Annotated in this window: 104 protein-coding genes (1 of these 104 running past the window's edge); 52 read left to right on the top strand and 52 right to left on the bottom strand. The window is 41.1% G+C overall.

Translation table 11 applies throughout. The features are described from left to right. On the top strand, positions 1–1,091 hold the 3' portion of the coding sequence (locus tag DDV96_RS05185) for an MFS transporter (protein ID WP_116693696.1). 247 nt of this gene lie to the left of the window's left edge; the window shows 1,091 of its 1,338 coding nt (coding positions 248–1,338); the start codon falls outside the window, past its left edge; it ends in the stop codon at positions 1,089–1,091. Between the two features lie 56 nt (positions 1,092–1,147). Here DDV96_RS05185 and DDV96_RS05180 read toward each other — a convergent pair whose 3' ends face one another. The 4 genes from DDV96_RS05180 to DDV96_RS05165 are packed head-to-tail and all read right to left on the bottom strand — an operon-like array spanning position 1,148 to position 4,076. Beyond that, a complete protein-coding gene (locus DDV96_RS05180; RefSeq protein WP_116693695.1) occupies positions 1,148–1,879 on the bottom strand; it encodes a head GIN domain-containing protein in 732 nt (243 codons plus the stop codon). A 13-nt stretch (positions 1,880–1,892) separates the two neighbouring features. Then, complete coding sequence (locus DDV96_RS05175) at positions 1,893–2,978, bottom strand: hypothetical protein (RefSeq protein ID WP_116693694.1); 1,086 nt, start codon at positions 2,976–2,978, stop codon at positions 1,893–1,895. Continuing rightward, the gene (locus tag DDV96_RS05170; RefSeq protein WP_116693693.1) at positions 2,962–3,528 is read right to left on the bottom strand and encodes a hypothetical protein; all 567 of its coding nucleotides are present in this window, start codon (positions 3,526–3,528) and stop codon (positions 2,962–2,964) included. The genes DDV96_RS05175 and DDV96_RS05170 overlap by 17 nt, the downstream gene beginning before the upstream one ends. Next, positions 3,525–4,076 carry an RNA polymerase sigma factor gene (locus DDV96_RS05165; protein ID WP_116693925.1) on the bottom strand — a complete coding sequence of 184 codons (552 nt, stop codon included), beginning with the start codon at positions 4,074–4,076 and terminating at the stop codon, positions 3,525–3,527. The genes DDV96_RS05170 and DDV96_RS05165 overlap by 4 nt, the downstream gene beginning before the upstream one ends. Positions 4,077–4,535: 459 nt before the next feature. Between DDV96_RS05165 and lon the strand changes: the two genes are divergently transcribed. The 4 genes from lon (at position 4,536) to rpsA (ending at position 11,042) form a co-directional block, all read left to right on the top strand. Further along, the gene (lon, locus tag DDV96_RS05160; RefSeq protein WP_116693692.1) at positions 4,536–6,986 is read left to right on the top strand and encodes an endopeptidase La; all 2,451 of its coding nucleotides are present in this window, start codon (positions 4,536–4,538) and stop codon (positions 6,984–6,986) included. Positions 6,987–7,162: 176 nt separating this feature from the next. Next, positions 7,163–8,155 (top strand): type IX secretion system protein PorQ, encoded by a 993-nt coding sequence (porQ, locus tag DDV96_RS05155; RefSeq protein WP_394340100.1) that lies wholly within the window; start codon positions 7,163–7,165, stop codon positions 8,153–8,155. After that, positions 8,155–8,850 (top strand): (d)CMP kinase, encoded by a 696-nt coding sequence (cmk, locus tag DDV96_RS05150; protein ID WP_116693690.1) that lies wholly within the window; start codon positions 8,155–8,157, stop codon positions 8,848–8,850. Before porQ ends, cmk begins: the two co-directional genes overlap by 1 nt. Positions 8,851–9,164: 314 nt before the next feature. Next, on the top strand, positions 9,165–11,042 hold the full coding sequence (rpsA, locus tag DDV96_RS05145) for a 30S ribosomal protein S1 (RefSeq protein WP_116693689.1): 1,878 nt from the start codon (positions 9,165–9,167) through the stop codon (positions 11,040–11,042). 65 nt (positions 11,043–11,107) lie between these two features. Here the strand turns inward: rpsA and DDV96_RS05140 are convergent, their stop codons facing one another. After that, the gene (locus DDV96_RS05140) at positions 11,108–11,512 is read right to left on the bottom strand and encodes a glyoxalase (protein ID WP_116693688.1); all 405 of its coding nucleotides are present in this window, start codon (positions 11,510–11,512) and stop codon (positions 11,108–11,110) included. A gap of 154 nt (positions 11,513–11,666) precedes the next feature. On the opposite strand from DDV96_RS05140, the gene DDV96_RS05135 reads away from it, so the two are divergent. Further along, entirely contained in the window at positions 11,667–13,028 is a 1,362-nt protein-coding gene (locus DDV96_RS05135) for an NAD-dependent succinate-semialdehyde dehydrogenase (protein WP_116693687.1), read from the top strand. Positions 13,029–13,115: 87 nt separating this feature from the next. Here DDV96_RS05135 and DDV96_RS05130 read toward each other — a convergent pair whose 3' ends face one another. Beyond that, a complete protein-coding gene (locus DDV96_RS05130; protein WP_116693686.1) occupies positions 13,116–16,208 on the bottom strand; it encodes a WD40/YVTN/BNR-like repeat-containing protein in 3,093 nt (1,030 codons plus the stop codon). Positions 16,209–16,289: 81 nt separating this feature from the next. After that, entirely contained in the window at positions 16,290–17,024 is a 735-nt protein-coding gene (locus tag DDV96_RS05125) for an outer membrane lipoprotein-sorting protein (protein ID WP_116693685.1), read from the bottom strand. Between the two features lie 130 nt (positions 17,025–17,154). Here DDV96_RS05125 and DDV96_RS05120 point away from each other — a divergent pair, with 130 nt between their 5' ends. Both DDV96_RS05120 and DDV96_RS05115 read left to right on the top strand, forming a co-directional pair. Next, entirely contained in the window at positions 17,155–18,042 is an 888-nt protein-coding gene (locus tag DDV96_RS05120) for a DUF72 domain-containing protein (RefSeq protein WP_116693684.1), read from the top strand. Further along, positions 18,042–18,437, top strand: a complete 396-nt coding sequence (locus tag DDV96_RS05115) for an acyl-CoA thioesterase (protein ID WP_116693683.1) — start codon at positions 18,042–18,044, stop codon at positions 18,435–18,437. The genes DDV96_RS05120 and DDV96_RS05115 overlap by 1 nt, the downstream gene beginning before the upstream one ends. Here the strand turns inward: DDV96_RS05115 and DDV96_RS05110 are convergent. Both DDV96_RS05110 and DDV96_RS05105 read right to left on the bottom strand, forming a co-directional pair. After that, complete coding sequence (locus DDV96_RS05110) at positions 18,430–19,716, bottom strand: mechanosensitive ion channel family protein (protein ID WP_116693682.1); 1,287 nt, start codon at positions 19,714–19,716, stop codon at positions 18,430–18,432. The two genes, DDV96_RS05115 and DDV96_RS05110, sit on opposite strands and share 8 nt — an antisense overlap. A 102-nt stretch (positions 19,717–19,818) precedes the next feature. Further along, positions 19,819–20,097 carry a DUF3817 domain-containing protein gene (locus tag DDV96_RS05105; protein ID WP_116693681.1) on the bottom strand — a complete coding sequence of 93 codons (279 nt, stop codon included), beginning with the start codon at positions 20,095–20,097 and terminating at the stop codon, positions 19,819–19,821. A 117-nt stretch (positions 20,098–20,214) separates the two neighbouring features. Between DDV96_RS05105 and DDV96_RS05100 the strand changes: the two genes are divergently transcribed. Together DDV96_RS05100 and DDV96_RS05095 are read left to right on the top strand one after the other, a co-directional pair. Continuing rightward, positions 20,215–23,040 carry a M16 family metallopeptidase gene (locus DDV96_RS05100; RefSeq protein ID WP_116693680.1) on the top strand — a complete coding sequence of 942 codons (2,826 nt, stop codon included), beginning with the start codon at positions 20,215–20,217 and terminating at the stop codon, positions 23,038–23,040. Between the two features lie 5 nt (positions 23,041–23,045). Continuing rightward, positions 23,046–23,981, top strand: coding sequence for a mechanosensitive ion channel family protein (locus DDV96_RS05095; protein WP_116693679.1), 936 nt, complete (start codon positions 23,046–23,048; stop codon positions 23,979–23,981). Here the strand turns inward: DDV96_RS05095 and DDV96_RS05090 are convergent. Then, a complete protein-coding gene (locus tag DDV96_RS05090) occupies positions 23,974–24,585 on the bottom strand; it encodes a M15 family metallopeptidase (RefSeq protein ID WP_116693678.1) in 612 nt (203 codons plus the stop codon). The two genes, DDV96_RS05095 and DDV96_RS05090, sit on opposite strands and share 8 nt — an antisense overlap. Positions 24,586–24,682: 97 nt before the next feature. Here DDV96_RS05090 and DDV96_RS05085 point away from each other — a divergent pair, with 97 nt between their 5' ends. Continuing rightward, complete coding sequence (locus DDV96_RS05085) at positions 24,683–25,417, top strand: SDR family oxidoreductase (RefSeq protein WP_116693677.1); 735 nt, start codon at positions 24,683–24,685, stop codon at positions 25,415–25,417. Between the two features lie 74 nt (positions 25,418–25,491). Here DDV96_RS05085 and DDV96_RS05080 read toward each other — a convergent pair whose 3' ends face one another. From DDV96_RS05080 to DDV96_RS05060, 5 genes are all read right to left on the bottom strand, one after another. After that, positions 25,492–25,854: a hypothetical protein gene (locus tag DDV96_RS05080; protein WP_116693676.1), complete on the bottom strand. Its 363-nt coding sequence runs from the start codon at positions 25,852–25,854 to the stop codon at positions 25,492–25,494. 168 nt (positions 25,855–26,022) lie between these two features. Next, positions 26,023–26,865 carry an OmpA family protein gene (locus DDV96_RS05075; protein WP_116693675.1) on the bottom strand — a complete coding sequence of 281 codons (843 nt, stop codon included), beginning with the start codon at positions 26,863–26,865 and terminating at the stop codon, positions 26,023–26,025. Between the two features lie 160 nt (positions 26,866–27,025). Continuing rightward, positions 27,026–27,919, bottom strand: a complete 894-nt coding sequence (locus DDV96_RS05070) for a mechanosensitive ion channel family protein (protein ID WP_116693674.1) — start codon at positions 27,917–27,919, stop codon at positions 27,026–27,028. Positions 27,920–27,944: 25 nt separating this feature from the next. Then, on the bottom strand, positions 27,945–29,768 hold the full coding sequence (locus DDV96_RS05065) for an SLC13 family permease (protein WP_116693673.1): 1,824 nt from the start codon (positions 29,766–29,768) through the stop codon (positions 27,945–27,947). A 69-nt stretch (positions 29,769–29,837) separates the two neighbouring features. Continuing rightward, positions 29,838–30,704 carry a sigma-70 family RNA polymerase sigma factor gene (locus tag DDV96_RS05060; RefSeq protein WP_116693672.1) on the bottom strand — a complete coding sequence of 289 codons (867 nt, stop codon included), beginning with the start codon at positions 30,702–30,704 and terminating at the stop codon, positions 29,838–29,840. A gap of 134 nt (positions 30,705–30,838) precedes the next feature. Here DDV96_RS05060 and DDV96_RS05055 point away from each other — a divergent pair, with 134 nt between their 5' ends. The 7 genes from DDV96_RS05055 to DDV96_RS05025 all read left to right on the top strand — a co-directional run bounded on the left by DDV96_RS05055 (position 30,839) and on the right by DDV96_RS05025 (position 37,943). Next, positions 30,839–31,054, top strand: a complete 216-nt coding sequence (locus tag DDV96_RS05055; RefSeq protein ID WP_133240815.1) for a hypothetical protein — start codon at positions 30,839–30,841, stop codon at positions 31,052–31,054. A gap of 61 nt (positions 31,055–31,115) precedes the next feature. Next, complete coding sequence (locus DDV96_RS05050; RefSeq protein ID WP_116693670.1) at positions 31,116–32,063, top strand: aldo/keto reductase; 948 nt, start codon at positions 31,116–31,118, stop codon at positions 32,061–32,063. 88 nt (positions 32,064–32,151) lie between these two features. Continuing rightward, positions 32,152–32,802 carry a hypothetical protein gene (locus tag DDV96_RS05045; RefSeq protein WP_116693669.1) on the top strand — a complete coding sequence of 217 codons (651 nt, stop codon included), beginning with the start codon at positions 32,152–32,154 and terminating at the stop codon, positions 32,800–32,802. A 72-nt stretch (positions 32,803–32,874) separates the two neighbouring features. Next, a complete protein-coding gene (locus DDV96_RS05040; protein WP_116693668.1) occupies positions 32,875–33,360 on the top strand; it encodes an ABC transporter ATPase in 486 nt (161 codons plus the stop codon). Between the two features lie 18 nt (positions 33,361–33,378). Next, a complete protein-coding gene (locus DDV96_RS05035) occupies positions 33,379–36,297 on the top strand; it encodes a glycoside hydrolase family 3 N-terminal domain-containing protein (RefSeq protein WP_116693924.1) in 2,919 nt (972 codons plus the stop codon). 15 nt (positions 36,298–36,312) lie between these two features. Beyond that, entirely contained in the window at positions 36,313–37,440 is a 1,128-nt protein-coding gene (bshA, locus tag DDV96_RS05030; protein WP_116693667.1) for an N-acetyl-alpha-D-glucosaminyl L-malate synthase BshA, read from the top strand. Between the two features lie 41 nt (positions 37,441–37,481). Next, complete coding sequence (locus DDV96_RS05025; protein ID WP_116693666.1) at positions 37,482–37,943, top strand: protease complex subunit PrcB family protein; 462 nt, start codon at positions 37,482–37,484, stop codon at positions 37,941–37,943. A gap of 102 nt (positions 37,944–38,045) precedes the next feature. Here the strand turns inward: DDV96_RS05025 and DDV96_RS05020 are convergent, their stop codons facing one another. From DDV96_RS05020 to DDV96_RS04965, 12 genes are all read right to left on the bottom strand, one after another. Beyond that, positions 38,046–38,342: an amidohydrolase family protein gene (locus DDV96_RS05020; RefSeq protein ID WP_116693665.1), complete on the bottom strand. Its 297-nt coding sequence runs from the start codon at positions 38,340–38,342 to the stop codon at positions 38,046–38,048. Continuing rightward, positions 38,320–39,504, bottom strand: coding sequence for an amidohydrolase family protein (locus tag DDV96_RS05015; RefSeq protein ID WP_116693664.1), 1,185 nt, complete (start codon positions 39,502–39,504; stop codon positions 38,320–38,322). The genes DDV96_RS05020 and DDV96_RS05015 overlap by 23 nt, the downstream gene beginning before the upstream one ends. Positions 39,505–39,705: 201 nt before the next feature. Further along, positions 39,706–40,542 carry a mechanosensitive ion channel family protein gene (locus DDV96_RS05010; RefSeq protein ID WP_116693663.1) on the bottom strand — a complete coding sequence of 279 codons (837 nt, stop codon included), beginning with the start codon at positions 40,540–40,542 and terminating at the stop codon, positions 39,706–39,708. Positions 40,543–40,643: 101 nt separating this feature from the next. Beyond that, positions 40,644–41,303, bottom strand: coding sequence for an alpha/beta hydrolase (locus tag DDV96_RS05005; RefSeq protein ID WP_116693662.1), 660 nt, complete (start codon positions 41,301–41,303; stop codon positions 40,644–40,646). Between the two features lie 78 nt (positions 41,304–41,381). Next, positions 41,382–41,726 (bottom strand): hypothetical protein, encoded by a 345-nt coding sequence (locus DDV96_RS05000; RefSeq protein ID WP_116693661.1) that lies wholly within the window; start codon positions 41,724–41,726, stop codon positions 41,382–41,384. Between the two features lie 48 nt (positions 41,727–41,774). Continuing rightward, positions 41,775–42,092 carry a hypothetical protein gene (locus DDV96_RS04995; RefSeq protein ID WP_116693660.1) on the bottom strand — a complete coding sequence of 106 codons (318 nt, stop codon included), beginning with the start codon at positions 42,090–42,092 and terminating at the stop codon, positions 41,775–41,777. After that, entirely contained in the window at positions 42,092–43,348 is a 1,257-nt protein-coding gene (locus DDV96_RS04990) for a dihydroorotase (protein WP_116693659.1), read from the bottom strand. The genes DDV96_RS04995 and DDV96_RS04990 overlap by 1 nt, the downstream gene beginning before the upstream one ends. A gap of 37 nt (positions 43,349–43,385) precedes the next feature. Then, positions 43,386–45,308: a BatA domain-containing protein gene (locus DDV96_RS04985; protein WP_116693658.1), complete on the bottom strand. Its 1,923-nt coding sequence runs from the start codon at positions 45,306–45,308 to the stop codon at positions 43,386–43,388. 46 nt (positions 45,309–45,354) lie between these two features. Next, complete coding sequence (locus tag DDV96_RS04980) at positions 45,355–46,551, bottom strand: GAF domain-containing sensor histidine kinase (RefSeq protein WP_116693657.1); 1,197 nt, start codon at positions 46,549–46,551, stop codon at positions 45,355–45,357. A gap of 36 nt (positions 46,552–46,587) precedes the next feature. Next, on the bottom strand, positions 46,588–47,790 hold the full coding sequence (locus DDV96_RS04975; protein WP_116693656.1) for a sensor histidine kinase: 1,203 nt from the start codon (positions 47,788–47,790) through the stop codon (positions 46,588–46,590). A 104-nt stretch (positions 47,791–47,894) separates the two neighbouring features. Continuing rightward, the gene (locus DDV96_RS04970) at positions 47,895–48,683 is read right to left on the bottom strand and encodes a TIGR02757 family protein (protein WP_116693655.1); all 789 of its coding nucleotides are present in this window, start codon (positions 48,681–48,683) and stop codon (positions 47,895–47,897) included. 3 nt (positions 48,684–48,686) lie between these two features. Beyond that, positions 48,687–49,346: an ABC transporter ATP-binding protein gene (locus DDV96_RS04965; RefSeq protein WP_116693654.1), complete on the bottom strand. Its 660-nt coding sequence runs from the start codon at positions 49,344–49,346 to the stop codon at positions 48,687–48,689. A gap of 186 nt (positions 49,347–49,532) precedes the next feature. Here DDV96_RS04965 and msrA point away from each other — a divergent pair, with 186 nt between their 5' ends. From msrA to DDV96_RS04950, 3 genes are read left to right on the top strand one after another with little or no spacing between them, the layout of a single operon-like run. Next, the gene (gene msrA / locus DDV96_RS04960; protein WP_116693653.1) at positions 49,533–50,072 is read left to right on the top strand and encodes a peptide-methionine (S)-S-oxide reductase MsrA; all 540 of its coding nucleotides are present in this window, start codon (positions 49,533–49,535) and stop codon (positions 50,070–50,072) included. Further along, positions 50,072–50,671 carry a GTP cyclohydrolase I FolE gene (folE, locus tag DDV96_RS04955; protein ID WP_116693652.1) on the top strand — a complete coding sequence of 200 codons (600 nt, stop codon included), beginning with the start codon at positions 50,072–50,074 and terminating at the stop codon, positions 50,669–50,671. The genes msrA and folE overlap by 1 nt, the downstream gene beginning before the upstream one ends. Positions 50,672–50,722: 51 nt before the next feature. After that, positions 50,723–51,031 (top strand): hypothetical protein, encoded by a 309-nt coding sequence (locus DDV96_RS04950; protein WP_116693651.1) that lies wholly within the window; start codon positions 50,723–50,725, stop codon positions 51,029–51,031. Positions 51,032–51,225: 194 nt separating this feature from the next. Here DDV96_RS04950 and DDV96_RS04945 read toward each other — a convergent pair whose 3' ends face one another. Further along, on the bottom strand, positions 51,226–51,723 hold the full coding sequence (locus tag DDV96_RS04945) for an outer membrane protein (RefSeq protein WP_116693650.1): 498 nt from the start codon (positions 51,721–51,723) through the stop codon (positions 51,226–51,228). A 143-nt stretch (positions 51,724–51,866) separates the two neighbouring features. Between DDV96_RS04945 and DDV96_RS04940 the strand changes: the two genes are divergently transcribed. The 7 genes from DDV96_RS04940 to DDV96_RS04910 all read left to right on the top strand — a co-directional run bounded on the left by DDV96_RS04940 (position 51,867) and on the right by DDV96_RS04910 (position 61,662). Then, the gene (locus DDV96_RS04940; RefSeq protein WP_116693649.1) at positions 51,867–54,791 is read left to right on the top strand and encodes an FAD-binding and (Fe-S)-binding domain-containing protein; all 2,925 of its coding nucleotides are present in this window, start codon (positions 51,867–51,869) and stop codon (positions 54,789–54,791) included. Between the two features lie 67 nt (positions 54,792–54,858). Continuing rightward, complete coding sequence (aroC, locus tag DDV96_RS04935) at positions 54,859–55,923, top strand: chorismate synthase (protein ID WP_116693648.1); 1,065 nt, start codon at positions 54,859–54,861, stop codon at positions 55,921–55,923. A gap of 54 nt (positions 55,924–55,977) precedes the next feature. After that, the gene (locus DDV96_RS04930; RefSeq protein WP_116693647.1) at positions 55,978–57,279 is read left to right on the top strand and encodes a dicarboxylate/amino acid:cation symporter; all 1,302 of its coding nucleotides are present in this window, start codon (positions 55,978–55,980) and stop codon (positions 57,277–57,279) included. Positions 57,280–57,398: 119 nt separating this feature from the next. Further along, complete coding sequence (locus DDV96_RS04925) at positions 57,399–58,196, top strand: hypothetical protein (protein ID WP_116693646.1); 798 nt, start codon at positions 57,399–57,401, stop codon at positions 58,194–58,196. An 88-nt stretch (positions 58,197–58,284) separates the two neighbouring features. Next, a complete protein-coding gene (gene gshB, locus DDV96_RS04920; protein ID WP_116693645.1) occupies positions 58,285–59,313 on the top strand; it encodes a glutathione synthase in 1,029 nt (342 codons plus the stop codon). Between the two features lie 353 nt (positions 59,314–59,666). Continuing rightward, positions 59,667–60,497, top strand: a complete 831-nt coding sequence (locus DDV96_RS04915; RefSeq protein ID WP_116693644.1) for an N-formylglutamate amidohydrolase — start codon at positions 59,667–59,669, stop codon at positions 60,495–60,497. Position 60,498: 1 nt separating this feature from the next. Beyond that, positions 60,499–61,662: a flavohemoglobin expression-modulating QEGLA motif protein gene (locus tag DDV96_RS04910; RefSeq protein ID WP_116693643.1), complete on the top strand. Its 1,164-nt coding sequence runs from the start codon at positions 60,499–60,501 to the stop codon at positions 61,660–61,662. A gap of 14 nt (positions 61,663–61,676) precedes the next feature. Here the strand turns inward: DDV96_RS04910 and DDV96_RS04905 are convergent, their stop codons facing one another. The 7 genes from DDV96_RS04905 to DDV96_RS04875 all read right to left on the bottom strand — a co-directional run bounded on the left by DDV96_RS04905 (position 61,677) and on the right by DDV96_RS04875 (position 73,340). Beyond that, the gene (locus DDV96_RS04905; protein ID WP_116693642.1) at positions 61,677–63,548 is read right to left on the bottom strand and encodes a DUF4139 domain-containing protein; all 1,872 of its coding nucleotides are present in this window, start codon (positions 63,546–63,548) and stop codon (positions 61,677–61,679) included. A 118-nt stretch (positions 63,549–63,666) separates the two neighbouring features. Then, a complete protein-coding gene (locus tag DDV96_RS04900) occupies positions 63,667–66,540 on the bottom strand; it encodes a T9SS type A sorting domain-containing protein (RefSeq protein ID WP_116693641.1) in 2,874 nt (957 codons plus the stop codon). A gap of 39 nt (positions 66,541–66,579) precedes the next feature. Beyond that, positions 66,580–67,275, bottom strand: a complete 696-nt coding sequence (locus DDV96_RS04895) for a response regulator transcription factor (RefSeq protein ID WP_116693640.1) — start codon at positions 67,273–67,275, stop codon at positions 66,580–66,582. Then, the gene (locus tag DDV96_RS04890; RefSeq protein WP_116693639.1) at positions 67,272–68,657 is read right to left on the bottom strand and encodes a sensor histidine kinase; all 1,386 of its coding nucleotides are present in this window, start codon (positions 68,655–68,657) and stop codon (positions 67,272–67,274) included. The genes DDV96_RS04895 and DDV96_RS04890 overlap by 4 nt, the downstream gene beginning before the upstream one ends. Before the next feature lie 203 nt (positions 68,658–68,860). Next, positions 68,861–70,084, bottom strand: a complete 1,224-nt coding sequence (locus DDV96_RS04885; RefSeq protein WP_116693638.1) for a T9SS type A sorting domain-containing protein — start codon at positions 70,082–70,084, stop codon at positions 68,861–68,863. Between the two features lie 226 nt (positions 70,085–70,310). After that, the gene (locus tag DDV96_RS04880) at positions 70,311–70,718 is read right to left on the bottom strand and encodes a thiol-disulfide oxidoreductase DCC family protein (protein ID WP_116693637.1); all 408 of its coding nucleotides are present in this window, start codon (positions 70,716–70,718) and stop codon (positions 70,311–70,313) included. 432 nt (positions 70,719–71,150) lie between these two features. Next, positions 71,151–73,340 (bottom strand): endonuclease MutS2, encoded by a 2,190-nt coding sequence (locus DDV96_RS04875; RefSeq protein WP_116693636.1) that lies wholly within the window; start codon positions 73,338–73,340, stop codon positions 71,151–71,153. Positions 73,341–73,390: 50 nt separating this feature from the next. On the opposite strand from DDV96_RS04875, the gene ung reads away from it, so the two are divergent. Then, positions 73,391–74,056: a uracil-DNA glycosylase gene (gene ung, locus DDV96_RS04870; RefSeq protein ID WP_116693635.1), complete on the top strand. Its 666-nt coding sequence runs from the start codon at positions 73,391–73,393 to the stop codon at positions 74,054–74,056. A 243-nt stretch (positions 74,057–74,299) separates the two neighbouring features. On the opposite strand, the gene DDV96_RS04865 is transcribed toward ung, so the two are convergent. The 4 genes from DDV96_RS04865 to DDV96_RS04850 all read right to left on the bottom strand — a co-directional run bounded on the left by DDV96_RS04865 (position 74,300) and on the right by DDV96_RS04850 (position 77,358). Beyond that, positions 74,300–75,157 (bottom strand): substrate-binding domain-containing protein, encoded by an 858-nt coding sequence (locus tag DDV96_RS04865; protein WP_116693634.1) that lies wholly within the window; start codon positions 75,155–75,157, stop codon positions 74,300–74,302. After that, positions 75,154–76,023 carry a nucleoside phosphorylase gene (locus tag DDV96_RS04860; RefSeq protein ID WP_116693633.1) on the bottom strand — a complete coding sequence of 290 codons (870 nt, stop codon included), beginning with the start codon at positions 76,021–76,023 and terminating at the stop codon, positions 75,154–75,156. Before DDV96_RS04860 ends, DDV96_RS04865 begins: the two co-directional genes overlap by 4 nt. After that, entirely contained in the window at positions 76,020–76,343 is a 324-nt protein-coding gene (locus tag DDV96_RS04855; RefSeq protein ID WP_116693632.1) for a translation initiation factor, read from the bottom strand. The genes DDV96_RS04860 and DDV96_RS04855 overlap by 4 nt, the downstream gene beginning before the upstream one ends. A gap of 64 nt (positions 76,344–76,407) precedes the next feature. Continuing rightward, positions 76,408–77,358, bottom strand: coding sequence for an isopenicillin N synthase family dioxygenase (locus DDV96_RS04850; RefSeq protein ID WP_116693631.1), 951 nt, complete (start codon positions 77,356–77,358; stop codon positions 76,408–76,410). Between the two features lie 336 nt (positions 77,359–77,694). On the opposite strand from DDV96_RS04850, the gene DDV96_RS04845 reads away from it, so the two are divergent. The 11 genes from DDV96_RS04845 (at position 77,695) to DDV96_RS04795 (ending at position 86,939) form a co-directional block, all read left to right on the top strand. Then, the gene (locus DDV96_RS04845) at positions 77,695–79,701 is read left to right on the top strand and encodes an alpha-ketoacid dehydrogenase subunit alpha/beta (RefSeq protein WP_116693630.1); all 2,007 of its coding nucleotides are present in this window, start codon (positions 77,695–77,697) and stop codon (positions 79,699–79,701) included. Between the two features lie 99 nt (positions 79,702–79,800). Continuing rightward, complete coding sequence (locus DDV96_RS04840; RefSeq protein ID WP_116693629.1) at positions 79,801–79,962, top strand: DUF1328 family protein; 162 nt, start codon at positions 79,801–79,803, stop codon at positions 79,960–79,962. A 45-nt stretch (positions 79,963–80,007) separates the two neighbouring features. Next, a complete protein-coding gene (locus tag DDV96_RS04835; protein ID WP_116693628.1) occupies positions 80,008–80,487 on the top strand; it encodes a lipocalin family protein in 480 nt (159 codons plus the stop codon). Further along, positions 80,487–81,200, top strand: a complete 714-nt coding sequence (locus tag DDV96_RS04830; RefSeq protein ID WP_116693627.1) for an OmpA family protein — start codon at positions 80,487–80,489, stop codon at positions 81,198–81,200. The genes DDV96_RS04835 and DDV96_RS04830 overlap by 1 nt, the downstream gene beginning before the upstream one ends. A gap of 84 nt (positions 81,201–81,284) precedes the next feature. Further along, positions 81,285–82,409, top strand: a complete 1,125-nt coding sequence (locus tag DDV96_RS04825; protein WP_116693626.1) for an NAD(P)/FAD-dependent oxidoreductase — start codon at positions 81,285–81,287, stop codon at positions 82,407–82,409. Beyond that, positions 82,409–83,125, top strand: coding sequence for a methyltransferase domain-containing protein (locus DDV96_RS04820; RefSeq protein ID WP_116693625.1), 717 nt, complete (start codon positions 82,409–82,411; stop codon positions 83,123–83,125). The genes DDV96_RS04825 and DDV96_RS04820 overlap by 1 nt, the downstream gene beginning before the upstream one ends. After that, positions 83,122–84,174: a type III polyketide synthase gene (locus DDV96_RS04815; protein WP_116693624.1), complete on the top strand. Its 1,053-nt coding sequence runs from the start codon at positions 83,122–83,124 to the stop codon at positions 84,172–84,174. The genes DDV96_RS04820 and DDV96_RS04815 overlap by 4 nt, the downstream gene beginning before the upstream one ends. A gap of 1 nt (position 84,175) precedes the next feature. After that, positions 84,176–84,952 carry an SDR family oxidoreductase gene (locus DDV96_RS04810; RefSeq protein WP_116693623.1) on the top strand — a complete coding sequence of 259 codons (777 nt, stop codon included), beginning with the start codon at positions 84,176–84,178 and terminating at the stop codon, positions 84,950–84,952. Continuing rightward, complete coding sequence (locus DDV96_RS04805) at positions 84,953–85,417, top strand: 3-hydroxyacyl-ACP dehydratase FabZ family protein (protein ID WP_116693622.1); 465 nt, start codon at positions 84,953–84,955, stop codon at positions 85,415–85,417. Further along, the gene (locus tag DDV96_RS04800; RefSeq protein WP_116693621.1) at positions 85,407–86,681 is read left to right on the top strand and encodes a beta-ketoacyl-[acyl-carrier-protein] synthase family protein; all 1,275 of its coding nucleotides are present in this window, start codon (positions 85,407–85,409) and stop codon (positions 86,679–86,681) included. Before DDV96_RS04805 ends, DDV96_RS04800 begins: the two co-directional genes overlap by 11 nt. Positions 86,682–86,684: 3 nt before the next feature. Beyond that, the gene (locus DDV96_RS04795; protein ID WP_116693620.1) at positions 86,685–86,939 is read left to right on the top strand and encodes an acyl carrier protein; all 255 of its coding nucleotides are present in this window, start codon (positions 86,685–86,687) and stop codon (positions 86,937–86,939) included. A 66-nt stretch (positions 86,940–87,005) separates the two neighbouring features. On the opposite strand, the gene DDV96_RS16080 is transcribed toward DDV96_RS04795, so the two are convergent. Next, entirely contained in the window at positions 87,006–87,140 is a 135-nt protein-coding gene (locus DDV96_RS16080) for a hypothetical protein (protein WP_262497870.1), read from the bottom strand. Between the two features lie 565 nt (positions 87,141–87,705). Here DDV96_RS16080 and DDV96_RS04790 point away from each other — a divergent pair. Beyond that, positions 87,706–89,265: a DEAD/DEAH box helicase gene (locus tag DDV96_RS04790; RefSeq protein WP_116693619.1), complete on the top strand. Its 1,560-nt coding sequence runs from the start codon at positions 87,706–87,708 to the stop codon at positions 89,263–89,265. Between the two features lie 150 nt (positions 89,266–89,415). Here the strand turns inward: DDV96_RS04790 and rlmF are convergent, their stop codons facing one another. Further along, positions 89,416–90,273: a 23S rRNA (adenine(1618)-N(6))-methyltransferase RlmF gene (rlmF, locus tag DDV96_RS04785; RefSeq protein ID WP_116693618.1), complete on the bottom strand. Its 858-nt coding sequence runs from the start codon at positions 90,271–90,273 to the stop codon at positions 89,416–89,418. Positions 90,274–90,488: 215 nt separating this feature from the next. Here rlmF and DDV96_RS04780 point away from each other — a divergent pair, with 215 nt between their 5' ends. Together DDV96_RS04780 and DDV96_RS04775 are read left to right on the top strand one after the other, a co-directional pair. After that, a complete protein-coding gene (locus tag DDV96_RS04780; RefSeq protein ID WP_116693617.1) occupies positions 90,489–91,106 on the top strand; it encodes a YqaA family protein in 618 nt (205 codons plus the stop codon). Positions 91,107–91,160: 54 nt separating this feature from the next. Beyond that, entirely contained in the window at positions 91,161–92,423 is a 1,263-nt protein-coding gene (locus tag DDV96_RS04775) for an MFS transporter (protein ID WP_116693616.1), read from the top strand. Positions 92,424–92,651: 228 nt separating this feature from the next. Here DDV96_RS04775 and DDV96_RS04770 read toward each other — a convergent pair whose 3' ends face one another. The 6 genes from DDV96_RS04770 to DDV96_RS04745 all read right to left on the bottom strand — a co-directional run bounded on the left by DDV96_RS04770 (position 92,652) and on the right by DDV96_RS04745 (position 98,623). Next, positions 92,652–93,023, bottom strand: coding sequence for a helix-turn-helix domain-containing protein (locus DDV96_RS04770; RefSeq protein WP_116693923.1), 372 nt, complete (start codon positions 93,021–93,023; stop codon positions 92,652–92,654). 11 nt (positions 93,024–93,034) lie between these two features. Further along, complete coding sequence (locus DDV96_RS04765) at positions 93,035–93,331, bottom strand: type II toxin-antitoxin system HigB family toxin (protein WP_116693615.1); 297 nt, start codon at positions 93,329–93,331, stop codon at positions 93,035–93,037. Positions 93,332–93,424: 93 nt separating this feature from the next. Beyond that, positions 93,425–95,476: a PepSY-associated TM helix domain-containing protein gene (locus DDV96_RS04760; RefSeq protein WP_116693614.1), complete on the bottom strand. Its 2,052-nt coding sequence runs from the start codon at positions 95,474–95,476 to the stop codon at positions 93,425–93,427. 5 nt (positions 95,477–95,481) lie between these two features. Further along, positions 95,482–95,784, bottom strand: a complete 303-nt coding sequence (locus DDV96_RS04755) for a hypothetical protein (RefSeq protein ID WP_116693613.1) — start codon at positions 95,782–95,784, stop codon at positions 95,482–95,484. After that, positions 95,774–96,115, bottom strand: a complete 342-nt coding sequence (locus tag DDV96_RS04750; RefSeq protein ID WP_116693612.1) for a hypothetical protein — start codon at positions 96,113–96,115, stop codon at positions 95,774–95,776. Before DDV96_RS04750 ends, DDV96_RS04755 begins: the two co-directional genes overlap by 11 nt. An 84-nt stretch (positions 96,116–96,199) precedes the next feature. Next, positions 96,200–98,623, bottom strand: coding sequence for a TonB-dependent receptor (locus DDV96_RS04745; RefSeq protein ID WP_116693611.1), 2,424 nt, complete (start codon positions 98,621–98,623; stop codon positions 96,200–96,202). A 238-nt stretch (positions 98,624–98,861) separates the two neighbouring features. Between DDV96_RS04745 and DDV96_RS04740 the strand changes: the two genes are divergently transcribed. Genes DDV96_RS04740 through DDV96_RS04730 form a run of 3 tightly spaced genes read left to right on the top strand, consistent with a single transcriptional unit; the run spans position 98,862 to position 100,848 of the window. After that, positions 98,862–99,980: a DEAD/DEAH box helicase gene (locus DDV96_RS04740; RefSeq protein WP_116693610.1), complete on the top strand. Its 1,119-nt coding sequence runs from the start codon at positions 98,862–98,864 to the stop codon at positions 99,978–99,980. Between the two features lie 5 nt (positions 99,981–99,985). After that, complete coding sequence (locus tag DDV96_RS04735) at positions 99,986–100,240, top strand: DUF1456 family protein (protein WP_116693609.1); 255 nt, start codon at positions 99,986–99,988, stop codon at positions 100,238–100,240. 11 nt (positions 100,241–100,251) lie between these two features. Further along, positions 100,252–100,848, top strand: a complete 597-nt coding sequence (locus tag DDV96_RS04730) for a Crp/Fnr family transcriptional regulator (RefSeq protein ID WP_116693608.1) — start codon at positions 100,252–100,254, stop codon at positions 100,846–100,848. On the opposite strand, the gene DDV96_RS04725 is transcribed toward DDV96_RS04730, so the two are convergent. The 4 genes from DDV96_RS04725 to DDV96_RS04710 all read right to left on the bottom strand — a co-directional run bounded on the left by DDV96_RS04725 (position 100,845) and on the right by DDV96_RS04710 (position 103,785). After that, a complete protein-coding gene (locus DDV96_RS04725) occupies positions 100,845–101,420 on the bottom strand; it encodes a TMEM175 family protein (protein ID WP_116693607.1) in 576 nt (191 codons plus the stop codon). The genes DDV96_RS04730 and DDV96_RS04725 overlap by 4 nt on opposite strands. A 3-nt stretch (positions 101,421–101,423) precedes the next feature. Next, a complete protein-coding gene (locus DDV96_RS04720; RefSeq protein ID WP_116693606.1) occupies positions 101,424–102,353 on the bottom strand; it encodes a DUF5996 family protein in 930 nt (309 codons plus the stop codon). A gap of 257 nt (positions 102,354–102,610) precedes the next feature. After that, a complete protein-coding gene (locus DDV96_RS04715) occupies positions 102,611–103,489 on the bottom strand; it encodes a pirin family protein (protein ID WP_116693605.1) in 879 nt (292 codons plus the stop codon). Positions 103,490–103,491: 2 nt separating this feature from the next. Beyond that, entirely contained in the window at positions 103,492–103,785 is a 294-nt protein-coding gene (locus DDV96_RS04710) for a GNAT family N-acetyltransferase (RefSeq protein ID WP_116693604.1), read from the bottom strand. A gap of 135 nt (positions 103,786–103,920) precedes the next feature. Here DDV96_RS04710 and DDV96_RS04705 point away from each other — a divergent pair, with 135 nt between their 5' ends. The 6 genes from DDV96_RS04705 to DDV96_RS04680 all read left to right on the top strand — a co-directional run bounded on the left by DDV96_RS04705 (position 103,921) and on the right by DDV96_RS04680 (position 114,593). Beyond that, the gene (locus DDV96_RS04705) at positions 103,921–104,256 is read left to right on the top strand and encodes an ArsR/SmtB family transcription factor (protein ID WP_116693603.1); all 336 of its coding nucleotides are present in this window, start codon (positions 103,921–103,923) and stop codon (positions 104,254–104,256) included. Between the two features lie 180 nt (positions 104,257–104,436). Next, on the top strand, positions 104,437–104,913 hold the full coding sequence (locus DDV96_RS04700; protein ID WP_116693602.1) for a DUF6428 family protein: 477 nt from the start codon (positions 104,437–104,439) through the stop codon (positions 104,911–104,913). An 87-nt stretch (positions 104,914–105,000) separates the two neighbouring features. Then, entirely contained in the window at positions 105,001–106,047 is a 1,047-nt protein-coding gene (arsB, locus tag DDV96_RS04695) for an ACR3 family arsenite efflux transporter (RefSeq protein ID WP_116693601.1), read from the top strand. Positions 106,048–106,252: 205 nt separating this feature from the next. Then, complete coding sequence (locus tag DDV96_RS04690) at positions 106,253–111,256, top strand: translocation/assembly module TamB domain-containing protein (protein WP_116693922.1); 5,004 nt, start codon at positions 106,253–106,255, stop codon at positions 111,254–111,256. Positions 111,257–111,259: 3 nt separating this feature from the next. Further along, positions 111,260–113,548: a translocation and assembly module lipoprotein TamL gene (tamL, locus tag DDV96_RS04685; RefSeq protein WP_240607677.1), complete on the top strand. Its 2,289-nt coding sequence runs from the start codon at positions 111,260–111,262 to the stop codon at positions 113,546–113,548. An 82-nt stretch (positions 113,549–113,630) separates the two neighbouring features. After that, positions 113,631–114,593 carry a hypothetical protein gene (locus tag DDV96_RS04680; RefSeq protein ID WP_116693920.1) on the top strand — a complete coding sequence of 321 codons (963 nt, stop codon included), beginning with the start codon at positions 113,631–113,633 and terminating at the stop codon, positions 114,591–114,593. Here DDV96_RS04680 and DDV96_RS04675 read toward each other — a convergent pair. Beyond that, complete coding sequence (locus tag DDV96_RS04675) at positions 114,590–115,075, bottom strand: hypothetical protein (protein WP_133240814.1); 486 nt, start codon at positions 115,073–115,075, stop codon at positions 114,590–114,592. The genes DDV96_RS04680 and DDV96_RS04675 overlap by 4 nt on opposite strands. Positions 115,076–115,343: the final 268 nt, after the last annotated feature.

The raw sequence follows: 115,343 nt of genomic DNA, 5'->3' as shown, positions 1-115,343 counted from the left end.
TGAGTCCGCTATTGAGCGGTATTGCCGATTATGTGGGCAACAAAAAAGCATTTCTGAAGTTTTTCTGTTATCTGGGTGCTGTTTCATGCATTGGCTTGTTTTGGTTTTCCTTAGACTATTTATGGTTTGGACTGTTGTGCTATTTTTTGGCACTGATAGGCTTTTGGGCCAGTTTGGTATTCTACAACTCCTATTTACCGGATATTGCCTTTCCTGAACAACAAGATAGAATAAGTGCCAAGGGGTATTCGCTAGGGTATGTGGGTAGTGTGATTTTGCTGTGTATTTGTTTAGCGATGATCTTGATGCACGAAACTTTCGGATTTAAAAACGAAGATTTCCCCACGCGGTTGTCCTTTGTGTTGACTGGGGTTTGGTGGATCGGGTTTAGCCAATACACCTATTATTACCTTCCGAAGGGAAACAAAAAACAAAAATTTACGAAGCACCTGCTTTTCAACGGATTTAAAGAGTTAAAGAAAATTTGGCACAAGTTGGGCGAAAACAGAAGCCTAAAGCGGTATCTCGCAGCTTTCTTTGTGTATAGCATGGCCGTACAGACCATTATGTTGGTGGCCACCTATTTTGGTATTGAAGAACTGGATTGGGGCAAAACAAATGCCACCACGGGATTGATAGTCAGTATTTTATTGATACAGCTGGTAGCGGTTTTAGGGGCTTTTTTAACCTCTAGGGCATCTGCTCGATTTGGAAACATCAATACCTTGATTGTATTGAACATGATTTGGATTTGCATTTGTGTGTACGCCTATACCATAACAAGCCCAACGCAATTTTATGTCACCGCAGGATTTGTGGGCTTGGTCATGGGCGGGATACAGTCACTTTCGCGTTCTACCTATTCAAAATTACTGCCGGAAAACGCCATAGACACGGCTTCTTATTTCAGTTTTTATGATGTTGCCGAAAAAATAGGGATTGTTATCGGGATGTTCAGTTACGGGTTCGTGGCGCAAGTAACGGGCAGTATAAGGTATGCTGTATTGTTCTTTATCTTATTTTTTGTGATAGGGCTTCTTTTACTCTTTAGAGTACCACAGAAAAAAAGAATGTCAAAAAAAGAAGCCTAAAAAGCGTTTGGAAGAAATAGTACTTTTTAGGCCCATTTTTGATTGATGAGTGTTTCTTACATAGATTGTATCGTGCCGCTGCCTAAAACTTTGGTATCACTTTGAGAAGGGTTTCCTTTATAAGAAATATTCCCCGAGCCGTTCACGCGAGCTTTGATGCTTTTTTTTGCTGAAACCATACCGTCGCCAGAGCCGGATACATATACTTCTGTGTTGTTTGCGTCAAAGTTTCTTCCGTCAAAATCACCGCTTCCGCTAATTTTTAACTCAAAGTCATCGGTATTGCCGGTTAACGTCATATCCCCAGAGCCGGTAACTTTTGCATTCAAGGAATTTGTTTCAACTTTCAAAATAATATCACCGAAGCCGGTAACACCAGCGTCAAAATTATCAGCTTTAATTGTTTGAGTAGCGGTAATATCGCCCGAACCGACCAAGGTGACTTCAGAAATTTCATCAAAAGGAACAGTAACGTTAATTCCTTTTTTGGTTCTAATGGAAATACCTTTTTTAACTGAAATAGTCAACACAGTACCGTTACTGCTGATGTCTAAATGCTCATGAAGGTTTTCATCTGTTTTGACAGTGATAGATCCTTCAGCACCGTTAACCAAGGTTACATCCATAGAACCGGTCACGTGAATGTGATCATAGTCGCTTGTTGAAACGGTTTCAGTAGTTGCATGGCCATTTCCTTTGATTTTTGAAGCGTTCCAGTTTTGTGCTACAGCTTGCTGCACCGTTAACGCTATAAAAGCTGTGAGAATACATCTTGTTAGTGTTTTCATTGGTATATAGGTTTTAGTTTTTATAAAAGGTTACGCCGCCGTAATCTGAATTAATGTTAACCGTATTCCCAGAGTTTTGTTTACCGTGAAATCCGCTATACTTGCTGCTGGTGTAATCTTTAGAAGACTTTAAAATGGTCACTTCTTGTTCGCCTTTAAAACTGGCGTAGGATAAATCTATTACAAAATCGAAATTATAACTACTGTCAAAGCCCATTTTTACACCGGTATAATCTGCCTTGATGGTAACATTTTTGGCCTGGAAACTTACGTTATCAATATTAATTGAGCCATAATCGGTATTTAAATTGAGGGAACCAGTAATGGTGCCTATTTTGTTGTTTACATAATCACCGCGACCGATAACGTCTTCGGCTTTACCAATGATTACCTTTCCATAATCACAATTGTAGTTAATGCTTTTTCCATCTATAATTTCAGATTGGGTGTAATCTGCATTTAATTCTAATCGCTCAGTTTTTTCTAAGGTAAACCCTGAATAATCGGCGTTGATTCGGCCACTTTTCATATATCCGATGGTGGATTTATCGGTATAATCAAAGGTAAGGTAGTTGTTTTCTGCTAGCAATTCACCAATAATCAACTGTCCATAATCACAATTTATCGTAGCGTGTCCCTTCAATTTATTCATGCGAATGGTGCCATAATCGTTGTTTAAGTCTACGGTATTGGTAATAGGTAGTTTAATGGAATAATTAACTTCTACGGAAACGTTATTTTTACTGCTTCCCCACCAGCTCCAACCGGATTTTTTATTTTCAAATGTTGTTTCGGCAGAAACTAGGGATGAACTAGCGTTAAATTCAACATCAATTTCGCTAAGACGTGCTATAACTTTTTCTTCGTTATCGCCATTGGTTTTTATCGTGACTTCTATGACGGTTCGGTTTTCATCCCAAGTTACGATATCTAAGTTTCCATAACTATTTTTTACCTGCAAACCGGTACCGGAATTGACGTTAAATTCTTTTTTAATTGTTTTCTCTTTGGTGTATTTTCCTTTCATCTTTTCCGGTGTGGCCATCGCTACGGCCGGAATAAGGAAAAGCACGAGTAGTGTTTTAGATAGTGGTTTCATTTTTATTTGCTTTAAGTGTTTTAATTTCTTCGATGGTGTTGATAACGTTTTGTAACAGATCAATTCGATTTTGAAAGTTGGTGATCATTGCATAAATTACCCGTTTGTCATTTCCGCTTTCTACAAGATCTTTTTTAAGTCCTTCATATTCTCGTTCAAGGATGTCAATTTGTGCTAAGGCATCTTCTACAAGTGTTTTTGCTTCAGGACTTTCTAAACTTTTTAAGGTTTTTAACTCTTTATTGATGGTTGCTGTAAAGAAAGATTGGGTGCGTTGCATTTCTGGCGATACACTGGCAAGATCCTGGGCTTTAGCTTCTGTGCTCTGAAATAAAAATCCGATGGCCAGTAAAACAGCAACGGTTGCGGCAATGCTCAAGGGTTTCCACCATTTCGTTGATCTGCGCTTCTCTTTTAATGCTTCTTTATGTCCTTCAGCCTGCGCTTGTAATTTGGTCAAAAACCGTTTTTGATGACCTTGTGGTGTGTCGTGCACGTCAAAACGTGTACGGTTTTGCTCAAATAAAGTGTCTAGTTCATCTTTCTTCATGACGCTATTTTTAATTTTTTTCGTAAACTTTCTTTCGCTCGTGACATTAATGTTCTACAATTGGCATAACTGATGTCTAAAATTTCACATATCTCTTCATAATCATAGCCTTCAATTAAATGAAGTGTTAAAATTTGATGATACGTGCGGTGCAAAGTTTCCATACAACTCAGTATAGAAGCCGCTTTATCGGTAGTGTAATCTTCTTCAGGTATTCCGGAGGCCTCTTCAATAGTCTCGGCAATGGTTTCATCCGGTATGTCAATGAAACGCTGTTGCTTTTTGTATTGTGAAATACTATTATTGACCACAATACGCTTTAACCAAGATCCAAAAGTGGCCGTACCTTTAAACGTGTCCAGCTTATTGAAGGCACTTATAAAAGATTCTTGCATGATATCTTCGGCTTCTGCGGTATCTTTTACAATCCGTACGGCAACATTATACATAGCCCGTTGATAGCGATTATACACTTCTAACTGCGCCAATTGGTTTCCTTTTTTACAGTGCTCCAATAATGAGTCAATATGTTGGTCGGTCAATGTCAAAAACAAGCTTGTTTATACTAAAGATAATGTTTGTTTCAAAATGTTACAGTTGTGATGAAAAAATATATATTACAATTCTGAAAATATCTTTTTCAAACGAGTAAGGGGTATCATTAAATAGGAGTTGAAAAAACATGGTGGTAGATTTAAAGTAACCATAGTAAAGCTATAGATGCTTCATAGATACTCCATAGATAGTTCATTGTTTTGTAAGAAAAATTATATTTTGTAGGAAAATTTCACCAAATAGATTTGTATTCATTCAATCAAAAATTTTCTTGGTAATTGAAATACATCAGAAAAACATAAACTTTCCTTGGCATAACTATTGAATAGAAATGAGTGAAAGTCAATAAGCATTAAGCTATGCAATTGGTTTTCAGTTTAAAGTAGATAACGAATCATTAAAAAACAGCAATTGTGCGCCTTTTTTGGTGACACAATGTCTTAAAATACTATATGGCCCATTCAAAAGTAAAAACATTAGACAGTTTGTCATTGCAGGAATTAGAGCAAGACGCCGAGTTGATCCCTTTAATGACCGCCGAGGATGAAGATGCGATGAACCGGGAAGAACTGCCGGAAATACTACCTATCCTCCCGCTACGCAACACCGTTTTGTTTCCAGGCGTGGTGGTTCCCATTACCGCAGGTCGCGATAAATCCATTAAACTCATCAACGAAACCAACAAAGGCAGCAAGACCATTGGTGTGGTTTCACAAAAAGACGAAGAAGTGGAAGATCCCGGGTTAAACGAAATCAACACCATTGGTACGGTGGCCAAAATACTTCGGGTATTGAAAATGCCCGATGGCAACACCACCGTAATCATACAGGGTAAAAAACGCTTTGAAACCACCGAAGTAATCACGACCGAACCGTACCTCACCGCCACCATAAGGGAAGTGAGTGAAGCAAAACCTGCCGATGAAAACGAAGAGTTTTCTGCCATTATCGATTCCATCAAGGAAATAGCCCTTGAAATCATTAAAGGCAGTCCAAACATCCCTTCGGAAGCGGCCTTTGCCATCAAAAACATTGAAAGCAACTCGTTTTTGATCAACTTTGTTTCTTCAAACCTGAACATTTCAGTAAAAGAAAAACAAAGCCTGTTAGAGATAAACGACCTGAAAGAGCGTGCCCTGCAGACTTTGAAGCACATGAACGTTGAATTGCAAAAATTGTCGTTGCGCAATGATATCCAGTCTAAGGTGCAAAGCGATATCAATCAGCAGCAGCGCGAATATTTCCTGCAACAGCAAATGAAGACTATTCAGGAAGAGTTGGGCGGAAATTCCAATGAAGCCGAAATACAGGAAATGCGCAAAAAAGCGGAAGAAAAAAAGTGGGGCGACGAGGTGCAGGAGCATTTTGAAAAGGAAATCAACAAGTTGCAGCGCATGAACCCGCAAGTGGCCGAATATAGCATTCAGACCAATTATTTGGATTTGTTGCTCGAGCTGCCGTGGAACGAATTCAGCACCGATAAATTCGACTTGAAAAGGGCAAGGAAAATATTGGATCGCGACCATTACGGCTTAGACGATGTTAAAAAACGAATTATTGAATATTTAGCTGTACTGAAACTGCGCAACGATATGAAATCGCCCATTCTTTGCCTGTACGGCCCTCCAGGTGTGGGTAAGACTTCCTTGGGCAAATCCATTGCCGAAGCCCTGGGCCGCGAATACGTACGGATGTCGCTGGGCGGTTTACGTGATGAAGCCGAAATACGTGGACATCGTAAAACCTATATTGGTGCGATGCCGGGACGTATTGTAAAAAACATAAAAAAAGCAGGAACCAGCAACCCGGTTTTTGTATTGGATGAAATAGATAAACTTTCGGTTGGGAGCCAGGGCGACCCGTCTTCGGCTATGCTGGAAGTGCTGGACCCTGAACAGAACAACGCGTTTTACGATAACTTTTTGGAGCTGGGGTACGATCTTTCAAAAGTCATGTTCATTGCCACTTCAAACTCCTTGAGCACCATTCAGCCTGCGCTTCGTGACCGCATGGAAATTATTAACGTTACCGGTTATACCGTTGAAGAGAAAGTGGAAATTGCAAAACGCCACCTACTGCCAAAACAATTGGAGGAACATGGCCTGACCAAAAACGACCTTAAAATTGACAAAAAGCAATTAGAGAAAATCGTGGAAGGCTACACCCGTGAAAGTGGCGTAAGAGGCCTCGAAAAGCAAATTGCAAAAATGGTGCGTTATGCTGCGATGAAAATCGCCATGGAAGAAGAATATGAGAAAAAAGTAACCCATGATACCGTGATCGAAGCTTTGGGCAGCCCAAAACTGGAACGCAATAAATATGAAAACAACGATGTGGCCGGGGTGGTTACCGGATTGGCTTGGACCAAAGTGGGAGGCGATATTTTGTTTATAGAATCGACGCTTTCCAAAGGTAAAGGCCAGTTGAACATGACCGGAAACTTAGGGAAGGTCATGAAAGAATCGGCCACCATTGCCTTGGAATACATAAAATCCAACGCCGAAGAACTGGGCATTTCGCCAGATATTTTTGAAAAATATAACGTCCACGTGCACGTACCGGAAGGGGCAACCCCCAAAGACGGTCCAAGTGCGGGGATTACAATGTTAACCTCTCTGGTTTCGTTGTTCACCCAACGCAAGGTAAAGAAGAGCATTGCGATGACTGGGGAAATTACCTTGCGCGGTAAAGTGCTTCCCGTTGGCGGAATAAAGGAAAAAATATTGGCTGCCAAACGGGCGCACATTAAGGAAATCTTGTTATGCGAAGATAACAAGCGCGATATCGATGAAATTAAACCAGAATACCTAAAAGGCCTGAAATTTCATTATGTAAAAGATATGAGCGATGTATTGAATTTAGCGCTTACCAAGCAAAAAGTAAAGAACGCTAAGAAGTTGTAGCCATATTTAAATAATGCCCCTTGTGAATCTCAATTGAATAATTGATTTTTCAAGGGGTATTTTATATCTATATTTGAAAACCTTTTATTCCGCTTAAAAATAAATTAATATTGCAGTCGTTAAAAGGTATAGAAAACTAACTACGGTACATGCTCCAAAAGGGTTACTTCTTATTTATGCTGTTAATAGCTGCTTCTGCAATGGCGCAAGTAGGTGGCCGAACGACCTATCAATTTTTGAACCTTGTAAATTCACCCCGGCAAGCAGCTTTGGGCGGTAAAACCATCACCAATTACGATTACGATCCCACACAAGCCTTTTTTAATCCCGCGGCCATCAATCCTGCAATGGACAATCAATTTTCGATAAACTATGCCAATTACATAGGCGACGTAAACTATGGCAGCGCGGCATATGCGTATGCTTGGGACAGGCGCACACAGGTAATTCAGGCAGGGGTTACCTACATTAACTACGGAAAGTTTGATGGCTACGACGAACAGGGAAATGCCACCAACAGTTTTAGTGGAGGTGAAGTGGCCGTTTCTTTTGGTCATGCGCGCAATATTGCCTTTACCAATTTTCACGTGGGCGCCAATGTAAAGTTTATTTCTTCAAAACTCGAACAGTACAGCTCCTTTGGCGTGGCTACCGATATAGGCGTAATGTACGTTTACGAAGACTGGGACCTGCACATTACCGGGGTCGCCCGAAACCTGGGCACGCAAATCACCCCATACCACGAAACGTATGAAAAATTGCCGTTCGAACTGGTCTTCGGGGTATCGCAGACCTTAAAAAACATACCCATCCGTTGGCATTTTACCTTAGAGAACATGCAACGCTGGAACGTGGCTTTTGCCAACCCAAACAGAAATGAAACCGATCTGGAGGGCAACACCACCAGTGAAAAAATCAATTTCATAGACAACGCCTTCCGCCACATGATCTTGGGCATCGAATTGTTTCCCGAAGGCGGATTCAACCTTCGGCTGGGCTATAGCTTCCGCCGGGCAGAAGAGTTGCGCATTGTAGAGCAGCGCGCTTTTGCAGGGCTGAGCGCCGGTTTTTCCTTGAAATTGAATAAATTACGCTTAAGTTATTCGTACGCGCAATACAGCTTGGCGGCCTCAACCAGCACCTTTGGGCTTCATATAGACCTTCAATAATGCATAAAATCACCATCGCCATAGACGGCTATTCATCCACCGGAAAAAGCACGGTCGCCAAGCAATTGGCAGATTGGCTGGGGTATGTGTATATCGACACCGGTGCCATGTACCGTGCGGTCACCCTGTACGCTATGGAAAACGGTTTTATTTCTAAAGAGAAGTTCAACAAGGTACAATTGATCGAAAAACTGCCGGACATTCATTTGGAATTCAGGAAAAGCAGCCCTGCAGCAAAAGCTGAAATGTTCCTCAATGGGCAAAACGTAGAAGATAACATACGAACGTTGGAAGTTTCAGAATTTGTTAGCCCTATTGCCACGGTTTCCGAAGTACGGAAAAAACTGGTAGAGCAACAACGACGTATGGGCGCCGAAAAAGGCGTTGTGATGGACGGCCGTGATATTGGCACTGTAGTAATGCCCGAAGCCGAATTGAAAATATTCATGAACGCCTCGGCCGAACAACGGGCCAAACGCCGTTACCTTGAACTTGTCGAACGCGGCGATACCGTAACCTATAACGAGGTGTTAGCGAATGTGCAAGCCCGCGACCGTATCGATACCACACGGGAAGACTCCCCGTTGAAAAAAGCAACCGATGCCATTGAAATCGACAACAGCGAAATGAACTTGGAAGACCAATTCCATATTATATTGCAACTCGCCAAAGACCGCATCGCTGGCCGGGTTTAATTAGCTGTCATTTCGGTTTCAGGGAAATCTCATTTCCGAAGCTTGAGCCTGCCCGACTGATCATTCAGGCAGGTGTCCTGACGGGAGGGGAGATGTATTGAAGGCCCAACACTTTCCATTCAAAACACTTTGATTATCAAAAGAAAAACAGTACTTTTGCACTCCTTTTAGCGACGAGGCAAGAATAAAAAGGACTCAAAAAAAATCAATTTAAACCCTTCTGTGGGATAGTCGCAGCGATTTCTTGTAATAACACAGAATACAAATTGTTGAAATTCAATATCTTAAAAAAGAATTTCACAACTATTTATTAAATGGCTGAAAAAGCAAACAAAGATGCAGCAAAAGAAAAAGCTGCAGAAAAACAAGAAGAAGTAGCGGTGGCAGAGCAAAAAGCTACTGAGGAAACACAACAACCTCAAGAAGAACTTTCCCTTAAACAAAAAGATCCAAAGAAATTCTTGGAAGAATTCAACTGGCACAACTACGAAGAAGGCATCGACCCAATTGATGACGGTAAGTTGGAAGAGTTTGAAAAACTGGTTGCCGAAAATTTCGTGGACACTTTAGATGATGAAGTGGTAGAGGGCGAAGTGGTTCACATTACAGACCGTGATGCCATTATTGACATCAACGCAAAAAGTGAAGGGGTAATTTCCTTAAACGAATTCCGTTACAACCCAGACCTTAAGGAAGGCGACAAAGTAGAGGTATTGATCGATGTGCGCGAAGACAGCACAGGACAGTTAATCCTTTCTCACCGTAAGGCCAGAACCATCAAGGCGTGGGAGCGTGTTAATGAGGCCCACGACGAAGGTACCATAGTAAACGGTTATGTAAAATGCCGCACCAAAGGTGGTATGATCGTAGATGTGTTCGGTATCGAAGCTTTCTTGCCAGGTTCACAAATAGATGTGAAGCCTATTCGTGATTACGATGCGTATGTAGGAAAAACAATGGAATTCAAAGTGGTGAAAATAAACCACGAATTCAAAAACGTTGTTGTTTCGCACAAAGCGCTTATCGAAGCGGATATCGAAGAACAGAAAAAAGAAATCATCGGGCAGCTTGAAAAAGGACAAGTACTGGAAGGTGTTGTTAAAAACATTACTTCATACGGTGTATTTGTTGACCTTGGAGGCGTTGACGGATTGGTGCACATTACCGACCTTTCTTGGTCGCGCATCAACCACCCGAACGAAATTGTTGACCTTGACCAGAAATTGAACGTGGTGATCCTTGACTTTGATGAGGATAAAACACGTATCCAATTAGGACTTAAACAATTGAAACCGCACCCATGGGAAGCTCTAGGAGACGACCTTAAAGTTGGTGATAAGGTAAAAGGCAAAGTAGTTGTTATTGCAGACTACGGTGCGTTTATTGAAGTAGCCGAAGGCGTTGAAGGCTTGATCCACGTAAGCGAAATGTCTTGGTCCACGCACTTGCGCAGTGCCCAGGATTTCGTAAACGTTGGTGATGAAGTGGAAGCTCAAATTTTGACCATGGACAAAGAAGACCGTAAAATGTCGCTTGGTATCAAGCAATTGACACCAGACCCATGGACCGATATCACAAGCAAATACCCTGTAGGTTCTAGACATACCGGTATTGTACGTAACTTTACCAACTTTGGTGTGTTTGTGGAATTGGAAGAAGGGATCGATGGTCTTATTTACATAAGCGATCTTTCTTGGACCAAGAAAATCAAGCATCCAAGTGAGTTTACCGAAATTGGTGCCGAATTGGACGTTGTGGTTCTTGAATTGGACGTTGAAGGACGTAAATTGAGCTTAGGACACAAGCAAACCGAAGAAAACCCTTGGGATAAGTACCAAGATGAGTTTGCCGTAGGCACCAAGCACACCGCCAAGATTGACGAAATAGTGGACAAAGGCGCAACGATTGAGTTTAACGACGACATCACTGCATTTGTTCCTAAGCGTCACTTGGAAAAAGAAGACGGAACCGATCTTCAAAAAGGTGAAGAAGCAGAATTCCAAATCATTGAGTTCAATAAAGAATTCAAGAAAGTGGTCGCTTCACATATGGTAATCCATAAAGAAGAAGAAGCCAAGATTGTAAAAGCCGCTGCCAAAAAGCAAGCTGCGCAAGCCGAAGAGTCTAAAACCACTCTTGGTGATGCCAATCAAAAGCTTCAAGAGCTAAAAGACAAAATGGACGGTAAATAAACCTTCGTTTTTCTTATAAAAGCAAAGCCCTTCAGCATTAAGTTGAAGGGCTTTTTTTTGTTGCTTTAAGCGAATTCCGGTTCCAAAATCTGGACATTGCTCTTTAAACGTTCTATCACGATGTTCATCATCCGTTTGTTGAGGGCCGAGGAATCGTCAATATATACTTCATATTCATACAGTGTAAACTGGCCAATCACCATCCCTTTCAATGAATTCCTGAACTTCATATCCTTCTGTATAGCATTATCTATGTAGTCCATCCGTTTTTCAATAGAAAGATCATAAAACACATTCTTGTGCTTTCTAATGTAATTCCTGAAGGCCGCCAACAATAAATTGGCTTGAAGCTTCACGATGGGCCGTAAGGTATTGTTCTGAAAATATTCGGCATCGCTCATTTGATCGTTGAACGTTGCCGATGGGATTTCGGGCCGTAGTTGAACTAAAACGTCGTCTCTCGTTTCCATAATAATTGGGTTTTACTAAAATTATACAATTTAAGAGCCGCTTTCCCTTTGAACCGATATAGTTATAAACGGCTTTTCAACAACGATGTGCCGTTAAAATCATCTTAATCCGTCCCTTTGTTTATGGTCTTTTCGGTACATTTAAAAGAAAAAGATGGCAACAAAAACTTCTATAAACCCATATAATGGTGCTGAAATAAAATCCTACAAAACCCACACCAAAACCGAAATACAAGATATTTTGAAGCAAGCGGACAAACGGTTTTATTCGTGGCGGGAAACTGCTTTCCCTGAACGCAAAAAACTGATGTTGAACGCTGCTGCTGAGTTGAAGAAAAATACTAAAGAATATGCCGAAACAATGACTTTGGAAATGGGAAAGCCCATTAAGCAGGCCATCGCCGAAATTGAAAAATGTGCTTGGGTGTGCAAGTATTACGCCGAACACGCAGAAAATCATTTAAAAGATGAACTAATAAAAACCGATGCCCACAAAAGCTATGTCAGTTTCGAACCTTTGGGCGTGGTTTTGGCCGTTATGCCTTGGAACTATCCCTACTGGCAAGTGTTCCGGTTTGCTGCTCCGGCATTGATGGCTGGGAATATTGGGGTGTTAAAACACGCGTCCAATGTGTTTGGAAGTGCCTTGAACATAGAAAAGATATTTAAACGTGCAGGTTTTCCCGATCATTGCTTTACTACCTTGAAAGTGGGAAGCGATGCTGTTGAAGAAATAATAAAAAACCCGATTGTGAAGGCCGTAACCTTGACAGGTAGCGGTCCGGCTGGTGCTGCTGTTGCCTCCACGGCCGGAAAAAACATTAAAAAGTCGGTGTTGGAATTGGGCGGTAACAATGCCTTAGTGGTTTTAAAAGACTGCAATATGGATAAAACAATCGACATTTGCGTGCAAGCCCGTTTTCAGAATACCGGACAAAGTTGTATAGCCGGAAAGCGCTTGTTGGTCGATGCCTCCATTGCTGAAAAATTCATAAAAAAACTCATTGTAAAGGTTCGGGAGCTGAAAAGCGGCGACCCGATGGACGAAGAAACCTACATTGGTACATTGGCCCGGGAAGATCTGGCTCAAGATTTGGAAAAACAGGTTACTGATTCATTGGATGCCGGTGCCAAGCTCGAAATAGGAGGGAAGCGCCAAAACGCCTACTTTGAACCCACAGTGGTAAGCGGTGTTACCCCAAAAATGCCCATGTTCAACGAAGAAACCTTTGGTCCGGCTTTGTCCGTTACTACCTTTAAAACGGTGGACGAAGCTATCGAGCTTTCCAACGATTCAAAATTTGGATTGGGCGTTTCCATTTTTTCCGAAGACATTGAAACTGCAGAAAAAATGGCCTTTAAATTTAATGAAGGTGCCGTTTTTATCAACGAATTGGTGAAAAGCGATCCGCGCTTGCCTTTTGGAGGCGTTAAAAAAAGTGGCTATGGCCGCGAATTGAGCGAACACGGAATTAGGGAGTTTGTTAATAGAAAGACCGTTTATATTAATAAATAATTTGTCAGGTTGAGCGCAGTCGAAACCTTATTGACAGTCAGAAATTATAGTTCTCGACTGCGCTCGAACAGACAGATAATATTTCAATCAATCTTCAGAAAGAAATGCTTCTTTTGTTTTAATGGAAGTTTTTTCAATATCGTTCTTTTCCAAAAACTTCATAAACTTTCTGCCTTCTTTGTCTTTGATTTTTTTGTAGCGTGCTTTGGCTTCAGTAAATTCTTCGGAAATCAACGTCATATTCTGTTTTTGCGCTGCAGTTACTTTAGAAAATGAGCCCGCAATATCGGCATACAGATCGCCCATGCGTTCCCGCAGTTCGGGTTCGGCCGAGGCTACATAGTTGTCGCCCGTGGTCACCACCAAGTCTTTCCGAAGGGTTTCCAAGGCATCATATAGGTTTTGAGCTTGTTTTTTGCCTTTTGGATGGTTCTCGATCACTGCTTGGGCTTTGGCTTGCCATTGGCCCAATTCGTACACCATATAGGCTAAGTCTTCTACCATATTGAACATTTCTTTGGTAAGCTGTTCTTGCTCTTTCCGTTCGGCCAAGGTTGTCAATGATTTTTCATCGTATTTAAGCGTTATGGTATTTTCGTAGGTGTTTTTACCTTTGGTCAAAACTATTTTATAGCTTCCTGCAGGAACTCGGGGAGCGGTAAAGCCTGAGAAGGAAAGGGTTTTTCCCGCGGCCATTTTTGGGGTAGCACTTGTGAAGTTCCAGTTTACAATGTTAATGCCCTTTGATTTGCCCGGTGTTAGGGACGCGATTTTGTTTCCTTCCATATCCTGTACTTCCATTTCCATTTTCCCGAAGGTATGGCGTTTTTTCAGATAATAAACAATCCTTGCCGAAGTGGGTTTGTTTTGCCCTACAAATTGGGTCTCGGTGCCAAAACTACCACTGAATCCACTGTCTTCTGTCATGGTAAACGGTTCCGTTTCAAAAAAATGAACATCTTTTTCTAAAACTGCGGGAGTCAGTTGCCGCAATGGACTGATATCGTCTATAATAATAACACCACGACCGTGGGTTCCCATAACGACGTCGTTGGTCTGTTTTTGCATATCGATAAAATGAACTGCTGCCGGCGGCATGTTATTGGTAAACTGCGACCAGTTTTTTCCTCCGTCGATGGTTACATACAACCCAAGTTCGGTGCCGAGAAACAACAGGTCTTCATTCTCATAATCTTCTTGAATGTTCCGTACAAAAGCATTGTCTTGAATATCTTCGGAAACAATCGACTTCCACGTTTTTCCGTAATCGGTAGTTTTTAATGCGTAAGGTTTCATATCGCCTGTGGTATGGCCTTCAAACACAGCATAAGCTGTTCCTTTTCCGTGTACGCTGGCTTCAATGTGATAGACCCAAGTGTTTTTTGGGATTCCGGTTAAGTTTTCAGTGACATTGTGCCATGTTTTTCCGCCATTGGTGGTTACTTGCACATTTCCGTCGTCGGTTCCTGCCCAAATAATGTTTTCGTCCAAAGGTGATTCGGCAATGGTAAAAATAGTGGTATGGTTTTCGGCACCGCTGTTGTCAACCGAAAGTCCACCCGATTTAGCTTGGTTTTGCTTTTTGGGATCGTTTGTGGTTAAATCGGGCGAGATGATTTCCCACGTTTCGCCCATATCTTCGCTTTTGTGGACAAACTGGCTTCCCATATAAAAGCGGTCTGGCGCGTGAACACTTACTGCCATTGGGGCGTTCCAGTTAAAACGGAGTTCCGCATCGCCTTTTTTGGGCAACGGCTGTACGGTACGGGTTCGGTTCCGGTCCACATCGTACCGCCAAACGTTTTGGGCTCCTTGCATTTCAGAATAGATGATATTTTTGGTAGGATGCTTCAATACCCTAAATCCATCACCATAACCTACGCTGTTCCAATCGCGGGCATTCACGCCTCCTGGGGAAGAGGATGGACCGTACCAACTGCCATTGTCCTGCAAACCGCCATATACATTATAAGGGTCGGCATCGTCGGTACTGATGTGATAAAACTGCGAAAGCGGTAAATCTTCAACAATTTCAAATACCGAACCGCCGTTCCAAGACCGGTACAGCCCACCATCGGTTGCCGAATAAATGATATCGCTGTCGTTGATGTGAAAAGTAACATCATGAATATCGGCGTGCATAGGCCCTAAATTTTTAAAGGTCTTTCCACCATCTCGGCTTATAGAACCGGTAAGCCCGCCTTTTACAACAATATCAGGGTTTTTGGGATCAACAGTAATACGTGAAAAATAGAAAGGACGGACGGTCAAACCGAAATCATTATTGAGGTGTTCCCAGCTTTTTCCGGCATCGGTAGATTTCCAAAGACCGTTTTTGTCTTTTTCTTCAGTTTCCAATACTGCATACAGTATGTTGTGGTCGCTTGGGGCAACGGCGATGGCGATTCTTCCCAAATCGCCTTCAGGAAAACCGTTGTGGATTTTGTTCCACGTTTTTCCGTTGTCGGTAGATTTGTAGAGCGCACTGTTTTCGCCCCCAGAGGTAAAACTCCAGCCCGTTCGCCTAAACTGCCACATAGACGCGTACAGCACGTTCGGGTTTATGGGGTCCATAATCACATCGGCCGCACCGGTAGCAGGGCCTACGTAGAGAATTTTGTTCCAAGTTTTTCCGCCATCGGTTGTTTTGTAAACACCACGGTCTTCACTATCGCTCCACAATGCGCCCAAAACACCTACGTACACTTCATCGGTGTTGTTTGGGTTTATGACTACGGAAGCGATGCGCTCGCTGTTCTCAAAACCTGGGATTTCCTTCCAGTTGTTGCCACCATCGGTAGATTTAAACAACCCATCACCAATCGATACCGAATTACGTGTCCACGTTTCGCCGGTGCCAACCCAAATGGTCTGGTCTGGATCTTTGGGGTCTAAGGTAACCACTCCGATGGACTGGGCGTGCTCGTCGAAAATAGGGCTAAAGGTGGCACCTCCATCGTTCGATTTCCAAACCCCGCCGCCAGCAGCACCAATATACATAATGCGGGTGTTGGTTGGGTGCATCTCGATATCGTTTATGCGACCGCTCATCAAAGCCGGACCAATGTGCCGGGCTTTCATATCGCCAAACAGTTCTTTGCCTTTCAAGGCGATTTCTTGTGCCGAAACAGTACAAGGCAAGCACACTGCCATTACTATGATTAGAAGTAGTTTTCTCATGAGGTTGGTTTTTTAAATAATTGATTGGTTTAGCATGAAAAAATCCCTGCTCGAACAGGGATTTTAAAATAACAGTATGTTTTACTGCGGAAAAGCGAACATCCCTTCATTTGTTTCTGGGTTCAGGGTGATTTCCTTCACTTTTAAGCTTTGGCCCGAAATGCCCATATCGAAAGGAAAATACAGTCCATCCACTTCCTGATAGTCGCTCATGGAGTTTTGCATGGTTTGTCCTTTCATAGGCCCTTGCTGTACTTCGTTTTCAGTGGCGATGGGAACGAAATTTTCGGTTTCAAAATAATAGTAAGAAACATTTGGCACTTCTTTACCATCGACCATAATGGGGTCTTGGGTTAATTTCAGTTTGTAGGTTTCGGTGCCTTCAATGGTTTCTTTTCCCATAAGCTCTACCGTATACCCTTTATCTTTATAGTTAAGAAAAGGTGAAGGGAAGCCTTTTTTGGCCTGCTTTTTCATGTTCTCGTTCGACTCGGCATCGCTCTTCTCGGCTTGCATGGTCATCATATTGGTGGTCCAGAGCGTTTCGCCGTCAAAAGCCATTTGTTTTATTTCTTGCCCTTGAAAGTTGATGGTCACCAATTGTTCGCCATCTTTGGTCTGTATTACTTCAACGGGTATTTCCATTCCCTGTGCGCTTATCGAACCAGAAATTTTAATGCCTTCCAGTTCTTGCCAAGCATCTTTTCCGCCGGTGTTTTCAAAATAATTGTCGATAATTTCGTCTGCTGTTTGTGCTGTTAGCGGTGTTACAGCTATAAGCAATAACGCAATGAGAATTGTTTTTACGGTTTTCATATTGTTTGTGTTAAGGTTTATTGTAAAAATAAGTTACTTTTTTATGTAAATCGTTACAATATATCGAAAATTTTTTCAGAATAAAAAATGCAACAAAACCCGTATCTTTACTTCAAAAAGGAAATCCATTATGAAATTTGGAAAAGTTGACGACCCTTCAAAAATAGATTTTACCCTTCCCGAAGACCATCCGGGAACCAAGAAAAAACTTTCAACATACAAACCCGTTTCCACGCCTAATTTATATGTAGGCTGTGCCAAATGGAACCGTGCCGATTTAAAAGGTTTTTACCCGCGTGGAACTAAAGATGAACTGAAATATTATGCTACTCAATTTAACAGTATTGAGCTGAATGCCACGTTTTACCGAATTTTTCCGGCCGATGTTTTTGCCGGATGGTATGATAAAACATCACCCGATTTCCGCTTTTTTCCGAAATTTTTTCAAGGGGTGAGCCATTGGAAACGATTGAATGATTTTGAAGCCTATTTAAACGATTACCTGCTGAACGCTTCCAACTTGAAAGAAAAGCTGGAAATGCCTTTTGTGCAAATGCACAACAATTTTAAACCCAGCAATATGGATCGGTTAGCGCCTTTTTTTAAAGCAATCCCTGATGATATGCGGATTGCCGTGGAGTTTCGGCATACCGATTGGTTTAATGATGAAGCGGTTTCAGAAGAACTGTACGCTATTCTTGAAGAAAATGATGTGACCAATATTATCGTCGATTCTGCCGGAAGACGCGACTTACTGCATATGCGCATGACTACTAACAGTGCTTTTATTCGCTTTAACGGTGCCAATCACGAAACCGATTATACCCGCTTGGACGATTGGATCGATAGGTTGGAACAATGGATCGATCAAGGTTTGCAAAATATTTATTTCTTTGTGCACCAAAATGTTGAAAGAGCTTCGCCTTTGCTTTCGGCTTACTTTATTGAAAAAGCCAACGAGCGGTTTGGTACCGATTTGCACATTCCGAAGATGGATAACCCTAAAACCAGATATTAATGAACTTTCACACCCGAAAATGGATAAAACCTGAAGATTTAAACCCCAATGGCACCTTGTTTGGAGGCCGGTTACTGGAATGGATCGATGAAGAAGCGGCGCTATATGCCATTATTCAATTGGAAAATCCCAAGACCGTAACCAAATATATGAGTGAGATCAACTTTCTAAGCTCGGCCAAAAAGGGCGATATCATAGAAATAGGGCTGGAAGCCGTAAAATTTGGAAGATCATCATTAACGCTTGCCTGCGAAGTTCGTAATAAAATGACGCGGGAAGTGATCATTACCATCGATACCATCATTATGGTAAGCTTGGATGAAAACGGAACCCCAACACCCCACGGGAAAAGCAAAATAGAATTTGTAAAAGACCGATTGAATCCTTCTAATTAACGATAGAAGGCTTATGCTTCAATAGGCCAGTAATGTCATTTCCTGAAGGGATTTCATGTAGCTCCAGTCCAAAATACGGAACGGCGGCTATGATATGGTCAAAAATATCGGCCTGTATGTGCTCGTAATTTTCCCAGCGTTTGTCTGAGCTAAAACAATATACTTCAATCGGGATACCCCGATCGGTTGGGGCCAAATGGCGCACCATTAAAAAAAGTTCTTTGTTAATGGCAGGATTTTCATGCAAATAAGCATCTACATATTTTCTGAAAATACCCAGGTTGGTTTGGTTACGGCCGTTCAACAGGACGGTTTTATCGGCTTCGGTGCGTTGGTTGTATTTTTCCACATCGCGTTGGCGGTGCTCAATGTAAGGCTTTATGAGCTGGATTTTTTTAAGTTGTTCCAGTTCCTCATCGGTTACCAATTTTACCGAGGCTTGCTCGATGAACAACGCCCGTTTAATACGTCTACCGCCAGATTCCTGCATGCCACGCCAATTTTGAAACGAATCTGAAATCAAGCTATACGTGGGGATGGTAGTGAACGTATTGTCAAAGTTCTGCACGGTCACTGTGGCCAAGCTTATTTCGGTCACGGTTCCATCGGCACCGTATTTACTAAAGGTGATCCAATCACCAATACGCACAATATCGTTCACTGAAACCTGAATGCTCGCCACAAAACCCAAAATGGTGTCCTTGAAAATAAGCAACAATATGGCAGATGCCGCTCCCAATGTGGTTAAACTGAAAATGGAATAACCGGTCAAGATGTTGATAATAAGGAAGATGCCCACGCCCCAGCCAAAAATCATCATCACCTGTTGGTAGCTTTGCAACGGCTTGTCGTGAAAACGCGGTTTGTGTTCCAGATAACCTCTTGTGGTTTTCAGCACGCTCCTAAAGACCAAAACACACAGCACAATAATATACACATCGACCAACCGAAGCAAAAATGAACCAAATAAAGGGTATTCCACAAAAATAATGGGCAGGGTAGCCGCAATGATAATCACAGGGAAAAAGTGAGCCACAAAACGCGGGAAATTACTTTTTACCAAGAAATCGTCATATGTGGTTTTGGTTTTGTCGCTAAAGGCCTTAAAAAGCTGGACAATGAACTTCCTTACAAAAACATCGACCAAAAAAACAACCAGGCCAAGTGCCACACAGTTGATAATAGTGTTGAGAAATATGGCCCAATCTGGGTTCATTCCTTGGTCCACAAAGTATTCCTGAAGCCAGCACAAGTAATATTTCAATGTTTCTTGGTTCATTGATGCTTTTTAATTGGTTGAGATTATTTTTTTAAAGTTTTGAATAGCGGCATGTGGCTATTAACTAACTTAAAGATCAGTGATTAATAAATGTTAAATAAGTTACAAATACTTCCGCTCTGCGTAAAAAGGGCCAAAAGGAAGCACCGAACACAGCATCACGATGCCCAAGGTGCCCCAAGACCAGTTTAGCTTTTCTTTCATAAAATAAGCCCCGATCACGTACAAAATAAATAGCACGCCGTGTGCCATTCCCACTACTTGTACCATTTGCGGCATGTCCCAAATATATTTCAACGGCATGGCGATGCCCAAAAGAACGAGGAATGAAATAGCTTCCAAAATACTGATTACCTTAAAGGATTTGGTTGAAATGTCCATAGTCAAAAATTTTGTGCAAAGATACCAGTTTCACCGTATGTTTTCGTATTTTTAGTACTCATTTTTAAGAAGTGTCTAACCAAACAAGTTGTCGTTAAAATAACCAACCTTACCATTATGAAATTTCCATCATCAACTTTCTTTATTTGCATTCTTTTCTTTTTTAATACGGTCTTGGCACAAGATAAACCGGCAACTGAGTTTTCCATCGATTACGAAAAATTTACGTTAGACAATGGCCTAGAAGTTATCTTGCACGTGGACAAAAGCGAGCCCATTGTTGCCGTGGCTACAGTTATGCATGTGGGTTCCAGCCGTGAAAAACCTGGAAAAACCGGTTTTGCCCACTTTTTTGAACATATGTCTTTCAATGATTCTGAAAACGTACCTGTTGGTGCCAACCGAAAAATGATACCCGAATGGGGCGGCAGCCGAAACGGAGGCACCTGGAGCGATGGCACTATATATTACGAAGTGGTACCCAAAGATGCCTTTGAAAAAATATTGTGGATCGACAGCGACCGATTTGGGTACATGATCAACACTGTGACAAAAGCAGCTTTGGAGCGTGAAAAACAGGTAGTAAAAAACGAAAAACGCCAACGGGTAGATAATGCACCCTATGGTTATACCGATGAAATAATCCGCAAGAACCTGTATCCAGAAGGCCATCCGTACAGTTGGACGGTCATCGGGTCTTTGCCCGATTTGCAAGCTGCAACCCTTGAAGATGTAAAAGAATTTTATAATAAGTATTACGGTGCTGCCAATGCGTCGCTGGTGATTGCCGGGGATATTGACATTCCGGAAACCAAAAAACTGGTAAAAAAGTGGTTTGGTGAAATCCCCAGCGGCCCAAAAGTAGAACCATTGCCGCCTATGCCGGTTTCGCTCAATAAAACAAAATCGCTGTATTTTAAGGATAACTTCGCCAAATTACCAGAATTGCGGATGGTCTATCCAACTGTTGAGGGATATAACAAAGATGAATATGCTTTAGAGGTTTTAGGTCAGCTATTGAGCGGAAGCCGTAAATCGCCTTTGTACAAATCGGTTGTAGAAGAAAAGAAATTGGCGCCTAATGTAAGTTCGTATAACAACAGTTCAGAATTGGCGGGCGAATTTGTCATTCGGGTCCGGGCCAATGAAGGCGTGGATTTAGATGAAGTGAAAAAAGCTGTTGACAAAGGGTTGCAGGATTTTGAAACCCATGGTTTTTCCGATAAAGAATTACAACGCATCAAAGCCGAATTGGAGACCCAACTGTACTATGGCGTGGCAACGGTGCTCAACAAAGCGTTTCAGTTGGTTCAGGACAATGAGTTTGGCGGTGATCCGGGCTATATTACAAAACGCACTAAATTATTTCAACAAATTGGGCGTGACGATGTCATGCGTGTGTATAACAAATACATTAAGGACAAAAACTTTGTCATGACGAGCGTGGTCCCTAAAAACTCACCAGAATTGGCGGTAACCGGCGCAAAAGAAGCCAGTGTTTGGGAAGAAAAGGTAACGGCCATGGATGCCAGTGAAGAAGTAGGGCAAGGTGAAGAGGCCGAATATGAAAAAACCCCATCAAAATACGACCGATCCGAACCTCCCTTTGGTGAAACTCCTCTGTTTGTGATGCCAGAGGTTTGGCAGGCCAAGATGGAAAATGGGTTGAAGGTCCTGGGCATTGAAAACAATGAATTGCCTTTGGTGAATTTCACGTTAACATTTCCTGGAGGCCATAGGTTGGATCCTGAAAACAAAGCTGGTTTGGCTGTGCTGACTGCCGATTTAATGAACGAAGGCACCAAAACCAAAACAGCTGCCGAGCTTGAAGAGGCCATTGGTTTGTTGGGTTCCCGTATTTCAATCCGTGGCGGGTTGGAAGAGATCAATGTTTCTGGTAACTGCCTGTCGCGTAATTTTGAAGCAACCATTCAACTGGTGGCGGAAATGTTATTGCAACCGCGTTGGGACGAACAAGAGTTTAACCGCTTAAAACAGGAATTGATAACTTCCTTAAAAGGAAATGAAGCCAATCCGCGTGCCATTGCATCGCTCAATTTCAATAAATTGATTTATGGTGAAGAAAACAGCTATGGCGTTTCACCTGAAGGCACATTAGCAACCGTTGCAAATATTTCGTTGCCCGATGTAAAAGACTTCTACAAAAACCTTTCACCAAATGGCGCTACATTTAAAGTTGTTGGAAACATAGAAAAAGCACGCGTGATAGATGCGCTTTCCTCCCTTTCGGAAAAATGGACAGGCGAGAAAGTCTCCATTCCTTCCGAAGAAATCATAAACAAGGCTTCTGCTGGAAATCTGTATTTTATCGATGTGCCAAACTCCAAGCAATCGGTCATTTATATTGGTTTACCAGCACTTTCGGCAAAAAATGAGGATTACACCAAGTTGAATTTTGCCAATGAAATTTTAGGAGGTGGCTCCAGTGGGCGGTTATTTCAAACGCTAAGAATAGAAAAAGGATATACGTATGGTGCCTATTCGTATATTCCATCGCGGGAGGCAACGGCACCTTTTACCATCAGTACCAGTGTGCGGGCCAATGCAACTTTGCCGTCCTTGAAAATCATCGAAAATATGGTAAAAGACTATGGTCCCGGTTTTACAAAAGAGGATGTTGCACTTACCCAGAATAAGGTAATAAAAGAAAATACCCGGGCATATGAATCGTTGAACGCTAAGTTAGGGCTTTTGAGCCAAATAGACACCTATGGAAAACCTGATGATTTCATCAATAAAGAACAAAATTTATTAATGAACATGGATTTGGAAGATTTTAAAACCATCATCAACAAATATATAAAAGAAGGAGAGATGACCTATGTGGTGGTGGGCGATAAAGCCACACAGTTTGAGGAAGTTAAAAAATTGGGTAAACCGGTAATCGAGTTGGACATCCACGGAAACCCAGTTAAAAAATAAACCATATGCTATTGATACAAGAGCTAACCGCCGCTGAAAAAATTTCGGTCGCCGTGGAAAATTACTACGATGAATTTCTTAAAATATTGCCACGCATTGCGTTGGGGATTTTTATTGTGGTAGCCGGGATATTGATTGCGCAGCTTATCACTAATTTTTTCAGGAAGCGAATTTTAAAAAAAGCCCAAGACCCATTAATGGCACGTTTTCTGGCACAGGCTTTAAAAATCGTGTTAAGCCTTATTGCCATCATGATCGCGCTGGATGTGGCCGGTTTGAGCGGTATTGCTACCGGTATTTTAACTGCCGCAGGCGGGGCTGCCATAATTTTGGGTTTTGCGTTTCAGGATATAGGAAAAAATTTTTTGGCAGGCATTATCCTGGCGTTTAATAGGCCGTTTCATATCGACGATACTATTATGGTCGATACCCACTTTGGAAAAGTAAAAGCCCTCAATTTCCGGTACACCCATGTTAAGACCACCGACGGTCGTGACATTTACATTCCCAATAGCGATGTGCTCACCAAACCAGTTGAAAACTATACAGCCGATGGTTTTTTCAGGGTCGATTTTATTGTTGGGATAGGTTACGAAGACGATATTGAAGAAGCGAAAAACCTCATTCAAAAAATACTGGACAGCAATGAAGAAATCGTGCACAACGATACACATGATAACTTTGTGATCGAGTCCGAACTCGCTGCCAGTACCGTAAACCTAAAAGTACTTTTTTGGGTGCATACCATAGATTACCGAAAAGCCTCACGGGTACTGCGCGGACAGGTAATCAAAGAGGTTAAACAAACCTTGGAGGCGCACGGCTTTAACTTACCTGCAGATATTACCGAACTTAAGTTGTATGGTAACGAGGAAGATATTCCGTTACGGGTAAGAAAAGACCCAAGGGATTTACTTTCCAGTCCAGATGAACCTATTTAGCACAGGGTAACGGCTCGTTTAAAACAGGATACTGCCAGTTTTTTTTATAGCTAAAGTGCCACCATTCGGTCCTAATGGTATTAAAACCGTGTTTGCGCATGCCATCGATAAGGAGTTTGCGGTTGGCAAGGATTTCTTCAGAAAAATTATAATTGTCAATATGCGCTTCGCGGCCAAAATAATCATAATCGCTGCCCATTTCCACGTAACATCCTTCTAAGGTAACCAAAGTGATGTCAACGGCTGCACCGCGATTGTGCACTGATGCGCCATCGTACGGATTGGCAACATAGGTGGCCCTGGGCACTTTTTCCCACATTTTTTTTTGAACGTCCAACGGCCGGTAGCAGTCGTGGATTTTGATTTTGTACCCTTTTTCACAAAAATATCGGTTGGCCTTAACTAAAGCTTCGGCAACCTCTTTAACCAACAGGCATTTGGCGCAATCATAAAGCACTTCTCCAATAAAATTATTTTCGGTGGCATAGCGGATTTCATAGTCAAATTCCGTAGAGAGTTCTGAAATATCAACTAATTTATCTTGAGCGCTCATTTCCGAAGAACCTATAAAAAGAAAAAATACAAAAAGTAAACGGCCGTACATTTTATGGGGGTTTTGCTAACGAGGGTTGCTCAAATTTAAGGATAAATTAATAACAATTGGTTGTTCGGCTTTGTAACTTTGGGGAAAATTGAATGATATGAAAGAATTACAAGGAAAAACAGCATTGATAACCGGCGGAACCAAAGGCATAGGCTATGGCATTGCGGTAAGCTTATTGCAACAGGGAATCAACGTTGCCATTACCGGAAGAAAAGAAACGACCGCAAAACAAGCGGCAGAAACCTTAAATAATGCCGAAAACAATCACGCAAAAGCCATAGGTATTGAAGCCGATGTACGAAGCTTTGAAAGCCAGCAACAAGCCGTAAACCAAGTGGTGGAGCAGTTTGGTGGGTTGGATATCGTGATTGCCAATGCCGGGCTGGGCCATTTTGGCTCGGTGGAAGAATTAACCCCAACACAGTGGCAAGAAACCATAGACACCAACTTGACGGGCCCTTTTTATACGTTGAAAGCGAGCGTGGAACACTTGAAGCAGCAACAAGGATATTTTATCACCATCTCCAGTTTGGCGGGCACCAATTTCTTTGCTGGGGGAGCGGCTTACAACGCCAGTAAATTCGGAATTACAGGTTTTACGCAGGCTGCCATGCTGGATCTAAGAAAGCACCATGTAAAAGTAAGCACCATCATGCCCGGCAGTGTCTCTACTTACTTTAACGGAAACGAACCTACCGAAGGCGATGAGGGATGGAAAATACAAATAGAAGACATAGGAAAACTGGTGATCGATCTATTGACCATGCACCCACGTACCCTGCCCAGTAAAATAGAAGTACGGCCTACTGTGCCGCCAAGTGCTAAAAAGTAAGCAATAGTTTATTGGAATGATAAAAAGGCTGCGATTCTATAATGAATGGCGGCCTTTTATTTTTATAGGAATTGTTACCTAAAAAAGGCCTCTGCCCAATTTTGGGCATCGCCAAGCTTTTCGAAGAAGGCGAAACTTTTGCTGAAGTGGGGCTGTTCTAAAACGGCCCGTTCCCGTTCTTCGGGATTTGCTGATACTATGGCCAGACCTTCAATATTTTGTAAGGTGTTGCTTTTGTAGAGCTTGAAATCCACTTCGTGTTTAATGTTTCTGTCGGAAATCAAGACAAAAGGTTTATTTTCGAAAAAATCCTGAAATTTGCGCTGCACGATGGTTGCTTTTTCCACATCGTAAAACACATTTTCAAAAACCTTTAAAATGGCATATTTTGTATAAAGGTGCAGTTCGCAAAAGTCTGTGTTGATTTTCTGTACCATAGCGCACCAATTAGGGATGTAATCTTGTAAAGATAAATAATATTATCATTTGTTTAACATTTTATTGTGTTAATTTTAACATTGCTACAGAAAAATCATTAATTAACTTATTACATAAAAAAAGCGGCCCACAAGAGCCGCTTTTAATTATGAGGTTTTAACCCGTGGTTAATTGGCAGAAAGCAGAGCCAAAAATTTGTCGAGATTAGGAAGGATCACGATGCGCGTCCTTCTGTTTTTTGCGTACGCTTCTTTGGTTTCTTCTTCGGTAAGTGGGTGGTAGCTGCTTCTACCGGCCGCTATTAATTTTTCTGGAGCTACGCCAAAGTCGTCTTGCAATTTTCTAATAACAGCGGTAGAACGTTTTACGCTCAACTCCCAGTTGTCTTTTACGTACGATCCAGGTTTTACAGTTTGTGAATCGGTGTGGCCTTCTACCATTACTTCCATAGCTGGTTCGCTATTGATTACTGAAGCCAGTCGTTCCAATAAATTATTGGCTTTAGGGTTAACGCGGGCACTTCCTGATTTAAACAATAATTTATCTGAAACGGTAATCATCACGACGGTTTCGTCAATATCAATCTGGATATCGTCTTCCTCGCCTTCACCAATTAAAGAACTGTCAAGGTTTTGCTTTAAGTTGTATGAAACAATAAGGTTCATACTGTCTTCTAAGGTTTTGGCCTGTGCCAATTCTTCTTGATCCACCTTAGCCAATGCCGCCCTCATTTTTTCTTTGTCTTTGTTAGATACCACTACATTGCCTTCTAATTGTAACCGGCTGTCGTTGGTATCTTTCAACGATTGTATTTTAGAGTTATAATCGGCTACCCTTTCTTCTATCTTAGCGTATTTAGCTTCAATTTCTTCTTTTTCAACTTGTGTTTTGGTCAGTTGCGAACGGGTTTCATTATAATCGTTCTGTAGTTCGACATACTTCTTTTTCGATACGCAAGAGGTAAAAACAAATGCGCCCGAAAGTAAGGTTAGTGTGATTAGCTTTTTCATCATGAATGTTTTTAGGTTTATTGTTGGCACAAATATACGTGTAAACACGTATAGGGGGATAGTTAAGGTTTCCTATTGTTTTGTTAAAAAAACTTAAAGTCAAGGCATTAAAAAACGGACACCGAAGTATCCGTTTTCTTTACAAGATTAAATATCAAGATTATTCATCGTTGTTTGGAGCCATTTGGAGCTTGTTTTTTCCGAAGTCCAATGTACGTATGGGGAACGGAATGTTAAACCCGGCTTCATCAAAATGTTTCTTAATGAGTTTAATGGCTTTATGTTGAGCCGCTAATTTTGGTTTTGGTTTTTTACTGTCAATCCAAAACCGGGTCACAAAGTTAATGGAGCTGTTGCCAAATTCGGTAAAGAAAAAGTCAATAGATTCCCCTTCTTGATGTGGAAAATTCTCCTTTATTATTTTCAGGGTCAATTCTTCCACTTTTTCCAAGTCGTCTTCATAACCCACGCCACAGCTTACATCCACTCGGGAACGTTCGGTCCAAGAGTAATTGGTGAACGGATTGTCCACTATAATTGAATTTGGCACAATTACATACTCATTGTCTGTTTGCCTAATGGTCACATTACGGAGGCTTATTTCGGTAACATATCCTTTGTGGTCGCCTGCTTCTATAAAATCGCCTATCCTTATTTTTGGCAAAAAGGAAAGCAACAATCCAGAAAACGTATTACTTAGGGTTCCTTGCAGTGCCAAACCAATGGCCAAACCTACAACCCCAGCACCAGCAAGGACCGATGTTAATACTTTATTGAGTTCCATTACCCCAAGGGCGATGAAAAAACCAACAATTAAAACTACGGCAAATATGATTTTAACAACCATTTGTTTAATGGCCTCGTCGCTTATTTTTTTCAAAAGAACCTTTTTGGAAAACTTAGCCATCATTTTTGCCAAAAAGTAAAAAATGACCAATACCAATATCGCCACGGCGAAGTTGGGGAGTTTTAAGATAATGGCGTCCAGCCACCCGTCTAATTTGTCCCACAAATTTGAAATTGCGTCGTTTACTGAAAATGTATTCTCTTTCATAATTTATTTGTTTTTTATTTTTATATTAAAGTAATGTTGAAAGCATAAACGTACCCAAAATCCAGAGGATGATGGAGAGAATGCCTCCTATGATTAAAAAATGCCTGAACTTATAAACACCCATACCATATATTAAGGTATTTGTTTGATAGCCCATAGGCGTGAAAAAACTGAAATTGGCCCCAAACAGCACGGCCAAAATAAAGGGCTTAAAAGGCAGTTCCATTCCTACAGCTACCGAAATGGCAATGGGCGTCATAATAATAGCCGTTGCGTTGTTGCTTATTACGCCGCTCATGACCATGGTGATTAAAAAAACCAACCCGATGATGATAACGTTGGGCTTTCCTTCCAGCACCTTCAATAATTGATCAGAAAGCCACTGGTCGGCCCCTGAGTTGTGCATGGCGACCCCTAAAGGGATCATTCCCGCCAAAAGAAAAATAACCTGCCAGTTCACCCTGTGATACACATCGGTAAGGGTTATGCAATTGGTGAACAACAACAGGGTTACCCCCAGTAACGAACTTATTAAAATGCTCAGTATGCCACTTGCCGCTAAGCCGATTATCAACAACAATATACCAAAACCAATGCTTTTTTTAAAATTATCTTTATGAGATGGGAGGTCATGCTCTTGCAATATAGCTACGTTTTCCAGCCCTTCCAGACGTGGAATGTCTTGTTTGGGTATTTCAACCAAAAGCCTATCGCCCGGTTTCAGGGCTATTTGACCTATATCTTTTCTAATGAGCCGCTCTTTGGTGTTACGTATGTTTTTGCGTTTTCTTATGGCAATGGGAGTGGCGTTCTGTATGGATTGCCTTCTTATTTCTTTTAACGATCTGCCTATCAAAGCAGAACCGGGTAAAATCAAAAGTTCTACAAAACCTAAATTTTCTGGGTTGTCTTTCTCTTCATCATCAATGTCCTCTAAGTTGTACACTGTTTCACCCACGTCCAATTGTTCGCGAATCTCCAGCCCTTCAAATTCGTTTAAGCGCATCAGGTTTTCCATATTGCAGAGCAACAGCAACTTATCGCCTTTTTTTAGGGTTACGTAACGTCCCGGGGCATTATTGGTTTGATTGTTTCTTGAAATTTTCAACAAGGAAACATCCTCGTTATTAAAAAAAACGGTTTCTTCAATTTTTTTACCGATTAAGGGAGAGTTTTCAGTAACCGAAACGGAGGTCACGAACTTTTCAATCTTGTATTCGTCCTCAATTGTTTCTTTACGCGCCTTGGGCAACCATCTGGAAGCAATGGTGATCACCACAATGGACACCGCCAAAAAGACGACCCCGTACAATGAAAACTCAAAAAAACTGAAGCGTTCGGCACCTAAATTCAAAGCTACCGAATTAACAATCAAGTTAGTAGAGGTGCCCATCAATGTGCAACTGCCGCCCAGTATACCTGCAAAAGAGATAGGCAATAACAATTTGGACTCTGGAAGTTTAAACCGTTTTGATATTTCAGAAATTATCTTGATAAACACAATCACAACGGCCGTTGTGCTTATAAAGGCCGAAATTCCCGCCGTGATGAACATAAAAACCGGTAACAAAATAACAAAGGGCAGTATATGAAGTTTCCTTAAGAAAAGTGCTAAGGTAGCGATCACTCCCGTGTCTTCCATGCCAATGGCAACGATCATCAATGCCAGCACGGTTATCGTCGCTGTGTTGGAAAAACCCGATATGGCCTCTTCTGGAGTTACCAAACCAAAAAGTGCCAAAGCCACAATGAGAAAGAGTGCTATTTTGTCAACGGGAAAAACCTCGAATGCAAAAAGCACGATGGTAATAAGCAGAATAGAAAAAACGAGTATAATTTCTATTGTCATATATCTTTAGTTGGTTTTCATAAAGATACACGTAGAAATTATACCCGCTTTTAAAAAAATCTTAAAATATTATCCTAAATACTTTTTTAAGATGTGACTTTTAGACTGCTGGCGCAACCTACGAATGGCTTTCTCACGTATTTGGCGCACCCGTTCCCGACTTAAATCGAACGTATCGCCAATTTCCTGCAAGGTCATTACCGGTTGTCCGCCGAGGCCAAAATTCAATCGTACTACATCGGCTTCCCGTGGCGACAAGGTGTCCAGCGCACGGTCTATCTCGATACGTAGCGATTCGTGAATCAACGACTTATCGGGGTTGGGGCTTTCGCCAGAGCTAATGACATCGTACAGGTTGTTGTCGTTTTCCCCTTCCTGAAAAGGAGCATCCATCGACAGACTTTTGTTCGAGTTTTTTAACGAGCTCTTTACTTTACGTACCGAAATATCCAATTCCTTTGCAATCTCTTCCGCGGTGGGCTTGCGTTGGTGTACTTGCTCCAAATGGATGGCAGCCTTGTTTATTTTGCTGATGTCACCAATTTTGTTGAGCGGTAATCGCACCACACGGGCCTGTTCGGCAATAGCTTGCAAGATGGACTGCCTAATCCACCATACAGCGTACGAGATGAACTTAAACCCCCGGGTTTCATCAAATCGTTTGGCGGCTTTTACCAAGCCAACGTTGCCTTCATTAATAAGGTCTGAAAGGCTTAACCCTTGATTTTGGTATTGTTTTGCTACCGAAATCACGAAACGAAGGTTAGACCGTGTCAACTTCTCCAGGGCGGCCTGATCACCTTCCCGTATGCGCTGTGCCAATTCCACTTCTTCCTCGGCCGTGATCATGTCTATTTTACTTACATCCTGTAAATAACTGTTTAAAGACTTTGTTTCCCTGTTTGTAACCTGCTTCGTAATCTTAAGTTGTCTCATATGTATAGCCTGTGTTTAATTTAATAACAGAGCATGATAAGGTTTAGAATCCACAAATCCAAATTCTTAACATCTTTTGTTAAATAGTATGCTTAAACGGAGTAAAATAAGTACATTCAACCAAAAACAAAGCTATGGAAAAACGAATTCTCAGCCTTTTTGTCGCGTGTATGGCCTTATTTTTTGAAGCTGAAGCGCAAATCCCGAAAGAAGTGCCGCATCCAGACAACAATAAACCGCTGGATTTATCAGATCCTGCCGATATAATAATCTACATTGTCATCCCTGTTGTGTTCGTAATTTTGATCTTTGTTTGGCGCCATAAGCGGAAAAAAAGATCAGACGATTAGTCGTGATTTCTTGACAGACATAACACCCATTTTTTAACTTTAGTATAAATATTGCTTTTTTATGAAAAAAATAGCACTCGGGAACACCCAACTGAAAATTTCGCCCATTATTTTCGGCGGAAATGTCTTCGGTTGGACCCTCAACGAAAAAGAATCTTTTAAAATGTTAGATGCCATTTTTGAATTGGGCATCAACTGTATCGATACTGCCGATGTGTATTCAAGATGGTACAACGGCAACACCGGCGGCGAATCTGAAAAAATCATTGGCAAATGGATGAAAGAACGCGGCAATCGTGATATGATGGTTATTTGTACCAAGGCAGGAATGGATATGGGGCAAGGTGGAATCGACATTTCAGAAAAACACCTTAAAAAATCTATTGACGATTCCCTAAACCGGCTGCAAACCGATTATGTGGATTTGTACTATGCCCATAAAGACGATGAATCCACCCCGCCTGAAGAAACCTTGGGAACTTTCAAAAAACTCATAAATGAAAAGAGGGTGCGTTATATTGGAGCCTCTAATTTTTCGTCCGAACGGTTGCGACAGTCGCTGTTGGTGGCAGAAGAAAATGGTTTGCCGGCCTATACAGTATATCAACCGGAATACAACTTAGTGGAGCGCTCTAAACTCGAAGGTGCTATTGAAGAGGTATGCAACGATTTCAATTTAGGGGTCGCCACTTACTTTTCATTGGCCAGCGGGCTGCTTACCGGTAAATACAACTCGCAAGAAGCTGTTGAAAACTCGTCCAGAACCGATTATGTAAAAAAACATTGGAACCAAAAAACAAGGTCCATCATACATGCCGTTACCGAAATTGCAAAAAACCACAGTGTTTCCCCTGCTGCCGTTTCGTTGGCATGGTTGCTTCAAAACCCAAGAGTCACGGCACCCATTGTCAGTGCGACCAAAAAAGAGCACCTCGATGCCTTTGCGCAAGCCGTCAATTTAGAACTCTCCAATTCTGAAATGGAAACTTTAAACAATATCAGTGCGTAATTTCAGTTATTTTTAAGAAAATGATGGGTCGTGTTGGTTATCTTTGGCGTGCTTATTGCAAATAATTTTCAAGAAATTTTTGGCGACTATGAAATATATTTTGCTCCTGCTATGTTTTGGCTTGACCACTGTTAAGGGTGTGTCGCAAATTGACAACCAAAATACAAGTGTACGCTTTGAGTCTATTGAAAATACCGAAGGCGAGACCGAAACCCTAATCGATTTTCCCGATATTGAGGCACCAAGCCTTACCAAACCTAAAAAACAGGGAACCGACGCGCCAGAATTGGGCGAAGAAGAACCAGATATAAAATTCGCTGAAGGAGATGGCTTGATGGACTACAAAACCGATGAACAGCCTAAATATTTTCAGAAAAAAGACAAACCAGTACTTGCGGCTTATCTAAGCGACCAAAACTTGGGCAATGTATCCACCAATGGCGAATTTGTAAATGTAATGTGCCGCGATCACGAATATGTGGATGGCGACAGGATACGCATTTACGTGAATGGGGACGTGGTACGGTCCGATCTGTCCCTCGTTTCCTCTTTCATTGGTTTAAAACTACCTCTGGAGCAAGGTATAAATACGGTAGAATTTGAAGCGTTAAACCAAGGCACCTCAGGCCCCAACACTGCCGAGTTGCATGTGTATGACGATAAAGGCCAGCTCATTTCGGCCAAAGAATGGAATCTGGGCACTGGCTATAAGGCTTCGTTCGTGATCATAAAAGAATAAACTAATTGATATAACAACAAAAAGCGGGATAACGTATTGCAGAACGTTGTTTTGCTTCAGAAAAAATAAAATATGCTTACAGCTTTTGAAAACCTCCCAAACGACTCTCGGATTTGGATTTACCAGTCCAACCGAAAATTCACCGATGAAGAAGTTGCCGAAATAGAAATAAAAACCGAAGCCTTCCTGAAGGAATGGACCGCCCACGGGACCGATTTACAGGCCGGCTTCGAGCTTAAACACAACCGTTTTATCGTCATTGGGCTTAACCAATCCATTGCAGCCGCGTCGGGCTGCAGTATTGATGCCTCGGTGCGTTTTATACAATCGTTGGAAAAAGAGTACAACGTCGATTTGATGGACAAAATGAACGTTACGTTCTATACGGGCGAATACATAGCACACAAACCATTGGCCGATTTTAGAAAAATGGCAAAAAACAGGTCGGTTTCCAAAAACACCGTGGTTTTCAATAATTTGGTGAATACGAAACAAGAATATTTGGAAAACTGGGAAGTACCGGCAAAAGAGTCCTGGCACAATCGTTTTTTATCATAGTTTTTGTACTTTCGGTTTATGAAAAAATTGCTGTTAACCTCACTGCTCACCTTACTTTTTGTTTCCGCTTATAGCCAACAGGTCAACCCGTTGATCGTTAAGGAAGATTTTGAAAACCAGAAAAAATGGGTGGACAGTATTTACGGGAACATGTCGTTACAGGAAAAAATTGGCCAGCTTTTTATGGTCGATGTGTTTTCCAGTGCCCCAAAAGCCAAAATAAATAAGGTAAACCAACTTATAGACAATCAGTATATTGGTGGGGTTATCTTCTCGAAAGGTGGGCCACAGCGGCAGGCAAAGCTGAACAATGAATTTCAAGAACGGTCAAAAACCCCTTTGCTCATAGGAATGGATGCCGAATGGGGCTTGGCCATGCGGTTGGATTCAACTTATGCCTTTCCGTGGAACATGACACTTGGTGCCATTGAAGATAACGATATTGTACGCCAAGTGGGCAAGCGCATTGGTGAACAAAGCAAACGGTTGGGCGTGCACATTAATTTTGCGCCAGTGGTCGATATCAACACCAATCCCAATAACCCAATTATTGGCAACCGCTCTTTTGGCGAGGACAAAGAAAACGTGACCGAAAAAGCCCTGGCTTTTATGAAAGGTTTTCACGACGCCGGTATTTTGGGCAGTGCCAAACACTTTCCCGGCCACGGTGATACCGAAGACGACTCCCACAAAGTATTGCCTACCATAGACCACACCCGCGCCCGTTTGGACAGTATAGAGCTGTACCCTTACAAAAAACTCATTAACGAAGGCTTAAGCAGCGTGATGGTAGCCCATTTAAACGTGCCCGCACTGGAAGATAAGCTCAATTATCCCTCATCGCTTTCAAAAAACGTGGTTACCAATATCCTTAAAGGCAAATTGGGTTTCAATGGCCTTATTTTTACCGATGCGCTCAACATGCGCGGGGTGGCCAATTTTGATCAACCTGGCGAGATAGACCTGGCCGCTTTTTTGGCGGGGAACGATGTTTTGCTCATTTCCGAAGATATCCCAAAAGCCCACGCTATGTTGGTAACGGCTTATCGCGAAGGCACCATAACCGAAGAGCGGTTAGAGCATTCGGTTAAAAAGATTTTATACGCTAAATACAAAGTGGGACTCAACAAGTATCAACCAGTAGACACCACCTATTTGGTTGAAGAATTGAACACGGTAAACGACGATGCCTTATATGAAAAAGCCATGGAAAATGCCTTGACGGTCCTTAAAAACGACAAAGCCATCTTGCCCATTAAAGACCTGCAGAAAAAGAAGATTGCTTACGTTAACTTTGGCGATGCCTCGGGAAAACCATTTTTGGAAGAACTTCGGAAATACGCCAAGATCGATTGGGTAAAGGCCAACAGCTTGGACGGCTATGTTCAGAAACTGAAAAACTACAATTACGTGGTCATCGGGTTTCACAAAAGCAATGACAATCCTTGGAAAGCTTATAATTTCACCGAAAAAGAACTCATTTGGATATACGAGATCGCCCGAACCAACACGGTGATCTTAGATGTTTTTGCGCGTCCCTATGCCCTTTCAGAACTAAAAACAGCGGCCAATTTTGAAGGGGTAATCCTTTCCTATCAAAACAGTGCTATTTCCCAGCAACTTTCGGCACAATTGATTTTTGGGGCTAGGGGTGCTAACGGAAAGCTTCCGGTTACGTTGGGCGAGACCTTTCTGCTGAACACCCATTTTCAAACACAACCTTTAAAACGCTTGCAGTATGGAACGCCAGAAAGCGTTGGGATGAACAGTTATAAATTGAAAAAAATAGATTCGTTGGCAAGGGCAGGGCTGTGGGGCGATATGATGCCCGGTGCCCAAATTTTGGTCGCCCGTAAAGGCAAAGTGATCTACGATAAGACTTTTGGCTATCAAACCCAGCAAAAAAAGAATGCTATTAATGCTAATGATATGTACGACGTGGCTTCCCTGACCAAAATTCTAGCCACCTTGCCCATGGTCATGCAACTGTACGATCAAGGCGTGCTTACCATGGACACGACCTTGGCCGAAATGCTTCCCGAATACAAATACTCCAATAAAGCGAATGTAACCTTAAAAGAGATGCTTTCGCACTATGCACGGTTTAAGGCGTGGATTCCCTTTTACGTTCATACCTTAGATACGGTGACAAAAAATCCTGCCGCAAAGTACTACAGCAGACAGCCCAGTAAAAAATTTAATGTGCCCGTGGCAGAAAAATTATATATGCGGCGCGATTACCAAGATAGTATTTTCAAAATCATCCGGGAGAGTGAATTACGGCCGACCAAAGGGTACAAATACAGCGATCTACCTTATTATATATTAAAAAAATATTTAGAGGATTTTTACGGTACTTCTTTGGAAAAACTGGTTCAGCGTACTTATTATGAATCGATGGGTGCCTACCATACCACTTATTTGCCATTGAATAAATTTCCGAAAAATATGCTCGTCCCTACGGAAGATGACACGTATTTCCGTATGCAAAAAGTGCAAGGTTACGTTCACGACCAAGGCGCGGCGATGTTGGGCGGGGTTAGTGGTCATGCGGGGCTTTTCAGTACGTCAAACGATATTGCCAAAATTATGCAAATGTATTTATGGAAAGGATTTTACGGAGGCAAGCGCTATTTTAAGCCCGAAACGTTGGATGCTTTTAATACATGTTATTATTGTGAAGACGATGTAAGGCGCGGCGTTGGTTTCGACAAACCCCAACTGGGCGATATAGGTCCTACCTGTGGCTGTGTTTCCATGACCAGTTTTGGACACAGTGGCTTTACGGGCACTTTTGCTTGGGCAGACCCCGAAATGGAAATAGTATATGTATTCTTGTCTAACCGCACCTATCCCGATTCGCGAAACAGAAAATTGATAAGCAGCGATTTACGAACCAAAATACAGCAAGCTATTTATGATGCCATCGATTATTAAAAAACAACGAAAACCATGAAAATAGCCATTGTATGTTATCCTACCTTTGGCGGTAGTGGCGTGGTCGCTACCGAACTGGGCATTGCCCTTTCGCAACACGGGCACGAAGTCCATTTTGTAACCTATAAACAGCCGGTGCGCTTGGAGCTGCTTTCAAAGCAGATTCATTTTCATGAAGTTTCGGTGCCAGATTACCCTTTGTTTCATTACCAGCCATACGAGCTGGCGCTGTCCAGTAAATTAGTCGATACCGTAAAGTTGCACAACATCGACCTGTTGCACGTACATTATGCCATTCCGCATGCGTATGCAGGATATATGGCCAAAAAAATGCTGGAAGAAGAAGGCATTCATTTGCCCATGGTTACCACTTTGCACGGTACCGACATTACCTTGGTGGGCAATCACGAGTTTTACAAGCCTGCGGTAACCTTCAGCATCAATAAAAGTGATGTGGTGACCTCGGTTTCAGAAAGTTTGAAAGACGACACCAACCGTTTGTTTAAAGTAGAAAAAGATATTAAAGTTGTGCCTAATTTTATCGATATGGCCAAGCACAACCCATCGTACACCGACTGCCAAAGGGAATTGATGGCCGAACCCGACGAGCGCATCATTACCCACGTGAGCAATTTACGGAAAGTAAAACGGGTAACCGACGTCATTGAGGTTTTTGACCGCATTCAGAAAAAAATACCTGCAAAACTGTTGATGGTAGGCGAAGGACCAGAAAAAGAAACCTGCGAGAAGTTATGTGTTGAAAAAGGCATCGAAAACAATGTGGTTTTTCTGGGCAACAGCAGCGAAGTGGATAAAATATTGTGTTTTAGCGACCTGTTTTTGTTGCCTTCGGAAAAAGAAAGTTTTGGCCTGGCGGCTTTAGAAGCTATGGCAAGTGGTGTGCCCGTTATTTCAAGCAATACTGGCGGGCTTCCCGAAGTGAATAAAAATGGGGTGAGCGGGTATTTGAGCGATGTAGGAAACGTAGCCGAAATGGCCGATAATGCATTATCTATCCTTTCTTCAGAAGAAACCCTTGCTGCCTTTAAAAAACAAGCCCGGGAAACCGCTCGTTCTTTTGATACTAAAAAAATTGTACCTTTATACGAAACGGTATATGAAGAAGCTGTAAGCATGAAGTAACAAAATGGTTTGTAGCTTCTTTTTAACAAAAACCAAGACAGATGAAACAGCTATTATTTCTTTCAGTATTACTTTTTATGGCTTGTAAAGGCGGACAATCTAATAGTAACGATACGATACAAAACGTTCCTTTTGAAGAAGTTGTAAGTGGTTCGCAGAGCAAGATTGAAACCCCTCAACGGAAAATCATTGCTAACCAAAACGAGTTGGAGTCTCTGTTTAAAAAGATCAACAGTACTCGAAGTCCAGAAATTTCAATTCCTAAGGTCGATTTTGAAAAACACCAACTTGCATTTATCAATATGGGGCAGACTTCAACTGGGGGTTATACCGTTTCCGTTGAGCGTATTGAAAAAACCGATTCAAATGTGGTAGTTCATATTGGTGGTACCTCACCAAACCCCGGAGATAACGTGACGATGGCGCTTACTACTCCGTTTACGCTGGTACAGTTCGCAAAACAAGAGTTGCCTATTGTTTTTGAGCCAAAAGTGGAGCGGTGATAGCCTACTATTTCTATCATCGGTCATTTTAATAGTCAGTCATTTCACTCACGAAGGTTCAGAAAAAAACCACCTTTTTGTCATACCTTTTAAATAACAGTCTTATCCATAGTTTTGTTCTATAAACGCCATGGCATTGCCGTGCAACACTCGTTCTACAATGGCTTCGCTCGTAATTCTATTGAAATTCTTTAGGTTATTTCGGTTTTTTGCCAGATAGGCGTCGGCATGTTTCACCAGCTCATCGGCCAAGTCGCGGATGTTCTCTGCGGTCCAATTGCCTTTTAAGGGGTTGATAATGCCGTCAAAATCGCTTCCTATACATTGAATGCCCCAACAGAACAGGTCTTCTTTGTCCAGTACTTCGGCCACGTGCTCAATTTGGCGCCAGACCAGCAACGATTTTTTTCCGAAGCTGTTTGCGTTTGTTCGGGAAATAGATTTTTGACTCTTTTATGGCTTTTGAACTTCCTATTCGTCTTTCGTCCAACTGAATGCCGAAAATGCCATTGCTTTTTGCTATTCGGATAAATTCAGTATCGTAAAAGTTGATATCGATCTGGTTGAAATATGCGGCCCGTTCTGGATAGTCAGTTTTGTCTTTTTCCACCAAAGAACGATAGCCGTTCGCGGCCCCATGGCTGGCAATCACCGGAATGTTTTCATTGTTAAACACAGTATCCAGTAGACCGTAATAGGTTTTTCGGGAATCTTCGCTCATGTGCTTCACGTCGATGGGGATGCGGTTGCCGTTGGTGTTGTCGAGCAACAATTCAATCACTTCAAAGCCCAAAGGCGTAATGCCGGTGTTGATGCCGCGTTTTTGGTTGTCTTCCAAAGCACCGATGCTGATGCTTTTGGCATGGCCGCACAACTCGTTATAAAAATGATGGGCTAGGGTAATGAACAACGGTCGGTGTTCCCATTGCTTTACCTTACGTACGTTTTCCATTACTTCGGTTGGGTTCGCGGTGTTTTCGTTCATCTTTAAACCAGTGTTGAAGGAATGGCCGCCTTCAATGGTAATAAGGATATTGATTATTTTTTTTGTTTCGGCTTCCAGTTTCTTGTTTGCTTCAATTTCAGCAGAACTTTTCACCAAGCGATAGGTGTAAAATATACCGTCTATTTTTTCTACTTGATTGTGCAGTTGCATAAAAAAACGGTATTCCGAAATTAAATCCTCAAAATAATCGTTGTGGCGCATCACATAATCGATGCGGCTTTGGCTGATGCTGGCGGCAAGGTTCACCAGTACATCGGTTAAGCCTTTCCAGCCCCAAACCCTTTTGCTTAAAAAGTGCTTTTCAAAAGGGTAGAGGCTCACAATTACGGTTTGGGTACGGGCTTTGGACAAGGCAGTCATATCGGTTTGGGTGAACTTGGTCAGGGTAACAATGCGGTTTACAAATTTTTCCAAGAAGTTCGGCGGACTGTAATGCCAAATGGAGTTTTTTCGCCCGGGATTGCGCGCATTTTGTTTTGGTGGATTGTATTTAAAGCTTTTGCTGTAAGGTTTTAGCGATGGATGGCAATGAATATCGGTGTAATGGGTTTCCATAAATCGAAGCTATATGGTTGTATTTCATAAAGTTGCGAAAAATAAATGAAAAATGTGCTGTATGTAAAACAGTTTTTTGAAGGAAAATGGTTTTGTTAAACCTGATTGCGGGGAGATAAGCTTTATCTTAAATTCTGGAAAGCTTTGATTGCGACAATAACAAAACTTTATTCTGAAAACTAACAATACAACAATAGGAGCCTATCTTTTCTTTTCGGAATCATCGCCTTGATACACTTTTCGCTTAGGGATTGGGATTTCAATTCCGTTTTGGTCTAAGGTGTTTTTCACGGCTTTCAATTGCTCCCAATACACGGGCCAATAATCGGTGGATGCAACCCAACATCGGGCTTTAAGTTTTATTCCATATTCGCCTATTTCATCCAGATAGACCTCCACGGGCATGTTTTTGGCGAGTTTTGGGTGTTTTTTCAACGCTCCTGTAATTAACTGCCGTAGTTTATCCATATTGGCATCGAAAGAGGCTTTCAAGTTCAAATCAATACGGCGATACGGTTCCATGGTGCGGTTGTCCACATCACTGTTAGACACGTTGCCGTTGGGCATGGTGATCATCCTTCCGTCAAATGTTTTGATACGGGTGTACAAAATGTCAATTTTTTGCACAAACCCCAAGTTGTTGTTCACGTGTATTAAATCGCCCACCTTAAAAGGCTTGAACACCAAGATGAGCACGCCTCCGGCAAAATTGGCCAAACTCCCTTGCAGGGCCAAGGCAACAGCAATCCCGGCCGCGCCAAAAACAGCAATAAAAGAGGTGGTTTTAATGCCCAGAATAGACCCGATGATGAATATAAGCAGCCCATACAGCAAGAAGACACTCAAGCTTTCCACAAAAGTTTTTAAGGACAATTCCACCCGTGATTTTTTCAAGGTGCGCTTCAGCAGGTTCATGATCAACCTGATCAAAAATATGCCCAAGATGAGGCTTATCACAGCATAGATGATTTCTGGGCCTATTTCAATCACAAAATTTAAAAATTGCTCTTTCAATTGTAACCAGAAGTCCTTGTCCATAGTTTACCTTGTTTTGTTATTAGTTACTGAAAGCCATTTTCGTTTCGTGGCATGAACAGCGTTTTTAAAAACAATTATCCCATACCTCAAACTACATTAACTTATTGTTTTTCTGCCAGCCAAGATTTGAATTCCTGAAAATTTTGAGGGGCAACCCCGTGACCAACGGGAAATTCGGAATACTTGGCATCAATGCCCAGGTTTCTTAAAAAGGGTTTTGTTTTTCGGGCCCAGTCCACGGGGATTACTTGATCTACGCTTCCGTGGGAGGTATAAACATTCAGGTTACTGAAATCGTTATCGGCGTAGCCTTTCTTTAAAATATCTTCATTGATATACCCGCTAAGCCCTATAACGTTTTTTACTTTTTCAGGATAGCTAAGGGCGACGGCAAAACTTAATATAGTGCCTTGGCTAAAGCCCAAAAGGGTAATGTTGTCTTTATCTACAGGGTACTTTTCTACAATTTCATCTATGCAATTGGCAAGGAGCTCGCGGGACGCAATGGCTTGCTTTGTATCGCTGAACTTGCCATCGGTATTGTCAAAATAAATATTGTACCACGCATTGCCGTAGGGTTGCATGGGAATGGGGGCTTTTAACGAAATAATGGTGTACGTATCCGGCAGTTCATTGGCGAACGAAAAAAGATCGTTTTCATCACTGCCAAAACCGTGCAACATAATGATTGCAGGGTTTTTTTCTGAACCACCCGAAGCAAGTTTATAATTATGCTGAAGTTGTAATTGCTGTTTTTCCATAGGGTGCAAAAATAGGCAATACCGAGTGGAAAAAACAGGGAGCGTGAGGAAAAATGCTGTCTGGGTAAAAGACGCTGTCTATCCAATTCCCGCAAACCATTGCTGAAACTGTTCCCCCAATAACGGAATGGGTTTCTTTTCACCTTGTACCGCAGAAACCAGTCCTAAAATCCAAAGGACCAACATTCCCAATTGGATGATAACGCCAAGAAAGTAAATATCCAAGAGCATGTTAAGTACGGACAGTGCCAGCCCGAGAAGCATCAAGCCCAGCATTTGCCTTAGATGAAAAGCGCCCAGATCGGTCTTGTTGTTATTGTGCATAACCAGTGCAATAATCCAGCCAATTAACGTAATGTAGGCGATGATGGCTACGTTTTTGCCATTATCGGGAGTAGGAGTAGTGGTAGGTTGCGGTTCCATAGGTTTTAAATGATTAGTTATTAATACGATATAAAGATACCATATTATCTAATCTAAAAAAGTAAACCACTCCTGAAATTTCTCGCTAAAGTAAGGGATGGCTTGTTTTTTGTCCAAGATGGCCATGACCAAAGAAAACGCCCATAAAAAGAAAGCAATGAACCACAGGATTTCCCCAAAAAACAAATCGACATACGCTTGGGTTACTTGCGCTATGAGCAACAACAGCAACAACCCAAACATGTTTTTAATGTGCCAAGTGGTAAATTCGTGTTTGTTATCTTTATTGATAAAAAAAGCAATCAACGTTCCCACAAACGTGATATAGGCGATGATGGCTTTGGTTTTTGCAGAGAGGTTGTCCATTATTCGTTTAAAATCAGTTTGTTGTTGGCGAAAATACCGTAGGCTTTCCCTTTAAGTTGCTGGTTTAAAAATGCCGTGTTTTTTGAAGTTGAAAGAATAGCTTCTTCTGAAAATCTCCAGGTTTTATCTGGATCGAAAAAGGTAAGGTTGGCTTTATTTCCTTCTTCAACTGTATTGGAAAGGATGTTAAACCTGCTTTTTAACCGGTTCAAGGCTTTGATAGACATTTCGGTATCGACCAAGCTTCGCAAAGCTCCAAAACAGCTTTCCAAACCGATGCCGCCAAAATAGGCGTGTTCAAATTCAGTTTTTTTATGTTCTATGTCAATAGGGTCGTGGTCACTGGTCACGCCATCGATAGTTCCGTCTTTCAATCCTTCTAACAGGGCTTCGGCATCTTCCTTGGTGCGCAATGGAGGGAGCAATTTGTAACGGGTGTCAAATGCTTCCAACAGTTTATCTGTCAAAACCAAGTTTGCAACAGCTACGCTGCAGGTTACATCGAGCCCTTGTTTTTTCGCTTCTTTAATCAATTGTACTGACTTTTTTGTCGAAATCGTCGGAATATGCAGTTTTCCACCAGTATACTCAAGAATGTAGAGGTCGCGGGCAATCTGGAGCTCTTCCGATAATGCCGGAATGCCTTTTAAGCCTAACCTGGTACTGTTAACCCCTTCGTTCATCATTCCGTTTTTTGCCACCGAACGGTTCATCGGAAACGATTGCACCAAACCATTGAAATTTTGGGTGTATTGCAAGGCAATTTTCAACAAATTAGCGTTGGCGATAGGCTTTTTGTAATCGTAAAACGAAACGGCGCCTTCGTTTTGCATGTCGTACAATTCGGCCAAATCGGCACTTTTACTTTGTACCGTAAGCGCGCCAATGGGATAGAGGGACACCGCATGATTATAGGCCTGCGTTTTTAAAAACTTGATGTTCGATTTGCTATCGGTCACCGGGTAGGTGTTTGCATTGACGGCAACTTGGGCAAAACCGCTTTTGGCCGCCGTTTGCAGACCGTTTTGTATGGTTTCCCGTTCTTCAAATCCCGGTTCGCCAAACGATACGCTGCTGTCGAACCATCCTTGCGAGACGTGCAGGTTGTCCAAGGACAGTTCTTCTACTTTTTTCGTGTCGGATATTTTTGCCGCTATTTTCTCGATGGTCCCGTTTTGTATAAGCACATCCCTTTTTTTACCGTGGTGTTTGCTTTCGGGGTCTATTATGGTGGCGGCTTTTATAAGTATGTCCATTGGGTCTCTTTTTATTGACAGGCGTTGGTGCTTTTTGTTACTTGAAAAATTTTAAAACCAATAGTTCCAGTAGCAAGAACAACAATGCAAAAATAACAAACCATTTCCAAAAACTGTTAATGTTGTTTGCTTCCATTATCGTATCGAACAATGCCGAAATGGAGGCACTGCTATTCGCACCTTCCCAGTTTTCGATATCCATATATTGTAAATTGCTTTCGCTACGGTTGTAATTATAGCTAATAGAAGCAATGAAGTCAGCATCTTTTACAATCTCAAAAGTACCGGCCGTAGCGGGTTCTTCAATAGTGGTCACCGTTACTTTATTGGCCTTGGTTTGCTGCAAGGGTATAAATGTGCTGCTGCTGTCTTTAATTTTCAAGATCTCGTCTTCCATCAATTGCACAGCGATATCAAACTTGTTTTGTTGCCCAATGGTATAGTACAAATGGGGCACTGCTAAACTTTGCTGTGCCATATTATAAAAAGTGGGCACGATCAAGGGCGAGTTTTGAAAGTTAGAGTTTTCAAGATTGATGGGGGCACTTAAAAAGTAAGTGTTGTTTTTCTGAAATATAAACGGATTCCCATCTTCATACCGAAGCACATCAGTGGCATTGGTGTTGGTTTGATAATATGAATTTACGGTGGGATATTGAAAATTCACCACCCGTTTTTCAAAAACGTTTTCATACAATGGATGGTCAAAAACAATTTGCGTAATCTGTTTTTCTGCGGATACCTTCTCCGTGAAACGGCCCATCCCCAAAGTGGCGAGCAGGTTGTTGTAATCGGATAAATTTGCTTTTTCTGAAGGGATCACCAACACACTACCGCCCTGTTTGCTGAACGATTGCAATGCCACGGCCAAAGAAGCCGGAATGTCTTTAAGCCCATTGATGACAATAAAATCCTGATTGGGGATTTCGTTATAGTTTAAATTGCTTTGGGTTTGCTGTGTGTATGCAAATTCCTCTTGGCCAAATAACCGTTGCAGAAACCCTGAATTTACTTCGTTGATGGAAAGTACCTTTATTTTCTTGGGAGCGTTGATGCTGAAAAACAGGCTATTGTCATACGCTAGGTTAGGATCGGTAAGTTCCAGCTTGCCCTTAAGATTTCCTGAAGTTTCAATATCAAAAACCGTGGTGTTCTTTTTTTCTGAAGAAAGGTCTACTGCTGTTTTTGCCAGTAAGGTTTTACCCTTGTACAGTGATACGGGAACGCTCGCCGGTACGTCGCCACTTCCTGAAACAGCTACTTTTAACTGCATGTTGTTTCCGTTTTTTGAAGCAATATAGGCAGTGTCTATGGTGATGTTGTTAGTGTTTACCGGCTGCAACTGCACCGCATTGACCGTTACTTCGTCGGGTATTTCCGGGAAGGCCTCGTTTTGCTGAAAATCTGAAATAAGGATCAACCGTTTATCAGAAGCTTCAGCATTTGAAAATAATTGGTTGGCTTTCAGCAGTACTTCAGAAAGTGCCAACTGTCCCTGTGAGGGGGAAACCGATAGCAGTTCGCTCTTAAAATCTTCCAAAGAGGTGTTTTTCCGGGTAACATCGTTGGTGAACCAACTTATTTTTTCCGAAGGGAGCTGTACATTGTACAAATCTTGAAGGCTTCGGTTCAATAGTGGCCCGTTACTGCCCTTTGCCTGCATACTGTAAGAGTTGTCTAAGTACAACACTGTTTCTTTTTCAGTATTTAACGCCGTTTTTGTTGCCGTAAAAGGTTGTGCAAATGCTATGATGATGCAGGCCAAAGCTAACAATCGCAACAAAAGGGTAATCCATTTTTTAAGTTGGGAGCTTTTGCGGGTTTGGATCGTCACTTTTTTTAAAAAAGCCACATTGGTAAAATCCACTTGCTTAAAGCGCCGTAACTGAAAAAGATGGATAAAGATAGGGATGAGCAGTAAAAAGAGGGCGTAAAGAAGTTCTGGGTGTTGAAACTGCATCCTAAAATTTATTGCCCAAATATATGAAATGCTGTGTAAACAATCGCTATTTCCTTAAGGTAAAGATAAAGGTGCTGCCTTTTCCCAAGTTCGACTCCACCCTGATGCGCCCGCCCATCTTCTCTACCAAGTTTTTAACGGTAGCCAAGCCAATGCCCGTACCGTGTTTACCTTCGCGGTCTTTTACGCCGGTGGTTTTAAAAAGCCCGAAAATATCTTGTTGAATGTCTTTGGCAATGCCTATACCGTTGTCTGTTATCTTGAAGGTATGGTAATCTTCATCGCTTTGATATGCAGCGGTTATTTTAGGGATCTCTGCAGTGTTATATTTTAAAGCATTATCGATCAAGTTAAGCATGATTCGGGTAAGTGCAGGTTCGTTGATGTTTTGGGCCACTCCTGTGGTGGGGTATTCAAAAATGCCATCCTTTACGATGAAGAGTTCTTTAATCTTTTCAAAAAACGCTCTTAATGGTACGTCTGTTTTTTGTTCATTAAGCAATTCGTTGGTTTTGTAGTATCCTAAAGTGCGGTCAATGAGCTCTTTTAACGTATTTGAGGATTCTTCAATATAATCGAGGTACTGCAAGGAATTATCGTTGAATTTTTCTTGGTTCTCTTCCCGTAAAAACCGCGTTAGGGATATGATATTGGCCAAAGGCGATTTTAGGTCGTGCGATACTACATGGGCAAAATTTTCAAGTTGTTGGTTGCGTTCCAAAAGCTCTTTTTCCGCTTGTTGAAATTGACGGTTTTTCTTTCTCAGCTCCAGTAAATTCATCACTTGTTCGGCTAAGGAAGTGAGCGTTTCCTTCTGGACATCGGTTAATGTTCTTGGTTTGTGATCGTACACGCACAAGGTGCCCAATGTGTTTCCATCTGGATCGACCAAAGGCGCACCGGCATAAAACTGGATATCGTACTGCTTTACAATGGGATTGTTTTTGAAAATTTCAGATTTGTGGGTGTCGCTCACCAGATATAAATCACTGTTTTTATGTACGGCATGTTCACAGAATGAAATGTTTCTTGATGATTTATCCAGATCGGTTCCATAACAAGAAAGCAGGAGGTTGTCTTTTTTATAAACAAGCGACACAAACGCAATGGGGGTAGCGCAAATTTTTGCTGCTAAAGAGGTAATGTTGTTGAAATCTGGTATTTCTTGGGAATCAAGGGAGAAATATGCTTTTAGCGCGTTTAAACGCTTGCGCTCTTTTTCTTTGGGGTAAGGGACATTCATAAGTAAAGGATCTACGTAAAGAAGTTTTTTGTGGTTTTACTGGCATGCAATAGAAAACTCAAAAGTTGTGCCTTGTCCCACTTCGGAAGAAACAGAGATATCGCCTTCAAGCTTGTTGACCAGTTTTTTAACCGTGGATAGCCCAATGCCGTTTCCTTTTTGGCCGTTTCTGTCTAAGGTACCAAGGGTGGTAAAAAGCTCGAAGATTTCGTTTAGTTTTTCTTTTTCGATGCCCACGCCATTATCTACGATGGTAATGAAAAGCATTCCATTTTCTTTTTTACAATCAATATCGATAACAATTTTGTCCTTATCGTTGTATTTTAAGGAATTGCCAATAAGGTTGATCAATATTTGCTCTAAGGCTGTTTTGTTACAAGAGACTTCAAGGTTGTTTTCAGGGAGGTTTATTTCACAATCCACGCTAATGTTCAACAGCTCCACGATTTCTTCAAAAAGATGGTGGGTGTCAAACTCTTCGTACGATTGTTGGGAGGTTTTTTCACTTTCGTAATGTTCCAATAGCCCGGTAACGTATTCGCTTAAAGTGAAAGACGATTGTTTTAGGTAGTCTAAATATTCAAGGCCCTGTTCGTCGAGGTTTTTTCCGTATTTTTTCTTTAAAATATCAGAAGTAACGATCATGTTCGCCAAAGGCATTTTCATGTCGTGCGAAATGATACCCGCAAAGTTTTTTAACCGTTCGTTGTTTTCCTGCAATTCTTTTTGCAGTTCTTGCAAGGCGATATTCCTTTTTCGTTCTTCCAGCAGGTTTACTACTTGTGATCCCAACGCTTTTAAGGCGTTTGTCTGTTTCTGGTCCAGCTTCCTTGGTTTGGTATCGAACACACAAAGGGTGCCCAAAGCATAACCATCTGGGCTGAAAAGGGTAACGCCCGCGTAAAAGCGGATGTGTTGCTCTTTAACGATGGGGTTGTCTTTAAACCGTTCGTCCTTTAAGGTGTCTTCTACGATAAATATTTCTGAATTGTCAACAATGGCGTGTCCGCAAAAGGAACTGTCCCTTGGCGATTCCTGTAAGTCAACGCCATGGTGCGATTTTAGGAAATTGCGATTTGTATCCATCAGGGTAATGAGGGATATGGGCGTATCGCAAATGCTTGCTGTTAAAGCAGTAATGTTGTCAAAGTCTTTTTCTGGAAGCGTGTCCAACATTTGATAAGACCTCAACGCTGATAGTCGTTCCTGCTCGTTGGCCGGAATGGCTGGTGTAATCAATAGTAATTCCTCCTATGGGGTAAACCCCGTTTTGTTTTTTGTTATGTTGTAAAGTTACTAAATTTCATTTAGAATTCTACTAATGAATTAAGAAGGTATAAATTTTAAAAAGCCTCGAAAACCCCAAGGCCAAAAAGGGCAAAGTCGTATTTTACCGGATCGTTGGGGTCCAATCGCTTTAGGGCAGCATCGAGTTCGGTTACCGCTTTGGCATCGTTTTGTTTGCGTTTTAGCAGCGACAGGCTTCTGGCCACCCGTCCGCTGTGCACGTCCAAAGGGCAGGAGAGTTGAGAAGGGGAAAGGCTGTTCCATATACCAAAATCAACGCCCGTGTTGTCGTTGCGCACCATCCACCTTAAAAACATATTGATGCGTTTTGCTGCCGAACCCTTTAACGGGTCGCTCACGTGTTTTTCGGTACGTTTTAAATGGGGCAGGCTGAAAAAGAGCTTCTTAAAATGATGAATGGCCGGCTGCAGGGTGTCTTCTTCTGAAAAAGCGGCAAAAACGGCTTCTAATCCACCGTGGTGCAGGTAGATATGTTGAAGTGCTTTTATAAAATACACCAAATCATCGCCGTTAAAAGTGCGATGCACAAAACTGGAAAGCAATTCGGCCTGTTTATTTTGCCTGTCGGCATGCATGGCTTCTGAAAAATTTACAATATAGTCGTAAGGGGAGTTCCCCATTAACTGCATCAATTTTTTTCCATTGTTTATAATACTTTTCCGGTTGCCCCAAGCGATGGTTGCCATTAAAAACCCAGCTATTTCAATGTCTTCTTTTCTTGAAAATTGGTGGGGTATTTGAATGGGGTCGCTTTCAATGAACAACGGCTGGTTGTAATACGCAGCTTTTTCGTCGAGAAACCGTTTTAATTCTGCCCTTCGCATTGATTATCGCAATATTTTTCCGTCCTGCATTTCAAGCATGCGGTCGGCCATTTCGGCCAGCTCTTCGTTATGCGTAACGATTACGAATGTTTGCCCAAATTCATCCCGGAGCTTAAAGAACAGGTTGTGCAGGTTTTCGGCACTTTCGGTGTCCAGGTTGCCGCTGGGCTCATCGGCAAGGATGATGGCCGGTTTATTGATCAAGGCGCGCGCAACGGCCACACGTTGTTGCTCACCGCCTGAAAGTTCGTTGGGTTTGTGGTCTTCCCGATGCGACAGTCCCAGAAAGGAAAGGAGTTCTTTAGCTCTTTTTTCGGCTTTTGGCTTTGGCGTTTTATTGATAAAAGCTGGAATGCACACGTTTTCCAAGGCCGTAAATTCTGGAAGTAATTGATGAAACTGAAAAATAAATCCCAGATTCTTGTTTCGGAACTTTGCCAACTCCTTTCGTTTCAGTGTTTTAATGTCAATGCCATTGATATTCAGTTTTCCCTCGTTTTTTTCTGAATTATCGAGCGTGCCCAATATTTGGAGCAAAGTGGTTTTCCCGGCCCCAGACGCCCCCACTATCGATACAATCTCCCCTTGCTTTATGTGAAGGTCAACACCTTTAAGCACGTGAAGGTCGTCATAGTATTTGTGTAAGTTTTCAGCTAAAATCATGACTGTTCATTAAAACCGTGAAAGTACTGTTTTGCTTAGAGAAACACAATAAAACTTTTTCAACTAAATAGTTTTGTTCTAAGAAATTAAATATTTGTTAAACAAACACGGAGTAACTTAAGGACTTTTGTACTTTGCAGTTTCAAGAAAAAAGCATTTAATTATAGTAATAGAAAAACATTTTTAATGAACGACCATAAAATTGTATTTGCCGGAGGTTGTTTTTGGTGTACCGAAGCCGTTTTTCAACGTATTGAAGGCGTAGAGAGCGTAATTCCCGGATTTGCTGGCGGTACCATTAAAAACCCGGCCTATCGGGAGGTAATAACTGGCCGCACCGGGCATGCCGAAGCCGTTGAAATAACCTACGACCCAAACAAAGTAACCATGGAAACTTTGCTAGAAATATTTTTCGCCACCCATGACCCCACAACATTGAACAGGCAAGCAAACGATGTAGGCACCCAGTACCGAAGCGCAATATTTTATACTTCGGAAGAACAAAAGCAAATAACTGAAGATTTCATTACCTTGCTCACCGAAAAAGAGGTGTTTGACAACCCCATCGTGACCGAGGTGAAGCCGTTGGACGCTTTTTATAAAGCCGAAATAGACCATCACGATTATTATAATCAAAACACCCAGCAACCCTATTGCCAATATATTATTAACCCTAAGATCGATAAATTAAAAAAATACTATTCCCATAAACTAAAAAGCACTTAATGGCATCTTATACATTTTTTGAAGAGTACAACGAAAACGTAACAAACGATTTAAAAACGCATTTTTCTGAAATTTTAACCCAACTCGGGGAAGACGTTGATCGGGAAGGGATCGCGAAAACCCCAGAACGCGCCGCAAAGGCGATGCAGTTTTTAACTTCCGGTAATTGCCAAGACCCAGCCGAGATATTGAAATCGGCCATGTTTGCTGAAGATTACCACGATATGGTCATCATTAAGGATATTGAGCTGTACTCGTTGTGCGAGCATCACATGCTTCCGTTTTTTGGTAAAGCGCACATTGCCTACATACCCGATGGCCACATAGTGGGACTCAGCAAAATCCCAAGGGTGGTGGATATATTTGCACGTCGCCTACAGGTGCAAGAGCGGTTAACGCACGATATCCTGGAATGCATCAACAATACGTTAAAACCCCAAGGCGTGGCAGTCGTGATTGAAGCTGCCCATTTGTGTATGATGATGCGGGGTGTGCAAAAACAAAACAGCGTGACCACGACTTCAGGTTTTCGTGGGCAGTTCGAGAAAATAGAAACGCGGGATGAATTCCTGAAACTGATAAGCAATGACCTTTCATAACATTTGGCAGGTTTTTTGCGTTATAAACAGTAAATAATCGAAATGCATACTATGACAAATTCAAAATATACCTTGCTCAAAAAAGGACTTATATACGACCTGGTGGGGATGGCCACTATGTTCGTCCCCGTGATCGGACCTTTTCTGGACATCTTATGGGCGCCTTATGCTGCCAAGAAAATGAGCGATATGTACGAAGGAAAACAAGGAAGGATAGCCTCTATTGTTGTCTTTATAGAAGAAATCCTGCCCATTTCAGACTTTATGCCAACATTTACGTTAATGTGGTTGTACACCTACGTTTGGCAAGGCAAAAAAGATCCAGTGGCCCAAACCATTGAAGTAGAACTGGAAGAATAGGCAACGCTTAAGAACACTTGGATGCTCCATTCTGAAACTTCAGAAAAACACCAGTCTAATTTTATTTTAGTGTTAAATTTTTGGTAGTAAAATCCTGCTAGATTAAGTTTTACCTAAAAACCAGATCAACCAAAGGCCCATAAAAAAAACCTTGCTGTAGTAAGCAAGGGTTTTATTTAATATTTCATTTGGTTTTAAAATTGGTATCGGACCCCCAATGCGATATCAAAGTCTAAATCGTCGTTGTAGTCGCCAAAACCAATTTCCGGTCTAAAGTCCAGCGACAGCAATAAGGGAATGTCAAAATTATACTCGATACCCACATCACCAGCTAAAAAAACATACGTTTCTGAATCATCGTACCTGTTTTCTGGAAAGAAATCGTCGTCATAATCCACATTGGCGATACCAGCACCAGGACCAACGTACCAATTGAAACCGCCGTCTATGTTCCATACCCATTGGTACAGGCCAATTAATTTAAAGGCGTTAAAATCGCTATTGCTTCTCCAGCCCAAACCAAATTCAAGTCGGTTATTGTCACTGCCAACGGCACGTTGATAGTTGATTTCGGGACCGAAACCGTCATTACCTCCTAATCGAAGTCCAATGGCATTATCGGATATCACCTGCGACTGTGCAGAAAATGAAAAAGCTCCAATAGCTACTAAAATCAATACAAATTTTTTCATAATTGTGTTTTTTGTTTGTTATCAATAGCAAATGTAGGCTGATTATCCGCTGGTTTGTGTTAATGCGTTCCTAACTTTAAAAGTGCATTTGGCAAATTTTTGTTAAAGAAGAAGCATTCGTTTTTTTACATTTACAGAAACCTATGAAAAACCAACTTGCTTATTTTAAAGAAACGTTTAAAGGTGATTTTCACTACGGCGACCTACACAAAGCACTATATGCCACAGATGCTTCGGTGTACCGTAAACTCCCTTTGGCAGTAGCTTTTCCGAAGACTGACCAAGCAATTCTACAACTTATTGAGTTTTCACAGGAGAATAATACATCACTCATTCCGCGAACAGCAGGAACGTCGCTCGCAGGGCAATGTGTTGGCGATGGTATCGTAGTCGATGTTTCTAAATATTTTACTAACATCATCTCGGTTGATACTCAAAATAAAACGGTAACCCTGCAACCGGGCGTTATTAGAGACGAACTGAATGCCTATTTAAAGCAATATGGACTGTTTTTTGGCCCCAACACCTCGACCTCCAACAGGTGCATGCTTGGCGGGATGGTAGGCAATAACAGCAGCGGCACGACCTCCATTCAATATGGCGTTACCCGCGATAAGGTCTTGCAGCTTAAAACCATTTTGGCCAATGGCGATCCGGTAGTTTTCAGTCCACTTTCCAAAGCAGCATTTCTTCAAAAAACAAAAGAAGACAGTTTTGAAGGTCGCATCTATAAAACGATTTATGCTGAATTAGCTTCGGAAACCGCCCGTGCCGAAATTAAAAAACACTTCCCAAAACCTGAAATCCACCGTCGAAATACGGGCTATGCAGTCGATGCGCTTTTGAAAAATGAAGTGTTTGATGAAAATTCTTCCGAAAAAATCAACCTCTGTAAATTGCTCTGCGGAAGTGAAGGTACCCTTGCGTTCACTACCGAAATCACGCTCCAGTTGGACGATTTGCCGCCCCAGCACACGGCAATGGTGGTGTCGCAGTACAAAACCCTTGAAAACTGCTTGAATGATGTGGCTATCGCCATGCAGCACAACCTGCACACCTGCGAAATGATGGATGATGTAATACTAGATTGCACCAAACAGAGCAAAAAGTACGAGCCGTACCGCTTTTTTGTAGAAGGAACACCAAAAGCATTACTGTTGTTGGAATTAAAAGCAGATACAGCTTCGGGGCTTCAGCAACAAACCGAAGCCTTATTGCAATCCCTCTCAAAATCAGGCTTGAGCTACACCATGCCGGTATTGAAAAATGAAGAGATAGCGATGGCCTTAGAGCTCCGAAAGGCGGGGCTCGGGCTGTTGGGCAATATGGTAGGTGACAATAAAGCCGTGGCGTGTATTGAAGATACGGCAGTAGCGTTAGAAGACTTACCCAATTACATAGCTGATTTCACCGCATTGATGCAAGAATATGACCAAAAAGCAGTGTATTATGCCCACGCTGGAGCTGGAGAGTTGCATTTACGGCCTATTTTAAATTTAAAGGATGGGGAAGGGGTTGCCTATTTTAGGAAAATAACGACCGATGTTGCCAAACTTTGCAAAAAATACAAGGGTTCGTTTTCGGGCGAGCATGGCGACGGTATTGTGCGAGCCGAGTTTCTGGAACTGCTTATTGGACAGCAGAATTTTTCCCTTCTGAAGAAAATTAAACACGCATTCGATCCAGAGAACATCTTCAACCCTGGAAAAATAACCGATGCATGGAAAATGGACCAGTCGTTGCGGTACGAAACCGACCGTAAAGAACCTGAAATTGATACGATTTTAAATTTTTCAGATTCTGAAGGAATCCTTCGTTTGGCCGAGAAGTGCAACGGAAGTGGCGATTGCCGCAAAACAGCCGAAATGGCCGGTGCGATGTGCCCCAGTTACCACGCCACCAAAAACGAAAAGGACACTACAAGGGCCCGAGCCAACATGTTACGTGAAGTATTGACAAACAATACTGCAACGAATAAATTTAACAATAAGGACTTAAAAGAAGTTTTTGATTTGTGCATCAGTTGCAAAGCCTGTGCAAACGAATGTCCCAGCGATGTGGATATGGCTACGGCAAAAGCCGAATTTTTATATCAATATAACAAAGCAAACGGGGTTTCTTTATCAAACAAATTATTTGCAAAAAGCAGTCGGTTGAATAAAATGGCAGCACGGTTTCCAAAGCTCACCAATGCGCTCTACAAAAATGGATTCACTTCACAGTTGATTAAAAAAATAAGCGGGATGGCTACTGAAAGGAGCTTGCCTTTTGTTTCAAGTGAACGTTTTGGTAAACTGTTGCAATCAAAACAAAATCAACTTAATGAATATATAAAAGAAGTGGTGTTGTTTGTAGATGAATTCAGTAATTATCTGGATGCCGAAATCGCTGAAGATGCCTATGATTTATTGATTGGTTTAGGGTATAAAGTAACGGTCATTCATCATTTGGACAGCGCAAGGGCGTTGATAAGCAAGGGGTTTTTGGAAGAAGCAAAAAAGCAAGTCAATAAAAACATCGCTTATTTAAAAGGCATTGTTTCAGCAAATAAACCGTTACTCGGTATTGAGCCTTCCGCTATTTTGGGCTTTCGTGATGAATATCTTCGGATTGCAGATGATATCGTTTCAGCAAAAGAACTATCAAATAACAGTTTTTTAGTGGAAGAGTTTCTGGCCTCAGAAATTAAATTGGGGAACATTTCCGAAGCCAAGTTTACTTCCGAAGAAAAAATCATTAAAATACACAACCATTGCCATCAAAAAGCTTTGAGCAATCAAAAAGTTACGTTCGATTTACTGAACCTTCCCAAAAATTACAAGCCCACCATTATTCCCTCAGGTTGTTGTGGCATGGCTGGGAGCTTCGGCTACGAAAAAGAACATTATAAGGTAAGTATGCAAATTGGGGAATTGAAATTATTCCCAGCGGTGCGGAAAGCTTCAAAAAACACGATTATCGCTGCCAATGGCACGAGTTGCCGGCATCAAATAAAAGATGGGACAGGAGTGGAAGCACTGCATCCGCTCACTATTTTAAAGCAAGCGCTTATACAAACCCAAAATTGACGAATTATAAAACGGAAATATTTTTTCCCTTTTCAGTTGTAAGATTTACATTTGTTAAAAACAGGCTATGGCAGGAAATTCCTTTGGAACTATATTTAAACTCACCACCTTTGGCGAATCGCACGGCGAGGCCATTGGCGGTATTATCGATGGTTGTCCTGCAGGGTTGCCCATAGATTTCAAGGCTGTTGAAGCCGACATGCAACGCCGAAAACCCGGTCAATCTGCCATTGTTACCCAACGAAAAGAACCCGATACGGTACAATTTATCAGCGGTATTTTTGAAGGAAAAACTACCGGAACGCCCATTGGTTTTGTTATTGAAAACACCAACCAGAAGTCTAAAGACTATTCGCATATAAAAGATACCTACCGGCCTTCGCACGCAGATTACACCTATGATAAAAAGTATGGCAATCGTGATTATCGGGGTGGCGGGCGTTCTTCAGCGCGTGAAACCGCTTGCAGGGTGGCAGCAGGAGCCATTGCCAAACAGTTGTTGAAGGATATTAAAATAACGGCTTACGTTTCGGCTGTGGGTGAATTATCCCTTCAGAAAAACTATTCAGAAGTTAACTTCGATGAAATAGAAAACAATCCTGTTCGCTGTGCCGATGCCAATATGGCTTCAAAAATGGAAGCCTATATAAAAGACATTAGAAAACAAGGGGATACCGTAGGCGGGCAAATTACCTGTGTGATCGAAAACGTTCCTATTGGCCTGGGCGAGCCTGTTTTCGATAAGCTGCACGCCCAATTGGGCAAAGCGATGCTGTCCATAAACGCTGTAAAAGGCTTTGAATATGGCAGCGGTTTTGAAGGGACAAAAATGCAAGGCAGTCTGCACAACGACCTTTTCAACAGCGATGGTAGCACCAAAACCAATTACAGTGGTGGTATTCAGGGTGGGATAAGTAATGGAGAACCCATCTATTTTAATGTAGCATTTAAACCGGTGGCCACCATTATGCAGAAACAACAGACTATCAACTCAGAAGGCAAACAAGTTGAAATGCAGGGCAAAGGCCGTCATGATCCTTGTGTAGTGCCGCGTGCCGTGCCTATTGTAGAGGCGATGGCGGCATTGGTATTGGCAGACTTTTGGCTTTTAAATAAGGTTTCAAAACTCTAAAAGATTATCTGTATATTACGCGACATAAAAAAATAAACGATCATTAGTACTTATATGAAGAAACTGGCATTACATTGGCAAATTTTACTTGGAATGGCACTCGGGGTGGTTTTCGCCCTTATCTTGACCAACTTTGGTTGGGGCCCCGATTTTATTGAAGATTGGATAAAACCCTTCGGAACCATTTTTATAAATGCCTTGAAGTTAATCGCCGTCCCCTTGATTCTTGCGTCATTGATTAAAGGAGTTTCCGATTTAAAAGATATTTCCAGTCTCTCCCAAATGGGTTTGCGCACCATTGTCACCTATATAATTACCACGGTAATTGCCGTATCCATTGGGTTAGGGGTTGTTAACCTTATCAAACCGGGAAAAACCATAACTGAAGAAACCCGTTCTGAATTGGTGGAAGCCTACGGTGGCGAAGCCGAAATGAAACGTCAAGATGCCCAAAGACAAAAAGATGCTGGTCCGTTACAGGCTTTGGTAGATTTAGTACCTAGTAATATTATTGGGGCTTCTTCCAGTAACCGAAATATGCTCCAAGTAATATTTTTCGCTATTTTCTTCGGAATAGGATTGATCTTGATCCCTGAAAAAACGGCACAACCGGTAAAAGACTTCTTCGATGGCTTTAATGAAGTTATCCTGAAGATGATCGATCTCATTATGCTTGCGGCTCCGTATGGGGTTTTTGCATTATTGGCAGCTTTGGTCGTAGAAGCCCCAAGTGCCGACCTTTTTGCCGCCCTAGGAATGTATGCCTTATGTGTATTGGGCGGATTGGCATTAATGATTGGCGTGTATATTTTATTGGTATGGATATTTACAAGACACACACCAAGGAGTTTCCTAAACGGAATCGGCCCAGCTCAATTATTGGCTTTTTCAACCAGTTCCAGTGCGGCAACCTTACCGGTCACTATGGAACGGGTAGAAGAGCACTTAGGGGTAAAACGTGAGGTAACCAGTTTTGTGTTGCCCATTGGTGCCACCATTAATATGGACGGAACCAGTTTATACCAAGCCGTGGCGGCCGTATTTATAGCACAAGCCTTTGGGATGGACCTCTCTTTCGGAACCCAATTAGGTATTATCGCCACTGCAACCTTGGCTTCTATCGGTTCAGCAGCCGTACCTGGAGCAGGGATGGTGATGTTGGTCATTGTTTTGGCACAAGCGGGTATTCCTGAAGCTGGACTGGCGTTGATTTTTGCCATCGACAGGCCTTTAGATATGTGCCGAACCACCGTGAACGTAACCGGTGACGCTGCTGTTTCTATGATGGTGGCAAAATCGCAAGGTAAATTGGGCGTGCCGCATGTGAAGGATTGGGATGATAACTATAAAAAGTGATCGTTCATCGATTTAACCGATTTTTAATGTCGGGAATCCGATTATTGTTTTATTTTTAGTTTCCCTATCTACTTTTCTGTCATCTATTTAGCTATGATTTAAGTTTAAAAATCATAGTTATGAAGCACTATTTCTTTTTTATCGTATGTAGTTTTTTCACGTTTTTCGTATCGGCCCAAGTGGGGATTGGCACGGTAAACCCATCGCCTGCGGCTATGTTGGAGGTTAGTGGTACTGCCGATGGTGGCACAACCTATAAAGGGTTTATGCCCGCCAGAGTTGATAATCAATCTGATAAAAACCAAATCAATGCTACCTCTACAGATGTAGGACTTTTAATTTTTGTTATTGATACTGGTACTTTGGAAATTTGGAATGGTATAAACTGGGAAACTATCTATACATTAACTACAAATACAACTACGTTAGCTGCACAAGATTTTGATGGAAACTTGACTTGGAATTACACTTTGAATCCTACAGCATACGCAACGGGAAATGATATTTGGGATATTGGTAATTCACTTGGTACCGGCGACACTTCAGCGATAGATATTGTTTCGGGTGATTTCTTGGCTTGTCGTGACTTAGACAATCCAATTCACCCAGGAGGTATTCAGCACGAAATTAGATTTGTAGATGTTGATGTATCCTCCTTAACTAACCCAAGGATCGCATTTGATTATGATGTTTTCGAATTTGATAATGGAGATGATGTAAATTATCAAGTTTTTCACGATGGCGTTGGTCAGCCAGTAGTTAATTTAATTAATGGAAACTCTAACCTTACGGTCCAAGGAACAGAAATCATTACAATTCCAGCTTCCGTCACAAATGTAAGAATCACTGTTTCAATTGAACAGGATGGAGATCCTGATTATGCAGGCTTCGATAACTTTAGGATTTATGGGCAATAAAAAAATGATTTCTCCAACCTTTCTCCAAAAAAACTTTGAGGTTTTGCCATAATTAGTATATTTAAAAGACTAATTAAAACCAACCCTCATGAACGTTTGCTTTATCATGTACCCTTGGGATGAAATAGACCCTGAAAACGACTCAACTTTAGCTTTAATTAAAGAATTTGCCAAACGTGGCCACGGAATAGTCACTACTACACCGGCAAACCTAACCATACGGGATAGTGTTGCTTTTGCATTTTCTAGATGTTTAAAGCGAAAAGATAAATTGGCTAAAGGATTAAAAGCATTTCATAAAAGTGCGGAATTTTATGACGAAATGTTACCAATGGCGGGCTTTGATGTAATTATACTTCGTAGCAACCCACCACTGGATATGATTATGCTCAATTTTCTGGATTCAGTTAAGGATGATGTGTTTATAATGAACGATCTTGATGGAATTCGTCGTGCAAACAATAAACTCTACACTGCAGTTTTTGAAGACGAAAAAAACGAAATGATTCCACGGACTCATGTGACAAAAAACAAACAGTATTTAAAGAAAATAATTAAAGAAGGTCCTGACCGAATGATTTTAAAACCTCTAAATGGATTTGGTGGTTCTGGTGTCATTTTAATTGAAAAAAGTGCTATGAAGAGTATCAATTCTTTGTTGGACTTCTATATTGACAATAAAGATGGAACTACAAATTATGTGATTTTACAGGATTATATTGAAGGAGCCGATCAAGGCGATGTTCGTATTTTATTGTTGAACGGTCAACCTATTGGAGCGATGCGCCGTGTACCGGGCGATGAAGATCATAGAAGTAATGTAAGTGCTGGGGGCAGTGTACAAAAACATAGTTTGAGCAAACAAGAAAAAGAGCTGTGCCGTCGTATCGGCCCAAAATTGGTGAAAGACGGCCTGTATTTTGTAGGCATTGACGTTATTGGTGGGAAGTTGGTAGAAGTAAATGTGATGTCGCCCGGCGGCATTACCTATATGAACAAGGTGTACAAAAGCAAGATACAAGAAAAGATTATTGACTTTGTTGAAGATAAAGTGGTGGAACGCGTCAATGCTTTCGAACGTCGCCAAAAACTGCGCAAGCATGTAAGTGATGCTTAGACGATTTTTGATTTACGATTTATACAGGATTTTCAACAAAGGTGGCTGAGTGGTTCCGCTTTTTCTGCGGAATTGTATCGAAGCGACCGCCGGATGAAGGTCGAATAATGAATGACGAGGTACGATTTTGAATAAAAGTTGATTGAGTGAATTTGTAAGACCAGTAGGGATTACGAATTTGTACCGAAAGCACATTTATGAATTTAATAAAAAAACGATTGTTGGTTATGAAAGCTATAATCCAGTTTATAATAGCACGCATAATCAACCAACTTCGAATCTTGTTCCTTTAGATGAGTATATTGTCGTTTGGAAAGAGAGTGGTTCTTTATTTCGAAAATTGAACAAAATTTATGCAAAAATTATCCATTTCAGAAATTATAAAAAAGATTGAGGCTGAGGAAACTTTTGAAGCTGTGGCTGACGATTATTCCTTCACTTTAAAAATTGAGGAATATGTATCCTACGTTTGTGGTGCTGTGCACGATGGACATCAATTCAGGAAAGAATTGTGGGAAAACTGTTTACACACCGAATACGAACGTTGGTTTGAAGAAGACCCGTGTACCAAAGCGTTTATAAAAACAAATCCAATTGTGTTAGCCGGTCGCGACAGCCGATTTGAATACGATCTAAACCGTGAGCCCGATAACGCTATTTTTGATGAAGCTTGGGGCAAACAGTTGTGGAAAGAACCGTTGAGTCCTTCAGAAAAAAAACAAAGTCTGGAAAAGCACACCGCATTTTATTCAGTGGTCCACGCCTTGGTTTCAAAATTGGAAGAAAAATTTGGAGCCGTTGTTGTGTACGATATACATAGCTACAATTGGCGCCGATGGGATAGGGAAGTGCCGGTCATCAATTTGGGGACCTCAAATATTGACAATGAACGCTTTGGTGATTTGGTTGAAAATTGGCGGCAATCGCTTTCAGAATTACAATTGCCCCACGAAATACAAGCTACCTCAAAAATTAATGACACGTTTTTCGGAAATGGTTATTTCCTGAAATTTATTACCAAAAACTTCAAAAATACCTTAGTTTTAGCGACTGAATTCAAGAAGATTTATTGTGACGAGTTGCGAGAAGTAATTTATCCTGAAGTGATTTCAGCTATTGAACAACAACTTCAGAAAAAAGTTAAGGAGCACGCTGCATTATTTCACAAAACGTTCAACAGTTAATATGACAGACACCCAGGCAATAATAGACACGTACCCTAACCTTTTTAGGATTGATTATAACTTGAACAAACTGGTTCAAAAGATAGAAGTGTTAAACTTTGTAAACCCTATTAATATTGAACAGGAAAAACGAAATTTTTTTGCTTCAAAATACAATGTCAATCCTAATTTTAAGTACCGAAAGCTTGACTTTAATGCGCATAAACTGCAACAAGAACTTTTTTCGCAGGATATTGACAGTATTAAAGATGAAGAAACCCGTGTTTTTTACCGGGAAGTGATTTACGATTATTCGGGCTTGGTGCAATGTGTGGAAACTGTTGGCCAAAAAGAAAAGTTTTATTTCAATTCGTTGAAATCATTTGGGACACCCACACAAAATAGTGTAGAAAACGCCCGTTTTATTCTTCATTTTGAAGATGAGGATTACGATAAGGAAATGATACCGGCCTTCACCGCCCAAGAAGCTGCCGAATATTTTGATGAATTCACGAAACAATACGATTTTCAATTCAACATCCGGTTTTCCACAAAAATTTCGGCTGCGGCCATGGTCATAAACAACAAACAGACTTTGGTGCTCAAAAAAAACCATAAATTTAGTGCCAACCAGTTGAAGGTTCTGGCCAATCACGAAATAGGCGTCCACCTTGTAACCACTTTCAATGGGCTGAACCAACCGCTTAAAATTTTTCACAATGGTTTTCCCAAAAATGTGGAAACCCAAGAAGGGCTGGCCGTTTTCAGTGAATATATGAGCGGATGCTTGACTCTATTCCGATTAAAAGAGTTGAGTTATCGTGTGCTGGCGACAGATAGCCTACGAAAAGGTTTTAATTTTTGCGATACCTTCGATTTGTTGCACAACCAATACAAACTGAACAGAGAAGAGGCCTACAACATTACCCTGCGCGCACATCGCGGCGGTGGTTTTACCAAAGACCACCTGTATTTAACAGGGTTGAAAAAAATATATAACCTTTACGAGCAAGGGGTTTCTTTGGAAAACCTCCTGGCCGGTAAAGTTACTTTAGAAAACGAACCATTAGTCCAGAAGTGGAAAAAAGAAGGGTTGGCAACGGAAAACCGGTATAAAAACTTCGCTTTTGACAGTAACGAGAACGCTAATTCAAAACTGGATTTTATTCTTCAGAATTTGAAATAAGCAATGATGATTAATTAATCAAGGTTTATTCGCTTGTCTTTCGGGTATTTTACGGTGTAGGAAAACTCTTTTTCTTCTTTTTTGTTGGCAGGCAAAGTAAGGTTCCATCGCAATATCCCGGTTTCCTTATTGTATTTGGCCTTTCTGGTTTCCATATCATCCACTTTTATTTTTTCGTTTTGGGAAATGGGGATACGGTCTTCCAAAAGTAGATTGATTGTTGTGTTTTTGTTGTTTTTTATTTCAATCTTATATCCTTTGTCAACAATACGATTGCTCCCCAAAAAGGATTTGCTTTTATAGTTTTTCAACTTTTCTCGGGTTACCACCACGTTGGGGTCTGTTCCCAATGAAAGGCTTAAACTATCGGTAGCCACTTGTGGGTTTATAATAGATTTTCCGGCATAATTTCCTTCAAAATAAATATTGGCTTCGCCGGGTAAAAAATCATGCTGTTCATAATCTTTAATGGTGGCGGTTAAAAATACGTTTTCATTGAGCTCTGGGGCAGCATAATGTTGATAGGTCGCCGGAAGTGCAATGTTATCAATTTCAATGCTGGTAACATCTTTGTTAGAAGGGATGGTGTAAGGTTTTCTTATTTTAAACTGCGTATTGGTAATCCCAACTTCTTTAGTGAAACTAGGCTCAGGCTTTTTTAATTCTTGAGCTGCTGCATCAAGCTCACTATCATTTCTTCTTTTTCCACGCCCACCATAACCTGTAACGACCACTTCTTCTAAGTATTCTAAAGTTGCGTTTAATTGCACATTCATGACACTTGCGTAAATAGGTTGGCTAATATTATCAAACCCAACATAGCTATATACCAATTCTTCTCCATCATTGATTTCCAACGAATAATTCCCGTCAAAATCGGTTTGTGTTCCCTGTGATGTCCCTTTAATAATTACGTTTACACCTGGAAGTGGTAATCCGGTTTCGTCGAACACCGTTCCGCTTACCCGTTTTATGGAAGGATTGTATTTGTGGTTGTTTCGGCGTATGGGTGTGCGGTTTGTATAATACCGGTTTACAAAATTTAAGTACTTAGTTGAAATTTCCGGTTTCAAATTATTGGTATTTGGGTCGCCAGTGGACAAAACAACTGCGACATTATCCCAATCCGTCCCACTTTGTTGATATACGTTTGCTTTATATAGTATGTTGATAGGGGCATCGGTGTTTTTGGCTTTTATATCATAAATAGGAAACCAACCGGCATTGTTAATGGTATATTTAATAGCCAAAGAAAGATTTATTGCCTTTTTAGCATCAAGCTTTGCAGTTATTTTGCCCCTTGTTTCCTTACTTTCATCTTTTATTTTATAAAGTTCATTGGTATGGTCCTGGATTTTTTTGTTCAATTTGGTTAGGGCAAGGGTTTTATTGTAGATTGCATTTTTAATTTCAGTAACCCTGGTTCTATAATACGTGGACATTTCTTTAACTTTCAACAAGGAAAGGTCTGTTGCATCGCTATTGATACGTTGGTTTTTATCCAATAACTCCAGTTCTTTTTGATAACCCGTTATGCTGTTCTGTATTTCGTTTTTCTGTTTTTTGAGTTTGTCCAATTTTGTTTCCAAAAGCTTATATTCTTCTGTGAGTGTTCCTTTTTCAAGATAATCAACAGTGTAATTTAAAGACAATATTGATGCATTTTCCAGCCCTGAAATTTGTATGCTATTTTCATTTATATCTGGCGACAAATTGTTAAAAACAACTTCATTTTCGCCCGAAAGTAAATTAATCGATGCCGTTCGCTCAATAGAAGCGCCATTGAGGTAAACGGTTACATTTTTTATGGTTGAAAGCGTTGGATCGGTGTTGGATGCAAAAATTAGCGACGGAAGTAAAATGAACAGAAAGAGAAGATTTTTCATGAAATAGTATTTATAGTAACAAATCTACTATAAAATTTTAAATGAACTATTGAAATAAAAAAGCGGACAGTTTCCTGCCCGCTCACCTAATTACATAGTTACTAAACTATGAGAAAATTTACTGTTTAATTATTTTATAGGTTCCTACTTGACCATCAACAACTACTTTTAAAATATAAGTACCTGCTGAAAGGCTTGAAACAGAAAGTTCAGATTTTGAAGTTCCTATGGTCTCATCGATCACCTTTTGTCCTAATAAGCTATAAATAGTTGCACGCTCAATCGTTTCCGTAGCATTTAAATTTACAACACCTGTTGTTGGGTTAGGGTAGAAGGTAAATCCTTTAAGGGTGTTTTCATTGGTTCCTAAATTGGTTCCGTCAATGGTGATATCGGTCGTTCCTTCAGTATTTACCACAAACACGTAATATGCCTGTCCGGCAGTAGTGGTGATGGTTGTAGAAGTTCCAGGCAGACATTGATTTGTTCCTTGGTTCACCAATGTAAGGTCTGTTTCGGTGGCATTCTCGTTGGGTGCCTCAAAAAACGTCACCACACTGGTACCAGCAGGATCTACAATGCTTGCAGTAGCTTCCCCATCACCATTGGATACAAAATTATACCAAACACCATTGGCGCCATCAATATTACATCCAGTTGGATTACCTGCTTCGGTTGTTGCTGCTGGCATGGGCACTGCAACATCTGTGTAAGGGAAACCAACTTCGTCAACATCAATAGAGTTGGCAATCATATCGTTGGCCGGAGGTACCGGAACACAATCAACTGTCAAATTAAAATTACCGGTGTTGCTTCCAAAACCGTGTACGAAAATATAATAGGTGGTGTTTCCGTCTCCTTGGAAGGTTGCTTCAGATTGCAACCCACACGAATCGTCATTATCGGTTTCGCAAACCAAAGCTCCACAATCACCTGTGTAAACGGTTACTTTGGTATCGTAATCTGAATCACAAAGTGAAACAGTATAATCGGTTACCAATCCGCTATCATCGGTAAATGTGTACCATACTCCTGGTGCTGTAATGTCTGTTGCACATACTGGAGCATTTGTATCTATAGTAGCATCGGCAGTAGAACCTGAAAGGGTTTCTCCACAGCTAATAGGTAAAGCTCCGCTACAAATATCGTTTTCTGGTAACTCTTCACAAGAAACCTCTAAATTGAAATTACCTGCTTCGCTTTCAAACCCTTCAACCATAATGAAATAGGTAGAAGTCCCGTCTGATATAAAAGAAACTTCAGATTGCTCTCCACAAGAGTCATCGTTCATGGCTATTTCGTTTGTTAGGGTACAATCTTCAAATACCCTTATCACGGAGTTGAAATCGGTGTTGTTGCAAAGCGAAAGGGTTACTTCTTCCAAAGAACCGTTTCCGGTATAGCTGTAAAACTCATCCGGGGCAGCGTTTCCTCCAGAATCGGAATCGGAAATCGTTTCACCATTTACAACATCACCACAGGATACTGCCACTGCATTTTCACAACTGTCGTTGCCGGTATTAATGGTAGAATAACGCGATACATAAATATCCCTGTTTCCTGTACTGGTCTGGATGTCTTCTCCAGAAAAAGGATTGAAATCAACGCTGTCTTGAAATACCCCTATCGATACTACTTCGTCGTTATTGTTAAAGAGGATTTGTGGATTATTTTCAGGTGCAAGCCCACCAACTGTCCAATGATTTCTATAAACGCCAGCAGTGCTCAATTCAACTAAAAAGTTATCAGCATTTCCGTTTGAGGTCGTTGTGGCTTCACCCGTATCGTTATCAAAATCGGATGTTCCAACAAAGCTTCCCGAAACAAAGAGGTTTCCAGTGGGGCCTTCGGCAATATCATAAATGTTTTCCAGATTATCGTTGGTCTCGCCGCCCGTTGTATAGGAATAATCATAGTTTCCGTCGGTATCGAATTTTGAAAAGAATGCATCCCAATCGCCATTTGACGTTACACTATTTTCGCCTGCTGTAGGATCTAAGTCAACAGTTCCGGAGAACATACCACTGATATAAATGCCTGACTGCAATATTTCTATGTTGTTTACAGCGTCAAGGCCAGCACCGCCAAATACCTGGCCCCAGATATAATTACCATCTATGTCAACTTTGGTAATGAAAATATCATCACCTCCATTGGTTGTATAATTGTCAACATCGGCTCCAGTATCAAGATCTACTTGGTTGGCAAACCTACCGGTAAGGAAAATGTCTTCATTGGCATCAAATTGCATGCTTTCTATTTCTACTATACCACCAGCACCATCGTAGGTTTTTACCCAAACAAAATTTCCATCAGTATCTAACTTCAGTAAAAAACCATCAGAAGTGGAACTATCTGCTGAGAATATTATATTATCTACATTAGGGTCAGGATCAAAATCTGCTACTAAAAATGAACCACCAATATATACATTTCCTTGACTATCAACATTAATGGTCTGTGCATCTTCACTTGCCGCGCCAAAGGGATTACTTACTTGTTTGGCCCAAACGAACTCTTGATTGCTATCCAATTTAATAACAAAAAGATCTCGACTGTTCAAGAATGAACGTACCGATAAGGGAAATACATCTGGTCCCGGATCGGCATCAAAAGGGTTGTTAGGGTTGGCTCCTTGAAAATACCCGGTAAGGTAAATATTGTCATCGGCATCAATGGCAACATCGATAACGACGTCGTCAAAACCACCGCCAAAGCCTAACACGCCTGTTGGGTTGCCGTCGCTGTCGTGAATGGCCAAAAAGCCATCGGCATTTCCGCCGGCCCAGGTTATGGTTTCCGAACCTACGGTTATAGACCCAGAATAAAGCCCGGGGGTGTAAATAGTACCATTGCTGTCCACAGCCGAATGGAACGAATTCTCAATACTTGCATCCCCAAAGGTGGTGGTGCCAAAATACTCTTGTGCCATTACCGTGCTGCCAAACAACAGTAATTGTACTAAAAGCACCGTTTTTGTAATTGTTTTCATAATGATTGTTTAATGATTAATAATTGATTATCTGTTTTGTTATTTAATATTGAATTCCAGACCAATTCCCCGAACGCTTTCAATGGCAATGGATGGGTCGTCTTTTAACGATTTCCTGATTCGGCTTATAAAAACGTCCATGCTCCTGCCGGAAAAAAAATCGGTTTTTCCCCAAACGTTGGACAAAATATCGTCGCGGCGTATCAGTTGGTTTCTGTTGCGGTACAAAAAATACAGCAGCTTGGCTTCTTTAGCGGTTATCTTATTGGTCTTGCCGTTTATATTCAGCGTTAAGTTTTCGGTGTCGAAAGTGTATTTTCCTATGTGCAACTGTTTTTCCTGGGGTGTTTCGGGTCGCAAGGTGTTTTGCTGTTCGGTGCGCTTTATAATGTTTTTTATCCTGAAAATCAACTCTTCAGCCTCAAAGGGTTTTACCACATAGTCATCAGCGCCGAGCTTTAACCCTTTTACTTTATCTTCTTTGGTTTTCCGTGCCGTTAAAAACAGGAATGGAACTTCAGGGTTTATATCAATTATCTTTTTTGCCAAGGTAAACCCGTCCATAACGGGCATCATAACATCCAGGATGCAGAGATCAAAATTATCTTTACTAAAGGCCTCAAAAGCTTCTTCGCCATTTGTGGCCCAGGTGACGTTGAATTTATTGAGCGTTAAATACTGCTTCAACATCGTTCCAAAATCTTGGTCGTCTTCTGCCAATAGAATGTTTTTCATGATACTATGGGTATTTTTATAATGAACGTGGCGCCTTTTTCGGTTTCGCTTTCTACTGAAATGGTGCCGTCATGAGCCTTTATAATCTGGCTGGTGTAATACAAACCAAGCCCCAACCCCTTGTAATTGTGGGTGTTCTGTTCACTAATGCGGTAAAACTTATGAAAAATGAATTTTTGGTATTTTTTTGAAATGCCAATCCCGTTGTCTTGAACGGTAAAGGTGTGGGTTGAATCATTTTTATCTATGCTATAACCTACATTCAATTTTGTGCCGCCATATTTTATAGCATTGTTCAGTATGTTGATAATGGCGGTGCTCAGATAAAATTTATCGGCTATTATGGGGATCCCAGTGTTTTCAATATTTCGGTCAATGGTTATAGAAGATGAAATGGTCAAGCAATAATCGTCTAACAATTCCTTTAAAAACGTACATCCGTTAAAAGCTTCGGTCGAAAGTTGGATTTGTTGATACCCTAAACTGCTTTTTAACACCTGATCTATTAAATTTTGGAGCCGGGTGTTCTGTCGGTCGATAATCTGTATGGCTTCCGATGTCATCTCTTCGTTTCCCTTGGCGTGTTCACTGGTAAGGGTTTTGGTGGCCAACGATAAGGTAGAGAGCGGGGTTTTGAGCTCGTGGGTAATGTTGTTGATGAAATCGGTTTTTATTTCAGCAACTCGTTTTTGTTTGAACAAATTTTGAATGGAATAGTACAACAGTCCCACAACAAAAAGGAACAATAAACTGGACAATATCAACAAACCGGAGAGTTCCCGTATTATCAAGTTGTTCCAGTTTGAAATGTTCATGAAAATACTAGATTTGAAACTTAAATCAAACATCGCCGGACCATCTTTTAAAGCAATTTCGTGATCTTTTTGCCACGTGCTGTTGTTGATGAGCGTTGCTTCAGATTGTGGAAAGTTCTCACCCAAAAGTAAAATGGTATCGGTATTCTTTTCTGAATAGAGCATTTCCATATTTCCTAAGGAGTCTTTTACCGAAATGGAGGTGACAATTTTTTTAAACCGAACATCAAAATCATCTCCGTACTCTTTTAACTTCTTATTATAGGTTTTGAGAAAACCTGAATTGATTTCCGTCGTTTTTTCATCTAATCGCTGAAGCATTTGTTGTTTAGAAATACGCTTGTTTTTATAAGCTTCAAGCGCTTCAAGAAAATCGTTTCGGTATAACCAAGCGATGGAATCGACCGTGGGCGTGTTGTAAATTTTAGCGATGGCATTACGAGCATCGATGGTTATGGTTTTCTGTTTTAACTCATAACTGTTATAAATAAGGTAGCCTTGAATACCTATTAAGGCAATCAGTGTAAAAACTGAAAATAAAATTAACACCTTGGACTTTAGTTGCATAGCGTAAATATAGAAGATTAGCCTACTAAATATAGCTATAAAAATGGCCGTTAACTTATCGTTAACTTATTTGTGTTTGTTGACCATAAAATTTAATAGATTAAAAATCAAGTGTCTATACGACTTCGATATTAAAAAACCCCTTCAAAAGTTGAAAAGGGGTTTATGTTTATACTTAAAATTTAGGTGTATGCATCTTTTTTTTATTGCTTCACTATTTTTTTACTAGCAGTGTTTCCATTATCATCTTTTATTTTTGCAAGATAAATTCCTGAATTTAATTTAGTTATATCTATAGTATTTTCATTGGAACTTGATTGTAGCACTTGTCCCAATTGGTTGTATATTTCTATTTGAACAATACTTGTTTTTGAAGAAACGGTTAAGACTCCTGTTGTGGGGTTTGGGTATATAACAAATTCAGAATCTATATTACTTTCTCCAATGGATAACGGTGCTGCTTTCCTTAAAATAACACCGCTGGACAAACCAGCAAACCCAGTGTTGTTATCTGTAAATTCGATATCGTAAAAGAATTCGGTATTTGGGCCATCATATTCCAATTCCCAATTCATACCGCCGTCTGTTGTCATGAACATTTTTTCATTAGATCCTCCGATGATTGTCCGTTCAGAATCAAAAACGTGGATACCTTGAAAATTTCCTGACTCTTGCAATAAATTTCTTTCCCAAGTGTCACCAGCGTCATTGGTAATGTACGTATCACCATTAGAGCCAACAGCAACACCATAATCACCCGCAAAATCCACACCTAAAAGCAGTTTAGTTGGAAGCCCTGTGTTTACAACCGTCCATGTCAAACCTCCATCCGTGGACTTTGAGATTCTTTGATTAGGCTGACCAGCAGCGATTAAAGTATTTACATCTGAAACATATGATACGTCATAAGCTGCGTGGATTAATCCAGTAGCTTCTTGCCAATTTGCACCAGCATCATCCGTAACATAAATTTTAGTTGAGGCTACACCTTCTGGATTGGCTGCTGCTATTCCGTTGTCATCATCAAAAAAAACAATCGTTTGAAAAAAATCTCCTGCGGTACTCGGGGAAATATCTGTCCAAGTTGCACCGCCGTCTGTTGTTTTCATAAGAATATCGTTCAATCCTCCTGCATACCCAACATCAACGGATGTAAAAAATATACTCCGTAAAATATCTGCTGTGCCCGAAGCAGGGTAGATCTGCGACCAAGAGTCTCCTCCATCTATAGTTTTAATAATAGTTCCTTCTCCTTCAAATAAACCAGAACCTGTTGCCGCATAACCAACTTCATTTTGTCCTGCAGGGAAAGACATATCGTAAATTCGTGCTGTAGTGTTCGTATTTAATGGTTCCCAATCCTGAGCGTACATAGAGACTGAAAATAAAGAAATACAAAGTGTAAAAATTAAGGTAATTGTTTTCATAAGATATTATTTAGTATAAGAATCGATTTTAATTTTTGACCGTGTCTTTTTAATTGTGTCTTCAATTTTAGGGTACAAAGTTATGGAGGAATTTAATATGCCTCGGTTAATGAACGGTTAACGACAAAAAAAGGGCCTGCTCCGATTTCATTTATTGGAGCAACAATTAAAATAAAAAACATATCTGGTAGTTTCTTAAGAGGATTTTCTGAAAAAACCCGAAAAACTATAAAAACTTAGCCTGCAGCTCGGGTGTAGGAATCATACAGCTTTCCTTTTTACCATACCATTTGTAGCGGTTTTTTGCAATAAAGTTGTAAACTGAGTCTCGAATAAATTTTGGAATAATAATAAAGGCGTAGAGTAGTGGCCAACCTCCAGAAAGATGTTTTGCAATACAGAGCGCGGCAGAAGACTTCTCGTAATGCGCATCGCCATCGATTAAAATAATGGAATCGGTTTTTGAAGTATCTATATTTAATTTTGAAGTTAGTTCTTCACCAATTTCACTTTGCAATGCTGCAAACCGAAACACATCGTTTTTATCCCGTTTAATTGCAAAGATGACAGAGCTGTTGCACAGGTTGCAAACGCCGTCAAAAAGGATGATTTTATGTTTTGGATTGTTGTTCATTTAATTTAAAAATTTTTTCTAGGTGCCTTCTTTACGTTTTGATAGGCTTAGTACATCGTGTTTTTCGTTAATCAAAGTACCTTATTTAAAAAGCATTGGTGTTCGATTAAAGTTTTTTAGACTTTTAAAACTTCAAGAAACATAACTGTTCCTAGCGTTTTTTCATTTGGACACCTTGCTATTTTAGTTTTGTTACTTTTTTAAACTATAAAATGCTTTTAAATATAACTATCTTATTATCAATTTATTAACAATCAAGTCTTAAGTCTTATGTCTATCAGCGTAGCGGTCTTAAATCTTAGTCGGACACGACTATTTAAAAAGCATAAAACACTCAGATACCTTGCTTCATTTTATTTTCTCGGTGCCTGAGTGGCCCGACGATAGGAGGGTTGTATCGAAGGCTCGTCATCTAGCATCCGTCATCCAGCATCAAACCTTTTCCAGCTCCTCCAAACTCACATCGGCCGTGAACATCCCGTAATTTACAATGGCTTTTTTCTTTTCTATTTTGTCGATGGTCCCTATGGCCCGTCCGTCAACCATTCGCACCCGATCACCAAGTTTTAAAGTCACTTTTGGTTTTGGGGGTGGTGCTTTTTTGGCTTCGGCCTTTTCTTGCTTTTTACGTTTTCGAATGGCCGCTACCTTTTGTTCCAACTCTTGCTTTACTTCGTGTTTTTTTGCCTTTTCGGCTTTTTCAGCTTTTTTTTGTGCTTTACTGATTTGTTTCTTTTTAGGCTTTGGTTTTTTGCGTTTGCTGTTTTCTTTTAACACTAGTTTGAAAAGCTCCTCCAACAGTGGTTTTTTCTTTTTGTTGTTGAAGAATTTTTCGGCCAATGAATCCACTTTTCTGCCCAATGAAATCATTTTTTGGTTGCTGTCGTACAGTTCTTGATAACTTTCCAGTTTTTCTTGCACACGATTGTTTATCTCTTCCAGCTGCTTGCTTTCTTCCCGGGCTTTTTGTTCTTCGGTCTTTAAGTTAGCCGAAGTTTTTCGCAATTTAGACCGTTCTTGCTGCAGCTTGGCAATGGTTTTGTCAAACCGCACTTTCCCGCGTTCAATTTTCTTTTTGGCTTTATTAATTAAACTATACGGAATACCATTTTTTTGTGCCACCTCAAAGGTAAAGGAGCTTCCGGCTTCACCAAGGTGCAATTGGTACAAAGGTTCCAAACTTCTATTGTCAAACTGCATATTTGCGTTGATGGCGTGTGGCAGTTCGCTGGCCAATACTTTTAAGTTGGCGTAGTGCGTGGTGATAATTCCAAAGGCTTCACGCTCGTAAAATACTTCTAAAAATATTTCGGCCAAGGCACCGCCTAGTTCAGGATCACTTCCAGTACCAAATTCATCTATTAAAAAGAGGGTGTTTTTATTGCATTTCCGAAGAAACTGGTTCATCTTTTTTAACCGGTAACTGTATGTGCTCAAATGGTTTTCGATGGACTGGTTGTCTCCAATATCAGTTAAAATTCTGTCAAAAAAACTAAATTCGCTCAACGGTTCCACTGGGACCAACAGACCACTTTGCAGCATAACCTGCAATAAACCAACGGTTTTTAACGTGATGCTCTTTCCGCCGGCATTGGGCCCGCTGATGACGATTATGCGTTTTTCAGGTTCCAGCGAAATGGTCTGCGGAAAGGTTTTTTCCTTTCTTTTTTTGTTGGCGATCCACAACAAGGGGTGGTACGCATCTTTTAAAAGCAGAAACTTGTTGTTGGTCAAAACAGGAAGAACACCATTAATGGTGCGGGCGTACTTTGCTTTTGCATATAAAACGTCAATCTTCGATAAGTAGTTTTGATATTGCTTTAGCAGTTTTTTGTACGGGCGTACAAATTCGGTAAGCTGTTTTAAAATCCGTTTTATTTCTTCTTGTTCTTCATAGATCAAGTTGCTCAACTCGTTGGTGTACTCTAAAGTTTCTTGCGGTTCTATGTAAACAATGCTCCCGGTTTTTGAATTGCCCAAAACCGCCCCGCGCACTTTTTTTCGGTACATGGCTTTAACTGCCAAAACACGGCGGTTTTCAACTACGGACTCTTTAATTTCGTCCAAGTAATCGGCCTGTGAGTAATTATTTAACGCTTTTGTAAAAGATGAGTTTATTTGCCCCTTCACTTGGTTTAACCGCCTGCGGATGGCGGCTAATTCTTCCGAAGCTTCATTTTTCACATCGCCAAAGCGGTCTATTTTTTTCTGAATTTCTTCAGAAATACTCGAAGTGTACTCTACTTTTGAAGAAAAACGATTGAGATAAACATAAAACTCTTCAAATTTCTGGAAGAATTTCAGCAAATCGATTGTGGTATCGGTTACCGAACGGATTCTTCTGAAACTTGAAACGTCCAGCACACTGTTTTCAATGCCCAGAAGCTGAAGCGCTTTGTCAATAGGTTCAAAATCGTGATTGGGAATGGGGCTGTCACTTTCAAACGAAGCTGTGAATTCCTTTACCCGGTGCAGTTCTGGAGCGATGTCGTCTGTTTCTTTAAACGGTTTTATCTTCAAAACCCGCTCGCTGCCAGGTTGGGTAATGCAATTTTCTGAGATTTGCTGCAGTACGGAGGGAAACTCCAAATCCTGCAATGTTTTTGAATCGATACGGACCATTCGCCTATAATACTGTATTTTTACGTTTTCAGCATACAAAAATACACATAATGCAGGTAACCATTGAAGAAAGTTGGAAGCGGCAATTGGCCGATGAGTTTGAGAAGCCGTACTTTAAAGAATTGATCCGGTTTGTAAAAAACGAATATGACAAAAATACTTGCTTTCCGCCCGGGCGGCAGATTTTTTCCGCCTTTGACCACACGCCTTTTCATAAAGTAAAAGTGGTGATATTGGGCCAGGATCCCTATCATGGCTTGGGACAGGCCAATGGATTGTGCTTTTCGGTTGCCGATGGTATTGCCAAACCGCCTTCGCTCATCAATATTTTTGAAGAAATAAAAAGCGACATCGGAATTCCCGTCCCTCCAAGCGGAAACTTAGAACGGTGGGCAGACCAAGGCGTGTTGCTATTGAACGCCACGTTGACGGTTAGGGCAAACCAAGCCGGCAGCCATCAAAAAAAAGGATGGGAGCAATTTACCGATGCGGTAATCACAAAACTTTCTGAAAACAGGGAAGGGTTGGTGTTTTTATTGTGGGGAGGATATGCAAAGAAAAAAGGCGCGAAGATAAATTCAGATAAGCACTTAGTATTAACAAGTGGCCATCCATCACCTTTAAGTGCCAACAGGGGCTATTGGTTTGGCAATAAACATTTCAGTAAAGCAAATGCTTTTTTAGAAGAAAATGGAATGGAAAAAATCGAGTGGTAACCTATTGATGAATAGGCATTACTCGATTTGAGATTTACTTTAAGCGTAAACGGTAAAGTCGAGCTATTTTTACTCGTCCTCTGGCGTTTCGGGTTCTGCGGTATCATTGCAGCTAAATTGCAGTAACAAAAAGTTGGTTACCAACAATGCCCCTAAAATGATTAAAAAAGTCGTCATAATTCTTATCTTACGCTAACAAGATGGAAGCAGTAGAAAAAGGTTGCGTAAAAGTTTTGGTTTTTTTTACATTGGGTTCCAAAGAATGTTTTCCGAAGGTATTATGCGGTCTATTAATTTTAGTTCGAGCAATTTTTCCTGTACCCGTTTCAATTCGGGTTTTGTGAGGTTGCGCTGGCTCCATTCGGTTAATTTTAACCATTGTTGCACGTCTTCCAATTTTTGGTCGTAGCGTTTGGAGATCATTTTGTCTATTGCAGGAATATTCTTAAAGTTTCGGGTATTTTCATTTATAACGTCCAATACTTTTTTAATGGTTTCCTCATCTTGTTCCAACACTTCGTTACGTACTGCGATTACAAAACATGGCCACGGGGTAGGGCACTCGCCAACCAACCGTAAGGGACCGTTATCAACATAAGGTTTGGTGGTGAATTTTTCCCACATAAAATAATCGCCATTGCCTTGTGGCAGGTTTTTCAAGGCGCCCTCCAGGTTTTTTATCTCTTTAAAGTTTAGGTCATCTTCGTAATCCCAACCTTGGTTTTCGGCATTTACGTATGCCATTAAATGCGAACCGGAACCATAACGGCTTATGGCGGCTTCGGTTCCTTTTAAATCTAACACCGTTTCATAGTCTGAATTTTCAGCAACATGGATCCCCCATAATAACGGCGATTTTACAAAAACCTGTACAATTTTAGAATCGTTGCCGTTGATGATGTCGCGCACAATACCTTCGGTAAGAATAACGGCCATATCGATGGAGCCATCACGTAACGCTTGGCACATTTCGCCCGTGCCACCATGATAATCTATCCAGCGCAGGTTGATGTTGTGGGTATCGTACTTTTTGTCGCGAAGGGTAAGGTACCAGGGCAAGTTGAAGTGTTCAGGGACACCGCCAATGATCATTTTTTTCATTTTGTAAGTATTTCCAAGGTCTTTTCAATGAGTTTGTTTACCGTTTCCTTTGGGGCGGCACTAAAAGTTCCATTAACGCGATTGGCCACGATCGCATTCAACGATATGGCTTTATGGCCCAATAAACGCGACATACCATAAATGGCCGAGGTTTCCATCTCCATATTGGTGATTCGTTTTTTCTGAAATGTGAAGGAAGCAAGTTTATCGTTCAATCGCCCATCTTGCAAAGGTAAACGAAGGACGCGGCCTTGCGGACCATAAAAGCCTACATTAGTGGCCGTAGTTCCTTTTATGAAATCTGAAGCTGAAAAAAGCTGAAGCAGGTTTTCATCGGCATGTACTACATAAGGTGCCGAGTTTTTTGGCGACCATTGCGTATGCGCGATCAAAGCTTCGGAAAAAGCAGCATCCAGAAACCCCGTATTATTATAAAAATGAAGCAAATTGTCAAATCCCACGGCTGTTTCAGAAACCAAAAGACTATCAATGGGAATGTTGCTTTGTATGGCTCCGGATGTACCCACCCTAACGATGGTAAGTTGGGTATGGTTTTCTTTTAGGGTACGGGTATCAAAATCGATGTTGGCCAACGCATCCAACTCGTTAATGACAATATCGATATTATCGGTACCAATTCCTGTAGAAATAACCGATATACGTTTGCCCTTGTAGGTTCCGGTGTGGGTTTTAAACTCCCTTTTGTGCACATCTACTTCCAGAGCATCAAAATGTTTTGATATTCGTTCCACCCGTCCGGGGTCGCCAACGGTTATCACGGTCTGGGCGAGGTCCTCTGGCTTTAGGTTAAGGTGGTAAATACTGCCGTCTGGGTTTAAAATAAGTTCAGATTCTGTTATTCTCATCCGCCCACACGTTTTACGTTAAAGCCTTTTTCTTGCAAATATGCCATAATTTCTTTGCGATAATCTCCTTGAATGATGATTTGTTCATTTTTAAAACTGCCGCCCACGCCTAGCATTTTTTTCAGTTCTTTGGCCAGTTGCTTAAAATCGCTTTGTGCCCCGTTGTAATTGTCAATAATGGTGATGGGTTTCCCGCGTCGTTTTTCATATTTACAATGCAACGGATCGTCCTGAAGCCAAACGGTCGGTTTTTCTTCCTTGGGTTCCTTGGGCGGTTGATGGTCGGGAAATAAGTCTTTTAACTGATCTTTTAAGTCCATTGTTGTGAATTTGGAATCATGAATTCTGAATTTTACATTCTGAATTCTTAAAAAAAATTAGAAACTACTCTTTTATCAACCCAATCTCCACCAAACGCTGGTGTAAAAATTCTCCGGCCGTAATATCGGGATAGGCTTTAGGATGGTCTTCGTCAATACAGGCCTCTAAACAGTTGAGTTTCATGTCACTTCTCGGGTGCATAAAAAACGGGATGCTGTATCGTGGCGTGTCCCATTCTTCTTTAGGAGGGTTCACCACGCGGTGGATGGTTGATCGCAGTTTGTTGTTGGTATGGCGCTCCAGCATATCGCCAACGTTAATGACCAATTCGTCCTCCTTCGGAATGGCATCGATCCATTCGCCGTCCTTTCGCAAAACCTGCAAGCCTCCAGCCGAAGCTCCCATTAACAACGTAATCAAGTTAATATCGCCGTGGGCCCCGGCACGTACGGCGCCTTTGGGTTCTTCGGTAATGGGCGGATAGTGAATTGGGCGCAATATACTGTTTCCGTTGGTGGCCCATTTGTCAAAATAGGTTTCTTCAATGCCTATGTATAACGCCAAGGCGCGAAGTACATAGATTCCGGTTTTTTCGAGCATACGGTAGGCCTCCATTCCAGTAGGATTAAAATCGGGGAGCTCTTCTACTTGTACATTTTCGGGATATTCTTCGGTTAAGTTTGCCTCGGGGTCGGGTTCTTGGCCAAAATGCCAAAATTCTTTTAAATCGCCTTCTTTCTTGCCTTTTGCATGCTCTTTTCCGAAGGAAACATAACCGCGCTGACCGCCCAGACCTTCTATTTCATACTTTTCTTTGGTTTCCACCGGCATAGCGAAAAAGGCCTTTACTTCTTTGTATAGGTTCGCTACCAAATCATCGCTCAAAAAATGGTTTTTTAAGGATACAAAGCCTATTTCTTCATAAGCTTTGCCAATTTCGTCAACAAATTTTTGTTTTCTTTTTGGGTCGTCAGACACGAAGTCTGCAAGGTCCACACTGGGTATATTGTTCATAAGGTTTAATTTTCAAGGTACTAATCGTATCCAACCTATTTTAATGGCGAATTTATATTTATGAAATTTTCATGGCTTCAATTTGACTTATAATAAGATGACGTAAGACTTAAGATGTGTTCCGATATTATTAGATGTGGAATAAGCTAATTTAAATCCTATGTCGTACGCCAAAAAGTCTTTTGTTAAAAGTGAAATTCCACATTAATTGTGATAGCACCAATTTTAAAATACAAATATACCAAATATAGCGGTTATTCCCGAAGGTAAAAAAATGGATTAAAATCTGTGGTGAACACTATATTTCTTACTTTTGAAAGTCTTAAACAAACGAATATGAGCTCCAAAACCGCAACCGAACAGTTATTTGAATATGACACCACCAACTTGGACAGCAAAACCTTGCTTTCCTTATATAAAAAAATGCTGAAACCCCGATTGATAGAAGAGAAGATGCTGATCTTGCTACGGCAGGGTAAAATTTCCAAATGGTTCAGCGGGATAGGGCAAGAGGCCATTTCGGTGGGCGTTACCTCGGTTTTGGACAAAGACGAATACATTTTGCCCATGCACCGAAACCTGGGGGTTTTCACTACCCGTGAGATTCCTTTGAACCGGCTGTTTTCGCAATGGCAGGGCAAAGCCAATGGGTTTACCAAAGGCCGCGACCGAAGTTTTCATTTTGGGACACAAGAATTTAAAATCGTGGGGATGATCTCGCATTTGGGCCCACAATTTGGCGTGGCCGACGGCATCGCACTCGGCAATAAATTAAAAGAAAACAATCAGGTTTGTGCGGTATTTACCGGCGAGGGCGGAACCAGTGAAGGCGACATCCACGAGGCGCTCAATGTGGCTTCGGTATGGCAACTTCCGGTTTTGTTTTGCATAGAAAATAACGGCTACGGACTTTCCACGCCAACCAATGAGCAATACAACTGTGAAAACCTCGCCGATCGCGGCAAGGGCTACGGAATGGAAGCACATATTATTGAGGGAAACAATATTTTAGAGGTTTATACCAAAGTAAAAGAACTTGTAGAAGATATGCGCAGCAATCCCCGGCCTGTATTATTGGAATTCAAAACCTTTAGGATGCGCGGCCATGAAGAGGCGAGCGGCACCAAATATGTACCGCAAGAATTGATGGGCGCGTGGGCGGCAAAGGATCCGCTGGAAAACTATGAAGCTTTTCTTCGGAAGGAAAACATCCTTTCAGAAGAAGATGTTGTTCGTTTTAAAGAAAGGATTTTAGCTGAAATTAATGAAAACTTAGACCTTGCTTTTTCTGAAAATCCCATCACTTCAACTCAAAGTAATGAATTAAATGATTTGTTTGAAGAATATGAATATCAAGAAATTACAGTAAATTCAGAAAAGGAAGAATTGCGCTTGGTCGATGCTATTTCCCAAGGATTGAAACAGGCCATGCAGCGCCACGACAACTTAGTGATCATGGGCCAAGATGTCGCCGAATACGGCGGCGTTTTTAAAATAACCGATGGTTTTTTGGATGCTTTTGGCAAAGAGCGGGTACGCAACACTCCTATATGTGAGTCGGCCATTGTTTCTACGGCGATGGGGCTGTCGATCAACGGCTTTAAAGCGGTAATGGAAATGCAATTTGGCGATTTTGTGACCTCTGGGTTCAATCCCATTGTCAATTATTTGGCGAAAAGCCATTACCGTTGGAACCAAAAAGCAGATGTGGTGATCCGTATGCCTTGCGGAGCGGGAGTAGGGGCAGGACCTTTCCACAGCCAGACCAACGAGGCTTGGTTTACGCACACCCCCGGATTAAAAGTTGTGTATCCAGCGTTTCCTTATGATGCAAAGGGGTTATTGGCTACATCAATTGAAGATCCTAATCCAGTTCTATTTTTCGAACATAAAGCATTATATAGAAGTGTACGACAAGAAGTACCAACCGATTATTTTACCTTACCACTTGGTAAAGCTTCTTTAATAAGAGAAGGTGATGACATTACAATTGTTACTTATGGCGCCGGTGTCCATTGGGCGATGGAAACTTTGGATGAAACGCCAGAAATTTCAGCAGATTTAATCGATTTGCGTACCCTTTCCCCTTTAGATACCGAAGCTATTTTCACTTCGGTAAAGAAAACCGGTAAGGTAATTATCCTTCAAGAAGATTCTATGTTCGGGGGGATCGCATCGGATATTTCTGCATTGATTTCTGAAAATTGTTTTGAATATTTGGACGCTCCAATTAAACGTGTGGCCAGTATGGAAACCCCGGTCCCATTCGCTGTAAACCTTGAAAAACAGTACCTTCCAAAAGAACGTTTTAAAGAAGAATTGGCGTTATTAATAGCTTATTAAAATGTTAACATAAGCTGTTAAACTTATTCTAAACATGATACAGCAAGGGGTTTTCTTACGTACCTTAGTATCATTACTAATCAATAAAACTCAAAAATTATGGTACGCTGGATTATTATTTTTCTTGTAATTGCAATTATTGCGGCAATATTTGGATTTGGAGGCATCGCAGAAGGTGCAACCGATATCGCAATGATCATTTTCTGGATATTTTTAGTGCTTTTAGTACTTTCTTTGCTTTCTAGACTTTTCAGAAGATAATATCAAACTTCAATTCTATTAACCTTAAAATTAAAACCACCAAGTATGAAAAAACTTATTGTACTGGCTGTTGTGGCTATGACCGTATTGGCTTGCGGAACTCCCAAAACAGTCATCGAGTCCCGTAAAATAATCAAAGGCTACTGGTCTTTGGATAATATCACCTACAGCGAATCGGGTGAATTTAACGTTTCGCTTTTGGGCGACACCTCAAAAGAATGCTTTGAGGGCAGCACATGGCGATTTATCCCCAATAACAACACGGGAGTTTATACGATAAATAACCAAGATTGTCCTACGGGCGATAGAAATTTCATCTTTACCATTCAGGAAATAGATCCCGAAACAGGGCTTTACGATTTCTTATTGAAACCGACCAACGCCAAGGGGAAATCTGAAAATGATGTAGGTTTCCGCCTGCAATTGACGCAGTTAAACGAATCGACTATGCGTTGGGAACAGACCGTAGATCTTGACGGGTCCCCTTTCACAATTAATATGAACTTTACAAAAATCAATGAATAATGAACAAGACACTCAAAAAAATAGCAACAGTAACAATGGCGTTTATGTTTTTAACCGCTTTCACCAATTGTGAAGCCGTTAAAAATGCAAATAACAAACAAAAAGGTGCTGTAATAGGTGCTACTGGAGGAGCTATCCTTGGAGCCATTCTCGGTAATAATGTGGGAGAAGGCGGTAATGGAGAGCTCGGTGCCGTTATTGGCGGTGTGGCAGGAGGAGCTGCCGGGGTTATCATTGGTAATAAAATGGACAAGCAAGCCCAAAAAATCGAAACCGAAATTCCGGGCGCACAAGTAGAACGCGTGGATGATGGTATTGTGGTAACATTCGATGAAAACAGTGGCGTGTACTTCGACACCAATAAATATAACATCAATGCGGCCTCACAAGCTACGCTTGATAAACTCGCCAATGTACTGCGCGAATACCCAGATACCGATGTATTGGTAGTTGGGCATACCGACAGTACCGGATCTGCCGAATATAACATGACGCTTTCCAAACAGAGAGCACAAGCTGTTACCAATTATTTTACACAAAATAAAGGATTGAGCAACGGGCGCTTTACCACCAATTGGTTTGGCGAACAAAGCCCAGTTGCAGACAACAGCACAGCAGAAGGCCGTGCGCAAAACCGCCGTGTTAACGTAGCCATTGTTCCTAACGAGAAAATGGTAAACGAAGCCGAGCAAGAAGCGCAACAAAGAAACTAATTTATACCCCTCACTAATGCACAACAAGTCCTGTTTTTAACGAAGCAGGATTTTTTTTGTACATTCCACTTTGCAGTTACGCCAATGGACAATACACTTTATGAAGTTGCGATTATAGGAGGAGGCTTAGCAGGGTTAACCTGTGCCTTGCACCTTTCCAAACAAGGTGTTAGCGTGCTTTTGATTGAAAAAAACCCGTTCCCGAACCATAAAGTTTGTGGCGAATATGTGTCCAATGAGGTATTGCCATACCTTAATTCACTCGGCCTTGACCCTTTAAGTGAAGGGGCTGTGCCTATTTCAACACTAAAAATTACCTCTCCAAACCACAAAACCCTGAAAACCACATTGCCGTTGGGTGGTTTTGGGATAAGCCGTTATGCTTTCGATACCCTACTATACGAGCAGGTAAACAAAAATTGCGACGTAGTTTTTAAAACAGTTGAATCCATTTCATTCCAGAAAGAGGCTTTTGAGATTGCAACACAGGACAGCACAATGTACAAAGCCACGTATGTGGTGGGTGCCCACGGAAAACGTTCAAATATCGATAAAAAACTCAACCGGAAGTTTATTGCACAAAAATCTTCCTGGTTGGCCGTAAAAGCACATTATCAGTTTGATTTTCAAGCAAATACCGTTGCGTTGCATACTTTTAAAGGCGGATATTGCGGGCTTTCCAAAACTGAAACGGGTGCTGTAAACGCGTGTTATTTAACGACCTATGCTTCTTTTAAGAACTATAACGGAATAGATGATTTTCAGGAAAACAACATGGCCAAAAACCCCAATTTAAAACATTTCTTTTCTGAAGCCGTCCCGCTGTTCGATTCGCCGTTGACCATTGGGCAAATATCGTTTCAGCCCAAAAAACCAGTAGAAAACCATATCTTTATGATAGGGGACAGCGCAGGTTTGATCCATCCCTTGTGCGGAAACGGCATGGCGATGGCCATTCATAGCGCAAAATTGTTTTCTGAATTATTTCTGAAGCAGCAACAAACAAAAAATATAGACAGAAGTTTATTGGAGAAAGAATACGAAAAACAATGGAACAACACCTTTTCAAGCCGTTTAAAGATGGGGCGTTACCTTCAAAAAGTTGTATTGAACGAAACTGCTTCCCATTTCGGTTTTTCATTGCTGAATGCATTTCCCGGCTTGCTCAAAACACTCATTAATAAAACGCATGGAACCCGCTTACGCTAATGCCAGAATTTTCATCCACATACCGCTCCAATGAAGTTGAAATCATGGACGATTTTAATTTACAGGGAAAAGAAATGCAAGCCGTGTTAACCGATTTAAAAACCGTTAACACCATATTGGGAGGTGCCAATACAACACTTAACGGCCTTAAAAGCCTTTTGGCCTCACTGCCTAAAGAGCGACCCATCACAATTTTGGACGTAGGATGCGGTGATGGCGAGATGCTTCGGAAATGTGCCCGATTAGGCCTTAAAAACGATTATGAGTTTCAATTAATAGGGATCGATGCCAATGCCCATATTATTTCAGAAGCTAAAAAACGGTCCAAAAAAAACCAGAACATAACTTTTAAAACGGTCGATGTGTTTTCAGAAAAAAACCTTCCAAAAGCCGATATTGCCCTGTGTAATTTGTTTTTGCACCATTTCAAGAACGATGAGATTACAGCCATTCTTAAGAATTTGATGAATATTTCCAAAGTCGGGATTGTAGTAAACGATTTACAACGCAGTAACCTCGCCTTCCACTTATTCAAAGGGTTTAGCAGGTTGTTTCTGAAAACCAAAATAGCCCGTTATGATGGTTTGGTTTCCGTGGCACGAGGATTTAAAAAAGAAGAGCTGTGGCAAATTTCAGAAAAAATAGACCAACAACAATCCACCATCCGCTGGAAATGGGCCTTCCGCTACCAATGGATATTAAAAAAGCAACGATGAACGTAATAATAAAAACAGTAGCCACGCAATTGCCGCCTTTTTCCCAGCGCACGGAAGAGACCTTGCCGTTGGTAAAACTGTGGTTAGAAGGCCAAGAACAACGTTTTAAACGGAAAGTGATCAAAATTTTTGAAGGCTCTGGCGTAGAGCGGCGGTATTCTATCATGGACCCGAAACAGGTGTTTACGCATACCGATTTTGAGTCTAAAAACGAATTGTACGTACAGGAAATAAAACAGCTGGGCAGGCAGTGTCTGGAAAAAGCTTTGCAACAAGCCAATTGGAAACCAACAGACATCGATTACATTATAACTGTAAGTTGTACGGGGTTTATGATTCCTTCGGTCGATGCGTATTTGATCAATGAATTGCAACTGCGGCAAGATGTGGTGCGCCTTCCCGTTACCGAAATGGGCTGCGCGGCAGGCGTTTCAGGAATGATTTATGCTAAAAACTTCTTAAAAGCCAATCCCGGAAAACGGGCTGCCGTTATTGCGTTGGAAGCTCCAACAGCAACCTTTCAATTAGATGATTATTCAATGGCAAATATTGTTAGTGCCGCTATTTTTGGGGATGGAGCGGCTTGTGTGCTGTTATCTTCAAATGAAGAGGATAAGGGGCCAAAGTTGTTAGATGAAGCCATGTACCATTTTTATGATGCCACCAATTTAATGGGTTTTAAACTGGTAAACACCGGTCTGCAAATGATTTTGGATAAAGCAGTACCACAAACCATAGCCGATCATTTTCCAAAAATAGTCCATCCATTTCTTGAAGAAAACAATATACGTATTGAAGATGTGGACCATTTGATTTTTCATCCCGGCGGAAAAAAAATAGTGCAAACTGTGGAAGAACTTTTCGGAAGTTTGGGTAAAAACATAGATGATACCAAAGAAACCCTTAAATTGTACGGTAATATGAGCAGCGTTACCGTGCTGTTTGTATTGGAACGGTTTATGAAAAAAACTACCAAACCAGGTGATTTGGGATTAATGTTGAGTTTCGGTCCTGGTTTTTCAGCGCAACGAATCCTTTTACAATTTTAATATGGCAAAAGAATTTTCAAATCAGTGGGCATTAATTTTAGGCGGCAGTAGCGGCTTAGGCCTTGCCTCTGCACATAAACTGGCTGAAGCGGGAATGAATGTTTGTATCGTGCACCGTACGCGGAAAAGCGACATGCAAGCGTTGCACGAAGAATTAAAAAGAATGAAAGATGCGGGGGTGGAAGTAATGGATTTCAATAAAGATGCTTTAAAAGAAACAACCATCAAAGCTGTTCTTGCTTCCATACCAAAAAACAGTTGTAAACTATTGTTGCACAGCATTGCCAAAGGCAGTTTAAAAACCATGCAGGCCGCCCAGTTGAATATGCTTTCCATGACCGACTTGGACATCACCTTGCACGGGATGGCCACCAGTTGGTACGAATGGACCCAAGCCTTGATTGCCCATGAAACCTTTACCGAAAATGCCCGGAACATTGCCTTTACCAGCGAAGGAAACGCAAAAGTCTGGCCGGGCTACGGAGCAGTTTCGGCAGCAAAAGCCACTTTGGAGGCCTTGATGCGCCAAATGGCCGTAGAATTGGCACCGCTTAACATTACCACCAATTGCATACAGGCCGGAACAACGCTGACCCCTTCATTTAAAATGATCCCCGGCAGCGAAACCCTCACCGAACAGGCTAAGAAAAGAAGTCCGTTTAATAGATTAACAACCCCTGAAGATGTGGCAAACTCGGTGTATTTGCTTTGCAAAGACGAAGCGAACTGGATAAATGGCACCATTTTAACGGTTGACGGGGGCGAAAGTTTGCAGTAAATGGACACGAAATTTGAAAATATCTTAAAAAGACTGCCGTATCAAGAACCTTTTTTGTTTGTAGATGAACTGATATTTATTTCCGAAGAAAAAGCGGAAGGTCTTTATACGTTTAACCCTACGGCCTATTTTTACGAAGGGCATTTTAAGGAAATAGCCGTAACACCGGGAGTCATATTAACCGAATGTATGGCGCAAATTGGTGTGGTCTGCCTTGGTATTTATTTAATTTCTAAAACGGATTCTGAAAATTCATTCAAAAATTTGCATATAGTGTTGAGCAATACGAATATCGATTTTTTAAAACCCGTTTATCCTGGGGAAACCGTTAGCGTGGTTTCAAAAAAAGAATATTTTCGGTTCAATAAACTGAAATGTGCGGTTAATATGCTGAACAGCCGAAATGAAATCATCTGCAAAGGCACCATTAGCGGAATGGTTAAAATTTCAGGAGATGAAGCATAGGGTTGTGGTTACAGGGCTTGGCGTGGTTGCTCCTAACGGTGTGGGCGTACCGGTTTTTTCAGAAGCAATCCAATCGGGCACATCGGGAATTGCATTTCATCAAAAATTAAAAGAATTGGGTTTTTCTTGCCAAATAGGGGGAATGCCGAACATTTCAGAAGAAAAAATAAAAGAATATTTTACCGATCTTCAACTTAAAAATTTTAAAAGCGACAATATTTTGTACGGCGTTATTGCCGGAATGGATGCGCTTAAGGATGCTGACATTAGTCTCGCTGGCAAACAAGGAGAACCGTTGTGGGATTTGGGGATTATTTTTGGCTCAGGGAATAGTTCCGTTGAAAAATTCAGGGAATCGTTCTATAAAATTGATGAGGGTAACGTACGCCGGTTGGGAAGCACGAGCGTGGCCCAAACCATGGCGAGCAGCGTTGCAGCGTATCTGGGCGGAATGAGCGGTGCCGGAAACTGGGTGACAAGCAATGCATCAGCCTGTGCCACGGGAACCGAAGCGATTGTTATGGGGTATGAGCACATTGCTTCGGGAAAAGCAACACAAATGCTTTGCGGAAGCAGCAACGACGGCGGTCCGTATGTTTGGGGTGGCTTTGATGCGATGCGGATTTTGCCTTATCAGTACAATAACGATCCTACGGCAGCCTCCAGGCCGATGGATGCAAATGCCAGCGGATTTGTACCCGGTTGCGGCGCCGGGGCCTTGGTTTTAGAATCGTTGAAAAGTGCCCAAGAAAGAGGCGCAACCATTTATGCTGAAGTGTTGGGCGGTCACGTAAACAGTGGTGGTCAACGAGGCGAAGGCAGTATGACCGCACCTAACAGTATAGCGGTGAAACGATGTATCACCGAAAGTTTAAAACAGGCTGAAATTGACGTCTCGGAAATTGACTATATCAATGGCCACCTTACCGCCACTACTAAAGACCCGTTGGAAATACGGAATTGGTGCGAAGCGCTGTACAGAAATGGGGCAGATTTCCCTTATATCAATTCACTGAAAGGAATGACCGGCCATTGTTTAGCTGCAAGCGGCAGTATTGAGGCGGTTTCAACCATACTTCAGTTAAAAGATGGTTTTTTATTTCCGAATGTAAATTGTGAAACCGTGCATCCGGAGATTGAAAGGTTGATTTCTTCTGAAAAAATTCCGAAGGAAACTTTTAAAACGAATCTTCAAACCGTAATAAAAGCCAGTTTTGGTTTTGGCGATGTGAATGCGTGTATTATCTTTAGAAGAAAAAGTTGATCTATGACCACCGAACAAATTTATGCAAAACTGCTCCCAATTGTAAAAACCTATCTGCCCGAAGATGTTTCAGAAGAAGCTATTGCTGCAGATAAAGACCTTACTGGCGAATTGAACATCAACTCGGCCCATTTGGTCGATGTGGTTTTGGATGTTGAAGATGAATTTGATGTGGAGTTTGCCAATGCCGATATGGAGAATTTACGGACCCTGAATGACGCAATTGCTATTATAAAGCAGAAATTAAATATAAGATAGGGAAAAAAGAAAAAGCTGAAATCGTTTAAAATTTCAGCTTTTTACGTTTCTGTCAACCGTTTTGGCTTAGTAGGCGTAGCGGTTGGTTTCTTCAAAATAAGGGTCTTCATAAGTATGGGTGTTTTCTCTAAAAGGAAAGAAATCGTGCTGTTTTCTGGCAGCACTAATTAGCCTTTTCCTTACATTCCTCTGGGTTTTCATGGTAGTTGATTTATAAAATTGATTGATGATGACTCGGCCTTATCGGTACCTTCGTTTTTGGTTCCACGTGTAGCCGTGTGTGTTTTGTAACCGTTCGGTAATTTGATTGCTGTCTAATGTTCTCATGATAATTGGTTTTAAATGATTAATATTTTTTGATTTTAGAGGTTTTAGGCTTTTTGCCGGTATCTTCTCTTTTGGTTCCAAGCATAGCTCTTTGAGTTGTGTAATCGCTCTGTAATTTGATCGCTGTCTAATGTCCTCATGATAATTGGGTTTTAATGGGTTGATGAAAAATTGGCGTTTTAAACCTTTTGTTTTTAACCGGTTGTATTAAATAGACGACGGAGTATCATTTTTGTTACAGTACTATGCAATGCAAAGTAGTAATTTAACAACTATTTAACATGCATGGTTTAAATTGGCTGCAATAGGAGAGGAGCTAATGGGTGTGATGGTTGTTTTTTCAATCTTATAAAACGACTTTAAAATTATTCTCTAAAAACTCGTTGAAAACACTTAAAAGGCCTTATTTTTGCACCTCATTTTTCAGAAGGGACTATAAATGAGCACAACAAGCAACACAACCGTTTTAAAAGAAAAGAAAACCGATAAAGACCTGTATAACTACCAACGAGGGGCAATCAGCAAGATTTTTAAAAGTTTTGAGGAAGCTCCCGAGGATTATCATTTATTGTATCAACTGCCCACGGGTGGTGGTAAGACGGTTATTTTTTCTGAAATTGTAAGGGAATACCTGCGTACCCGAAATAAAAAAGTACTGGTATTGACCCACCGTATTGAACTGTGCAAACAAACTTCAAAGATGTTGACCGAATTTGGTGTGGTCAATAAAGTGATCAATAGTACCGCTAATCTTGACGACCAAGCACAATACAGTTGTTTTGTGGCCATGGTAGAAACCTTGAACAACAGGTTGCGGGACAATATGCTGGATATTTCAGACATTGGGTTGGTAATTATTGATGAAGCGCATTACAATTCGTTCACAAAACTGTTCAAGTATTTCGACAAATCATTTTTATTGGGTGTTACCGCAACCCCGTTGAGCTCGAACATAGAACTTCCAATGAAAGATAATTATGACGAGTTGATTGTTGGCGAGAGCATTCCGGCCCTTATTGAAAATGAATTTTTGGCCCGTGCCATTAATTATTCCTATAATGTAGGGCTTACGTCTTTGGTGGTTGGTTCCAACGGTGATTATACGGTGCAATCTTCCGACGACCTATATACCGGTACCGATATGTTGAGCCGCTTGCTACAAGCGTATGAAGAACGCAGCAAGGGCAAGAAAACATTAATCTTCAATAACGGGATCAACACCTCGCTCTATGTGTACGATACTTTTAAGCGGGCGGGCTATCCCATTATGCACTTGGACAATACCGCTTCAAAAAAAGAACGCAATATGATTTTGAAGTGGTTCCGGGAAACGCCTGATGCGATATTGACTTCGGTAAGTATTTTGACCACTGGGTTTGACGAACCTTCTGTAGAAACCATTATCCTGAACCGCGCCACACGTTCTTTAACCCTGTATTACCAGATGATTGGCCGTGGTTCGCGTATTACCAATGATAAATCCACGTTTAACGTAATCGACCTGGGGAACAATTTTTACCGTTTTGGAGCTTGGGGCGAAGATTTGGACTGGCAACGCATTTTCAAGTCGCCAAAATACTTTTTGGACAACCTGATAGACGATGAAGAACTGGAAAGTAATTTTAAATATGAAATGCCCGATGAAATAAGGGAGCAGTTCTCAAAATCTGAAGATGTGTATTTCGACATTAAAAAAGCCTATACCGAATCGGTTAAAAATGGGGAATCCACAAAGGTCATTCTGGAACGGTCGGTAGAACAGCACGCCAAAATTTGCATTGAAAACAGCGAAGACGTGTTTGATGCCCTTATTCTGGCCAAAGAACTGGGTGACGATATAGACCACCGCATTGAGCGATATACCAAATGCATAAGCAAGAGCACGCACAATTTTGTAAGCTGGTTAAAAAAAGACTACCGGTTAAAGTTGCGCTCATACCTGCGCGAGAACTTTGACGAAGTTTTTGAAGACATTCACGGCTATCCGCCAGAAGAGTAGAGCACTTAAACTTTTGCATTTAAGCTTAAGCTCTATAGCTAAACAGAAGGTAAACTTGAGTCATACAATTAAAATCATATGGTTAAAGTTGTTTATGCTACATTCACGTCATTTACTCAAGTCGGCAATCTAACTTCTCAAATATAATTTCTACTGATATGTCCAAGCCACGATCCTGCTTTTCTTGTTTCCTTGCGACATCTCGATGATTTTATGCCTGGCGTTTGTCTTTTTTATCTGTTTCTGGATTTTTGGAAGGTTGTCACTCTTTGACACCAATGAGGTAAACCAACCCACTTGGTTCTTAAAGTCCACACTTTGCTTAATCATTCGTTTTATAAAAAGCGCTTCCCCGCCATTGCACCAAAGCTCATTTGCTTGACCGCCAAAATTTGACGTGTTCGTTTCAGCATACCCGAGGTTTTTCATTTTGGTGTTGGTTAATTTAACCGCTTCCTCTTCCGAAGCATGAAAAGGCGGATTGCACATAGTAAAATGGTATTGCTCTCCCGTATTAATGATGCCTTCAAAAATATGGGCGTTGTTTTTTTGGTGCCTGATCTCTATATTCTTCTTCAAATCGGGCGTAGCTTCAATATTCTCCAAGGCCGATTTCACCGAGTTTTCATGGATATCGCATCCCACCATCTGCCAGTTGTAAAGACGCGCCCCGAGAATAGGATAGATGCAGCTGGCGCCAACGCCTATGTCTAAACCTTTTACAGGAGGTTTTGAATTGTTTTCTGAAACCAAATCATTCAGATGGTAAATATAATCTGCACGCCCGGGGATTGGTGGGCAAAGATAGTTTTTTGGGATATGCCAATCGTTAATATGGTATTGGCGCATTAAAATTGCCTTGTTTAAATGGAAAACGGCTTCTTTATCTGAAAAATCTATGGTCCTAATTCCGTATCCATTTACAAAAACGTGTGATGTCAATGCTGGATGAGTCTCGCTTAACCCTTGAAAATCATAGGACTTATTGTGTATGTTTTTTGGATGCATGGTGGTTGGTTAGTTAACTTTAAAAGTACTGCTTCTTATGTTGTGTGTTATACGTGTTTCCCCGTATCTTATTCTAAAAAAACGCAGTAGGGTGCAATTAACAAAGTTTAACCCTTTATACCAAAATATTTTGTGTATTATGCTCTTTTTTAGCATTATATTTGCACCCTGAAAAAAACAAAGTATTTATATTACATTAAAATAAGTACGAGCCCATGGACAAGACAGAAAAGAAAAAAGAAAGCGGTTTAAAACGGATGCACAAATATTACAGCCTCACGGGTTTTTATAACTTTGTGGGTCATAGCCTTAAAAAAAGCATTATCCCTATTCTTCTGTTTATAGGTGTATTGTTTTTAGTTGATTGGCTGTTGCTCGATTTCAGTGCTTTTTTCACTCACGTTACTGAAACCTACCCACCTTTAAGTGTGTTATTGGTATTTTTTGCCAGCGAGACTTTATTGGGATTGATTCCGCCTGAAATATTCATCGCTTGGTCCAGTAAAATGTCCGATCCTGTACTATATCTTTCTTTTTTGGCGGGTTTATCCTATCTCGGTGGAATTGGAAGCTATTTTATAGGAAAGTGGATCTTGCAAATACCATCGGTATATGAGTATGTTGAAGTAAAGATGAAAAAACACCTTAAGAACGTTCGCAAATGGGGCGGTTTTTTAATCGTTGTGGGTGCGTTGTTGCCCATTCCTTTTTCCATTACCAGTATGGCGGCGGGAACCATCAATTATAAATTTGGGAACTATCTTATGTTCGGGTTATTGCGATTTGCGCGTTTTGCCATTTATGGCATCGCAATTTTCAGCCTTATGCAATGATAGGCTTCTAAAAGAATAGTACTTTTGTTGGCACAGCAATAAGCTTTTTCTTTTATGCCTAAAAACGACCCTTACGCAGCGCTACGCTACCGTGAATTCAATATTTTTTTACTGCTTCGGTTTGCTTTGGTCTTTGCTTGGACCATGCAATTTGTTGTTATAGAATGGGAAGTGTATAGCATTACCAAAGACCCGCTTTCATTGGGTATCATTGGCTTGATGGAAGTGATTCCAGCTGTTTCCATGGCACTGTTTGCCGGGCATGTAGTGGATCAAAAAGAGAAAAAGAGCCTGCTTATAAAGTGTATTATCGGCTTTTCCGTAGTAAGCTTAGGGTTGTTTTTAATTACTTGGCCGCGGTTAATCGGTGGTTTAACGACCAATACCATTTTGTACATCGTTTATTTTTTGGTGTTTATGGGCGGGATTGTCCGTGCATTTCTCGGTCCCACGATTTTCTCGTTGTTTTCCTTATTAATTCCAAAAAAAGTATATCCCAATGCAGCTACTTGGAGCAGTTCGGTATGGCAAGTAGGTGCTGTTTTAGGCCCTGCTTTTGGCGGATTTGCCATTCACTGGATTGGCGTGCACTGGGCTATGTGCTTTATTTTTGCCTTGTCGCTATTGGCATTGATCTGTTTATTTCAAATTCCGAAAAAACCCGTTTTAAATCCCAATATTGGCGAACCGGTTATGAAAAGCTTAAAAGGAGGGCTTAAATTTGTGTATAGTAATAAAGTGATCTTAGGGGCCTTAAGTTTAGATATGATTGCCGTGTTGTTTGGTGGTGCAGTGGCGCTGCTTCCCATCTTTGCACAGGATATTTTAAACGTAGGCTCTGAAGGCTTCGGAATCTTACGTGCGGCACCGGCTGTTGGCGCTGCTATAATTATGTTTACTTCTGCTTATTTTCCGCTTAACAAAAATGCAGGGATGAAACTTTTGGCCGCTATTTTTGGTTTTGGGCTATGTATTATTGTGTTTGGACTCTCAACCTGGTTCTGGCTTTCGGTTTTCGCCTTGTTTATGAGCGGGGTGACCGATGGTATATCTATGATCATCCGGCAAACCATTTTGCAATTAAAAACACCCGACGCCATGCGAGGTCGCGTAGCATCGGTGAATTCTATGTTTGTTGGGTCTTCCAATGAGCTGGGCGCTTTTGAAAGTGGGCTCACGGCCAAATTAATGGGTACCGTTACCGCCGTTGTTTTTGGAGGCTGTATGACCTTGGTTACGGTAGTGGCCACTGGAGCGATTCTTCCGAAGTTCAGAAAACTCGATTTGGAAGAAGATTTAAAGGAATTTTCAGAATAAGTGATTTTACTTATAGCTTAGTTTTCGAAAGCCGTCGAGCCGCTAAGGTTGGCGCAATTTATATTACTGATCATAGTTGTCGTGGCTAAGAGTATTGTTGGAGCAGATAGGAGATTGCCGTTCGGTTGGACACCGAGCCAAAACCTTGTTTCTCGCTCATTAAAAAGTAGTGTTTTTTTTGTTTTAAGCACTTAAACCCGAATTGCTTATAACCTTTGTTGCTTTTTGTTATTTTTTCGCAAGTTGGTAATTATTGACCAAAACAGATGCCGATATTTGAAGCGTTCGCTCCAGTTCTCGTATCATATCAACCGTTAACCTTTTCTTTCGGCTCAGAATTTCCGAAACTCGACTTTTTCCACCTATAATACCTACCAAATCCTTTTGCCGCATATTAAGCTCTTCCATTCGAATTTTTATCGCTTCTATCGGGTCTAGCGCTTCGATAGGGTAGTGCTCGTTTTCATAATTTTCAATGAGCAGTGAAAGTATTTCCGCCTCATCGCCTTCTTTTGTATCTACTGGCGCATCAAAAATCACTTCAAGCCTGTCAAGTGCATTTCGATAATCTTTTTCTGTCTTAATTGGTTTCATTCTCATCACCATACTTTTTAAATTGTGTCTGCATCTATTTTATCATATTCGGCTTGCGTACCGATAAACCGAATAAATGCCCATTGTTTTTCGTAATTGAACTTTACCACCAGTCCATAGGAATTTCCCTTGATATTGAAAACCACCCGGCCGTTCTTCAGAATACTTGCAGAAATATATGTTTGCTTTACGTCGTTTGGAGTTAGCCAGATTGCCTTATTGACTGTATCGTACCAGGTTTTTAAATATTGTTCAGCATCTGCGTGGTTTTCCCAGAATTCTCGTAACGTACTTTTCGCAACTATTCGTTTCATTCGCTCTATTGTAAAACAAATATACGATTAGTTCTCAAATAAAGAACTGCTAATGGGTGTTATTTTCACAGAAGGTAACTCACGGCTAATAGCTCACAGCTTACCGCTTAATGCAATCTCTTCCTTGTTCCAGATCAAGATGCTTTTACCAAGAAATACATTGGCCAGCACCATCATAGCGAGGATGAGTATTTCTGAAATGTTCGAAGCTTCATAAAAAAGTGCCCCCATAAAATGATATACGTTAAATAGTCCTACGACCATTGCCCAACAGAAAGCCGTCCAACGAAACCACGATTTGTTCACTTCCAACGTCAATAAAAAGAAAAGAAAAGCCAACCCTTCCAAGCCGATGCGCCATAAGTGGTGGTTGATGGGCGTTTTGCCAGTAGCGCCCTCAATCATCACACTTTCGTTATAGTACACGCTCATGACGCCGTAAAGGTGATGTAAAATAAACCCGATGGCCAAGAAAAGCCATAACAATGCAGTTTTTGTTCTCATAAATTTTAAGTTGTTTGTAGTTTTTGTTGAAGTAGTTTGCGTTTGTTTAATCTTTTGATTGCGTTCTTGGATTAATTCAGAATGGTCAATATTAGTAACTGGTCGCTTTAATTTTAAAACAACCCATAATGAAACGATGCTCATGATAATCCAGAAAAGATCAACGCAGAAAATTTCATATTGACCTTCTGAAAATGTTTTCCATACCCAGTTTCCGGAGGTGATTCCATTTACTAATGGGATTAAAAACCCTAAAATGCTTCCTGATAATAAAGTGTATTTATTGGTTTTGTAGTTATCGCGCATAAACCGAAAGATAACAGCAACGGCGATCCATCCTAAAAAGTAAACAGCGTATAAAATGGTTTTGCGGGAGTCGTCCATAGACCTAGGCAGTACCTTCGCAATAATAAAAGAGAAGGCGGTGATGGGATACATACTCAAGCAAATAGCCAAATAAATATGCCCTACCTTTCGGTTGAATAACTTTTGCTCAATAGGGACATTTTTTTTATTCCGTGCTTCCAACCAAATTAAAACTCCCGAAATAATCACGAAACAGGTGATCAATGCCAATACGAAATAAAGAAACTTCAATGGCAGGCCACCAAAATCGCCAAAGTGAAGCCTCCGTATTGTTAGTTCTACATCTTCCAGATAATCATTGTCGTACGGATTTTTTTCTGAAACAAGCTTTCCGGAAGCTACATCATAAACAGTACGACCATTTCCTAAGAACTTATCGCCAGGATCCAATAAACCGTCAACCTGAAATTTCATATTAGTGGCACCGTAATTACGAATATACACTTGAGCAGGCATGAAGGTTTCCCACTTGCTAAGCGTTTTATCCATAAAAACGTTTAAATCGGGAATGTCAGCTACTTTTTCATCTGTTAGCTCATAGGTTTTTGCCATTGGGCGGAGTTCTGAAATTGTCTTGTCTTGATCGTTGTTATAGACATAATTTGCCGGTAACAAGACCAAAGCCGAAAGACATAAAAAACAACTAGTGACAGCGAATACAAATTGAAATGGCAGCCCAATGACGCCCAAGGCCGTATGCGCATCGGTCCAAATGGTCTTTAATTTCTTTTTCGGCCTAAAGGTGTAAAAGTTCTGAATGATCTTTTTCCAATGGACAATTACTCCGGTTACAATGGCGAATAAAAAGAAAAGTGCTATGAACCCGGCAATGTAAATACCAACGACTGGTATCTGACTAAAAAAGTGTAATCTATATATTAATTCGCCAATACTATAAAAATCATAATATTCTGAATGACTGTAATCTAAAGCATCTAAAAAGAAGTAATACTTCTTGTCTGGATTATTGACAATCGTGGTGTCTTGCGATTTGCTTAACAGCACATATAATTGCTGTTTCGCATCTGGAGCGATCATTCTCACATCTCTTCCGTAGAGATTAAAACCTTGTGCTTTAATACTATCAACTACACGATTGTAATCAATTTTTTGAGCCTGTTCTATATGAACAAGGTCACCTTTTTCCCAAGCGGTGATTTCATCTTTTATCAGCGCAAAAGCCCCGGCAAAGAAAATAATATATAGGGCAACACTGATAACAATGCCGCTAACGGTATGGGTATGAAAAAATACGTTATAATTACGTTTGCTCATGGTGCTCAATTAACGGGATTATATAGTTTTCCGAAGTGAATTAAAACGCTAAAAACAAGGATAATAGCTACATAAAGAGCCCATAACTTCCACCCGTTTTTGGCTAAAAAGGACAGGATTATAATGGCAACCCAGAGCATATAAAGGGTGTAAACCGAAGTGATTAAAACCATCTTTGGGTTAGGTAACCAAAAAGCCAATGCGATGTGTAGCAACGCTGAAATAATATATCCGCCAACAATTCCTGCTGAAATTTTAGCAAAGCGTTGCCACGATGACGTTGTTAAATACTTTTTATTAGCTGGCATAGGTTAGATATACTTCAAAAATGAATGAAAGGATAAAAATCACGGTCATTTGCTTGTAATTAATAAGCTGTAACGGAACTAAAATTATTGCAAGACTAGCCACGATAGAGAGGATAATAAACTCTGAAATAATCCCGGCGACAAGACCCCAAAACAAAGATCCTGCAACAAAAGCAATGAGGAGCAACACCACTCCAGAAATTTTAAAGACCTGTTTGTTTTTTAAAGCTAACTCTCTTTCAGGAACCCTTGCTGGAACAGCTGCTCTTTTTGAAGCCAATAGCAGCAAATAAAAGCCTAAAACAGTAAAAAGTATCGTTGTGGTTATCATCTGGTTTATTTAAAAGTAATAACCCTGAACCATTACAGGGTTATTGTTACTTAACAAAAACAATCAAAACAAAAATCCAATGGTTTAAAACTTATAGGTGAAATTCGCATATAACGCCCGTGGGGTTTGCGGTGTAATGGTGGTCCACCCTTTATAGTATTCTTTATTGAAAACATTGTTGAGCTTTAACCCAATGCGGTATTTGTTGGCTTGGTAAAACACCGATGCATTGGCAATGGTATAGGCTGGCAATATAAACTGGCCGCCCGGACCGTAATCGATGGTCACGCGTTCACTGGCGCCGTTAAATCCTGCGCCAAGCCCAAATCCGTCTAAAGCACCCTCTTGAAACTCGTAATTTGCCCATAAATGATATAAAGTTTCTGGGCCAGCTTCATTAGGGCGTGTGCCAAACAATATAGGGTTGTCGGTTTTTGTTATTTCGCTGTCATTGTTACTGAAACCGCCTTTTAAGTTCAATCCACGCACCGGGTTTGCGTTTACTTCTATTTCAAAACCCTTGCTTTCCACTTTGCCGCCTTGGATTTTGTTGAAAGGTGTTGTGGGATCGGTGATCACTTTATCGGTCACCTTAATGTCGTAATAGCTTATGGTCGCATTTAAACGGTTGTTGAAAAAGTTTGTTTTCACCCCAAACTCCAACTGGTTGGCCTGTTCGGGATCGAAGGTTTTCAAAGTCTGTGCTCCTTGTTGTGGGTCGCCTACCAAAGCTGGGGCCACGTTGGTAAACCCGTTTTGATAATTGGCAAATACCGAAATCACATCAGCAATAGGTTGGTACAGTAAACCGAATTTTGGCGAAAACGTGCTTTGGTCGTAATCATCATCAGGGTTTGTTAAATTACCTTCATTGTCAAACACGTCAAACCGAACACCGGCCATTGCTGAAAACGTGGGCGTAATGTTCAACACATCGGAAACATACGCGCTGTACACGTGGGTTTTCGATTTTATATTGTTGATCGGTTGCGAAGCCAAGGCCGCATCCACGCCAGCAGTGGTCAATGGCAAAGGTGCTTCCTCAACTTCGGCCGTAAAGGGGTTGTCGTTGATTATTTGTCCATTAGGGCGAACATTTCCGTAGAACGCATAACCAGAACTGTTGTCGGTTACCGTGGAGTTATAATAATCAATACCAGCCACCACTCGGTTTCTCAAGGTACCCAGTTTAAAATCCCCAATGAAATTCTGCTGTATATCGGTGGTGTTGGTACGCGAATTTTGTTTGTTGATCAATCGGGTAAAAGCGTTACCGCCAAAAACCCCATAATCGAACAAATAGGAGTAATATCCATCGGTTGACGTGCTGCTTTTGGAAAGAATGGTCTGCGACTGCCACGTTTCGGACAGTTTATAATCTATTTCAGCACGGTAATTGGCCGAAGGGTTTTTCAACGATAAAGCGTTGCTGGTAAAAGAGAGCTTGTTATTGTAGTTCAGCTCGTCCATATTTTTCGCTACGGAAGGTGCCGAACGGTTCAAGAAGAGGAAAACGGGATTGGTTTGTTCGGCCTGTGTAATTTCAGCATAGAACGAGAACGACAAGCGGTTGTTCACTTTATAGGATAGGGAAGGGGCGACAAAAAATGATTTCCTGAAGCCTGCATCCTGAAAGCTATCTTCGGTAGAATACGAAGTATTTAAACGAAAGTAAATATTATTGTCTTTATCCAATGGCGTGTTTAAGTCGGCCGACAACATATTCAGGCCATAAGTTCCCGATGTAAAAGAAACTTCCCCGCCAAAACCAATGTAGGGCTTTTTGGTCACCACGTTTATTAATCCGCCGTAAGATGTTACGGTGCTTCCAAATAAGGTAGCCGAAGGGCCTTTTATGACTTCAATACGTTCAATATTGGCCGCGTTGATGGTTCCATTGGTAATCCCTGGCACCCCATTGACCAGTTGTGGCTGTACCGAAAACCCTCTTAACGCATAATACCCCGCTCCGTCACCGCCACGACCGGTTGAAGTCCAGAGTTTTTCAATTCCCGTAGCGTTTTTAAGGGCATCTTCGAAGTTGGTGGTTACTTGCGATTTTAGTAAATCGGTTGTGATGGTGCTGTACACTTGTGAGTTTTCAAGGTCGCGCAACGGCAGTTTGGAAACATAAGCGGTTTTTTTACGGGAAAACTTATTCCTGCGTTCGCCGTTTACCACTACTTCTTGTAAAATCTCATTTCCTTCGTATAAGGTTATTTCAGGAAGTTGTTCGGTTTCATTGTTTAAAAGGGTAACTGTTTCTTCGTGGCTTTTAAAGCCCACATATGAAAAGGTAATCGTGTAAGTTCCTTCTGAAATATCACTGATTTCAAAATGACCATTTATGTCAGTTTGAGCACCTTTTTGAGTATTGTTAAGAAAAACATTTACGCCTAATAAAGGCTCGTTGTTTGCGTCTGTAACAGTTCCTTCAATGTTTGCTGTTTGCGCGTTAGCAGCTGTCACAGCTACAAGAAATAGAATTAGTTGGGTAAGTTTATACATTTATTATTATTTAGACTTAATACAAATAGGTTGTTTTAGCGCAAAACTAATACCTCTTTTCATTTCTTCAAAGTTTATTTAGATTAATTTTAAATAGAGTGGATTTGTTTCGTTGTAGGTCGCTTTATATTAGCTATTTATATTTCAAAAAAATTAGTTTCGATTGGTTTCTAAATAACACGATATGTTATGTTACCAGAATATAAAACGTACCTTTGTGTTCTAAAAAGTAAGCTATATGGCAACATTTCAACAAGTAGGGATTCAAAAAGAATATATAAAAGCATTAAAAGAATTAAACATAACGACTCCTACCGAAATTCAAGAGGCGGTTATCCCCACATTATTGAAACACAAAACCGATTTAGTGGGCTTAGCACAGACAGGTACTGGAAAAACTGCGGCTTATGGCTTACCATTATTGCAAAACATTGATGCTTCAAAAGCTGTGGTGCAGGGCTTGATTTTAGCACCCACACGCGAGTTGGTGCAGCAAATTCAAAAGCAACTTTTCAAGTTCACTAAATATGCTCCCGAGAAAATTTTTGCTGAAGGCGTGTATGGTGGGGAAAAAATTGATATTCAAATTAAAAACTTGCAACGTCCAACGCACATTATTGTTGCAACACCAGGAAGACTCATGGATTTAATGAAGCGCAAACAGATAAACCTTCATACCATAAACACATTAGTACTGGACGAAGCCGATGAAATGTTGAGCATGGGCTTTAAACAAGACCTCAATAAAATACTCGAGCAGGCCAACAAGCATCGCAGTACGTGGTTGTTTTCGGCTACGATGCCCGATGATATCAAAAGAATCATCAAAACCTATATGGATGCCGATGCTGTAAAAATTGAAGTGAATAAAAATAGCTTGGTCAATGCTAATATTTCACATTATTACATTAAAACAGCTTTAAAAGATAAAGTGGAAACGTTAATCAGGCTGTTAGATACCTTGAAAGATGATCGTGGTATCATTTTTTGCCGTACCAAAGCTGGTACCAGAAACTTAGTTGGGGTTTTAAAGGATGACGGATTTTCAGTTGAAGCATTGGAAGGCGATATGCAACAGAAAGAACGTGACAAGGTAATGCGCGCATTTAAAAAAGAAAATGTGCAGATTCTTGTTTCTACAGATGTTTCCGCAAGGGGAATCGATGTCAATGACCTCGGTTTTGTAATCCATTACCAATTGCCCGATCAACAAGAATATTACACTCACCGAAGTGGCCGTACTGCAAGAGCTGGAAAAACTGGATCTTCTATTGCGCTGATTTTACCAAGTGAATTACAAGACATTCACCAGTTGCAAAAAGCCCTCGATATTAAGTTTAAAGAATCAATTATATAAAAGCTATGGCATTGACCAATAACGACATTATGAAAAAACTTCGCGTGGCCCACAAGTTACGTGATGACGATATTGTAAAAATATGTGCGCTCGTGGATTTTAAGGTTTCAAAAAGTGAACTGGGCGCTATTTTCCGAAAAGAAGGGCATCCAAAGTATAAGGAATGTGGCGATCAATTCCTTCGGAATTTTTTAAACGGATTGGTCGTGCATTTGCGGGGGCCGATGCCACCTAAGAAAAAGAAAGAACCTTCCAAATAATATGCTTTGTTATGGAGTGCGAAACGTTTCAATCATATATACTGAATAGAGGTGGGGTCACCGAATCGGAATTCAATGAATTGACTCCTTTTTTGCGTACGGAAACCTTTTCAAAAGGGGAAATTCTGCTACAACAAGCAGAAACGTGCAAAGCCTCTATGTTTGTTGAAAAAGGGCTGCTCCGGGCTTATACATTAGATGAAAACGGGAAAGAACACATTGTGCAGTTTGCTCCAGAAAATTGGTTTATAGGTGACAGGGGCAGCATTTATTTTAATGATCCTTCGTATTTTATAATTGACGTGATCGAAACTGCTGAAGTAGTTTTCGTAACAGAAGAGTTTATAGAGAAAGCTTCAGAATTGAGTGCTTCTTTTAGAAAGTTCAATGAAAAACTGCTTCATAATCACATTCAACACCTTCAAAAACGAATTGATCTGTTGTTGGGCGCTTCAGCAGAAAAAAGGTATTTAAACTTTATTGAATTATATCCCGATTTACTGTTACGCGTGCCGCAATGGATGATTGCCTCCTACTTGGGAATCACTCCAGAAAGCTTAAGCCGGGTCCGGAAGTCATTGGCCAACAAAAATTTTAAACCGTATTAATCGGTAAGTATCCGTTCTATTCTTTTATCAGGAATAACCCAAAGAATGGCCACAATTGAAAAGCATGCAACTGCTAACCAAACACTTACAAAAGCCAATGCAATTCCAGCTACGTAGATAACGATCGAGATATTTTCTTTACTGCCCATCTTTGTGAGTTTTTTAAGAGCTGCGTTTTCATCGTGGTTTTTCACCAAAACCGATTCCAATATGCGATACGCAACCGCACTCATTAATAAAATGACACCATACAAAGCTATGGGAAGTGGTTCGGTGTGATTTTCATTTACCCAGCTTGTCGCAAAAGGAATAAGGGACAGCCAAAACAGCAAATGGAGGTTTGCCCATAAAACACCGCCACTTACTTTTTGGGTCACTTGCATTAAGTGGTGATGGTTGTTCCAGTAAATCCCCACGTAAATAAAACTCAATACATAACTAATAAAAATAGGGAGCACTTTTAATAACCCTTCTATACTGGTGTCTTCAGGTGCTTGCATTTCCAAGACCATAATCGTGATTATTATAGCCAATACGCCATCACTAAAAGCTTCTAATCGTCCGGTTTTCATGGTTTATAATTCTTTTAATGGTGGTACGTCTAATTTTTCTAGATCCCAATTTGCCAAGGTAGCTCCAGCACGATAGCTAGACTCCATAAAAGCAAGTAACGCTTCTCTTGGATTGTCTTTTTTAAGAAGGTCGTTGTATTTTAAAATAGCCATCGGACTTCCATTGGCATCCATCCAAAACGCATTGTCTGGTTGCAAAGGTTTTTTATCAATCCCTTCAGGTGATGGATAGGTGTAGGAGTAAAAAGCAGGCTCTTTCATATTGTCATCACCGGCCCAAAACCCAAAACTGATGCATTCGTGGCTGTAAGCGTCTTTGTCCGATATTCGTGCATCTTTTGGCATGGGCGGAGCTTTTCTTCCCGAAAATCGGGTAACCGCTAGATCCATAGAGTGCCAATACACGTGTACCGGACAGGTTTTTCCGTAAAACCGACCACTAAATTCTTTAAATACGCCATCTGTCCATTGAAAGGTTTTCCAAAGGTTTTTAATGTATTCTTTATTGTAGTGGTGGTATTCTGTTATTTCAGAAAAATGTTTGTTTATATCTAAATCATAAGGTTTATCCAGAATGCTTACTGAAATATTAAAATCGGAAAGGATCGTAATTAGGTTGTTGTAAAATTCGGCTACGGTCAAGCCTTCGTAAAGTTCAAAATTGGCCGACTCTCCTTGACTGGTACTTACTTCTACTTGATGTGTTACTACATTAATGGAAATAGTGAATGTGTCGTTTCCTGAATTATAAAAAATAGGCCCCGTTGTAAAGCCATTTGTGTCAACGTATTCGGTGACATACCACCAGTGGTTTTTTCTGGGGGTAAGTTCTAATCGTATTTTTCCTATAATTTGAAGAAATAAGTGAAGGGTTACTTTACTCTTTTCATTTCCCACGTATGGAAGTTTTGATAAATTGGCTGTATGTTTCATAATCAAAAGCTTTTTTTAAAGTTAGTCATTTCTTTTCATTAGTGTCCAATTAAAGTTTTTTTAGATATTTAAAAGTGCAATAAACATAACTGTTTCGAGCATCTTTCTTTTGGACACCTTGCTATTTTATTTTTTTAAAATATATAATATTTTAAATACAATTAACTGTTTATCGATGTATTAAAAAGTAAAGTCTTACATCTTATGTCTATCAGCGTAGCGATCTTAAGTCTTAGTCGGACTCGACTAATTTCTTTTTAATCTTCTAAATACCCGAATTTACCCATATTAAAATCATTGATTGCTTGCATCAATTCCTCTCTGGTGTTCATTACAAACGGACCTTGGGCAGCAATGGGTTCATTGATGGGCTCGCCGCTTAACACTAAAACCACCGCATTTTCCGTAGCTTCAACCGTAAACGTTTCCCCTTCATTTTCAAACAAAACAAAATTGTCGGTTGGCACTTGCTCGGTGCCATTTACAGTTATAGAACCTTCAATCACCAATAGACATGTATTGTAGTTTTCAGGAAAACTAAAGTCGGCGGTTCCGCCTTTGTTCAGCTTTGCATTCATCATATGTACTGGGGTGAACGTTGACGCAGATCCTTTGGTGTCTTTATACCTTCCAGCAATAACCTCCACGGTTCCCGAATTCTCTGGCAATTCATGAATGTTGATATCTTCAGCAGAAAGCGCTTGGTATTTGGGTTGCGACATTTTATCCTTTGCAGGTAAATTCACCCACAATTGCACCATTTGAAAGTCTCCACCGGCTTTACTGAATTCTTCTTCGTGATATTCTTTATGCAATACCCCTGAAGCTGCCGTCATCCATTGTACGCCGCCTTCACCAATTACGCCGCCGCCACCGCTGCTGTCATGGTGCGCGACTTTTCCTTTATAAGCAATGGTCACGGTTTCAAAACCACGGTGCGGATGCACGCCGACACCTCTTGGGGTATCAGTGGGAGGGAAGTAAAACTTTGAATTGTAATCCAACATAATAAACGGACTCATACGTTCCATGTCCAATCTAAATCCGCTGGGGATAAAGTTGTGCACTCGAAAACCGTCACCTACAAAATGTGGTGCTCTGGGTTCTGCTACTAATTCTATATTTTTTGTACTCATAACTATTCTTGTTTATTGTGAAATAATGAATTTTCTTGATATTCAGGGTGTCGATCTATATAGGCTTTAATAAACGGACAATACGGCTTCACCTTCAGCTCATGCTCAGCAGCGTAATCCAGTACGCCTTTTGCGATAAAAGAACCAACGCCTTTTCCTGAAAGTGCTGTCGGGACTTCGGTATGGATATAGGCAATTTTGTCTTTAAAAAGTTTGTAATCCACAAAAGCCACTAAGCCTTCTATGTGAACCTCAAAACGCTTCTCTTTCTCGTTGTTTATTATTTGATAGTTCATAACCTAATTATTTGTAACAAAGATAAGTAGGGGTTTTAGTCTGTACATTGATGTATGGTAAGAAGTGATTTTTATTAGAAATAAGTTGTGAGATAACTTGATTCATCGTAATATTGCAATATAACAATCAATGTCATGGGAATTACCAAATCTGAAATATTCACGGTTGAACAAAACCAACTGGCACAATTTGCAAAAGCCTTTTCGCATCCGGCCCGCGTTGCCATTTTACAGTATTTGTTTAAAACCAAAAGCTGTGTTTGCGGAAGTCTGGTAGATGAAATAGGATTGGCGCAAGCAACCATTTCGCAGCATTTAAAGGAATTAAAAAATCTTGGGCTTATACAAGGAACGGTAGAAGGCACCAGCGTGTGTTATTGCATCAACCCGACCGTGTGGGAAGAAATGAAAACCGTATTGTCATCATTTTTAAACCAAGATACAGATGTAGCTGATGATACTTGTTGCTAAAGAATCTGTAGAGGTTTGCAGATAACCGTATTCTATAGATTATGTGAAATATTTTTTTCTTGTCTGTTCGAGCGCAGTCGAGAACTTTTGGATTACTCGGTATAGGTTTCGACTTTAGTTTATTTTAAATAAGGTCGAAAAGCTCACTCAGACAATAACTAATGAATAAAATTTTTATCTATGAAACTTTCTGAAATAAAAAACATTTTAAAAAATTCTGAAACCATCGCATTTCAATTGCCGAATGGATCTTTAGTGCCAAACCATTTTCACGTTACCGAAGTAGGAAAAGTAACGAAACATTTTATTGATTGTGGCGGCACGGTCAGGAACGAAGAAGTTGTCAACTTTCAGTTATGGGAAGCAGACGATTATGACCATCGTTTACATCCTGAAAAACTGGTGCATATTATCGAGTTGTCCCAGAAAACCCTTCAAATAGATGATTCCCTTGAAATTGAAGTGGAATATCAAGGAACTACAATCGGAAAGTACGGATTGGGTTTTAACGGAAGCCACTTTACATTAACAACAAAACAAACCGATTGTTTGGCAAAAGAAAACTGTGGCGTACCAGAACAGAAACAAAAGAAAAACCTTTCCGAATTACAAGCAGAACCAGCAGCTACTTGTAGACCCAATTCGGGTTGTTGTTAATGTTTGGTGTTTACAAAAACCATATATTTAATATTCAAAGATTTATAGCCCGTACCCTCAGGCTCTGCTCAGGGCACTAAAAATACTATGCAGAAAAAAAAACTAAGCTTTTTAAACAATTACCTAACGCTTTGGATTTTCATAGCCATGGCAATAGGCGTAGGGATTGGGTATTTTTATCCTTCGTTTCCCGAAGTGGTAGATTCTTTTAGTTCCGGTAGCACGAATATCCCCATTGCCATCGGATTGATTATCATGATGTATCCGCCACTGGCAAAAGTAAATTACGCTTTGCTCCCAAAGGTGTTTAAAAACGTAAAAATCCTTTCCATTTCCTTGATTCTTAATTGGGTGATCGGCCCAATATTGATGTTCGTTCTGGCGATAACTTTTTTACAGGAGTATCCGGAATATATGGTAGGGCTTATCCTTATTGGGCTGGCACGTTGCATTGCGATGGTGTTGGTATGGAACGACCTTGCCGAAGGAAGTAGTGAATACGGCGCTGGCTTGGTAGCATTGAACAGTATTTTTCAAGTATTTGCCTATAGTTTTTACGCTTGGCTGTTTATCACCAAACTACCGCCATTATTTGGTTTTGAAGGAGCTATTGTCGATATTTCAATCGAAACCATAGCAGAAAGCGTCGCTATTTATCTCGGGATTCCGTTTTTAATGGGGATTTTAAGTCGGCTTATTTTGGTAAAACTGAAAGACGAAACGTGGTACACCCAAACATTTATTCCGGCTATTTCACCTTTGACCTTGATTGCCTTATTGTTCACGATTGTAATCATGTTTTCCCTTAAAGGGGAATTGATCGTTGAAATACCCATGGACGTGGTAATTATCGCCATTCCATTATTGATTTACTTTGCTGTAATGTTCGGTATCGGCTTTTTCTTCAGTAAAGCAATGGGGGCAGACTATGATAAAAATGCAGCCATATCTTTTACAGCGGCCGGAAACAACTTTGAACTCGCCATTGCAGTCGCCATTGCGGTATTCGGTCTCAATTCTGGGCAAGCTTTTGCCGGGGTTATTGGGCCTTTGGTTGAAGTACCCGCATTAATTTTATTGGTTCGGGTTTCTTTTTGGCTTCGGAAGAAGTATTATCCCAAAACCGCTCAATAATGTTTCTCTTCTGAAAGAATTCTCAAAAACTTATCATTTCTATAACTAAATAGTTTTGCGGAAAGCCATATTTTGTACGTGATTTCTTAAGTTAAAAGCACGTTACATAAAATTGAAAGATACCAACGAACAGACCAACGATAAAAAACCCAACAAAAAGAAAAGCAGGAAGAAATACCGCATCCTCCGGCGCTTCGCACGGGTTATGCTGGGCATCTTGATATTCCTTATCCTGTTGGTGCTGTTTATCCGAAGCCCTTGGGGGCAGGGCATAATCGTTGACAAGGTTGTTTCCTATGTTCAGAATAAAACCAATACCAAGGTTGAAATAGACAAGTTGTTTGTCACCTTTGATGGCGATGTGATGCTAAAAGGATTATATCTCGAAGACAAAAAAGGCGATACCCTGGTCTATTCCAAGTCGTTGGAAGCAGACGTCCCGCTTTTGCCCATGATACGCGGAAAGGGTGTCGGTGTAGAATCGGTCGATTGGGAAGGGTTGCGTGCCAATATCATTAGAAAAGACTCGGTTGCGGGATATAACTTTCAGTTTTTGATCGATGCCTTTGCTGCAGAAGACACCACAGCCGTTGCAACCGACACCACCTCGGCACCTATGGACATTATTATTGGGGATTTAAACTTTGAAGATTTTGATATTGTTTACAACGATGCCGTTTTGGGTATCGATAGTCGATTTGTTATCGGGGAATTGGAACTTGAAATGGACAACACCGACCTGGAAACTATGGATTTCAGGGCTTCAGATGCGGTTATAAAAAACAGTAGGATAAAATATATTCAAAGTCCGGTGCCTCCCACACAACCTGCCGAGGATGTCCCGTTGCCCTTTTTGGCGATAGACGATTTGATCATCGAAAACGTGTTTGCCAACTATCAAGATATGGGGCAAGGACTTAAAGCAGATGTGGACTTGATAGATTTTTATGCCGAAATACCCAAGATTGACCTAAAAAACCAAGATTTTGAAATTGGTGATGTAGAACTAAAAAAATCGATCATTGCGATTGAGACCAAGACAGTTGCTAAAGATACGTCAGCAATAGAAGAAAACGTGGCCCCCAAAAATGCATCCCTATGGCCAGAGGTTACCGTGGCTGTTGACAATATTGATTTTTCTGAAAACAACATCAGCTATTCGGTGGATGGCGCAAAACCCATTCGTGGTAACTTTAATCCCAACGCGATTTCAATATCAAATTTAAGGCTTCAAGCTTCAGATATTTCATTGAAAAACAAAACAGCCGGATTGGATTTAGAGAAGCTTTCGTTTCAGGAAGCTTCGGGCAATGCATTGCACAAAGCCCAACTTAACCTTACCGTTACCGATACTGATTTGAACGTGTCCAATCTTTCGGTTGCCGCCAACAACAGCAGCCTTTCTGGAAATGCCAAGCTGAATTATGCTAGTTTGGATTCCTTTCTCGAAACACCCGAAACCACCAAAGCCGCGGTCAACTTTCCTTCTTTTAAAGTGAACTTAGAAGATGTCTTTCAGTTTCAACCCGATTTAAAAAACAACGAATACCTTAAAACCGCCAGCAAACGCCCTATTTCCGGGAACATACAAGCCAACGGGGTGTTGCGTGCGTTGCAAGTCCCGTCAGCAAGAGTCAATTGGGGGAAAACCACCTATGTTTCAGCCACAGCAACGATTTATAATGCAACGGAACCCGATGAGCTTTCTTTTAATGTGCCATCATTCACGGCTGAAACGGTAAAAAGCGATGTGGTTCAGTTTGTTTCAGAAGAAGAACTGGGCGTACAATTACCTAAAAACGTATCCTTAACGGGAACAGCAAGTGGTACGCCAGAGGATATTTCCGCAGAAGCAAAACTAACTACCTCACAAGGGATCGCGATTATTGAAGGAAACTTTAAAAATACAGATGAAATAGCGTTCAACGCCGATTTCAACATACAGGAATACAATATTGGCGCATTGTTGCAGGACGAACAATTTGGAAACCTTTCGCTAACGGCAACAGCAGAAGGAAGAGGGGCAACCATCAACACCCTGGATGCTACGGCCGAAGTGGTGGTGGACAGCTTCCAGATGAACGATTACAACATTCGGGACCTTAAAATTTCCGGGAACGTGAAGAATGGAAAAGTTGATATAACTTCAAAATACAAAGATAAAAACCTGAACTTGGATTTGAACGGCACGGTAAAACTGGATTCCGTAGCGCCCGAAGCCAGCTTGGACCTCAACTTAATAGGTGCCGACCTGCAAGCCTTGGGGCTAATGGACCGTTACGTGCGGGCTGGTATGCAGTTTAATGCAGAATTTTTTAGCGATGAAGATGGTTTTGACGTGATTTCTACCATTGGCGATGGCGTGGTGGTCTATGACAACAAAAGCTACCTGTTGGGCGACTTTCTGGCCACGGCACACGTAAGCAAGGACACCACTTCGGTATGGGTGGATAACAAGATGCTCAATCTCACACTGGAGTCGAATACCGATCCGCAACGCTTTAGTACGGCCGTTCAAAAGCACATTGCCAGTTATTTTTCAAAAAAACCGGTCAATGTCGATACCTTAAAAAATCCGGTGAATTTATTCGTAAACGGTACCATACGGCAGTCGCCCGTTTTAAACGAGGTGTTTCTTGTCAACGTAAAGGATATGGACACCATTTCCCTGGCGCTTAATTTCAAAGAAAAAGAACGCAAGCTCACCGCCAATGTAACGGCCCCGCACATCAACTATGGCGGCAACGAGCTGGACAGCCTTGTGGTGGCGGTGGAAACCGGAAAAGAAACCTTTAAGTACCGCGCGGGCTTCCAGGCCATCAATGCCGGGCCCTTGGCCATTGACAGAACCGAAATAAAAGGCGAAAAGCAAGGCGATAAGCTGTTGTTGGACTTTTTATCCTATCACAAAGACGATAAATTGATTCAGGTAAAATCTGAAATCACGGGTACCAGTGATAAACTTCGGTTTCACGTAAACCCAGACTCGTTGATCGTACAGAAAAACCCTTGGAACACCCCAAAAGACAATGAAATTATAATATCGGAAAATAAAATCGAATTCAATGACTTCCGTTTCAGCAGGAAAGACCAATCTTTGGAATTTACCGACAAACTGCCCAACGAAAAGGACCATATTGGCGTTACTTTTGAAAATTTCAAATTAAGCGAGTTCCTCAATTACCTGAATCCAGAAGAAACGCTCGCCACAGGCGTGCTCAACGGGCAAGTGGTATTGGAAGATGTTTTTGGAAGCACAGGGCTTTTGGCCGATGTGGACATTCAACAATTCAGTTTAATGGATGTGGATTTAGGCACCTTGAGCGTTGATGCCGATGCTACTGGCGGAAATCGCTACGATTTTAACGCTGCCTTAAAAGAAGGCGCTATTGATATGGATGTTACCGGTGGATATTTGGCGACGGCCGAAACCCCCAAACTGAATTTGGATATCGACATCAACGAGTTTAAAATGAAAGCCTTGGAAGGGTTCTCGCAGGGGGAAATCACCCAAGCCGATGGTTCGTTTACGGGAAAATTCAACATTGAAGGTACGTTGAACAACCCCATTTACAATGGAACGCTCAATTTTAACAATGCCGATTTTAAAGTGGCCAAATTCAACGCCGCATTTACTTTGGCAGACGAAAAGCTTACCGTGGATAACAAAGGCCTTTCCATGAACAACTTTACCGTTGCCGATGAAAATGGGAACACCTTTGCCGTGTCGGGCAACATAGGAACTGAAAACTTGGTAAACCCAACGTTTGATCTACAGTTGACTGCCGATAATTTTCAAGTGTTGAACGCCACCGAGGAAGACAACGACTTTTTATACGGAAAAGCGACTTTTAGTGCCGATGCCACCCTTACCGGCGATTTGCAGGTTCCTGTTTTAAAAGGCTCGCTTACGGTAAACGACGATACCAATGTTACCTATATATTGCCATCTGCCGCCGTGAACATTGAAGAGCGCGACGGAGTGGTCATCTTTGTAAACCGGGAGAACCCCGATGCCATTTTAACCCGAACCGAAGAACAAACGGCCACGGTTACCGGTTTTGACATTTCGGCAGTATTAAACGTGGGGAAAGAAGCACAGTTCAAAATCATTATTGATGAAGAAACAGGTGATAATTTTCAGGTGTCGGGTGAAGGGGAATTTAATTTCTCCATGAACCCCAATGGTCGCATGAATTTAAGCGGCGTATATGAAGTTGCCGACGGCCATTATGAAATGAATTTATACAAATTGGTAAATCGACGGTTCGAATTAGCGCCAAGCAGCCGTATTTCGTGGTCTGGTGACCCTTTTGACGCCAAACTCGACGTGCGCGCCATTTATGATGTGGAAGCTTCGGCCTCGCCATTAATGGCCGCGCAAACTTCAGGCGCAGACCCATCGGTAAAAGGGAAGTACAGGCAGGTATTGCCGTTTTATGTGTATTTGAATGTTGATGGCGAGTTGATGCAGCCTAAAATTTCATTTAACTTGGATATGCCCGAAGATGAACAAGGCTCCATTGGCGGACAGGTCTATGGCCGTATCCAGCAATTAAATCAACAGGAAAACGAACTGAACAAACAAGTATTTTCTTTATTGGTGCTCAACCGTTTTTACCCTGAACCCGGCAGTGACGGAAGCAGGGGAGGAGCGGCTACCATTGCACGTGATAACATTAACGATGCGCTCTCTGACCAATTGAATGTTTTTTCAGATAAGCTGTTGGGTGATACCGGCGTGGAACTTGACTTTGGTCTGGACAGCTACACCGATTATCAAGGCGACACCCCACAGGAGCGCACCCAATTGGATATCGCCGCTAAGAAAAAACTGTTTAACGACCGGCTAATTGTAAGTGTAGGTAGTGAAGTGGATTTGCAGGGCAGCAGTTCCTCTGGAGAGCCTACACCGCTTATAGGGAATGTGAGTTTAGAATATATTTTAACCGAAAATGGTCGGTACCGCTTAAAAGGTTTCCGAAGAAATGAATTTGAAAACGTTATTGATGGACAGACCATTGTAACGGGAATCGCCCTTATTTTCACCCAAGAGTTCAACGAGTTTAAAGATCTTTGGGATGCCATGTTCCATTCGCAATCGGGAAAAGAAGAAGAGCAGGAAGCGAAGCAAAAGAACAAGACTGAGAAAGATAAAAAGGCAAACCAGCAGAAGAAAACGACAAAAGAAACAACAAACAACAACTAATAAGTGAAGGTATTTACAACACATAAAAAACTTATTTTAATCGCCTGTGTATGGATCTTGGCTCAAGCGTGTAGCGTTAAAAAGTTCATTCCGGAAGAAGAAAGACTATACACCGGTGGCACAGTGGAAATCAAGGCCGATTCCACCATTAAAAACCGCGGACAATTAAAAACAGTCTTGGAAAAAACCTTGCGGCCTACACCAAACAAAAAGTTTTTGGGCATGTATCCCGGGCTATACTATTATTATAAGGTACAGGATTCCACGCCCGGTTTTTTAAACAAATGGCTGTACAAACAAATAGGCGAGGAGCCGGTTTACCAAAGCGACGTAGAACCCTATCAAGTAGAGGAAATATTGCTCAACCGTTTGGAAAACCGTGGGTTTTTTTACAGTTCGGCAAGTTCAAAGTTTAATGTGGATGAAAAAAACAAAGAGGCATCCATCGATTATACCGTTACCGTACCCAAACCTTACACTATGGCATCGTACCAATTGGACAGCGTGCCACAGCCGTTGTACACCGATTTGCAAACCAGTGTAGGAGAGACCAAGCTGCAACCGGGCATGCGCTTTGACCTTTCGAACATGAAACTCGAGCGCGAACGCATAGACAGCGATTTAAAGCAAAAAGGCTATTATAATTTCAACCCGGGCTTTCTTATTTTTGAAGCCGATACCAACCAGTACGACAATAAAAAGTTCGATCTGTATTTAAGACTGAAAAAAGAAGTGCCCACTAAGGCCATTATTCCGTATAAAATTTCAGAAGTGAACATTTATCCCCACAAAGATGTGGAGGTCGATTCTTCGGAAATGGACACAGTGCGGTATAAGGATAAAAATTACATTCAAAAAGGAACATTCTTTAAGCCAAAATACTTAGACCCATTTGTAACCCTGGAAGAAGGCAATTATTACGACCCCAAAACCTCCAAGAATACCGCGAGGAGGCTTTCCACCATTGGGGCGTACAAATTTGTCAACATTCAGTATAAAGTAAAAGATTCATCGGCCACCGACTCCTTGGGTATATTAGAAACCAATATTTTCTTGTCACCACTTAACAAACGCGCCATTCGAGCCGAATTGCAAGGCGTTACCAAATCGAACAACTTTGCCGGGCCGCATTTGGCGCTTACTTTCAGCAATCGCAATTTATTTAAAGGTGGCGAAACGCTAAACATTACGGCAAATGGTGGTTACGAGTTTCAGGCCGGGGGCAGCACCGGAAACACGGGGCGTAGCAGTATCGACCTAGGCTTAAAAACCGAACTTATTTTTCCGCGGGTGATTTTCCCTATAAAAATAAACAACGATTTTTTTGAATATTCCATTCCCAAAACCAAAACCAGTATTGGCGTTAATTATTTAAGCCGAAGCAAACTGTACACCTTGCTTTCCGGTACGGCGCTTTTTGGCTATTCGTGGAATGCCAATCGGTATGTTACGCACGATATTAACCCAATATCCATTAATTATACCAAGCTCTCCAATACTACTAAGGAGTTTGATGCTATTTTAAAAGACAACCCGTTTTTAAAGCGCAGTTTCGATCAGGAATTCATTTCTGGACTCACCTATTCCTTTACCTACAACGGGATGGTGGACACGCAGGACACCCACCAGTTTTACTTGAACGCCACATTGGATGTCGCCGGGAATTCCATTAGTTTATTTGGAAAAGAGAACGATGAAACGGCTTCCAAAACCTTTCTGGGCTTGGAGTATGCCCAATACGCCAAAGCCGATATTGATGGGAGGTATCATTATAACTTCGGAAAAGAGCAGACCATCGCCACCCGGTTGTTTGCGGGATATGGATATGCCTATGGAAACTCGGAAGTGTTGCCGTACATTAAGCAGTATTTTTCGGGTGGGCCGTATAGCGTGCGGGCGTTCCAAATACGTTCGTTGGGACCAGGAACCTACGACGGGAGCGACAATCCCGATTCGTATTATGACCAGACCGGAAACATTCGCTTAGAGGCCAATATCGAATACCGATTCCCCTTGGTTTCTTTTTTAAAAGGAGCCGTGTTTGCCGATGCAGGAAACATCTGGACCTCCAAAGCCAATGAAGCCTTGGGTGGCCAAGGCAAATTCACGTCCAATTTTATCAATGAACTGGGAATGGGTGCAGGCATAGGGTTGCGTATTGACATACAAGGGTTTGTGCTACGGTTCGATCTAGCAGCGCCATTTCACGATCCTGCACTTAAAGAAGGAGAACGTTTCGATTTTAAAGTTGACGAACCGGTGTTTAACTTTGCCATTGGCTATCCATTCTAAATTCTTTCCTATTCATAAACCGTATAGATTTAATATGAAATTTGTTGTTGCAACCTTCTTTTTGTTCTTAACCGTTAGTGCTATGAGTCAAACAAAAGACGAAGTGGATTATTCAGCGTTTAAGGATTATTACCCCATTGCCCAACGGCCTTATTTATCAGCAGGCTTTGGTAATAATGAGTATGAACAAATCCTTTTCGATGCCAAACCCGTGGTATATTACGGAGTGTATAACGACATCCGAAAATCACTCACCAGGGACAGCATTGTACGAGGCGATGCTTTTTACCTGAGTTTGCAACCGCAATTGCGGATGTACCAAGAAAACTCCAAACCCGTTAAAACCCCATCGTATAAAGCTCTATTGGGCTGGCAGACCATATTAAGAACCAACAACAATAACTTCCTTACCATGGCCATTGAGACAGGGCATTACAGTAATGGCCAAACGGGCGCAGCGTTCAGTACTGAATTTGAAGATGAATCGGAAGAAGGACAGGCCGTGTACGACACCATCACCGATACTACCGACCTTTCGGCTATTCTAAACCGAACGAACGGCAACTTTTCCACCAACTTGTCCCGCTTGTCATTCAACTATAGGATAAACCGTTTTGATGCCGATAACAATCCACAGCGAATACATTCGTACACGCTCACCTATCAACTGTACCACAACAATTTTATGGGGCTTTTTGATTTTGGAGGGTACAACCCAAAAGATATTGCTATTTACGGCCGGCACCAGCTGGAGCTGGTCTATGAGTTTACCGATTATTATAAAAACATGCGCTATACAGTAGGGCAGGAGGTGTTCTTGCATTTTGGCTCCCATCCCTCAACTGAGCCATACCGTTCTAAAACGTACGGCATACTGTATCCTTGGGACACCGATTTAGGTTTCTTTGCCGATTTCACGTTTGGCTTTGATGATTATAACTACCGGTTTGTCGATAGTTTTCCACGGTTTTCAATTGGTGTGACCTGGGATTGGTTTACACCGTTTGTGGTGAAGCCGCCAAAAGTAACTGCAAATAAACCTTAATCCACACATGCCTTTTTTACCAACGGAAACTCCGCATCAAAAGTAAGCGAACTTGGATTTTTAAAAACCTGTATGGAGTCTTTCAGTTCCATAGGGCCATAGCCTTGTACTAAGGTGTCGTTCTTAATTTTAAAAGCCACTTCGCGAACACTTTCCACCCCTTCCGATTCAAAAAAATAATCGGCTAATAATACACTGTCTTTTATATGTCCTGAAAAGGTGCCTGTGTTTTTATCTTTTTCAGCCAAAGCAATCAACAACGTGCCTGTAATGGTATCTTCCTTTTCTATTACGTGCAATGAAATAGTGGATCTGTTGTCATTATATACATAACACCCTTTTTGTAAACCTTTTGGTTTCTTCTTGTTGAGTTGGCTGGTTGTTTTTGCTTTTGGGGAAGGTTTTTCTTTGTTCGAAGTGTTGCAGCCAATCGTAAAAAGACACATTGCCGTTGCAAGTATGGTGATTGTGAGACCTTTCATAACGTTTGTTTTTTTAAATGTACGGTTTTGTACGTACGGTGCCTTTAAAATAATCATAAAATTGTTGGGCAGTGCGCTGCTACATGAACTTGTCTTTTTTCACATAGACAGGGTAAGAAATCAATATTTGTTGGTGGTATGGTTACCAACTAGTACAAATAAAAGCCCGGAGGTTGTCCCCCGGGCATTTTGAATATAACTGATAAACTAAGGTATAAAAACAGGTTATTCTTTAATCAACTGTTTAGTGATGGCACCGTTTTCACTG

The organism is Marixanthomonas spongiae, from assembly GCF_003095375.1.
Taxonomy (GTDB): domain Bacteria; phylum Bacteroidota; class Bacteroidia; order Flavobacteriales; family Flavobacteriaceae; genus Marixanthomonas; species Marixanthomonas spongiae.
Note: the sequence above shows the minus strand (reverse complement) of the source record. Positions and strands in the feature narration are given on the sequence as shown.

Coding starts and splice junctions, on each gene's coding strand:
- DDV96_RS05180 (WP_116693695.1), bottom strand. CDS start 1,879: ATGAAAACACTAACAAGATGTATTCTCACAGCTTTTATAGCGTTAACG.
- DDV96_RS05175 (WP_116693694.1), bottom strand. CDS start 2,978: ATGAAACCACTATCTAAAACACTACTCGTGCTTTTCCTTATTCCGGCC.
- DDV96_RS05170 (WP_116693693.1), bottom strand. CDS start 3,528: ATGAAGAAAGATGAACTAGACACTTTATTTGAGCAAAACCGTACACGT.
- lon (WP_116693692.1), top strand. CDS start 4,536: ATGGCCCATTCAAAAGTAAAAACATTAGACAGTTTGTCATTGCAGGAA.
- porQ (WP_394340100.1), top strand. CDS start 7,163: ATGCTGTTAATAGCTGCTTCTGCAATGGCGCAAGTAGGTGGCCGAACG.
- cmk (WP_116693690.1), top strand. CDS start 8,155: ATGCATAAAATCACCATCGCCATAGACGGCTATTCATCCACCGGAAAA.
- rpsA (WP_116693689.1), top strand. CDS start 9,165: ATGGCTGAAAAAGCAAACAAAGATGCAGCAAAAGAAAAAGCTGCAGAA.
- DDV96_RS05140 (WP_116693688.1), bottom strand. CDS start 11,512: ATGGAAACGAGAGACGACGTTTTAGTTCAACTACGGCCCGAAATCCCA.
- DDV96_RS05135 (WP_116693687.1), top strand. CDS start 11,667: ATGGCAACAAAAACTTCTATAAACCCATATAATGGTGCTGAAATAAAA.
- DDV96_RS05130 (WP_116693686.1), bottom strand. CDS start 16,208: ATGAGAAAACTACTTCTAATCATAGTAATGGCAGTGTGCTTGCCTTGT.
- DDV96_RS05125 (WP_116693685.1), bottom strand. CDS start 17,024: ATGAAAACCGTAAAAACAATTCTCATTGCGTTATTGCTTATAGCTGTA.
- DDV96_RS05120 (WP_116693684.1), top strand. CDS start 17,155: ATGAAATTTGGAAAAGTTGACGACCCTTCAAAAATAGATTTTACCCTT.
- DDV96_RS05115 (WP_116693683.1), top strand. CDS start 18,042: ATGAACTTTCACACCCGAAAATGGATAAAACCTGAAGATTTAAACCCC.
- DDV96_RS05110 (WP_116693682.1), bottom strand. CDS start 19,716: ATGAACCAAGAAACATTGAAATATTACTTGTGCTGGCTTCAGGAATAC.
- DDV96_RS05105 (WP_116693681.1), bottom strand. CDS start 20,097: ATGGACATTTCAACCAAATCCTTTAAGGTAATCAGTATTTTGGAAGCT.
- DDV96_RS05100 (WP_116693680.1), top strand. CDS start 20,215: ATGAAATTTCCATCATCAACTTTCTTTATTTGCATTCTTTTCTTTTTT.
- DDV96_RS05095 (WP_116693679.1), top strand. CDS start 23,046: ATGCTATTGATACAAGAGCTAACCGCCGCTGAAAAAATTTCGGTCGCC.
- DDV96_RS05090 (WP_116693678.1), bottom strand. CDS start 24,585: ATGTACGGCCGTTTACTTTTTGTATTTTTTCTTTTTATAGGTTCTTCG.
- DDV96_RS05085 (WP_116693677.1), top strand. CDS start 24,683: ATGAAAGAATTACAAGGAAAAACAGCATTGATAACCGGCGGAACCAAA.
- DDV96_RS05080 (WP_116693676.1), bottom strand. CDS start 25,854: ATGGTACAGAAAATCAACACAGACTTTTGCGAACTGCACCTTTATACA.
- DDV96_RS05075 (WP_116693675.1), bottom strand. CDS start 26,865: ATGAAAAAGCTAATCACACTAACCTTACTTTCGGGCGCATTTGTTTTT.
- DDV96_RS05070 (WP_116693674.1), bottom strand. CDS start 27,919: ATGAAAGAGAATACATTTTCAGTAAACGACGCAATTTCAAATTTGTGG.
- DDV96_RS05065 (WP_116693673.1), bottom strand. CDS start 29,768: ATGACAATAGAAATTATACTCGTTTTTTCTATTCTGCTTATTACCATC.
- DDV96_RS05060 (WP_116693672.1), bottom strand. CDS start 30,704: ATGAGACAACTTAAGATTACGAAGCAGGTTACAAACAGGGAAACAAAG.
- DDV96_RS05055 (WP_133240815.1), top strand. CDS start 30,839: ATGGAAAAACGAATTCTCAGCCTTTTTGTCGCGTGTATGGCCTTATTT.
- DDV96_RS05050 (WP_116693670.1), top strand. CDS start 31,116: ATGAAAAAAATAGCACTCGGGAACACCCAACTGAAAATTTCGCCCATT.
- DDV96_RS05045 (WP_116693669.1), top strand. CDS start 32,152: ATGAAATATATTTTGCTCCTGCTATGTTTTGGCTTGACCACTGTTAAG.
- DDV96_RS05040 (WP_116693668.1), top strand. CDS start 32,875: ATGCTTACAGCTTTTGAAAACCTCCCAAACGACTCTCGGATTTGGATT.
- DDV96_RS05035 (WP_116693924.1), top strand. CDS start 33,379: ATGAAAAAATTGCTGTTAACCTCACTGCTCACCTTACTTTTTGTTTCC.
- bshA (WP_116693667.1), top strand. CDS start 36,313: ATGAAAATAGCCATTGTATGTTATCCTACCTTTGGCGGTAGTGGCGTG.
- DDV96_RS05025 (WP_116693666.1), top strand. CDS start 37,482: ATGAAACAGCTATTATTTCTTTCAGTATTACTTTTTATGGCTTGTAAA.
- DDV96_RS05015 (WP_116693664.1), bottom strand. CDS start 39,504: ATGGAAACCCATTACACCGATATTCATTGCCATCCATCGCTAAAACCT.
- DDV96_RS05010 (WP_116693663.1), bottom strand. CDS start 40,542: ATGGACAAGGACTTCTGGTTACAATTGAAAGAGCAATTTTTAAATTTT.
- DDV96_RS05005 (WP_116693662.1), bottom strand. CDS start 41,303: ATGGAAAAACAGCAATTACAACTTCAGCATAATTATAAACTTGCTTCG.
- DDV96_RS05000 (WP_116693661.1), bottom strand. CDS start 41,726: ATGGAACCGCAACCTACCACTACTCCTACTCCCGATAATGGCAAAAAC.
- DDV96_RS04995 (WP_116693660.1), bottom strand. CDS start 42,092: ATGGACAACCTCTCTGCAAAAACCAAAGCCATCATCGCCTATATCACG.
- DDV96_RS04990 (WP_116693659.1), bottom strand. CDS start 43,348: ATGGACATACTTATAAAAGCCGCCACCATAATAGACCCCGAAAGCAAA.
- DDV96_RS04985 (WP_116693658.1), bottom strand. CDS start 45,308: ATGCAGTTTCAACACCCAGAACTTCTTTACGCCCTCTTTTTACTGCTC.
- DDV96_RS04980 (WP_116693657.1), bottom strand. CDS start 46,551: ATGAATGTCCCTTACCCCAAAGAAAAAGAGCGCAAGCGTTTAAACGCG.
- DDV96_RS04970 (WP_116693655.1), bottom strand. CDS start 48,683: ATGCGAAGGGCAGAATTAAAACGGTTTCTCGACGAAAAAGCTGCGTAT.
- DDV96_RS04965 (WP_116693654.1), bottom strand. CDS start 49,346: ATGATTTTAGCTGAAAACTTACACAAATACTATGACGACCTTCACGTG.
- msrA (WP_116693653.1), top strand. CDS start 49,533: ATGAACGACCATAAAATTGTATTTGCCGGAGGTTGTTTTTGGTGTACC.
- folE (WP_116693652.1), top strand. CDS start 50,072: ATGGCATCTTATACATTTTTTGAAGAGTACAACGAAAACGTAACAAAC.
- DDV96_RS04950 (WP_116693651.1), top strand. CDS start 50,723: ATGACAAATTCAAAATATACCTTGCTCAAAAAAGGACTTATATACGAC.
- DDV96_RS04945 (WP_116693650.1), bottom strand. CDS start 51,723: ATGAAAAAATTTGTATTGATTTTAGTAGCTATTGGAGCTTTTTCATTT.
- DDV96_RS04940 (WP_116693649.1), top strand. CDS start 51,867: ATGAAAAACCAACTTGCTTATTTTAAAGAAACGTTTAAAGGTGATTTT.
- aroC (WP_116693648.1), top strand. CDS start 54,859: ATGGCAGGAAATTCCTTTGGAACTATATTTAAACTCACCACCTTTGGC.
- DDV96_RS04930 (WP_116693647.1), top strand. CDS start 55,978: ATGAAGAAACTGGCATTACATTGGCAAATTTTACTTGGAATGGCACTC.
- DDV96_RS04925 (WP_116693646.1), top strand. CDS start 57,399: ATGAAGCACTATTTCTTTTTTATCGTATGTAGTTTTTTCACGTTTTTC.
- gshB (WP_116693645.1), top strand. CDS start 58,285: ATGAACGTTTGCTTTATCATGTACCCTTGGGATGAAATAGACCCTGAA.
- DDV96_RS04915 (WP_116693644.1), top strand. CDS start 59,667: ATGCAAAAATTATCCATTTCAGAAATTATAAAAAAGATTGAGGCTGAG.
- DDV96_RS04910 (WP_116693643.1), top strand. CDS start 60,499: ATGACAGACACCCAGGCAATAATAGACACGTACCCTAACCTTTTTAGG.
- DDV96_RS04905 (WP_116693642.1), bottom strand. CDS start 63,548: ATGAAAAATCTTCTCTTTCTGTTCATTTTACTTCCGTCGCTAATTTTT.
- DDV96_RS04900 (WP_116693641.1), bottom strand. CDS start 66,540: ATGAAAACAATTACAAAAACGGTGCTTTTAGTACAATTACTGTTGTTT.
- DDV96_RS04895 (WP_116693640.1), bottom strand. CDS start 67,275: ATGAAAAACATTCTATTGGCAGAAGACGACCAAGATTTTGGAACGATG.
- DDV96_RS04890 (WP_116693639.1), bottom strand. CDS start 68,657: ATGCAACTAAAGTCCAAGGTGTTAATTTTATTTTCAGTTTTTACACTG.
- DDV96_RS04885 (WP_116693638.1), bottom strand. CDS start 70,084: ATGAAAACAATTACCTTAATTTTTACACTTTGTATTTCTTTATTTTCA.
- DDV96_RS04880 (WP_116693637.1), bottom strand. CDS start 70,718: ATGAACAACAATCCAAAACATAAAATCATCCTTTTTGACGGCGTTTGC.
- DDV96_RS04875 (WP_116693636.1), bottom strand. CDS start 73,340: ATGGTCCGTATCGATTCAAAAACATTGCAGGATTTGGAGTTTCCCTCC.
- ung (WP_116693635.1), top strand. CDS start 73,391: ATGCAGGTAACCATTGAAGAAAGTTGGAAGCGGCAATTGGCCGATGAG.
- DDV96_RS04865 (WP_116693634.1), bottom strand. CDS start 75,157: ATGAAAAAAATGATCATTGGCGGTGTCCCTGAACACTTCAACTTGCCC.
- DDV96_RS04860 (WP_116693633.1), bottom strand. CDS start 76,023: ATGAGAATAACAGAATCTGAACTTATTTTAAACCCAGACGGCAGTATT.
- DDV96_RS04855 (WP_116693632.1), bottom strand. CDS start 76,343: ATGGACTTAAAAGATCAGTTAAAAGACTTATTTCCCGACCATCAACCG.
- DDV96_RS04850 (WP_116693631.1), bottom strand. CDS start 77,358: ATGAACAATATACCCAGTGTGGACCTTGCAGACTTCGTGTCTGACGAC.
- DDV96_RS04845 (WP_116693630.1), top strand. CDS start 77,695: ATGAGCTCCAAAACCGCAACCGAACAGTTATTTGAATATGACACCACC.
- DDV96_RS04840 (WP_116693629.1), top strand. CDS start 79,801: ATGGTACGCTGGATTATTATTTTTCTTGTAATTGCAATTATTGCGGCA.
- DDV96_RS04835 (WP_116693628.1), top strand. CDS start 80,008: ATGAAAAAACTTATTGTACTGGCTGTTGTGGCTATGACCGTATTGGCT.
- DDV96_RS04830 (WP_116693627.1), top strand. CDS start 80,487: ATGAACAAGACACTCAAAAAAATAGCAACAGTAACAATGGCGTTTATG.
- DDV96_RS04825 (WP_116693626.1), top strand. CDS start 81,285: ATGGACAATACACTTTATGAAGTTGCGATTATAGGAGGAGGCTTAGCA.
- DDV96_RS04820 (WP_116693625.1), top strand. CDS start 82,409: ATGCCAGAATTTTCATCCACATACCGCTCCAATGAAGTTGAAATCATG.
- DDV96_RS04815 (WP_116693624.1), top strand. CDS start 83,122: ATGAACGTAATAATAAAAACAGTAGCCACGCAATTGCCGCCTTTTTCC.
- DDV96_RS04810 (WP_116693623.1), top strand. CDS start 84,176: ATGGCAAAAGAATTTTCAAATCAGTGGGCATTAATTTTAGGCGGCAGT.
- DDV96_RS04805 (WP_116693622.1), top strand. CDS start 84,953: ATGGACACGAAATTTGAAAATATCTTAAAAAGACTGCCGTATCAAGAA.
- DDV96_RS04800 (WP_116693621.1), top strand. CDS start 85,407: ATGAAGCATAGGGTTGTGGTTACAGGGCTTGGCGTGGTTGCTCCTAAC.
- DDV96_RS04795 (WP_116693620.1), top strand. CDS start 86,685: ATGACCACCGAACAAATTTATGCAAAACTGCTCCCAATTGTAAAAACC.
- DDV96_RS16080 (WP_262497870.1), bottom strand. CDS start 87,140: ATGAAAACCCAGAGGAATGTAAGGAAAAGGCTAATTAGTGCTGCCAGA.
- DDV96_RS04790 (WP_116693619.1), top strand. CDS start 87,706: ATGAGCACAACAAGCAACACAACCGTTTTAAAAGAAAAGAAAACCGAT.
- rlmF (WP_116693618.1), bottom strand. CDS start 90,273: ATGCATCCAAAAAACATACACAATAAGTCCTATGATTTTCAAGGGTTA.
- DDV96_RS04780 (WP_116693617.1), top strand. CDS start 90,489: ATGGACAAGACAGAAAAGAAAAAAGAAAGCGGTTTAAAACGGATGCAC.
- DDV96_RS04775 (WP_116693616.1), top strand. CDS start 91,161: ATGCCTAAAAACGACCCTTACGCAGCGCTACGCTACCGTGAATTCAAT.
- DDV96_RS04770 (WP_116693923.1), bottom strand. CDS start 93,023: ATGAGAATGAAACCAATTAAGACAGAAAAAGATTATCGAAATGCACTT.
- DDV96_RS04765 (WP_116693615.1), bottom strand. CDS start 93,331: ATGAAACGAATAGTTGCGAAAAGTACGTTACGAGAATTCTGGGAAAAC.
- DDV96_RS04760 (WP_116693614.1), bottom strand. CDS start 95,476: ATGAGCAAACGTAATTATAACGTATTTTTTCATACCCATACCGTTAGC.
- DDV96_RS04755 (WP_116693613.1), bottom strand. CDS start 95,784: ATGCCAGCTAATAAAAAGTATTTAACAACGTCATCGTGGCAACGCTTT.
- DDV96_RS04750 (WP_116693612.1), bottom strand. CDS start 96,115: ATGATAACCACAACGATACTTTTTACTGTTTTAGGCTTTTATTTGCTG.
- DDV96_RS04745 (WP_116693611.1), bottom strand. CDS start 98,623: ATGTATAAACTTACCCAACTAATTCTATTTCTTGTAGCTGTGACAGCT.
- DDV96_RS04740 (WP_116693610.1), top strand. CDS start 98,862: ATGGCAACATTTCAACAAGTAGGGATTCAAAAAGAATATATAAAAGCA.
- DDV96_RS04735 (WP_116693609.1), top strand. CDS start 99,986: ATGGCATTGACCAATAACGACATTATGAAAAAACTTCGCGTGGCCCAC.
- DDV96_RS04730 (WP_116693608.1), top strand. CDS start 100,252: ATGGAGTGCGAAACGTTTCAATCATATATACTGAATAGAGGTGGGGTC.
- DDV96_RS04725 (WP_116693607.1), bottom strand. CDS start 101,420: ATGAAAACCGGACGATTAGAAGCTTTTAGTGATGGCGTATTGGCTATA.
- DDV96_RS04720 (WP_116693606.1), bottom strand. CDS start 102,353: ATGAAACATACAGCCAATTTATCAAAACTTCCATACGTGGGAAATGAA.
- DDV96_RS04715 (WP_116693605.1), bottom strand. CDS start 103,489: ATGAGTACAAAAAATATAGAATTAGTAGCAGAACCCAGAGCACCACAT.
- DDV96_RS04710 (WP_116693604.1), bottom strand. CDS start 103,785: ATGAACTATCAAATAATAAACAACGAGAAAGAGAAGCGTTTTGAGGTT.
- DDV96_RS04705 (WP_116693603.1), top strand. CDS start 103,921: ATGGGAATTACCAAATCTGAAATATTCACGGTTGAACAAAACCAACTG.
- DDV96_RS04700 (WP_116693602.1), top strand. CDS start 104,437: ATGAAACTTTCTGAAATAAAAAACATTTTAAAAAATTCTGAAACCATC.
- arsB (WP_116693601.1), top strand. CDS start 105,001: ATGCAGAAAAAAAAACTAAGCTTTTTAAACAATTACCTAACGCTTTGG.
- DDV96_RS04690 (WP_116693922.1), top strand. CDS start 106,253: ATGCTGGGCATCTTGATATTCCTTATCCTGTTGGTGCTGTTTATCCGA.
- DDV96_RS04680 (WP_116693920.1), top strand. CDS start 113,631: ATGAGTCAAACAAAAGACGAAGTGGATTATTCAGCGTTTAAGGATTAT.
- DDV96_RS04675 (WP_133240814.1), bottom strand. CDS start 115,075: ATGAAAGGTCTCACAATCACCATACTTGCAACGGCAATGTGTCTTTTT.